General features: G+C 64.2%; 110 protein-coding genes and 2 tRNA genes (2 of these 112 running past the window's edge). 71 read left to right on the plus strand and 41 right to left on the minus strand.

Features of this window, described 5'->3' with window-relative positions; genetic code table 11:
* The 3 genes in view from gpt to fabI are tightly spaced (at most 12 nt apart) and all read right to left on the minus strand, a layout consistent with a single transcriptional unit that may run on beyond the window.
* Positions 1-227 carry the 5' end (the start) of a xanthine phosphoribosyltransferase gene (gene gpt / locus J2X53_RS08235; RefSeq protein WP_349037012.1) on the minus strand. The gene continues 277 nt to the left of window position 1, outside the view, so 227 of the gene's 504 nt are visible here — the first part of the coding sequence; its start codon is at positions 225-227; the stop codon falls past the left edge of the window.
* Positions 228-238: 11 nt separating this feature from the next.
* Positions 239-850 (minus strand): LysE family transporter, encoded by a 612-nt coding sequence (locus J2X53_RS08240; RefSeq protein ID WP_349037013.1) that lies wholly within the window; start codon positions 848-850, stop codon positions 239-241.
* Between the two features lie 12 nt (positions 851-862).
* On the minus strand, positions 863-1,684 hold the full coding sequence (fabI, locus tag J2X53_RS08245) for an enoyl-ACP reductase FabI (RefSeq protein WP_349037014.1): 822 nt from the start codon (positions 1,682-1,684) through the stop codon (positions 863-865).
* Between the two features lie 110 nt (positions 1,685-1,794).
* On the opposite strand from fabI, the gene pdxH reads away from it, so the two are divergent.
* The 6 genes from pdxH to J2X53_RS08275 all read left to right on the plus strand — a co-directional run bounded on the left by pdxH (position 1,795) and on the right by J2X53_RS08275 (position 5,893).
* Positions 1,795-2,397 carry a pyridoxamine 5'-phosphate oxidase gene (gene pdxH, locus J2X53_RS08250; protein WP_349037015.1) on the plus strand — a complete coding sequence of 201 codons (603 nt, stop codon included), beginning with the start codon at positions 1,795-1,797 and terminating at the stop codon, positions 2,395-2,397.
* 112 nt (positions 2,398-2,509) lie between these two features.
* Entirely contained in the window at positions 2,510-3,043 is a 534-nt protein-coding gene (locus J2X53_RS08255; protein WP_349037016.1) for a cold shock domain-containing protein, read from the plus strand.
* Complete coding sequence (locus tag J2X53_RS08260) at positions 3,013-3,495, plus strand: DUF192 domain-containing protein (protein WP_349037017.1); 483 nt, start codon at positions 3,013-3,015, stop codon at positions 3,493-3,495. Before J2X53_RS08255 ends, J2X53_RS08260 begins: the two co-directional genes overlap by 31 nt.
* A gap of 42 nt (positions 3,496-3,537) precedes the next feature.
* Positions 3,538-3,614 (plus strand) — tRNA-Pro (locus J2X53_RS08265).
* 151 nt (positions 3,615-3,765) lie between these two features.
* Positions 3,766-4,302: a molybdopterin-dependent oxidoreductase gene (locus J2X53_RS08270; protein ID WP_349037018.1), complete on the plus strand. Its 537-nt coding sequence runs from the start codon at positions 3,766-3,768 to the stop codon at positions 4,300-4,302.
* Between the two features lie 115 nt (positions 4,303-4,417).
* Positions 4,418-5,893, plus strand: a complete 1,476-nt coding sequence (locus J2X53_RS08275; protein ID WP_349037019.1) for a protein adenylyltransferase SelO — start codon at positions 4,418-4,420, stop codon at positions 5,891-5,893.
* Between the two features lie 4 nt (positions 5,894-5,897).
* Here the strand turns inward: J2X53_RS08275 and J2X53_RS08280 are convergent, their stop codons facing one another.
* From J2X53_RS08280 to J2X53_RS08290, 3 genes are read right to left on the minus strand one after another with little or no spacing between them, the layout of a single operon-like run.
* On the minus strand, positions 5,898-6,314 hold the full coding sequence (locus J2X53_RS08280; protein WP_349037020.1) for a hypothetical protein: 417 nt from the start codon (positions 6,312-6,314) through the stop codon (positions 5,898-5,900).
* A complete protein-coding gene (locus tag J2X53_RS08285) occupies positions 6,314-6,682 on the minus strand; it encodes a bleomycin resistance protein (protein WP_349037021.1) in 369 nt (122 codons plus the stop codon). Before J2X53_RS08285 ends, J2X53_RS08280 begins: the two co-directional genes overlap by 1 nt.
* A gap of 11 nt (positions 6,683-6,693) precedes the next feature.
* Positions 6,694-7,896, minus strand: a complete 1,203-nt coding sequence (locus tag J2X53_RS08290) for a pyridoxal phosphate-dependent aminotransferase (protein WP_349037022.1) — start codon at positions 7,894-7,896, stop codon at positions 6,694-6,696.
* An 89-nt stretch (positions 7,897-7,985) separates the two neighbouring features.
* Between J2X53_RS08290 and J2X53_RS08295 the strand changes: the two genes are divergently transcribed.
* The 3 genes from J2X53_RS08295 (at position 7,986) to J2X53_RS08305 (ending at position 9,252) form a co-directional block, all read left to right on the plus strand.
* Positions 7,986-8,399: a helix-turn-helix domain-containing protein gene (locus tag J2X53_RS08295; protein WP_349037023.1), complete on the plus strand. Its 414-nt coding sequence runs from the start codon at positions 7,986-7,988 to the stop codon at positions 8,397-8,399.
* Between the two features lie 2 nt (positions 8,400-8,401).
* Complete coding sequence (locus J2X53_RS08300) at positions 8,402-8,674, plus strand: succinate dehydrogenase assembly factor 2 (RefSeq protein WP_349037369.1); 273 nt, start codon at positions 8,402-8,404, stop codon at positions 8,672-8,674.
* 80 nt (positions 8,675-8,754) lie between these two features.
* The gene (locus tag J2X53_RS08305) at positions 8,755-9,252 is read left to right on the plus strand and encodes a winged helix DNA-binding protein (protein ID WP_349037024.1); all 498 of its coding nucleotides are present in this window, start codon (positions 8,755-8,757) and stop codon (positions 9,250-9,252) included.
* A gap of 6 nt (positions 9,253-9,258) precedes the next feature.
* On the opposite strand, the gene J2X53_RS08310 is transcribed toward J2X53_RS08305, so the two are convergent.
* The 3 genes from J2X53_RS08310 to J2X53_RS08320 all read right to left on the minus strand — a co-directional run bounded on the left by J2X53_RS08310 (position 9,259) and on the right by J2X53_RS08320 (position 13,869).
* A complete protein-coding gene (locus tag J2X53_RS08310) occupies positions 9,259-11,313 on the minus strand; it encodes a capsular polysaccharide biosynthesis protein (RefSeq protein WP_349037025.1) in 2,055 nt (684 codons plus the stop codon).
* Between the two features lie 7 nt (positions 11,314-11,320).
* On the minus strand, positions 11,321-12,460 hold the full coding sequence (locus J2X53_RS08315; protein WP_349037026.1) for a polysaccharide biosynthesis/export family protein: 1,140 nt from the start codon (positions 12,458-12,460) through the stop codon (positions 11,321-11,323).
* 89 nt (positions 12,461-12,549) lie between these two features.
* A complete protein-coding gene (locus J2X53_RS08320; protein ID WP_349037027.1) occupies positions 12,550-13,869 on the minus strand; it encodes a capsular biosynthesis protein in 1,320 nt (439 codons plus the stop codon).
* 124 nt (positions 13,870-13,993) lie between these two features.
* Here J2X53_RS08320 and J2X53_RS08325 point away from each other — a divergent pair, with 124 nt between their 5' ends.
* From J2X53_RS08325 to J2X53_RS08360, 8 genes are all read left to right on the plus strand, one after another.
* A complete protein-coding gene (locus J2X53_RS08325; protein WP_349037028.1) occupies positions 13,994-14,590 on the plus strand; it encodes a riboflavin synthase in 597 nt (198 codons plus the stop codon).
* Positions 14,587-15,141, plus strand: a complete 555-nt coding sequence (locus J2X53_RS08330) for a hypothetical protein (protein WP_349037029.1) — start codon at positions 14,587-14,589, stop codon at positions 15,139-15,141. Before J2X53_RS08325 ends, J2X53_RS08330 begins: the two co-directional genes overlap by 4 nt.
* A 106-nt stretch (positions 15,142-15,247) precedes the next feature.
* Positions 15,248-16,339 (plus strand): 3,4-dihydroxy-2-butanone-4-phosphate synthase, encoded by a 1,092-nt coding sequence (gene ribB, locus J2X53_RS08335; protein ID WP_349037030.1) that lies wholly within the window; start codon positions 15,248-15,250, stop codon positions 16,337-16,339.
* Positions 16,340-16,342: 3 nt separating this feature from the next.
* A complete protein-coding gene (locus J2X53_RS08340) occupies positions 16,343-16,843 on the plus strand; it encodes a 6,7-dimethyl-8-ribityllumazine synthase (protein ID WP_349037031.1) in 501 nt (166 codons plus the stop codon).
* The gene (gene nusB / locus J2X53_RS08345; RefSeq protein ID WP_349037032.1) at positions 16,840-17,328 is read left to right on the plus strand and encodes a transcription antitermination factor NusB; all 489 of its coding nucleotides are present in this window, start codon (positions 16,840-16,842) and stop codon (positions 17,326-17,328) included. Before J2X53_RS08340 ends, nusB begins: the two co-directional genes overlap by 4 nt.
* 37 nt (positions 17,329-17,365) lie before the next feature.
* On the plus strand, positions 17,366-17,770 hold the full coding sequence (locus J2X53_RS08350) for an META domain-containing protein (protein ID WP_349037033.1): 405 nt from the start codon (positions 17,366-17,368) through the stop codon (positions 17,768-17,770).
* A gap of 118 nt (positions 17,771-17,888) precedes the next feature.
* Positions 17,889-18,203 carry a hypothetical protein gene (locus J2X53_RS08355; protein ID WP_349037034.1) on the plus strand — a complete coding sequence of 105 codons (315 nt, stop codon included), beginning with the start codon at positions 17,889-17,891 and terminating at the stop codon, positions 18,201-18,203.
* A gap of 212 nt (positions 18,204-18,415) precedes the next feature.
* Positions 18,416-19,261, plus strand: coding sequence for a DUF481 domain-containing protein (locus J2X53_RS08360; RefSeq protein ID WP_349037035.1), 846 nt, complete (start codon positions 18,416-18,418; stop codon positions 19,259-19,261).
* A gap of 262 nt (positions 19,262-19,523) precedes the next feature.
* Here the strand turns inward: J2X53_RS08360 and J2X53_RS08365 are convergent, their stop codons facing one another.
* Positions 19,524-19,754: a DUF2798 domain-containing protein gene (locus J2X53_RS08365; RefSeq protein WP_349037036.1), complete on the minus strand. Its 231-nt coding sequence runs from the start codon at positions 19,752-19,754 to the stop codon at positions 19,524-19,526.
* 184 nt (positions 19,755-19,938) lie between these two features.
* Between J2X53_RS08365 and J2X53_RS08370 the strand changes: the two genes are divergently transcribed.
* Positions 19,939-20,403 (plus strand): MmcB family DNA repair protein, encoded by a 465-nt coding sequence (locus J2X53_RS08370; RefSeq protein WP_349037037.1) that lies wholly within the window; start codon positions 19,939-19,941, stop codon positions 20,401-20,403.
* Here the strand turns inward: J2X53_RS08370 and J2X53_RS08375 are convergent.
* Positions 20,384-20,617 carry a DUF6324 family protein gene (locus J2X53_RS08375; RefSeq protein ID WP_349037038.1) on the minus strand — a complete coding sequence of 78 codons (234 nt, stop codon included), beginning with the start codon at positions 20,615-20,617 and terminating at the stop codon, positions 20,384-20,386. The two genes, J2X53_RS08370 and J2X53_RS08375, sit on opposite strands and share 20 nt — an antisense overlap.
* 164 nt (positions 20,618-20,781) lie before the next feature.
* On the opposite strand from J2X53_RS08375, the gene J2X53_RS08380 reads away from it, so the two are divergent.
* Positions 20,782-20,858, plus strand: a tRNA-His gene (locus tag J2X53_RS08380).
* A gap of 159 nt (positions 20,859-21,017) precedes the next feature.
* Positions 21,018-23,351 carry a Tex family protein gene (locus J2X53_RS08385; protein WP_349037039.1) on the plus strand — a complete coding sequence of 778 codons (2,334 nt, stop codon included), beginning with the start codon at positions 21,018-21,020 and terminating at the stop codon, positions 23,349-23,351.
* A gap of 108 nt (positions 23,352-23,459) precedes the next feature.
* Here the strand turns inward: J2X53_RS08385 and J2X53_RS08390 are convergent, their stop codons facing one another.
* Complete coding sequence (locus J2X53_RS08390) at positions 23,460-23,906, minus strand: DUF1178 family protein (protein WP_349037040.1); 447 nt, start codon at positions 23,904-23,906, stop codon at positions 23,460-23,462.
* A gap of 61 nt (positions 23,907-23,967) precedes the next feature.
* Positions 23,968-24,465, minus strand: a complete 498-nt coding sequence (locus J2X53_RS08395) for an NUDIX hydrolase (RefSeq protein ID WP_349037041.1) — start codon at positions 24,463-24,465, stop codon at positions 23,968-23,970.
* 340 nt (positions 24,466-24,805) lie between these two features.
* Here J2X53_RS08395 and J2X53_RS08400 point away from each other — a divergent pair, with 340 nt between their 5' ends.
* The 9 genes from J2X53_RS08400 to J2X53_RS08440 all read left to right on the plus strand — a co-directional run bounded on the left by J2X53_RS08400 (position 24,806) and on the right by J2X53_RS08440 (position 34,394).
* A complete protein-coding gene (locus tag J2X53_RS08400; RefSeq protein ID WP_349037370.1) occupies positions 24,806-25,285 on the plus strand; it encodes a glutathione peroxidase in 480 nt (159 codons plus the stop codon).
* An 8-nt stretch (positions 25,286-25,293) separates the two neighbouring features.
* Positions 25,294-26,412, plus strand: a complete 1,119-nt coding sequence (locus tag J2X53_RS08405; RefSeq protein ID WP_349037371.1) for an acetoin utilization protein AcuC — start codon at positions 25,294-25,296, stop codon at positions 26,410-26,412.
* Between the two features lie 61 nt (positions 26,413-26,473).
* Positions 26,474-27,502, plus strand: a complete 1,029-nt coding sequence (locus tag J2X53_RS08410) for an N-acetylneuraminate synthase family protein (protein ID WP_349037042.1) — start codon at positions 26,474-26,476, stop codon at positions 27,500-27,502.
* 39 nt (positions 27,503-27,541) lie between these two features.
* Positions 27,542-28,669, plus strand: a complete 1,128-nt coding sequence (locus tag J2X53_RS08415) for a hypothetical protein (RefSeq protein WP_349037043.1) — start codon at positions 27,542-27,544, stop codon at positions 28,667-28,669.
* Positions 28,669-29,478 carry a glycosyltransferase family 25 protein gene (locus J2X53_RS08420; RefSeq protein ID WP_349037044.1) on the plus strand — a complete coding sequence of 270 codons (810 nt, stop codon included), beginning with the start codon at positions 28,669-28,671 and terminating at the stop codon, positions 29,476-29,478. The genes J2X53_RS08415 and J2X53_RS08420 overlap by 1 nt, the downstream gene beginning before the upstream one ends.
* Positions 29,479-29,544: 66 nt before the next feature.
* Entirely contained in the window at positions 29,545-30,678 is a 1,134-nt protein-coding gene (locus tag J2X53_RS08425; RefSeq protein ID WP_349037045.1) for a rhamnan synthesis F family protein, read from the plus strand.
* Entirely contained in the window at positions 30,675-31,802 is a 1,128-nt protein-coding gene (neuC, locus tag J2X53_RS08430; RefSeq protein WP_349037046.1) for a UDP-N-acetylglucosamine 2-epimerase, read from the plus strand. The genes J2X53_RS08425 and neuC overlap by 4 nt, the downstream gene beginning before the upstream one ends.
* Positions 31,783-33,063, plus strand: coding sequence for a glycosyltransferase N-terminal domain-containing protein (locus J2X53_RS08435; protein WP_349037047.1), 1,281 nt, complete (start codon positions 31,783-31,785; stop codon positions 33,061-33,063). Before neuC ends, J2X53_RS08435 begins: the two co-directional genes overlap by 20 nt.
* Positions 33,060-34,394, plus strand: coding sequence for a glycosyltransferase N-terminal domain-containing protein (locus J2X53_RS08440; protein ID WP_349037048.1), 1,335 nt, complete (start codon positions 33,060-33,062; stop codon positions 34,392-34,394). The genes J2X53_RS08435 and J2X53_RS08440 overlap by 4 nt, the downstream gene beginning before the upstream one ends.
* Here the strand turns inward: J2X53_RS08440 and J2X53_RS08445 are convergent.
* The 4 genes from J2X53_RS08445 to J2X53_RS08460 all read right to left on the minus strand — a co-directional run bounded on the left by J2X53_RS08445 (position 34,381) and on the right by J2X53_RS08460 (position 39,065).
* Complete coding sequence (locus tag J2X53_RS08445) at positions 34,381-35,106, minus strand: acylneuraminate cytidylyltransferase family protein (RefSeq protein ID WP_349037049.1); 726 nt, start codon at positions 35,104-35,106, stop codon at positions 34,381-34,383. The two genes, J2X53_RS08440 and J2X53_RS08445, sit on opposite strands and share 14 nt — an antisense overlap.
* The gene (locus tag J2X53_RS08450) at positions 35,103-35,999 is read right to left on the minus strand and encodes a hypothetical protein (protein WP_349037050.1); all 897 of its coding nucleotides are present in this window, start codon (positions 35,997-35,999) and stop codon (positions 35,103-35,105) included. The genes J2X53_RS08445 and J2X53_RS08450 overlap by 4 nt, the downstream gene beginning before the upstream one ends.
* Entirely contained in the window at positions 35,996-37,714 is a 1,719-nt protein-coding gene (gene metG, locus J2X53_RS08455) for a methionine--tRNA ligase (RefSeq protein ID WP_349037051.1), read from the minus strand. The genes J2X53_RS08450 and metG overlap by 4 nt, the downstream gene beginning before the upstream one ends.
* A 130-nt stretch (positions 37,715-37,844) precedes the next feature.
* On the minus strand, positions 37,845-39,065 hold the full coding sequence (locus J2X53_RS08460; RefSeq protein WP_349037052.1) for an MFS transporter: 1,221 nt from the start codon (positions 39,063-39,065) through the stop codon (positions 37,845-37,847).
* 176 nt (positions 39,066-39,241) lie between these two features.
* On the opposite strand from J2X53_RS08460, the gene J2X53_RS08465 reads away from it, so the two are divergent.
* The 3 genes from J2X53_RS08465 to J2X53_RS08475 all read left to right on the plus strand — a co-directional run bounded on the left by J2X53_RS08465 (position 39,242) and on the right by J2X53_RS08475 (position 41,390).
* Complete coding sequence (locus J2X53_RS08465; protein WP_349037053.1) at positions 39,242-40,285, plus strand: aldo/keto reductase; 1,044 nt, start codon at positions 39,242-39,244, stop codon at positions 40,283-40,285.
* Positions 40,286-40,362: 77 nt separating this feature from the next.
* Positions 40,363-40,881, plus strand: a complete 519-nt coding sequence (locus J2X53_RS08470; protein WP_349037054.1) for a hypothetical protein — start codon at positions 40,363-40,365, stop codon at positions 40,879-40,881.
* Complete coding sequence (locus J2X53_RS08475; RefSeq protein WP_349037055.1) at positions 40,869-41,390, plus strand: lipocalin family protein; 522 nt, start codon at positions 40,869-40,871, stop codon at positions 41,388-41,390. The genes J2X53_RS08470 and J2X53_RS08475 overlap by 13 nt, the downstream gene beginning before the upstream one ends.
* Before the next feature lie 6 nt (positions 41,391-41,396).
* Here J2X53_RS08475 and J2X53_RS08480 read toward each other — a convergent pair whose 3' ends face one another.
* The gene (locus J2X53_RS08480; RefSeq protein WP_349037372.1) at positions 41,397-42,245 is read right to left on the minus strand and encodes a helix-turn-helix transcriptional regulator; all 849 of its coding nucleotides are present in this window, start codon (positions 42,243-42,245) and stop codon (positions 41,397-41,399) included.
* Between the two features lie 115 nt (positions 42,246-42,360).
* On the opposite strand from J2X53_RS08480, the gene J2X53_RS08485 reads away from it, so the two are divergent.
* A complete protein-coding gene (locus J2X53_RS08485) occupies positions 42,361-43,332 on the plus strand; it encodes a fatty acid desaturase (RefSeq protein ID WP_349037056.1) in 972 nt (323 codons plus the stop codon).
* Here the strand turns inward: J2X53_RS08485 and J2X53_RS08490 are convergent.
* Both J2X53_RS08490 and J2X53_RS08495 read right to left on the minus strand, forming a co-directional pair.
* Positions 43,272-43,907 carry an NUDIX hydrolase gene (locus J2X53_RS08490; RefSeq protein ID WP_349037057.1) on the minus strand — a complete coding sequence of 212 codons (636 nt, stop codon included), beginning with the start codon at positions 43,905-43,907 and terminating at the stop codon, positions 43,272-43,274. The genes J2X53_RS08485 and J2X53_RS08490 overlap by 61 nt on opposite strands.
* Positions 43,900-44,325: a DUF983 domain-containing protein gene (locus J2X53_RS08495; RefSeq protein WP_349037058.1), complete on the minus strand. Its 426-nt coding sequence runs from the start codon at positions 44,323-44,325 to the stop codon at positions 43,900-43,902. The genes J2X53_RS08490 and J2X53_RS08495 overlap by 8 nt, the downstream gene beginning before the upstream one ends.
* 217 nt (positions 44,326-44,542) lie before the next feature.
* Between J2X53_RS08495 and J2X53_RS08500 the strand changes: the two genes are divergently transcribed.
* The 4 genes from J2X53_RS08500 to J2X53_RS08515 all read left to right on the plus strand — a co-directional run bounded on the left by J2X53_RS08500 (position 44,543) and on the right by J2X53_RS08515 (position 46,683).
* Complete coding sequence (locus J2X53_RS08500; RefSeq protein ID WP_349037059.1) at positions 44,543-45,115, plus strand: calcium-binding protein; 573 nt, start codon at positions 44,543-44,545, stop codon at positions 45,113-45,115.
* Positions 45,116-45,192: 77 nt separating this feature from the next.
* Positions 45,193-45,792 (plus strand): RNA polymerase sigma factor, encoded by a 600-nt coding sequence (locus J2X53_RS08505; protein ID WP_349037060.1) that lies wholly within the window; start codon positions 45,193-45,195, stop codon positions 45,790-45,792.
* The gene (locus tag J2X53_RS08510; protein ID WP_349037061.1) at positions 45,776-46,150 is read left to right on the plus strand and encodes a dihydroorotate dehydrogenase; all 375 of its coding nucleotides are present in this window, start codon (positions 45,776-45,778) and stop codon (positions 46,148-46,150) included. The genes J2X53_RS08505 and J2X53_RS08510 overlap by 17 nt, the downstream gene beginning before the upstream one ends.
* Complete coding sequence (locus J2X53_RS08515; RefSeq protein ID WP_349037062.1) at positions 46,147-46,683, plus strand: periplasmic heavy metal sensor; 537 nt, start codon at positions 46,147-46,149, stop codon at positions 46,681-46,683. The genes J2X53_RS08510 and J2X53_RS08515 overlap by 4 nt, the downstream gene beginning before the upstream one ends.
* 87 nt (positions 46,684-46,770) lie before the next feature.
* Here J2X53_RS08515 and J2X53_RS08520 read toward each other — a convergent pair whose 3' ends face one another.
* Positions 46,771-48,183, minus strand: coding sequence for a diguanylate cyclase (locus J2X53_RS08520; RefSeq protein WP_349037063.1), 1,413 nt, complete (start codon positions 48,181-48,183; stop codon positions 46,771-46,773).
* 138 nt (positions 48,184-48,321) lie between these two features.
* Here J2X53_RS08520 and J2X53_RS08525 point away from each other — a divergent pair, with 138 nt between their 5' ends.
* From J2X53_RS08525 to J2X53_RS08535, 3 genes are all read left to right on the plus strand, one after another.
* Positions 48,322-48,603, plus strand: coding sequence for a DUF3572 domain-containing protein (locus tag J2X53_RS08525; protein WP_349037064.1), 282 nt, complete (start codon positions 48,322-48,324; stop codon positions 48,601-48,603).
* 22 nt (positions 48,604-48,625) lie between these two features.
* A complete protein-coding gene (locus J2X53_RS08530; protein ID WP_349037065.1) occupies positions 48,626-49,318 on the plus strand; it encodes an HAD family hydrolase in 693 nt (230 codons plus the stop codon).
* Between the two features lie 97 nt (positions 49,319-49,415).
* Complete coding sequence (locus J2X53_RS08535; protein ID WP_349037066.1) at positions 49,416-50,972, plus strand: trimethylamine methyltransferase family protein; 1,557 nt, start codon at positions 49,416-49,418, stop codon at positions 50,970-50,972.
* Positions 50,973-51,113: 141 nt separating this feature from the next.
* Here the strand turns inward: J2X53_RS08535 and J2X53_RS08540 are convergent, their stop codons facing one another.
* Positions 51,114-52,010 (minus strand): LysR substrate-binding domain-containing protein, encoded by an 897-nt coding sequence (locus J2X53_RS08540; RefSeq protein ID WP_349037067.1) that lies wholly within the window; start codon positions 52,008-52,010, stop codon positions 51,114-51,116.
* 156 nt (positions 52,011-52,166) lie between these two features.
* On the opposite strand from J2X53_RS08540, the gene katG reads away from it, so the two are divergent.
* Positions 52,167-54,338, plus strand: a complete 2,172-nt coding sequence (gene katG, locus J2X53_RS08545) for a catalase/peroxidase HPI (RefSeq protein WP_349037068.1) — start codon at positions 52,167-52,169, stop codon at positions 54,336-54,338.
* 101 nt (positions 54,339-54,439) lie between these two features.
* On the opposite strand, the gene J2X53_RS08550 is transcribed toward katG, so the two are convergent.
* The 3 genes from J2X53_RS08550 to J2X53_RS08560 form a co-directional block, all read right to left on the minus strand.
* Positions 54,440-55,492, minus strand: a complete 1,053-nt coding sequence (locus J2X53_RS08550; protein WP_349037069.1) for an aldose epimerase family protein — start codon at positions 55,490-55,492, stop codon at positions 54,440-54,442.
* 66 nt (positions 55,493-55,558) lie between these two features.
* Positions 55,559-59,503 (minus strand): amino acid adenylation domain-containing protein, encoded by a 3,945-nt coding sequence (locus tag J2X53_RS08555; RefSeq protein WP_349037070.1) that lies wholly within the window; start codon positions 59,501-59,503, stop codon positions 55,559-55,561.
* Positions 59,500-60,876 (minus strand): oligosaccharide flippase family protein, encoded by a 1,377-nt coding sequence (locus J2X53_RS08560; protein ID WP_349037071.1) that lies wholly within the window; start codon positions 60,874-60,876, stop codon positions 59,500-59,502. Before J2X53_RS08560 ends, J2X53_RS08555 begins: the two co-directional genes overlap by 4 nt.
* Before the next feature lie 197 nt (positions 60,877-61,073).
* Between J2X53_RS08560 and J2X53_RS08565 the strand changes: the two genes are divergently transcribed.
* On the plus strand, positions 61,074-62,453 hold the full coding sequence (locus tag J2X53_RS08565; protein ID WP_349037072.1) for an FAD-dependent oxidoreductase: 1,380 nt from the start codon (positions 61,074-61,076) through the stop codon (positions 62,451-62,453).
* A 171-nt stretch (positions 62,454-62,624) separates the two neighbouring features.
* The gene (locus J2X53_RS08570) at positions 62,625-63,380 is read left to right on the plus strand and encodes a hypothetical protein (protein WP_349037073.1); all 756 of its coding nucleotides are present in this window, start codon (positions 62,625-62,627) and stop codon (positions 63,378-63,380) included.
* Positions 63,381-63,560: 180 nt separating this feature from the next.
* On the opposite strand, the gene J2X53_RS08575 is transcribed toward J2X53_RS08570, so the two are convergent.
* The 3 genes from J2X53_RS08575 to J2X53_RS08585 form a co-directional block, all read right to left on the minus strand.
* The gene (locus J2X53_RS08575) at positions 63,561-64,811 is read right to left on the minus strand and encodes an ABC transporter permease subunit (RefSeq protein ID WP_349037074.1); all 1,251 of its coding nucleotides are present in this window, start codon (positions 64,809-64,811) and stop codon (positions 63,561-63,563) included.
* The gene (locus tag J2X53_RS08580) at positions 64,808-65,614 is read right to left on the minus strand and encodes an ABC transporter ATP-binding protein (protein WP_349037075.1); all 807 of its coding nucleotides are present in this window, start codon (positions 65,612-65,614) and stop codon (positions 64,808-64,810) included. The genes J2X53_RS08575 and J2X53_RS08580 overlap by 4 nt, the downstream gene beginning before the upstream one ends.
* A gap of 64 nt (positions 65,615-65,678) precedes the next feature.
* Positions 65,679-66,680 carry an ABC transporter substrate-binding protein gene (locus tag J2X53_RS08585; RefSeq protein WP_349037076.1) on the minus strand — a complete coding sequence of 334 codons (1,002 nt, stop codon included), beginning with the start codon at positions 66,678-66,680 and terminating at the stop codon, positions 65,679-65,681.
* Positions 66,681-66,984: 304 nt separating this feature from the next.
* Between J2X53_RS08585 and tpa the strand changes: the two genes are divergently transcribed.
* The 21 genes from tpa to J2X53_RS08690 all read left to right on the plus strand — a co-directional run bounded on the left by tpa (position 66,985) and on the right by J2X53_RS08690 (position 92,733).
* Positions 66,985-68,361 carry a hypotaurine--pyruvate aminotransferase Tpa gene (tpa, locus tag J2X53_RS08590; RefSeq protein ID WP_349037077.1) on the plus strand — a complete coding sequence of 459 codons (1,377 nt, stop codon included), beginning with the start codon at positions 66,985-66,987 and terminating at the stop codon, positions 68,359-68,361.
* A gap of 193 nt (positions 68,362-68,554) precedes the next feature.
* On the plus strand, positions 68,555-70,018 hold the full coding sequence (locus tag J2X53_RS08595) for a PLP-dependent aminotransferase family protein (protein ID WP_349037078.1): 1,464 nt from the start codon (positions 68,555-68,557) through the stop codon (positions 70,016-70,018).
* 98 nt (positions 70,019-70,116) lie between these two features.
* On the plus strand, positions 70,117-71,889 hold the full coding sequence (xsc, locus tag J2X53_RS08600; protein ID WP_349037079.1) for a sulfoacetaldehyde acetyltransferase: 1,773 nt from the start codon (positions 70,117-70,119) through the stop codon (positions 71,887-71,889).
* On the plus strand, positions 71,886-72,629 hold the full coding sequence (locus J2X53_RS08605) for a sulfite exporter TauE/SafE family protein (RefSeq protein ID WP_349037080.1): 744 nt from the start codon (positions 71,886-71,888) through the stop codon (positions 72,627-72,629). Before xsc ends, J2X53_RS08605 begins: the two co-directional genes overlap by 4 nt.
* The gene (locus J2X53_RS08610) at positions 72,629-73,720 is read left to right on the plus strand and encodes an acetate kinase (protein WP_349037081.1); all 1,092 of its coding nucleotides are present in this window, start codon (positions 72,629-72,631) and stop codon (positions 73,718-73,720) included. The genes J2X53_RS08605 and J2X53_RS08610 overlap by 1 nt, the downstream gene beginning before the upstream one ends.
* Positions 73,717-76,500 carry a molybdopterin oxidoreductase family protein gene (locus tag J2X53_RS08615; RefSeq protein ID WP_349037082.1) on the plus strand — a complete coding sequence of 928 codons (2,784 nt, stop codon included), beginning with the start codon at positions 73,717-73,719 and terminating at the stop codon, positions 76,498-76,500. Before J2X53_RS08610 ends, J2X53_RS08615 begins: the two co-directional genes overlap by 4 nt.
* Positions 76,497-77,234 (plus strand): 4Fe-4S dicluster domain-containing protein, encoded by a 738-nt coding sequence (locus tag J2X53_RS08620; protein WP_349037083.1) that lies wholly within the window; start codon positions 76,497-76,499, stop codon positions 77,232-77,234. The genes J2X53_RS08615 and J2X53_RS08620 overlap by 4 nt, the downstream gene beginning before the upstream one ends.
* Positions 77,235-78,104 carry a DmsC/YnfH family molybdoenzyme membrane anchor subunit gene (locus J2X53_RS08625; protein ID WP_349037084.1) on the plus strand — a complete coding sequence of 290 codons (870 nt, stop codon included), beginning with the start codon at positions 77,235-77,237 and terminating at the stop codon, positions 78,102-78,104. It begins immediately after the preceding gene.
* Positions 78,105-78,181: 77 nt separating this feature from the next.
* Positions 78,182-81,685, plus strand: a complete 3,504-nt coding sequence (locus J2X53_RS08630; RefSeq protein WP_349037085.1) for a PAS domain S-box protein — start codon at positions 78,182-78,184, stop codon at positions 81,683-81,685.
* 151 nt (positions 81,686-81,836) lie between these two features.
* A complete protein-coding gene (locus J2X53_RS08635; RefSeq protein WP_349037373.1) occupies positions 81,837-82,820 on the plus strand; it encodes a BMP family protein in 984 nt (327 codons plus the stop codon).
* Complete coding sequence (locus J2X53_RS08640) at positions 82,817-84,334, plus strand: ABC transporter ATP-binding protein (RefSeq protein ID WP_349037086.1); 1,518 nt, start codon at positions 82,817-82,819, stop codon at positions 84,332-84,334. The genes J2X53_RS08635 and J2X53_RS08640 overlap by 4 nt, the downstream gene beginning before the upstream one ends.
* Positions 84,324-85,367 carry an ABC transporter permease gene (locus tag J2X53_RS08645; protein WP_349037087.1) on the plus strand — a complete coding sequence of 348 codons (1,044 nt, stop codon included), beginning with the start codon at positions 84,324-84,326 and terminating at the stop codon, positions 85,365-85,367. Before J2X53_RS08640 ends, J2X53_RS08645 begins: the two co-directional genes overlap by 11 nt.
* A 75-nt stretch (positions 85,368-85,442) precedes the next feature.
* Positions 85,443-86,393, plus strand: a complete 951-nt coding sequence (locus tag J2X53_RS08650) for an ABC transporter permease (RefSeq protein ID WP_349037088.1) — start codon at positions 85,443-85,445, stop codon at positions 86,391-86,393.
* Positions 86,393-87,661, plus strand: coding sequence for an amidohydrolase family protein (locus J2X53_RS08655; protein WP_349037089.1), 1,269 nt, complete (start codon positions 86,393-86,395; stop codon positions 87,659-87,661). Before J2X53_RS08650 ends, J2X53_RS08655 begins: the two co-directional genes overlap by 1 nt.
* A 154-nt stretch (positions 87,662-87,815) precedes the next feature.
* Positions 87,816-88,100 (plus strand): STAS domain-containing protein, encoded by a 285-nt coding sequence (locus J2X53_RS08660; RefSeq protein WP_349037090.1) that lies wholly within the window; start codon positions 87,816-87,818, stop codon positions 88,098-88,100.
* Positions 88,097-88,465 (plus strand): response regulator, encoded by a 369-nt coding sequence (locus tag J2X53_RS08665; protein WP_349037091.1) that lies wholly within the window; start codon positions 88,097-88,099, stop codon positions 88,463-88,465. The genes J2X53_RS08660 and J2X53_RS08665 overlap by 4 nt, the downstream gene beginning before the upstream one ends.
* Entirely contained in the window at positions 88,419-90,587 is a 2,169-nt protein-coding gene (locus J2X53_RS08670) for a chemotaxis protein CheA (RefSeq protein WP_349037092.1), read from the plus strand. The genes J2X53_RS08665 and J2X53_RS08670 overlap by 47 nt, the downstream gene beginning before the upstream one ends.
* Before the next feature lie 4 nt (positions 90,588-90,591).
* The gene (locus tag J2X53_RS08675; protein WP_349037093.1) at positions 90,592-91,059 is read left to right on the plus strand and encodes a chemotaxis protein CheW; all 468 of its coding nucleotides are present in this window, start codon (positions 90,592-90,594) and stop codon (positions 91,057-91,059) included.
* A 28-nt stretch (positions 91,060-91,087) separates the two neighbouring features.
* Positions 91,088-91,909 (plus strand): protein-glutamate O-methyltransferase, encoded by an 822-nt coding sequence (locus J2X53_RS08680; protein WP_349037094.1) that lies wholly within the window; start codon positions 91,088-91,090, stop codon positions 91,907-91,909.
* A gap of 36 nt (positions 91,910-91,945) precedes the next feature.
* On the plus strand, positions 91,946-92,329 hold the full coding sequence (locus J2X53_RS08685; RefSeq protein WP_233517100.1) for a response regulator: 384 nt from the start codon (positions 91,946-91,948) through the stop codon (positions 92,327-92,329).
* Positions 92,330-92,412: 83 nt separating this feature from the next.
* Positions 92,413-92,733 carry a hypothetical protein gene (locus J2X53_RS08690; protein ID WP_349037095.1) on the plus strand — a complete coding sequence of 107 codons (321 nt, stop codon included), beginning with the start codon at positions 92,413-92,415 and terminating at the stop codon, positions 92,731-92,733.
* A gap of 37 nt (positions 92,734-92,770) precedes the next feature.
* On the opposite strand, the gene J2X53_RS08695 is transcribed toward J2X53_RS08690, so the two are convergent.
* The 4 genes from J2X53_RS08695 to J2X53_RS08710 form a co-directional block, all read right to left on the minus strand.
* Positions 92,771-93,286 carry a chemotaxis protein CheD gene (locus tag J2X53_RS08695; protein WP_349037096.1) on the minus strand — a complete coding sequence of 172 codons (516 nt, stop codon included), beginning with the start codon at positions 93,284-93,286 and terminating at the stop codon, positions 92,771-92,773.
* Complete coding sequence (locus J2X53_RS08700) at positions 93,286-93,939, minus strand: CheB methylesterase domain-containing protein (protein ID WP_349037097.1); 654 nt, start codon at positions 93,937-93,939, stop codon at positions 93,286-93,288. Before J2X53_RS08700 ends, J2X53_RS08695 begins: the two co-directional genes overlap by 1 nt.
* Complete coding sequence (locus J2X53_RS08705) at positions 93,929-96,871, minus strand: methyl-accepting chemotaxis protein (RefSeq protein ID WP_349037098.1); 2,943 nt, start codon at positions 96,869-96,871, stop codon at positions 93,929-93,931. Before J2X53_RS08705 ends, J2X53_RS08700 begins: the two co-directional genes overlap by 11 nt.
* Positions 96,872-97,149: 278 nt before the next feature.
* Positions 97,150-98,373, minus strand: coding sequence for an acyl-CoA dehydrogenase (locus J2X53_RS08710; protein ID WP_349037099.1), 1,224 nt, complete (start codon positions 98,371-98,373; stop codon positions 97,150-97,152).
* A gap of 233 nt (positions 98,374-98,606) precedes the next feature.
* On the opposite strand from J2X53_RS08710, the gene J2X53_RS08715 reads away from it, so the two are divergent.
* The 3 genes from J2X53_RS08715 to J2X53_RS08725 all read left to right on the plus strand — a co-directional run bounded on the left by J2X53_RS08715 (position 98,607) and on the right by J2X53_RS08725 (position 101,139).
* Positions 98,607-99,491, plus strand: coding sequence for a LysR family transcriptional regulator (locus J2X53_RS08715; protein ID WP_349037100.1), 885 nt, complete (start codon positions 98,607-98,609; stop codon positions 99,489-99,491).
* A gap of 107 nt (positions 99,492-99,598) precedes the next feature.
* The gene (locus tag J2X53_RS08720) at positions 99,599-100,510 is read left to right on the plus strand and encodes a ring-cleaving dioxygenase (RefSeq protein WP_349037101.1); all 912 of its coding nucleotides are present in this window, start codon (positions 99,599-99,601) and stop codon (positions 100,508-100,510) included.
* Positions 100,507-101,139 (plus strand): dienelactone hydrolase family protein, encoded by a 633-nt coding sequence (locus J2X53_RS08725; RefSeq protein WP_349037102.1) that lies wholly within the window; start codon positions 100,507-100,509, stop codon positions 101,137-101,139. The genes J2X53_RS08720 and J2X53_RS08725 overlap by 4 nt, the downstream gene beginning before the upstream one ends.
* A 22-nt stretch (positions 101,140-101,161) precedes the next feature.
* Here the strand turns inward: J2X53_RS08725 and J2X53_RS08730 are convergent, their stop codons facing one another.
* Both J2X53_RS08730 and J2X53_RS08735 read right to left on the minus strand, forming a co-directional pair.
* Positions 101,162-101,320 carry a hemin uptake protein HemP gene (locus J2X53_RS08730; protein ID WP_349037103.1) on the minus strand — a complete coding sequence of 53 codons (159 nt, stop codon included), beginning with the start codon at positions 101,318-101,320 and terminating at the stop codon, positions 101,162-101,164.
* A complete protein-coding gene (locus J2X53_RS08735; RefSeq protein ID WP_349037104.1) occupies positions 101,317-101,448 on the minus strand; it encodes a hypothetical protein in 132 nt (43 codons plus the stop codon). The genes J2X53_RS08730 and J2X53_RS08735 overlap by 4 nt, the downstream gene beginning before the upstream one ends.
* A gap of 198 nt (positions 101,449-101,646) precedes the next feature.
* On the opposite strand from J2X53_RS08735, the gene cysE reads away from it, so the two are divergent.
* On the plus strand, positions 101,647-102,450 hold the full coding sequence (cysE, locus tag J2X53_RS08740; RefSeq protein ID WP_349037105.1) for a serine O-acetyltransferase: 804 nt from the start codon (positions 101,647-101,649) through the stop codon (positions 102,448-102,450).
* A gap of 178 nt (positions 102,451-102,628) precedes the next feature.
* On the opposite strand, the gene J2X53_RS08745 is transcribed toward cysE, so the two are convergent.
* The 6 genes from J2X53_RS08745 to J2X53_RS08770 all read right to left on the minus strand — a co-directional run bounded on the left by J2X53_RS08745 (position 102,629) and on the right by J2X53_RS08770 (position 109,254).
* Positions 102,629-103,945 carry a pyruvate dehydrogenase complex dihydrolipoamide acetyltransferase gene (locus J2X53_RS08745; RefSeq protein WP_349037106.1) on the minus strand — a complete coding sequence of 439 codons (1,317 nt, stop codon included), beginning with the start codon at positions 103,943-103,945 and terminating at the stop codon, positions 102,629-102,631.
* Between the two features lie 13 nt (positions 103,946-103,958).
* Positions 103,959-105,338, minus strand: a complete 1,380-nt coding sequence (locus J2X53_RS08750) for a pyruvate dehydrogenase complex E1 component subunit beta (protein ID WP_349037107.1) — start codon at positions 105,336-105,338, stop codon at positions 103,959-103,961.
* Positions 105,339-105,351: 13 nt separating this feature from the next.
* Positions 105,352-106,341 (minus strand): pyruvate dehydrogenase (acetyl-transferring) E1 component subunit alpha, encoded by a 990-nt coding sequence (gene pdhA / locus J2X53_RS08755; RefSeq protein ID WP_349037108.1) that lies wholly within the window; start codon positions 106,339-106,341, stop codon positions 105,352-105,354.
* Between the two features lie 244 nt (positions 106,342-106,585).
* The gene (locus J2X53_RS08760; RefSeq protein ID WP_349037109.1) at positions 106,586-106,888 is read right to left on the minus strand and encodes a septum formation initiator family protein; all 303 of its coding nucleotides are present in this window, start codon (positions 106,886-106,888) and stop codon (positions 106,586-106,588) included.
* Positions 106,889-106,994: 106 nt separating this feature from the next.
* The gene (locus tag J2X53_RS08765; RefSeq protein WP_349037110.1) at positions 106,995-107,888 is read right to left on the minus strand and encodes a fructose bisphosphate aldolase; all 894 of its coding nucleotides are present in this window, start codon (positions 107,886-107,888) and stop codon (positions 106,995-106,997) included.
* A gap of 175 nt (positions 107,889-108,063) precedes the next feature.
* Positions 108,064-109,254, minus strand: a complete 1,191-nt coding sequence (locus tag J2X53_RS08770) for a phosphoglycerate kinase (protein ID WP_349037374.1) — start codon at positions 109,252-109,254, stop codon at positions 108,064-108,066.
* 141 nt (positions 109,255-109,395) lie between these two features.
* Between J2X53_RS08770 and J2X53_RS08775 the strand changes: the two genes are divergently transcribed.
* From J2X53_RS08775 to J2X53_RS08785, 3 genes are all read left to right on the plus strand, one after another.
* Complete coding sequence (locus tag J2X53_RS08775) at positions 109,396-109,905, plus strand: peptidylprolyl isomerase (RefSeq protein ID WP_349037111.1); 510 nt, start codon at positions 109,396-109,398, stop codon at positions 109,903-109,905.
* On the plus strand, positions 109,895-110,506 hold the full coding sequence (locus tag J2X53_RS08780; RefSeq protein WP_349037112.1) for a peptidylprolyl isomerase: 612 nt from the start codon (positions 109,895-109,897) through the stop codon (positions 110,504-110,506). The genes J2X53_RS08775 and J2X53_RS08780 overlap by 11 nt, the downstream gene beginning before the upstream one ends.
* Positions 110,507-110,720: 214 nt before the next feature.
* Positions 110,721-111,824 (plus strand): cystathionine gamma-lyase, encoded by a 1,104-nt coding sequence (locus tag J2X53_RS08785; RefSeq protein WP_349037113.1) that lies wholly within the window; start codon positions 110,721-110,723, stop codon positions 111,822-111,824.
* A gap of 146 nt (positions 111,825-111,970) precedes the next feature.
* On the opposite strand, the gene J2X53_RS08790 is transcribed toward J2X53_RS08785, so the two are convergent.
* A protein-coding gene (locus J2X53_RS08790; protein ID WP_349037114.1) for an SDR family oxidoreductase crosses the window boundary here: on the minus strand, positions 111,971-112,462 show its 3' portion. It continues 165 nt past the right edge of the window; 492 of the gene's 657 nt are visible here — the last part of the coding sequence; the start codon falls outside the window, past its right edge; it ends in the stop codon at positions 111,971-111,973.

Raw genomic sequence — 112,462 nt, forward strand, 5'->3', positions numbered from 1 at the left:
TGATGGCTGTAGGATTTCACGCTGATCGTGTCGACCACGCGGATATCCAGCTCGCGGCTGACGATCATCGCGGGCACAAGGCCGCCCCGGGTGATGCCGACCACGGCCTTCCAAGCGCCGTTGTCCGGGCCCTTGCCATCCAGCCGCCATGCCAGAGCGCGGGCATCGCGGTGGATCTGGTCCCAGCTGACGTGAAAGCCTTTTTCATGCGGCAGGCGGTCGTTCATGGCAGGCTCCTTCAGGTGGCGGCGATCTTGGCGCCGAGCAGGGCGAGAAGACCGCCAAAGCTGCGGTCCATGGCGGATTTCGCGCCGACATAGGCGCGGCGGGTGGCGGGCAGGGAAAAGAGACGGGCGACAATGGTGTTCCACAGCGTTTCCACCGTAAACAGAAAGGCCAGCAGGCAGGCGAGCACCCAGAGCGGGGTTTCCGGCGGCACCGTGCCGATAAAGATGGCCGACAGCACCACGGCGGGTTTGGGGTTCGACAGCTGCGTGACCAGCCCCAGCCGGAAGGCCGAGAGGGCCGAGCGTGGCGGCTGGCCGGTGGTGTCAGGCAAGGGATCAGCGGCGTGGCGCCACATCTGCACCGCCATCCAGATCAGATAGAGCCCGCCGATGATCTTGAACGCCCAGAGCAGTGCCGGGGCGATCTTGAACAGCGCTGCCAGACCCGACAGCGCCAAAGCCGCCCAGACCACCGCGCCAAGGCCGATGCCCATGGCGAGGAAGAACCCGGTGCGCAGCCCTTCGGTCACCCCGGTCCGCGCCGACATCAGCACAGCCGGGCCGGGACTGACCGCGCCCATGGTCAACAGAGCCGCCACCGCAAGAAACGCCGCCAGCGTCATGGTCTGCGCTCCCTAGTCCTTGCGATTTGTAACCACGTCGATATCGGGGGCGTCCACCGCCTTCATGCCGACGACATGATAGCCCGCATCGACATGCAGGTTTTCGCCGGTGGTGCCCGAGCCCAGATCCGAGATCAGGTAAAGCGCGGCCTTGCCGACCTCTTCCTGTGTGACATTGCGGCGCAGCGGGCTGTTGAGCTCGTTCCATTTCATGATGTAGCGGAAGTCGCCGATGCCGGAGGCGGCGAGGGTCTTGATCGGCCCGGCCGAGATTGCGTTGACGCGGATACCGTCCTTGCCCAGGTCTTCGGCGATATATTTCACCGATGCCTCAAGGGCGGCTTTGCACAGGCCCATCACGTTGTAATGCGGCATGACCTTTTCCGCACCGTAATAGGTCAGCGTCAGCAGGCTGCCGCCCTTTGTCATGATCCTTGATGCGCGCTGGCAGACGGCGGTGAAGGAATACACCGAAATATCCATCGACATCAGGAAGTTGGCGCGCGAGGTTTCGACATAGCGGCCGCGCAGCTCGTTCTTGTCGGAAAACCCGATCGCATGGACCACGAAGTCGATCGTGCCCCATTCCGAATCCAGCCAGGCGAAGAGAGCGTCCATGCTGTCTTCGCTGGCGACATCGCATTCATAGAGGCGCGGCTTGCCCAAAGAGGCGGCCAACGGCTCCACCCGCTTTTTCAGCGCTTCACCCTGATAGGAGAATGCCAGCTCGGCCCCATGGTCGGCGAGGGTCTTGGCGATGCCCCATGCAATGGACTTGTCATTGGCAAGCCCCATGATCAGCCCGCGCTTGCCCGCCATAAGTCCTGTTGACATCTCTTGCCCCTCGCACATTTTTCGCATTGAGATTGACGTGTAGGCGAAAGGCAGTTCCCGTTCAAGCCAGAGGCTGCGGGGCGTTTCGCACAGAATGAAGGACGAAGGTCATGGACCGGAGCGGAATTTTCGCGGGCGACGACCCGTTTGCCATCGCAAGGGCCTGGCTGGCCGAGGCTGAGGCCAGCGAGCCGAACGATCCCAATGCCATAGCGCTGGCCACGGTGGACCCGGCAGGCCTGCCCAATGTGCGCATGGTGCTGCTCAAGGAAATCGAGGCGGATGCCTTTGTGTTCTACACCAATTACCAGTCAAAAAAGGCGGTTGAGATCGAGGCTTCGGGCAAGGCCGCTTTTGTCATGCACTGGAAATCGCTGCGCCGTCAGATCCGGGTGCGCGGTGTCACCGAGCGCGAAGAGGGGCCAAAGGCGGATGAGTACTATGCCAGTCGGAGCCTCAAATCCCGGCTGGGGGCCTGGGCGAGTCAGCAGTCGCAACCCCTGTCAAGCCGCGAGCATCTGATGGCCGAGGTTGCAAAGCTGACCGTGACCAAAGGGACACATCCGCCGCGTCCATCCTTTTGGGGAGGTTTCCGTCTGCAGCCGGTTGAGATAGAGTTTTGGGCGGATGGGGCTTTCAGGCTTCATGACCGTTTTCGTTGGACACGTGAGACAACGCTGGACTCGTGGGGAATCCAGCGACTCAACCCCTGATTGTTGCCCTTGGTAACGCCAGGGTGTATTCATCATTTGGAAATGTTCTTGAATCCCATCCTGGAATAGCGTCATTTCGGCGCTTGGGGTCAATCTGGGGAACGGCTCTGCTATGACTGAGGAAGAAAAGGCCATGCGTATTGTGCATGGTCATGTGAAGTGGTTTGATCCTGCCAAAGGGTTCGGTTTCATCGTCTCTGATGAGGCGGAAAGCGATATTCTGTTGCATGCAAACGTGCTGCGGAATTATGGCCAGAACTCTGTGGCTGACGGGGCGACCATCACGGTACGCGTGCAGCAAAGCCCGCGTGGCGTGCAGGCGGTAGAAGTCGTGTCTGTGCAGGCACCGGCGGGGGCGATTGTGACCCTGGCCGATGAAGGCACTCTGATGACAGCCGAAGAGGTTGCGGCTCTGCCGCTGGCACCTGCACGTGTCAAATGGTTCGACAAGGCAAAGGGCTTTGGCTTTGCCAATGTCTTTGGCAGCAATGACGATGTGTTCATTCACGTCGAAGTGTTGCGCGTCTCTGGCTTTGCCGATCTACAAGCGGGCGAAGCGGTTTGCCTGCGGATCATCGACGGCAAGCGCGGGCGCATGGCAGTTCAGGTGGCATCATGGGAAGCGGCAGCACGCGGCGAGCGGTAATCGGGTCTTTTGCGGCTCTGGTCCTGACGGCGGGAGCCGCCTTGGCCGGATGCCGCGACGATCAGGTCGAGCTGCGCTGGCCCGGCGGGCAGGCGCGCTTTGCGGTCGAGGTTGCCGATACCGATGCCACCCGCAGCCGGGGGCTGATGTTCCGCGAAACCCTGCCACGCTCGGCGGGGATGCTGTTTGTCTATGAAAGCCCGCGCCGCGCCAGCTTTTGGATGAAGAACACCCTGATCCCGCTGGACATGATCTTTGCCGACACCACGGGGCGGGTGACAAAGGTGCATGCCAATGCCAAGCCGCAGGACACCACCCCGATTGACGGTGGGGCAGGGGTCAAACTGGTGCTGGAAATCAACGGCGGGTTGGCCGCACGGCTGGGCATTGTACCCGGAGCAGAGATGCGGCACCCGGCAATTGCAAATCCTTCATGGTCTTGTGCTGAATAGCCCTTTTCATCCGCAGCGGCATTCGCTAAGACCCCTTTCAGTCGGGGCGTAGCGCAGCCTGGTAGCGCGACGGTTTTGGGTACCGTAGGTCGAGAGTTCGAATCCCTCCGCCCCGACCACTTTCTCTCAGTCTTGTGATGCTTTTGCAGATCCGTCCTGTCCTATGCGGATGGCCCGGTCCTATGCGGATGGCCCGGTCCTATTCGGATGGATAGAAGATCATCGTGCAGCGATCGGTTATCCTTGGTCCGTGGAAACGGGAGTGTGGGAATGAACTGTCTGAATTGGAAAAGCTGGCGTGGAATGGCCCTTGGCCCCTGCCTGGCATGGGGTTTGGCCACGGCCACGATGGCTGAGACCGGGCCGCTGCCTGCCCCGACCGGCGATGTCATTCTGACGGTACGGGGTGAGATTGCCCACACCAATGGCGATGGTGCTGCGGCACTGGACCGCACGATGATCGAAGAGATCGGCGTCACGACGATGCACACCGGCACGATCTGGACCGAAGGCACCAGCGAATTTCAGGGGGTCGAGCTGTCACGACTCATGCGGCATCTTGGGGCCGAGGGCAGCACCCTGCGTCTGATTGCCCTGAATGAGTATGCCGTTGAAATTCCGATGACCGAAGCGGTGGACGGCGGGCCGCTGCTGGCGTTTCACATGGATGGCACTGATCTGTCTCCGCGCGACAAGGGGCCGCTGTGGATGGTCTATCCCTATGACCTGAAACCCGAGGCATACAAGAACGAGGTCAGCCACTCCCGCTCGATCTGGCAACTGACGGTGATCGAGGTTCTGCCCTGATCGTGCCCGTCGCCGGGTTGCGATGCCCCGCGTGGTTCCCATATGATCAGGGGAACGCCATCGTCAGGCAAAGCCCTGTCAGGCAAACCCGTGTCAGGCAAACCGCCGAGGATAAATGACCCAAGCATCGCAGCCCCCTTCCGCTTTGACCGGCGGGTTCCGGTTCGACAACAGCTGGCATCGTGACCTGCCGGGGACATATGTGGAGCAGGCCCCTGATTCCGCCCCTGCGCCGCAGCTGCTGGTGCTCAATCACCGGCTGGCGGCTGCGTTGGGGCTGGAGTCTGCGGTGCTGGCGCAAAACCCCGGCTGGTTTGCCGGCGGCGCTGTGCCCGAGGGGGCCGCGCCGATGGCGCTGGCCTATGCCGGGCATCAGTTCGGCGGCTTCTCGCCGCAACTGGGTGATGGCCGGGCGCATCTGATCGGCGAGCATTTCGCGCCGGATGGCAAACGCTGGGATATTCAGCTCAAAGGCTCTGGCCGCACGCCGTTTTCACGCGGCGGCGATGGCAAGGCCGCGCTTGGCCCGATGCTGCGCGAATACCTGATTTCCGAGGCGATGGCGGCGCTTGGCGTGCCGACCACCCGCAGCCTTGCCGTGGCCCTGACGGGTGAGGATGTGCGCCGCGAGGCGGGCCGCCTGCCCGGTGCAGTGGTGACCCGCGTGGCGGCCAGCCACCTGCGGGTTGGCAGCCTGCAGTTCTGGGCGGCGCGCGGCGATCATGACACGCTGGCGCGGGTGGTCGATTATGCCATCGCGCGGCACGACCCGGACCTTGTGGGGCAGGACGGGCGGTACTTTGCGTTCTTTGACCGGGTGACCGCGCGGCAGGCGCGGCTGGCGGCGGCGTGGATGGGGCTTGGCTTTGTCCATGGTGTGCTGAACACCGACAATGTGGCGCTGTCGGGTGAAACCATCGACTACGGCCCCTGCGCCTTTATGGAGGCCTATGCGCCAGGCACGGTGTTTTCGTCCATCGACCATCAGGGCCGCTATGCCTATGCCAACCAGCCGCATATTCTGGCGTGGAATCTGGCCAAGCTGGCCGAAAGCCTGCTGCCGCTGCTGGGCGACGCCGATGCGGCGGTTCAGGTGCTTAATGACCGGCTGTCGGGCGTGGCCGATCTCTATCACGACGAATGGCTGGCGGTGATGCGCGACAAGCTGGCGCTGGACGGCGCGCAGGACGGGGACGCCGATCTGGCCAAGGGGTTTCTGGCTGCGATGGAGGGGCAGGGCGCTGACTGGACCCTCGCCTTCCGCCGTCTGGCCGAGGCAGAGGCCGGCGACACCACCCCGCTGCGCGCGCTGTTTGCCGACAGCGCCAGGCTCGATCTGTGGCTGCCGCTGTGGCGCGCCCGGCTGCGCCCTGACGCTGCCAGCCATCTGCGCGCAGTCAACCCGCTGGTGATCCCGCGCAATCATATGGTGGAGGCGGCGCTGCAAGCGGCCGAACAGGGCGATCTGGCCCCGTTTACAGCTCTTCTGGCGCAGGTGACCGACCCCTATACCGACAGACCGGGGCGCGAGGCCTTTGCCCTGCCAGCCCCCAGCGGCTTTGGCGATTACGTCACCTTCTGCGGCACCTGAGCCGCTATTCCGGCTCTGGCTCGGTCTTCATCAGCCGCTCGGCCTTTTTGCGCACCAGAACCGTGCGCAGATCGTGCATCGCGAGCAGCAGCGTATCGGTGACCTCTTCCAGTTGCGGATCGCTCGCCTTGGACTGCGCCCATTGGGTTACCAGATTGAGGTGATCCACCGCCCGGTGAATGTCATCGACATCGCGCTGCGCCAGAATGGCACTGCGCTGCGCGATCCAACCGGTGATGACGGCGGTTTCTTCTGCCGTCAGCTTGCGGTCGCCATGCGGCTTGATGTTGCCATTCCTGACATTGGCGATGGCAATCTCTTCCATCTCGATCCGGCGCTGGCGGTTTTCCGTATCAACCCTGAACACAGCCGCGCCGTTTTCACGGATGCGGAAATAATACTCTGGCAGATCACTCGACATCAGGCATCCTTGTTGTCCAGCACACGTAACAACGACCCGTCCGGGTCTACCAGAGCGAACATACGCGGTGCGTCCGCCAATTTGAACAGGCCGGTCAGCCGGGGGATGGCGCTGCGCTCTGCGGAAATCCCGACCGCTGACCAGTCCCGGTACAAAGTGTCCGGGTCATCGACCCGGACACAGGCCGAAAAGCAGCTCGACAACGGGTCAACATCCGGGTGCGGAAAGAACTCCACCACCAGATCACCGCGGGTCAGGATCATCCATCCCGCATTCCGAAAACCGACCGCAAAGCCAAGCTGCGTGTAAAACGCGGCAGTTGCATCAAAATCTCTGCTGGGCAGATTTGCAGTGATGCGGTCGGCCATCGTCTTGTCCTTCAGGTCAGTGCCGCGCAGAACGTCTGAATCCGGCTGCACGCCTCGCGCAAAGTCTCATCTGCGGTAGCGTAGCTGACGCGGAAGTTCGGCGATAGGCCAAAGGCCGCACCGAACACCACGGCGACCCCGGTTTCCTCCAAGAGCGCGGTGGCAAACACCTCGTCATTGCTGATCAGCGTGCCGCCTGCGGTGACCTTGCCGATGCAGGCCGAGATGTCGGGGTAGACATAAAATGCGCCTTCGGGGTTCGGGCAGGTGACCCCCTTGGCCGCGTTCAGCATCGACACCACCAGATCGCGGCGGCGCTCAAACACCTTGCGGTTTTCGGCCAGAAAGTCCTGCGGCCCGGTCAGCGCCTCCAGGGCTGCGTATTGCGACACCGAACAGGGGTTGGAGGTCGATTGCGACTGGATCGTGCCCATCGCCTTGATCAGCGCCACCGGACCCGCCGCATAGCCGATGCGCCAGCCGGTCATGGCATAGGATTTCGACACCCCGTTGCAGGTCAGCGTGCGGTCATAGAGCGCGGGTTCCACTTCGGCGGGGGTGCAGAATGTGAAGTCACCGAACACCAGATGCTCATACATGTCATCCGACATGATCCAGACATGCGGATGGTGCAGCAGCACATCGCACAGCGCTTTCAGCTCGGCGCGGGTATAGCCTGCGCCGGTCGGGTTCGACGGGCTGTTGAAGATGAACCACTTGGTCTTTGGCGTGATCGCCGCTTCCAGTTGTTCGGGCGTCAGCTTGAAATTGGTCTCAATGCCTGCCACCACCGGCACCGGGGTTCCGCCCGCCAGCAACACCATGTCGGGGTAGCTTACCCAATAGGGCGCGGGAATGATCACCTCATCCCCCGGATTACAGGTCGCCATCAGCGCATTATAAAGCGTCTGCTTGCCACCGGTGCCCACCGTAATCTGCGCCGGCGTATAGGTCAGGCCATTTTCGCGCAGGAACTTGGCGCAGATCGCGGCTTTCAGCTCGGGAATGCCATCAACGGCGGTATATTTCGTCCGTCCCGCATCAATCGCACGCTTGGCAGCGTCCTTGATGTTCTGCGGCGTGTCAAAATCCGGCTCGCCCGCGCCCAGGCCGATCACATCCTTGCCTGTCGCTTTCAGCTGGGCTGCCTTGGTGGTGACAGCGATGGTCGGCGAAGGTTTCACGCGCGCCAGCGTGTCGGACAAGAAGGGCATGATCGGCTCCTGATTTGTCATTTCCGGCTTTTGCTCTTATGGATGGCCCCTGACCCAATCAAGCGATATCGACCGACAGGAGAGGCAAGATGGCGGAAAATGATTCAACAGCCACGTGGTTTTCGGCAGAGGTGGCAACCTTTGGCGACCGGTTGGCCGGCGCGCGTGAAGCGGCAGGGCTCAGCCAGCCCGATCTGGCGAAACGGCTGGGCGTGCGCCTGACCACGGTGCAGGCCTGGGAGGATGATGCGTCAGAGCCGCGCTCCAACCGGTTGCAGATGCTGGCGGGCATGCTGAACGTCTCGATCCGCTGGCTCTTGACCGGCGAGGGCGACGGGCTTGACGCGCCCTCTGCGCCCGGCGTTCATGATGCGGCCACAGTCGAGGCGCTGGCCGATCTGTCGCGCATGCGCGCGCAGATGCTGGCGCTGGCGCAGGATCTGGGGCAGATGGAAACCCGGCTGCATCATCTGATGCGGCGCGAAGAGGTTGATGCAGCATGACGATGACTGAAACGGCTGAAGCGCGGCTCAAACGCATGAAGATGCGGTCCTGGCGGCGCGGGACCAAGGAAATGGATCTGGTGCTTGGCCCCTGGGCCGATGCGCATCTGGATGGTCTGACGGCGGCGCGGCTCGACGCGTATGAGGTTCTGCTCGCCGAAAATGACCAGGATCTGATGGCCTGGATCTTTGGTCAGGCCGAGCCAAAACCCGAGGTGGCGACCCTGCTGGCCGAGATCGCGGGATATGCCCGCGACAGATTGCGTAAGGTTTGAGCAAAAACCGGCGCTAGTTTACGGAATGTTTGTTGTTTGTGCTGATTCTGCCCCTGTTTCTATGAAGGCGGAGATCACGCATGACCCATCAGGCCCCCGTTCTGGACGGCTCGCACAAGCTTCTGACGGCTGGCTATCTTGACAGTCTTGCGCTGGTCGAACGGCTGCACCGCCTTTTGCTCGATGTCATCAAGGATGAGTTTGAGCGGCTGGCGATCCTTGAGATCAATTCGGTGCAGGCGCTTTTGTTGTTCAACATCGGCGAGAATGAGGTGACGGCGGGGGAGCTGAAAAGCCGCGGCTATTATCAGGGCAGCAACGTCAGCTATAACCTGAAAAAGCTGGTGGATCTGGGCTATATGCACCACCAGCGCTCAGAACTTGACCGCCGCTCGGTGCGGGTGCGGCTGACGGAAAAGGGGCGGCGGGTGCGGCTGGTGCTGAACGACCTGTTTGCCCGCCATGCCGACGTGCTGATGAAAAAAGCCGTGATCGACGCCGCCGGGATGGAAGAGGTGAACCATTCCCTCAAACGGCTGGAGCGGTTCTGGACCGATCAGATCCGCTATATCTACTGATGCAGCCTACCGCCGCCATAGCTGCGCATGGGTGGCAAACCGCCCTTGCAGCTTGGCCAGCAGCCGGTTGGCCAGCCCCGGATGCGGCAGATCGCCCGCCGCCAGCCGGTCCAGCGCCACCTCGGGCGGGCAGGGGCGGCGGCTGATGGGATCGTAATAGCGCGGATAGGCGATCAGCGCCGCATGCACCAGCTGATCCAGCGTGGGGCGCGGCAACAGCCCGCCATCCGCCGCGCGCAACCGGCGCGCAGGCACCGGCCCCAGATCGTGCGTCAGCCCCCAGCCCGCATAAAACGGCGCGCCCAGACAGGTCACCGGCTTGCCCCGGAGCAGCGCCTCGAAGCCGAGCAGGCTGGTCATTGTCCAGATCTCATCACAGGCGTCAATCAGCACCACCGGGTCGGCGCGGGTGGCAACGACATCGGCCAAACCGTTCAGATCGCCAGCAGAAATGGCACCGGGCCGCAGCCCCGCCTCGACATCGGGGTGCGGTTTGTAGACCAGCACCGCAGCCGGATGCGCCGCCCGCGCCGCCTGCAACAGCGCAAGGTTGCTGCGCACGGTGCCGCCACCCTTCAGGATGGACGCGTCATCCTCTACCTGTCCCGGCACCAGAACGCGGTGCCCCGGCGGCAGATCGGGCCGCGCGCCGGGCAGATTGTATTTCGTCAGCCCCAGCGCCACCAACCGCGCCCGAAGCCGGGCCGCGCGGTCCAGCCCGCCGGGCGGCGGCGGGGTCAGGATCAGCCGCTCCAACCGGCTTTCGCGGCTGGGGTCGTAGTAGATCCCCAGATCATCGGTCACCAGCGACAACGGTGGCACCAGATCGGCCCCGAGACCGCGCGAGCGTAAAAACCCATCCTCGACCCGGCGCAGCTTTGCACCTTGCTGTGCCAACCCTTCGGTCTCTTTCCCGGCCCAGACCAGAATGCCCCGGCCTTTCACGTCCCCCGGCACATCGCGGAAGATCAAGGGTTTTTCCTGCCCGAACACCGCCTGCAACCGTCCGCGTTTCCACAGCCGCATGCCGACCGCGACATGCCCCGCCCGGTCTCCGCGAAAGGCGCGTACCTCGGCTTCCAGCTGATCCACCGCCTCATCAAAGCTGCACAGCCGGTCGCGGCAGGGGTCGTACCAGACCGGCGCCAGGATCATGGCGGCGGCAAAGAGTTGCACCTTTGTCAGCTTGCGGCCGCGCCGGGGCAGGGGGCCAGCGTCATGGGTCAGGCCCCAGCCGGCGTAAAACGGCTGGCCAAAGACATGCGGGCGATGCCCGGCCAGAATAGCCTCGAACCCCAGTTGCGACGAGACGGTGTAGACGGCAATTGCCCCCTCCAGCAGCGCATGGGGCGAGACCGCGTCGGCCAGCAGCGTCACCCGGTCGGACACATCTGCCACCGAATAGTGGCCGCCCCGCAGGCCAAGTGCCGTTTCGGGATGCACCTTGAGCACAATCCGCGCCTGCGGATGTGCGTCCATCGCCGCACCCAGCATTTGCGCAAAGCTTTGCGCGCTTGCGCCGGAGTGCCGGATCGAGGCATCGCCGCGTGTCTGATCGACCACCAGCACATAGCCCGGTTCCGGCAGCGGCAGCGCAGGGTCGTGCATGTTGTATTTTGACAGATCCAGTGCCCGAAGCCGCGCGATTCCGTCCCGCGCCCGGGTCAGAAGGTTCGAATCGTCCAGATGATCGGTGGCGAGGGTCTGCTCCAGCCGCGACGGACCTGCGCTGTCGAAATGCACGCCCAGCGGGTCAATCATCAGCCCCAGCGTGCCACCGCCCAACCGCCCCGGCCGGACGCCGCGCAAAAACGCATCTTCCAGCCGGATCAGCGGCACCCCGCGCCGGGCCGCGACAGCCTCACCGCGGTGGGCATAGGGGCTGCGGCCCCAGACCACCACGCCATCCTGTGGCCCTGGCAGACCCAGCGCCAGATCGTGGCCGCTCAGGTGCAGAATGCGACGCAGCCGCCGGTCGCGCAGAAAGCCCGCGTTGTAATGATAAAGCCGCCGGGGAACGTCCCCGGCGGCTTTTGGTCTGTCATCGGGTTGCGGTGCCAATCCGGCCTCAGCCGCCTGTGCCCACGTCGGACAGCGAATTGGCCGCACCCGCCGTGCCGGTGATCGCCGACAGCGTTTTCTGCCACTGCACGAACGGCGCTTCGGTGACATAAACCGTATCCTGATCGCGCACCACGAAATCGCGCGCCTCGAACATGCCGGTGGGTTGGGTCAGATCCAGCACGTACACCATCCGCTGATCGCCGCGCAGATCCTTGCGGCCCAGGACCGCATTCGCAATTTCTGCCGGTTCGTTGCGGAACACGAACACCCCGGTCGGATCGGCCAGGTTGGTGTTCAGCCCGCCCACAATCGCAATCGCCTCAATCGCCGACAGGGTCTGCGTGGCGAACGGCACCCGGTTCTGGGCCCCGGTCGCGCCAAGCGCCACAAAGGCGCGGGTGTCGCGTTCGACCACGATCTTGTCGCCCGGGCGCAGGGCAATGTCGAGCGACGGGTTGGAATACAGATCCTGAAGCCAGACTTTTCCGGTGTGATTTCCACGGGTAACGCGGATCACCGCAACCTCGGGTTCAATCGAGACCCCACCGGCGCGGGCAATCATCGCCGACAGATTGCGGGTTGGCCGTTCGATGGTATAGACGCCATTGGCCCCGACCGAGCCTTGTACCGACACGGCAGACCCATCGCCCGCCAGCCGCGACACGGTGACTTGCGGGTCTGGCGTCTGGGTATCCAGCTTGCGGGTGATCGCGCTGCGCAGGCCCTCGGGGGTCTGCCCGGCGGCCTTGATCCGGCCGGCATAGGGCACAAAGATGTAGCCCTGACCATCGACCTGCACCTCTTCGAGGGCAGAAACGCGCTGGCCGGTGTTGCCCAGAAGCGGGTCGTCGCGGACGTTTTCAAAGATGGTCAGGCCCAGCGTGTCGCCGGAATTGATCGTATCTGACCCCACCACACCCGCATTGAGGAAGCCGGACGAAAACCCGAACGCGGGGATGACGGCGGTCGCGCGGGTCACGCGCTGGTTGACGGTGACAATAAAGGCGTCCCCTTCTTTCAGCACCGACCCTTTGAAAATCTCGGCCTTGTTCGGCCCTGATCGCGGCAGGCCGCAGGCCGCCGTGGTTGCCATGAGGGCAACAAGGCAGAGGGCTTTCGCCCCCTTTGATGTAAGCACTTTCACTGCCCGGGCTCCTTTAGCTGGATTTGCCTCAAGTTTTGCCTGCAAGGCTACAGAATGAATTGAGAAAACGCCAGCCTTGGGTTTTGCGCTCAGTTCACCAGCCGCAACTGTTGCCGTGGTGCCGCGCTTCCCGAAACCAGTGCATCATAGGGATCTTCGGCCGAAAGCATCATATCGACCACCTGCCGCAGCACTTCGCGCCGCCCGCGCGCAGAGTAAAAACCGCCGGTGATCTGGCTGGTTTCCAGCAGGTAGTGCCGGTAATCGCGGTAGGCGCGGGCATCGGGGCGGTTGGGGCGGGCGAAAAACCGGGCGATGGGTTGATGCGATACAAATTCGGGCTTGGCATAGACCGCCGCGCCAAAGGTTTTCAGCGGCATGCCACGCCACAGCACCTGTTGCCCTGCGGTGGAATTGACCGTCACCGCCGATCTCGCGTGGTTCAAAAGTTGCGCCAGCTTGCCGCCGCGCACGAAATGCACCCGCCCCGTTACCCCGTGCACCTGCGCCAGCCGGCGGATTTCGGCCTTCAGCGGCGCGCGCCCGTCTTCCAGCGGATGGGCCTTGAACACCAGATGGTGATGCGAGGCAGCCCCTTTGGCAAACCCCTCCATCACCACCGCCAGAAACTCGGACATGGTCTTGAACGGCGAATGCATCTGAAAGCTGGCATCATGTTCCAGCTGCAAAAGCACCAGATGATAGGGAAAGCCGCCATGTTTGATGCGGAATTGCGCGATCATCCGTTCCCAGCGGTGAAACGGCAGCAAGATCAGCCGTTGGCAATACAGCAGAAATTCCTGCCACACCGTTTGCTTGCGATGCGGCCGGAAATTGCGGAAATCCCAGAACCCGGTCAGCACAAACCAGTGATAGAGCGCGCCCCAGAAAATATGCTGGCGCATGTCGCCCCAGCGGGCTGGGGCCTCGGGCTGGTCCATTTCCGCTTTGGCCAGGGCGGCCTGCATGTCGGCCACTGACATCTGCATCAGCTTTGAGTGCCCATTCACACCGCCGCGTTCGTAGGTCACCCAATGCGGGCGCAGATAGCCCTCTTCAAACACATGCACCATGACGCCCGCCGCTTGTGCGGCCAGAACCGCCTGCGCGTGGATCGGGCGGGTGTCGCCATAAAGCACCAGATCGGTGATCGCCAGATCGCGCAGCAGGGTGGCAATCCGCTCTGGCCAATGCTCTACCGGGTCGCGGAACGGGATGAATGTGGCACCCGACGGCCAGAAGGCGCGGTCGCCCCGGTTGAACCCGACCCGCCAGACCTGTGCCCCCGCCGCGCCCAGCATCTTGCCCAGACGCTGGAAAAAGGGCCCGTGTGGCCCTTGCAGAAACAGAAATCGGCGGTCTTGCCCGGTCGTGCGCATCTTGTCCGTCAGTGTTTCCGGCAGCAGCATCGCCCCGGCTGGTTACTCTTTAGCGAGCCCCTAAGGTCAAAGCACGGCGAATTTTAGGCAAAATCTGTCCGGTCTTGCGCAGAGTTTTGTCGCAGGCTAGGCATATTCGCAAAGGAGAACCGCCATGTTCACAGGGATCGTCAGCGATATTGGTGAGGTGCTGGAGACAGAGCAGCAGGGCGACCTGCGCGCCCGGATCGGCACCCGCTATGATGTCAGCGGCATCGACATCGGGGCGTCGATCTCGTCAGACGGGGTCTGCCTGACGGTGATCGCCACCGGCACCAGCCCGCGGAATTGGTACGATGTGCAGATTTCGGCGGAAACCGTCAGCAAGACCAACCTTGCGCGCTGGAAACCCGGCGCGCGGGTCAATCTGGAACGCGCGCTGAAGGTCGGCGACGAGCTGGGCGGCCATATCGTGTCGGGCCATGTCGATGGCGTGGCTGAAGTGGTGGCCGTGACACCGCAAGGCGACAGCCTGCGCGTCACCTTCCGCGCGCCGCGTGACCTTGCGCGCTTCATCGCGCCCAAGGGCTCGGTGGCGCTGAACGGCACCTCGCTGACGGTGAACGAGGTGGATGGCACCGATTTCGGCATCAACTTCATTCCGCATACGCAAAAGGCCACCACCTGGGGCGATGTGGCGGTGGGTGACCGCGTCAATCTGGAGGTGGACACCATGGCGCGCTACGTGGCGCGGCTGCGGGAATGGGAATGACAGCAGGCATCGGCCACAACGGCGGGCCGGAACTGACCGGGCTTTCGTGGCGCACCCATTGCTGGCGCGCGGCGCGCGCCCGGCTGGTGCCGGTCCTGCCGCTGGAGGTGGTGCGCCTGCGGGTGCGCCGCGCTGCCGAATTGGGGCTGGAGTACAAGACTTATGCCGGGATCCGCGCCAGCACCGGCCATGATCTGGTGGCGTTTCTGTTTTCCTCCAACGCCTTGCGCATCCTGCGCACGGGGCAGGCGCTGCCCGCCGACCGCGCGGCAAAACTGGCCGCCATTCAGTCTGCCGGTCTGATCGGCCTTGCCCTGCCGCCCTTGCCAGCCACAGCGCTGGCGCAGGCCGCCCCGATGCTGACCCAAACTCACCGCGCCCCGCACCATCTGGCCACCTTTGCCGAGGCCCGCCACCGCCTGCGCGAGCTGCTGGGCAAGACGCCCTCTGATACCGTGCTGCTGATCGGCGATCACGGGCTGGAGGCAGAGTGGTGCGCGGCGGGTCGTCTGGCCGGATACCTGCCGGCAGAGCGCTATTTCGCCCCCTGATCCCGCGCGTTTTTGCATCGGCTGCACAGGTGTTCTGCACGGGCAGCCTCTGGCTTTTGCGGGCCTGTCGGGGTAAAGCCAGACAAACCGCTCAGGAACCCACCGCATGACCCAGTATTCGGACGCCATCTCTTCTGTCGAAGACATCATCGACGACGCGCGCAACGGTCGCATGTTCATTCTGGTGGATCATGAAGACCGCGAGAATGAGGGTGATCTGGTGATCCCGGCGCAGATGTGCACGCCGCAGGCGGTGAACTTCATGGCCACCTATGGCCGGGGTCTGATCTGCCTTGCGCTGACCGCCGACCGCGTCGATCAGCTGGGTCTGCAACCGATGAGCCCGAAGAACTCATCGCGTCTGGCGTCGGCCTTTACCCTGTCGATCGAGGCGCGCGACGGGATTTCCACCGGCATTTCCGCCGCAGACCGGGCGCGCACCGTGTCAGTCGCCATCGACCAGACCAAGGGCCCGCAGGATATCGCCACCCCGGGCCACGTGTTTCCGCTGCGCGCGCGCGATGGTGGTGTTCTGGTCCGCGCCGGTCATACCGAGGCGGCGGTCGATGTGTCGCGGCTGGCCGGGCTGAACCCGTCAGGCGTGATCTGCGAAGTGATGAACGATGACGGCTCGATGGCGCGTCTGCCAGACCTGATCCTGTTTGCGCAAAAACACGGGCTGAAGATTGGCACGATTTCCGACCTGATCGCCTATCGCCGCCGCAACGACAATCTGGTGAAACTGACCGAAGAGCGCGCCGTTACGTCAGAATATGGCGGCGACTGGACCATGCGGATCTATACCGATGTGACCGAAGGCGCAGAACATGTGGTCCTGATCAAGGGCGACATCACCACGCCCGGCCCGGTGCTGACCCGGATGCACACGCTCGACCCGCTGCTCGACGTGGTGGGCCTTGGCGGGGCAGGGCGCACGGCGGAATTCGCCGATGCGATGAGCCTCATCGCCACTGAGGGGCGCGGTGTGCTGGTCTTGCTGCGCGAGCTCGACCGCAAGCTGATCTCGGATACCGAAGCCTCGCCGCAGACGCTGAAGCAATACGGCATCGGCGCGCAGATTCTGGTGTCGCTGGGGGTTAACGAGCTGACCCTGCTGACCAATTCGCCGCAGCCCAAGATTGTCGGGCTGGATGCTTACGGCTTGTCGATCACCGGCACCCGCCGGATCACGGAGTAAACCATGGCCACGCACGAGTCCCATTACACCCTGCCGCTGCCGGAATTTGACCGGCCGGTAAAGCTGCTGATCGTGGTCGCGCCCTATTACAAGGATATCGCCGACAACATGGTCGCAGGCGCGCGCGCCGTCGCGACCGCCTGTGGGGCCGAGGTTGATCTGGTCGAGGTGCCCGGCGCGCTGGAAGTGCCGACCGCCATTGCCATGGCCGACCGTCAGGCGAATTATGATGGCTATGTCGCCCTTGGCTGCGTGATCCGGGGCGAGACCACGCATTACGACACCGTCTGCAATGACAGCAGCCGCGCCCTCAGCCTGCTGGGTCTGCAAGGGGCCTGCATCGGCAACGGCATCCTGACAGTGGAAAACCGGCCGCAGGCCGAGGTGCGGGCCGATCCGGCGGGGCAGAATAAAGGTGGCGGCGCTGCGGCAGCGGCCTTGCACCTGATCGCGCTTTCGCGCAAATGGGCGGGCCAGACGAAAGGGATCGGGTTCCGCGCATGACAGAGTCAAAATCGGCAGCAAAACCGAGCAACGCCGAGAAAAAGCAGATGCGCTCTGCCGCGCGGCTTTACGCTGTGCAGGCGCTGTTCCAGATGGAAGTCTCGGGCCAGACCATCAAGGCGGTGTGCCGCGAGTTCGAGACGCACCGCTTTGGCGCGACCTATGACGAGGGCGAGTTTGTCGAAGGCGATGTGGATCATTTCCGCGCGCTGGTCGATCACGCGGTAAACTTTCAGGCGCTGGTCGATCAGATGACCGACCGCGCTCTGGTGGCCAAATGGCCGATCGACCGGATCGACCCGGTGCTGCGCGCGCTGTTCCGCGCTGCCGGGGCCGAGATGACGCAGATGGCGACGCCGCCGAAAGTGGTGATCACCGAATTCGTCGATGTGGCCAAAGCCTTCTTTCCCGAAGGAAAAGAATCCAAGTTCGTCAACGCCGTCCTCGATCATATGGCGCATGAGGCCAAGCCCGAAGGGTTCTGATGCGTCATATGTCAGATCTTTTTTCAGGAGCCTGACCATGACCCGTTTTACCCTTGCCCTCGCCGCCAGCCTCGGCCTTGCCGCCTGCCTGCCCGCCGGGGCCGATGCCGTGCCGTCTGAGTACCTTGCCATCGAATGGACGCTGGTGTCGATCAACGGCCAGCCGTTTACGGCGACGGGCAAGATCGACCTCAGCACACCCGGCAGCATCGCCGGGCAGGGGCCGTGCAACCGCTTTTCCGGCAGCTATGACGGCACCTTGCCCGAGTTCCGCCCCGGTGCCATCGCGGCCACCCGAATGGCCTGCCCCGATCTGGCCGCCGAATCGGCGATGCTTGCGGCACTGGCCGAGATGACCCGCGCCGAGGTAACAGGGCCAGTGACCCTGCTGCTGACCGGGGCAAAGGGCGGCAGCATGGAATTTGCCCGGCCGATGAACTGACCCGCCGCCGCTGCCCGCAGCACAATCTTGTGACGGTGGCGTGAAAAGCCTGCGGCGAAATGGCCCTTTCGCTTTGCCGCAGGCGCGCTAAGGTTTTGTTCTGATCAGGAGCACAGACATGCCCAAGCTTATCCGCCTCTACATCGTCAATGTCGCTATCGGCTTTGGCATCGCCGCTGCCTTTGTGGCTGGGCTGGTCTGGCTGGATGTCGCCGGGCTGCAACGTCTGATCCTGAACTCACCGATGGGTTGGGTCGCGGCGCTGATGATGGTGATGTTCAATGGCGTGGTGTTTGCCGGGGTGCAGTTTGCCATCGCTGTCATGCGGATGGCCGGGCCGGAGGATACACCGCCACGCGGCCGCAGACAGCCGCTGGTGCCGGTCCGGGTCGAAGTCCCTGTGTCCCGTCGGCAGCATGCACATCGCCGATAGCTCTGGGTCCGTGGCAGGCCGCATCGGCGGGGCCGAACATGTCACCGGACAACAATAGGCGGTTTTTCGCCTGCCGGATCAAGCCGTTACCTTACGCGGCGTAAGTTCACGACGGATCGCAAATGCGTGAGGCGCGGGAACTTTCCGCGTTTTCATCCGTTTCCTCCGCGACCGGCACGAGAGAGGCCGGTGTGTGAGAAAAGGATATAATGATGACAGTCAAACTCCGCACCCTTGGTGCCGGCGTGCTGGCCATTGCCGCCGCCCAAGTCGCTTTTGCGCCTGCCGCTGTGGCGCAAGTCGCCATCACGGGCGTTGAGGCTCTTGATGACCGCATCGACGACATCAATGATGATGTTGCAGATGATTTGGCGCGCGCCGAAGATGCGGCGCGTTTTGGCAGCCCAGAGTTCCAACCCGGATTCAGCGGCAGCGCTTCGCTGGGCTATTCGGGCAAGACCGGCAACAACGAGTCGCAAGACATCACCGCCGGTGTGCGTCTGCGCTATGCGCAGGGCCAGTTCGTTCAGACGATTGGTGCCGCACTCGATTTCGCCGAGGCGAACAATACTGCGACCAAAGAAGACGTGTTTGTCGTCTATGACGCCAACTACTACTTTGACCAGAACTTCTATGGCTTCGCACTTGCCCGTCTGCAAACCAACGGTCTGGCCGAAACCGTTGACGATAACCGTCGTGATGCGTTCCTTGGCTTCGGTCCGGGCTATCGCATCGTGAACACGCCGGACGTTTCCTGGCGCGTACAGGCTGGTATCGGCGTCAGCTACCTGCAGGACGGTGCCCGCAATTCGACCACGGAAACCGGCTATCTGGCCGCGTCGCGGTTCTTTTACCGGATCAACGACAACTTCTTCGTGACGAATGATACCGATGTGCTGAAGTCGGATTCGGCGCTGCGCGCGAACAACGATCTGGGCCTGAACGTCAAGATGACCGACGCGTTCTCGACCCGGATCAGCTATCTGAGCGAGTACAACGATAGCCGCGCCATCAAGACCGACAACAAGCTGGGCGTTTCGCTGGTGTTCGGCTTCTGAGCCGGAAAACCCCACACAGCAGAAAAGGGGCGGAGAAATCCGCCCCTTTTTCGTGTCTGCCGTGAAGAGTAGGGTGGCGGGCCCGCAGCAGCCGTGGGTGGCATGGTTTCCCGAGAGCCAGAGGTCTCAGGTGGGCACCAGGTAGCAAGACCAGGATCTTGCCAGAGCCAGCATCCATTCGTTTGCTTATCGGCCACTGGAAAAAAGCCCCAGCACGCGAAGAGCAGCACCCGCCACCACAACAGATAGGCGTAGCGCAGGCTCAGGGCAAGAGGCGGTTCACGGCATTTGCCGCCCTGAACGCCAATGGCCCGACTCCCAGCGACAGAATGAACGCGATTGGCCAGGCCAGCACAAAGCCCTGGCCCCATTGCGACAGGAACACCGGGGTGATCCCCAGCTTCAGGGCGCTCATGATGCCGCTCATCAAAGCGGCCATGCTGCCAGAGATAAAAACCTGCGCCAGAATAACGATACGGGTGGAATGGGTCATTTTGATATGTCCTTGGGTGACTGTTTCCCCATGGGTTCGCCGGGTTGCCGACGACAGTCCCGCGCAAACGCGGTGCCGGAATAACCAACCGGCCAGACACTTTCTTGGTAGGCGCGGATTAAGCAGGGCGGGCATAAAGTCAAACCCCCTTGTCAGATGTTCACCTTTTATTCATACTGATGCGATGGATATTGCACCCGAAACCTTGCCTGTGATGCCCGGTCAGCGCCTTGCCCGTGGGGTGGCGCGGGCCTTGCGCGACATGGGGTTTGTGACCGTGGAAGAGCTGGTGCCGACCCCCGGCCTGCGCGTCGATCTGATGGCGCTTGGCCCCAAGGGGCAGGTCTGGGTGATCGAATGCAAATCCTGCCGCGCCGATTATCAGGCCGACCGCAAATGGCAGGGCTATCTGCCGTGGTGCGACAGGTTTTTCTGGGCGGTGGATGCCGATTTTCCGACCGGACTGTTGCCCGAGGAAACCGGCCTGATCCTGGCGGATGCTTATGGCGCTGAAATCATGCGGATGGGGCCGGAAACCCCGCTCGCCCCCGCCCGGCGCAAGGCCGTGCTGCAGGGCTTTGCCCGCCATGCCGCGCTGCGCCTTCAGGCGCTGCGCGACCCTGCCGGGGTTATTTCCGCCTGGGCTTAGCTTTGCCGCCGCCTGCGCCCTTGCTGCCGCCCATGGCGCGCACAGCCTCTGCCGCGGCGCGCAGCTCTTCGGCGATTTCCTCGGCCTCTTCCGGCTCGAAATCCAGCGGCAGCTCGACGCCGCCATCGGCCTCGATATAGATGCGAACCATTCCGGCCGAGGTCGGCCCGATCTGAAGGTTTGCGGCGATTTCGCTTTCCTTGTCGATGCCCATTGCGGCCCCCTTGCTGATGCAGACCTTGCCCTAGCGCCCTTTGCGCTGTTTCGCAAGCCGCACGCCACCGCCGTGCCCGGTTGCGGGAACCGGCCATCGCAGACACATTTTGCGCCAAACCCTGCTTGCAATCCAAAGCAAGGGGCGTTAAATCGCCCCCAAGTGCCGGCTTAGCTCAGTTGGTTAGAGCACTAGATTGTGGATCTAGGGGTCCCCCGTTCGAGCCGGGGAGCTGGTACCATCCTTCCTTGCATAACCCATGCCAAAGCCCCCCTTTTCGGGGGCTTTGGCATGGGTCTGTGCCGCGCGCGGTTTCCCGCGGCTGTCGCGGTCACCACTCTTTCCCTCACCGTAACGCTTGGCTATGGTCGCCCTCCGACCGAGAGGGAACGCCATCACCATGACGCCAGACACCACCCGCCGCATCGCGCAGACCATTGCCACCGAGATCAACGCGCAAACCCCGCAAGTCACCGCCGCCGTGGCGTTGCTGGATGAGGGTGCCACCGTGCCCTTCATCGCGCGCTACCGCAAAGAGGTGACGGGGGGCCTGGACGATTCGCAGTTGCGCCTGCTGGCCGAGCGGCTGGTCTACCTGCGCGAGATGGAACAGCGGCGCACGGCGATCGCGGGCTCGATCACCGAACAGGGCAAGATGACCGATCCGCTGGCGCTGTCGATTGCCAAGGCCACCACCAAGGCCGAGCTGGAAGATATCTACCTCCCCTACAAGCCCAAACGTCGCACCAAGGCGATGATCGCCCGCGAAAACGGGTTGCAGCCGCTGGTCGATGCGATTCTGGCCGACCGCAGCGCCGACCCTGCCATGCTGGCGGCGGGCTATGTGACCGAAGCCGTCGCCGATGTGAAAGCCGCGCTGGAAGGCGCGCGCGACATCATCGCCGAAGGCCTGTCCGAAAACGCCTCCCTGCTGGGCCGCTTGCGCGAGCATATGAAAAAGGTCGCCCGGCTGTCGGCCAAGGGGATCGCCGGCAAAGAGACCGAGGGCGCGAAGTTCTCGGATTACTTCGCCCATAACGAGGCCTGGGCCACCGCCCCCAGCCACCGCGTTCTGGCCATGCTGCGCGGCCGGAACGAGGGCTTTCTGACCATCGACCTCGACATCGACCCCGATGCCCCGCGCGGCCAGAGCCCGGCCGAACAGGCTTGCGGTGCTGCGCTGTCGGCAAGCACGAAAGGCGCTGCCGATGCCTGGCTGCGCGAAGCGGCCAGCTGGGCTTGGCGGATCAAGCTGAAAACCTCGCTCACCCTCGATCTGATGGGCGAGATGCGCGACCGGGCCGAGGCCGAGGCGATCAACGTCTTTGCCCGCAACCTGAAAGACCTGCTGCTGGCAGCCCCTGCGGGCGGCAAGGCCACCATGGGCCTTGATCCGGGCATCCGCACCGGGGTCAAGGTGGCGGTGGTGGATGGCACCGGCAAGGTGGTGGCGACCGATACCGTTTATCCGTTCCAGCCCAAGAACGACCTGCGCGGCGCGCAGGTGGGAATCGCCCAACTGATCGGCAAGCACAAGGTGCAGCTGATCGCCATCGGCAACGGCACCGCCAGCCGCGAAACGGAAAAGATGGTGGCCGATCTGCTGGCCGTGCTGCCCGGGGCCGAAAAGCCGGTCAAGGTCATCGTGTCCGAGGCCGGGGCTTCGGTCTATTCCGCCTCGGAACTGGCGGCGAAGGAATTCCCCGATTTGGACGTCAGCTTGCGCGGCGCGGTCAGCATCGCCCGCCGGTTGCAAGACCCGCTCGCCGAGCTGGTCAAGATCGAGCCCAAATCCATCGGCGTCGGCCAGTATCAGCATGATGTCGACCAGCACCGTCTGGGCCGCTCGCTGGAAGCGGTGGTCGAAGACGCGGTGAACGCCGTCGGCGTCGACCTCAACACCGCCTCCGCGCCCTTGCTGGCCCGGGTCTCTGGCGTGGGGGCAGGTCTGGCCGAGGCGATTGTGGCCCACCGTGACGCCAATGGCCCGTTCAACACCCGGCGCGAACTGTTGAAGGTCGCCCGCCTCGGGCCAAAGGCGTTCGAGCAGGCCGCAGGCTTTTTGCGCATTGCGGGCGGCAAGGAGCCGCTGGACGCGTCATCCGTCCATCCCGAAGCCTATGAGGTGGCCCGCCGCATCACCGCCGCCTGCGGCCGCGACATCCGCAGCCTGATGGGAGATGCCGCCGCGCTGCAAAAGCTCGACCCGCGTCAGTTCATCGACGACCGCTTTGGCCTGCCCACAGTCAAGGACATCCTGTCCGAGCTGGAAAAGCCGGGCCGCGACCCGCGCCCCAGCTTCCGCACCGCGACCTTTACCGAAGGCGTGAACGAGATCCGCGATCTGAAACCGGGCATGATGCTGGAAGGCACCGTCACCAACGTCGCGGCCTTTGGCGCCTTTGTCGATGTCGGTGTGCATCAGGATGGTCTGGTCCATGTCAGCCAGCTTGCAGACCGCTTCGTCAAAGACCCGCATGAGGTGGTGAAAGCCGGCGATGTGGTGCAGGTCCGCGTGGTTGAGGTTGATGCGGCCCGCAAGCGCATCGCGCTGACCATGCGCAAAGACAGCGCCGACGCGCGGGAAAACGCCCGCGAGCGCGCGGCGGACCGCGCCGACAAACCCGCCCCTCGCGGCAAACCGCTGCCGATGCAGGCGGCACCGCAAGGGGCGGCTCAGGGCACCAGCGCCAATCCCTTTGCCGATGCGCTGCGGGGCAAGTTCGGGAAATAAGATGAGTATTTGGACCAAGATGAAATCCGGAGGCTGGTCTTCGGGTTTCATCTTGGAAAAAATACTCCCGCCGGAGGCATCTGACGGCCGGGCAGGGCGGCCCGGCTGTCAGTTCGCCTTGCGCTTGGGCAGGAACGGCAGGGGGGCGACCGGCACGCCGTCTTCGATCAGCTTTTTCGCCTCTTCCGGCCGGGCCTCGCCATAGATGGCGCGTTCGGGGGCGGTGCCGTCATGCATCGCCCGCGCCTCGGTCACGAAGTTCATGCCGACATATTCCGAATTGGCCTCGACCTGCGCGCGCAGCGCGGCGAGGGCCTGTTCCCGGTCATTTTGCGGCTGCGAGAGGGTGCGGGGGGCAGGGGGCTGGGTGGGTGGCAGGGCGGCCGATCGGGCAGGGCGCACGGAAGGGGCCATCAGCAGCTTTTCCACCTGTTCCGAGCCGCAGACCGGGCAGGTGACATGGCCCGCGGCGTGCAAAGTCTCATAGGCCCCGGCAGACTGAAACCAGCTGTCGAATTCATGGGCTTGCGCACATTTCAGGTTGTAGCGGATCATCTGGGCACCAATGCAACGCGGCGGCTTGCCTCTGTCACAGCTAACAATCCCCGGCCCGAATTCAAGCGGGCTTTTCGCTGACAGGAAGGCGCACCAGCCTTTGCCCCTTGAACGACAGCTGCGACAGCAGGCTGCGCAGGTCCGGTTCTGCCACTTTGCGCGCCGCTTTCCTGGCATCAAACCATTTGCGTTGCCGCTGCTTGCGCTCGGGGAACTTGTCGGCAAGCCCGGTCACGCGCAGCGCAAAAACGCTGACAACGCAGGCGATCGGGTCTTTTTGCCCGCGCAACTTGTCATAACTGTAAAATCCGAGCGGGTCCGTGGCATCAGGGCTGCCCTGAACCCCCGCCTCTTCCCAGGCTTCGGTCATCGCAGTCTCGGCGGGTGTCTTGCCAGCCATCGGCCAGCCCTTTGGCACAATCCAGCGTCCGGTGTCGCGGCTGGTGATCAGCAGCACCTGCACCCGGCCACGATGCATCCGCCAGCACAGGGCGGCGTGCTGGCTGGCCCCCCCTTCCGTCGGGGTCAGGGTGAACTGGTCTGCTGCTGCTGGTTTCATGCCGTCGGTATCGTTTCTGCGTCGTGCCTGTAAAAGGGCGGAAAAATCAAAGGGCGGGAAAAGCCGCGCCTGGTTGGTCCGGGTCGGAGTTTGATTTTTCAATATGGGTGACTTTTCCAAAAGATAACACCCCCCCGAGAGACAAAACCGCTGTCCAGACTGACATATACGTGGTTGCGGTTTGATCTTTCCCCGGTCAGCCCTATCTGCGCAAGATACAAGATATGGATCAGCAGGAAGCGGTGTGGGCATGCGTCGTCGGACATTTCTGCGGAAAACTGCGCTGAACGGTATGGCCGTCTGTCTGGCTGCAACCGGGCTGCTGGCGGCGTCGGGGGATATGGTGGCGAAAGCTGCGGCGGGCGGGTTTTCCTTTGCCTCGATCGACGGTGGCCGCATTGAGCTGGACGACTGGCGCGGCCATCCGGTGCTGGTGGTGAACACCGCGTCGCTGTGCGGGTTTGCGGGCCAGTTCGATGATCTGCAAGCGCTGCACGATCGCTATGGCGCGCGCGGGCTGCTGGTGCTGGCGGTGCCGTCAGATGACTTCAGTCAGGAACTGGCCGATGCGCAGGCGGTCAAGGAATACTGCGCGATCCGCTTTGATCTGACCCTCGCCATGACCGACATCACCCATGTCCGGGGGCCGCAGGCGCATCCGTTCTATCAATGGCTGGCGGTCGCGCATGGCTTTGCCCCGGGCTGGAATTTCAACAAAGTGCTGCTCGGCGCGGAGGGTGAGGTGCTGGGCACCTGGGGCGCGTCGGTCAATCCGACCGCCGCTGCCATCACCGGGCAGATCGAGCCGTTGCTGCGCTGACCGGGGACCTGAAATCTGTGCCGCTGTTCATCGGGTCCGAGGTCTATCGCGGTTCGTCCTATGGTCCGGCGCATCCGTTGCGGGTGCCGCGGGTATCGACCGTGATGGATCTGGGCCGCGCCCTTGGCTGGCTGCCCGCCGTGCAATACCGCACCAGTCCGCGGGCCAAGCCTGCCGCGCTGGAACGGTGGCACACGCCGGAGTATGTGGCCGCCTTGCAGCAGGCCGAGGCGGAGGGCACGGTCACCGACGCCATCCGCGCGCGGCATCATCTGGGTACGCTGTCGAATCCGGTGTTTGCGCAGGTGTTTTCGCGCCCCGCCACCGGGGCCGGGGGCGTGATGCTGGCGGCAGAACTGCTGGCCAATGGCACCAGCGCCGTGCATGTGCCGGGCGGCGGCACCCATCACGGGCTGCCCGACCGCGCCAATGGCTTTTGCTACCTCAACGATCCGGTGCTGGCTGTGCTGGCGCTGCGCCGGGCGGGCATGGCCCGTGTGGCCTATATCGACATTGACGCGCATCATTGCGACGGGGTGCAGCATGGGTTTGCCGGTGATCCGCAGACCCTGCTGATCTCGACGCATGAAGAGGGGCGCTGGCCGTTCAGCGGCGCGCTCGACGATGACGGCGGCGGCAATTGCGTCAACCTGCCGCTGCCGCGCGGTTTTAACGATACGGAAATGCGGGCGGTGCTGGACGCGGTGATCCTGCCGCAGGTGCAGGCGCATCGCCCGGATGTGATCGTGCTGCAGGCCGGAGCGGATTCGCTGGACGAAGACCCGCTGTCACGGCTGTCGCTGTCGAACCGCGCCTATATCGGGGTGCTGCAAGCGCTGCTGCCGCTGGCCCCGCGCCTGTTGTTGCTGGGCGGTGGCGGCTACAATCCGTGGAGCGTGGGGCGCTGCTGGACAGCCCTCTGGGCCACGTTGGCGGGCTATGACATCCCTGACGAGCTGCCGGGCGAGGCGCAGGCGATCCTGCGCGCGCTCAGCTGGGGGGGTGGCGGGCGGCCGCCGCCGGCGCCGCATCTGCTGAACACGCTCATCGACCCCGCGCGCGAGGGGCCGCTCAGCCCCGACCTGCGGGCAAGGATCGCCCACCTGACACAGCGGTTGCGGGCATAGGGCTTTCCTTGCGGGCGCGCGGGCGGTAGATCAGGGCAAACAGCTTGCAAGGATCCCGCCCATGAAAATCGGCACCCGTGAGATCGGCCCCACCCATCCGCCTTTGGTGATCGCCGAAATCGGCATCAACCATGGCGGCAGTCTGGAGGTGGCCAAAGAGATGGTCCGTCTGGCCGCCGGTGCGGGCTGCGAGATGATCAAGCATCAGACCCATATCCTTGAAGACGAGATGACGGATGAGGCCAAGTCGATCTTTCCGCCCAACGCCGATGTGTCGATCTGGCATGTGATGGAACGCTGCGCCCTGTCGCTGGCGGATGAGGCCGAGCTGAAGCGCTATACCGAAGAGCTGGGGATGATCTGGATCTCGACCCCGTTCTCGCGCGCGGCGGCCGATTTTCTGGAAACCCTCGACGTGCCCGCCTACAAGATCGGCAGCGGCGAGGCCGACAACCTGCCGCTGATCCGCCACATCGCGCGCAAGGGCAAGCCGGTGATTATGTCCACCGGCATGCAGACGATTGAAACCCTGCGCGCCAGCGTCGCCATACTGGATGCGGCGGGGGTGGACTATGCGCTGCTGGAATGCACCAACCTGTATCCGTCGCCGGCTGAAATCGTCAGCCTGCGCGGCGTGACAGATTTGAAGAATGCGTTTCCCAACGCGGTGGTGGGCTTTTCCGACCATTCCATCGGGCCGGAAATGGCGCTTGCATCGGTGGCGCTGGGGGCGTGCATTCTGGAACGGCACTACACCGATACCCGCTACCGCAAGGGCCCCGACATCATCAACTCGATGGACCCGGCGGAACTGCGGCTGCTGGTCGACCGCTCACGCGAGATCTGGATCGCCGCCAACAACCCCAAACAACGCTCCGCCCCGGAAGAAGATGTCTACCGCTTTGCCCGCGCCAGCGTGGTGGCCGACCGTGACTTGGCCGAGGGGCATGTGATCGAAGAATCCGACATCTGGGCCCGCCGCCCGGGCTCGGGCGAGATTGCTGGCTATGACTTCGACAAGGTGGTGGGCAAAACCCTGACCCGCGCGGTGACACGCAATACGCAGTTGAAATGGGGTGATCTGGCGTGACGGCTGGCGCAGGCCCGTTTGACCTCAACAGGACTTGGCATGATTGACACCGTGATCACCCACGTTCCGGGTATGGTGATCCCCGAAAGCCTTGGGCTTCGCAGGGAGGCGCCGCCGCGTGTCGAGGCCCCGACCGATGCCTTTTGGGAGCGCTACGATTCCACCACCCTGTTTTACATTGCCATGCACGACGCTGCGACATACCGGCTGCAGGTGTTTGCGCCGCCTTTGCTGAACTTCACGCCTGTTGTCCGTCGCGCACAGTTTTTTCTTGAGGATCAAAAGCTTGCGCCACCCCGCATCATTCACGGCGATAAGTTTGACCGTCTTGTCTTTGACAAAGCGCCGATGGGCGCGACGCTGAGAATGGCCATGACTGGCGTCGAAGGCGTGATGCCGGTTCTTGCCTGCGAACCGGCCCGTTTCGCAGGTCGCCGCGTGATTTATACCATGTCAAAGAACAATGATCTGGCCTGGATCAGGGACTGGATGGTCTGGTATCAGCGTAAGCACAAGGCGGACGCGGTTTTTTTCGTGGATAATGACAGCACCATCTACAGCGCAGACGCGCTTGCCGAAACGCTTGGCGCGGTGGAGGGTTACACGTCAGTCGCGTTGGCGCAGATCCCGTTTCGCTATGGGCCTGACTTTGCAACTGCCAGACGGGCAAGCTATGCCCAGTTCCTGCAAACAGCGTTCATGAACGCTTTCTGGATGCTGTCGATGCGCTATGCCCGGGCCATGCTGAATGTGGATGTTGATGAGTTGATTGTTTCTGCCAAAGATGAGGCGATCTTTGACGCGGTTGAGACCGCCCGACATGGCATTGTCATGGCCACAGGACACTGGCGCTATCCACCGCCCGCAAAATCCCCCGTGCGCCACCGTGATCATACGCTGGCTTTGCCGGATGATCCCCCATGCTCTCCCAAATACTGCCTGCGGGCAAATAGCCTTGCCGCGCGGCAACAGCTCAAGGTGCATGGTGTCAAAAACTTCAAACGCATGCCATTCGTCAGCCGCAAGGACTTTACCTTCCTGCACTGCCGGAATGTTTCAAGTTCGAGAAGAGATGAGCGCCCGCAGGCTGAATATGCAGCCATGATCGAGGATTCAGCGGCAAAGACGATGTTGGCTCAGGTATTTTCTGAAACGGATACCCAATGATGCAGCCGCCGCTTTCTCTCAACCTGACCCGCGCCGATCTTGGCATCTGGCTGATCAACCTGCCGCGCTCGACCGAGCGTCGCGCGCGGATGCAGGCGCAGTTGCAGGCGTTGGGGCTGGACTACACGCTCTATGAGGCGGTGGACGGCCGGGCAGGGTGGGATCGGCTGGCCCCGACCGTCGATCTGCCCGCGTTTCGCCGCAATGTCGGGCGCGAGGTGCTGCCGGGGGAAATCGGCTGTTATCATTCGCATCTCGCGGTCTGGCAGGCGCTGATCTCGTCGCCGCACAAGGTCGCGCTGGTGCTGGAAGATGACGTGGTGTTTCACGATGATTTCCTGCCGGCGCTCGATGTGGCACTCGCCCATGCTGACCGCTGGGATATGCTCAAGCTCAACAAGATCCGGGCGAAATTTCCGGTCGGGCAGGGGCAGGCGGGCGGCTACCAGCTGAACGCCTTTGTCGGCAGCTTTACCGGCATGGGGGCCTATCTGGTCACCTGCGACTGTGCCGGACGGCTCTTGCCCGACATGCTGCCGGTCCGCCGCCCGATTGATCACGCGCTCGACCGGATCGACCTGACCGGCTTTCGCCACTTCGCGCTGCAGCCGTTTCCCAGCCATGTCGATGACGGCAACGCCAGCACCATCACCGGCCACGGCTTTGCCGAGGTCAGCAAGTTCCCCTGGTATCGCAGGCTCGGGGTCTACCGGAACCGCCTTGGCGCGCTGATCGGCAAAGGCAGCCATCTGCTGCTGGGCCGCATGACAAAACGTCTGCCATCCGTCGGCAGGCAATCGGACAGGTAACGACGTGCACAGCTTTCAATTTGTTCAGAGGGCCGCATGATACCGGCATGGAAAATCCGCCGCGAGATGCTGCGGTTCTGGCGTCAGATCACCGGCTTGCCCGGCCAGATCGCCGCTGTCCCCTCAAAGCTGATCCAGCGGCGACAGCGGGCGACCTATGACCGTGACTTTGACCAGCTGGTGCAGATCACCACGGGTGATCTGGCCATGGGCAGCAAAGTTGCCATCTTTCTGCTGTATCAGCCAAAATCCGTGCCCGGATCGGTGTTCCTCACCCTCGATTACCTGATCAGCCACGGATACGCCCCGGTGATCGTGCTGAATGGCGGTGTTCCGGCGCAGGATGTCCCAGCACTGCGCCAGCACGCCTCGCTGCTCGTGCAACGCCCCAACTTCGGCTACGACTTTGGCGGCTATCGCGACGGGCTAAAGGTTCTGCGCGCGCGTGGCGGCGATCCCGAGCGTCTGATCGTCATGAATGACAGCGTGTGGCTGCCCATCAACGGCGATCCCATCCGCCAGCTGGAACAGCATCTGGACAGCAACGATCTGGATGCCGCCGGGCTCAATCAGGATGAAAAGGTCCGGTATCAACCTGACGGGAGCGTCCGGTTTGAACTGCGCCAGATTGAATCCTATTTCTACCTGTTTTCTGCCGGGTTCTGGAATTCAGAGATTTTCAAAACCTTCTGGGACCAGTACCGCATGTCCAGCGACAAGAAATACACCATCAAACATGGGGAAATCGGCTTTTCGAAATACATGATGGACCGGGGCCGCCGCTTTTCCGGCCTCCTGCGCCGTTCGGTCTTTCTCGACCGGATCGCAAGCTGCGCGCCTGATTTTCTGCACAAGACCCTGACCTACGCCGCCTATGCCGATGCCAAGTATGCACGCGAACGCGACGACCTGCTTGCCAGCTACGACGGCAGCGAGGCCTGGCGTGACATGGCCCTGAGCCACATTCGTGCCAATGCCCTCCGCCGCCCGTTCAACACCAGTTTTTGTTTTGCCGCCGATCAGTTGTTCGGCACAACCTATCTGAAAAAGAACTCGCAGACCTATTTTCACGACATGCGGGCGCAATACCTGCGCGCGGTCGAAGATGGCGGCGTTCCACCGCCAGCCCCGGAAATTCTTCTGGAAATCAAGGCGCTGGTGGCCAATCATGACCCCAAAACGGCAGAGCGCACCCTATGACCCGCCACATCCTCTTCCTCACCGGCACCCGCGCCGATTTCGGCAAGCTGGAACCGCTCGCCGCCGCTGCGCGTGATGCCGGGCACCGGGTCACGTTTTTCGTCACCGGCATGCATATGATGGAACGCTATGGCCTGACCAAGCTCGAGGTGCAGCGCATGCCCGGCGTGCGGGTGCATGAATTTCTCAACCAGCGCCCCGGCGACGGGCAGGATATCGTGCTTGCCAAGACCGTCATCGGCTTTTCCGACTATATCACCGAGCATCAGCCCGATCTGATCGTCATCCACGGCGACCGGATCGAGGCGCTGGCGGGCGCTCTGGTCGCCGCCACCAATTACATCGCCTCTGCCCATATCGAGGGCGGCGAGGTTTCGGGCACGATTGACGAGGTGTTCCGCCACTGCAACACCAAGCTGGCCACGCATCACTTTGTCTCCTCCGACACCGCCAAGCGCCGGGTGATGGCGCTGGGCGAGCCGGAAGAGGCGATCCATGTCATCGGCTCGCCCGAGCTGGACTTTCACGCCGCGCCGTCAGGGGTCACGCTAGATGAGGTGCGGGCGCGCTATGACATCCCGTTTGACGACTATGGCATCGCGGTGTTCCACCCGGTCACCAGCGAGCAGGCGACCATGGCCGCGCAGGCACAGGCGCTGTTCGGCGCGCTGGAGGCGTCGGGGCGCAACTTCGTGGTGATCGCGCCGAACAATGATCCGGGGTCGGACCAGATCTTTGCCGTGCTGCATGGCCTGCCAAAAGACCGCTTCCGCCTGATCCCCTCGATGCGCTTTGCGCATTTTTCGGAACTGATGAAACACGCGGCCTGCATGGTCGGCAATTCCAGCGCCGGGGTGCGCGAAGCGCCGTTCCTTGGCATCCCGTCGCTCGATGTCGGCACCCGCCAGACCAACCGCGCCATGGCGGCCTCGGTCGCCTTTGCCGCGGCGGGCGACAGTTCTGCAGTGGCGCAGTTCCTGACCGACCGTTGGGGCCAGCGCCACGCCCCTGACACCGGCTTTGGAACGGGCAGGGCAGCCGACCGCTTTGCCCAGACCCTTGCCCGCCCTGAATTCTGGGCGCAAGGGCTGCAAAAAGCCTTTCGTGATCAAGACAATGGCTGATCCCGCGCCAAAGGGCCTTGCCCTGCGCGCCTATCTGGCCGCCAGCCCGCTGATCGCGGCGCTCGGCCCGCTGATCCTGCGCCGCCGCCTCGCGCGCGGCAAGGAAGATCCCGCGCGGGTGGCGGAAAAGCGTGGCTTTGCCTCGGCCCCAAGGCCCGAGGGGCGGCTGATCTGGCTGCATGCCGTGGGGCTGGGCGAGGTGCTGGCGCTGCGCGGGCTGATCGCCGCCCTGTCGCGGCTTGACCCGGCGCTGAGCTTCCTCATCACCTCCTCCGCCCGGTCTTCGGCGCAGGTGATCGGGGCCAATCTGCCGCAACGCACCCAGCACCAGTATCTGCCGCTTGATGCGCCCGCCTACCTGAGCCGCTTTCTCGACCACTGGCGCCCCGACCTCTCGGTCTGGGCCGAGCAAGAGCTGTGGCCCGGCGCAGTCGTCGCCGCTCATGCGCGCGGCATTCCGCTGGCGCTGGTCAACGCCCGGATGACCGATGCTGGCTTTGCCCGCCGCGCAAAGGCGCGGGGGCTTTATGGCGATCTCTTGGCCCGCTTTACCCTGATCGCGGCGCAGGACAACCGCAGCGCCGATCACCTGCGCGCGCTTGGCGCGCCGCAGGTGCGCGTTACCGGCTCACTGAAATCCGCAGCGCCGCCGCTGGCCGCTGACCCCGCCGCACTTGCGCAGGCACAGGCGGCGTTGCAGGGCCGTCGCGTCTGGGTCGCGGGCTCCACCCATCCCGGCGACGAGGCGCAGGCGATGGCGGCGCAGACCGCGCTGTGGCAGGCCGATCCGCGCTGGCTCCTGATCCTTGCGCCCCGCGATGCGGGCCGGGCGGGGACCCTGGCCGCTCAACTGACCGATGCTTCCCTGCCCTTCGCCCGACGCAGCCTTGGCCGGGTGCCCTCGACCGGCGATGCGGTCTGGCTCGCGGATACCTATGGCGAGATGGGGCTGTGGTATCGTCTGGCCGAAGCCGCGCTGATCGGTGGCGGCTTTGATGCGACGGGCGGCCATAACCCGTGGGAGGCAGCGCATTTCAGCGCCGCCATCCTGCATGGCCCTGACATTTCCAATTTCGTGAATGACTACAAGGCGCTGCACGACGAAGCTGCAGCGGTTTCCGTGCCTTTCGGCAAGCTGGCCGAGGTGTTGCAAGACCCCGATCTGCCCGACATCGCCCTGCGCGCGAGCCAAATCGTGCAGCGCGCCGCCAACGGGCTTGACCCGCTGGCCGCCGATCTTGCGGCCCTGGTGCGGCGATGATCCGGGCCTTTCTGCTGCTGTGGTCGGCGGTCTGGACCTTTGGTCTGCCGCTGATCCTGTTCTACCTGTGGCGCCGTGGCCGCAAGGATCCCGCCTATACTGCGCATCTGGCCGAGCGCTTTGGTCGCCACGCGCCGCAGAATTTTCGCAGAAAATTCGGGCCCGGTCCGGTCTGGGTGCATGCGGTCTCGCTGGGCGAGCTCCGCTCTGCCGTGCCGCTGATCCGCGCGCTGCTCGACCGGGGCGACACGGTGGTCACCACCCATTTCACGCCCGCAGGGCGGGCCGAGGCGGAGCGGGTATTTGCCGCCGACATCGCCGCCGACCGCCTGCGCGCCGTCTGGGTGCCGCTGGAAACCGCATGGGCTTACCGCGGCTTTTTCCGTGCGTTCCGGCCCGCTTACGGGCTGGTGATGGAGATCGAGATCTGGCCGCGCATGGTCGCGGCCGCGCGCGCCGCACGCGTGCCGCTCTTCATGTGCAACGCGCAATACCCCAGCCGGGCGATCACCCGCGACAGCAAGGGCCTGCGCCTGCGGCAAGCGGTGATGCGGGGCTTTGCCGGGGCCTTGGTCAAATCCGACCTGCAACGCCAGCGGTTTGCGGTCGTTGGCGTGCAGAACATCGCCGTGACCGGCGAGTTGCGCTTTGACCAGCCGGTGCCGCCCGCGCTGGTCGCCGCAGGGCAGGCGGCGCGGGTCTGGATCGGGGCACAGGACCGGCGTGTGATCACAATCGCAAGTGCGATCGAGGGTGAGGATGCGACCTATATCCACGCGATCCATGCTTTGCGCGCTGACCATGCCGCAAAAGCCATTCCGATGCCGCTGATCGTCTATGTTCCACGCCGTCCGGAGCGCTTTAAAGAGGTAGCGCAAACGCTTGCAGACCAAGGATTTTCCCTCCTGCGCCGCTCAAGCCTGCCTGCCACTTTTGACCCCGACACCTGGGGCGCGTCGCCTGACATCCCCGACATCTTTTTCGGTGACACTCTGGGCGAGATGTACGGCTATCTGGCCATGGCCGATCAGGTCATCGTCGGCGGTGGCTTCAACCCCAAAGGCGCGCATAACATTTCCGAGGCACTGGTGCTGGGCAAGCCTGTGATCACAGGCCCGCACACCCATACCATCGAATACCCCTTTGCCGAGGCCGAGGCCGCAGGCGTGGCGCGCTCGGTTCCCGATGCCGCCGCCCTTGCCGCCGATCTGCTGGCCAACCGCCAGCCCGACCCGGCCCATATTGCCGCCTTTGTCGCCGCCCATTCCGACGCCACGCGCAAGACCCTTGCTGCGATCCCGCAGCTTCTGGCCGCTGTCAGACTTTCCTGACGCCCGCGGTCAGCTGCTCGGTCAACAGGAACTCCACCAGCCGGAAATCGTAAGGCGTATCAATGTCATGGCAGCGCTCTGACGGCAGCACGAACGGCACCACGCGCCCCTCATAGATGGTCTTTGCCTGCCGCAGATAGGCCGGGGCCACCACATAGACCACGCCGACATGCTCATAAACCACCGGCGCATCCTGCCGCGCCCAGACCCCGCCGGGCAGCGGTTTGGAGACATGCAAAGCCCCGGTGGCATCGGGTTCGACCAGATTGAAATAGGGATTCTTGCGCGCCTCACAGACGCTCATCACCATATCGGGCATCACCATATCCGGGGCCTCTGCCTCGAACCTGTCCAACGCGCCGTCAATGTCTTCTGGAATGCGCAGGGGCGAGGTGCAGTCCAGATCCAGAAACGCCGAGACCGGTCCGCACAGCGGCTCGGAGGCGGCCAGCGCATACTGCCACACCCCCCATTTCGGCGCGGTATCGGTGGCCAGTTCGGCCGGGCGCAGCCCGATGTCCAGCGCGCCGCGTGCCACGGCATGGGCATGGATCGCCGGATCATCGGTCGACACCACCACCGCGCCAACGCGAGCGTTGGCGAACAGCTGGTCCAGTGACCAGTCGATCAGCGGCTTGCCGCAGAGTGTGCGAAAGTTCTTGCCGGGCACGCCCTTTGAGCCTTTGCGCGCGCCAATATGACCTAAAATCAAGGTGTTCTCCCGCTTTGCTGAAGTGCCGTGTAATAGGCGGTCAACCGCGCCTTGACCGGCCCCAATGCTGCCTCTGACCAGATCAGCCGCCGCCCCTTACGGTCCACGATCTCGGCCCCGTCGGGCAGCGCCAGCAGCGCCTCGCCCTTGACCTCCACCCCCGGCAGGGTCAGCGCGATCAGCCCGGCCCAACGCCTGCGCACCCATGGCATGCGCGCGCGCAGGTGGATCAGCCAGCGGTACGGCAGCATGAATTCGGCGGGCAGTTTCACCGCCATATCGTGCGGTATGGAACGGAGCGCGTGCTGATGCGACCAGCTGATGAATTTGTCATCTGCCACCATCGCGGGCGTTCCGTTTGCGCCCACTTTTGCGAACATCTCCCGGAAATGCGACGCAATATCTGTGCATTCGCCCGGGTGATAAATCACAATGGAAGAGTTGCCGCGCAGGTATTTTTTCCCGCGTGAAACCTTATGGATCAGGCGCGGCACTGCTCCAAAAGGAAGGAGTGTATTGTGGAACATGACGACCGATTTCCGACGGGTCTGCAGCGCCAGAAACCGGGTCATGTCGCCGAACACCACGGTATCAATGTCGATGTAAACCGCAGGCAGATCGTCCGGCACCACGCCCGCCTCGAACATGCACAGTTTGGCCTGACAGCCGGGACCGCGCATGTCGGCGGCCATGAAGAAATCAGGGATCAGCCGCTGCACCACGCCACTCCGCAAGCCCTCGCGCAGGTGATCGGTGATCAGCACCACGCGCGGGGCATGGCTGGCCTGACGGCAGACAGTGTCAATCAGGTGATTGACCTCTGCCACCGGGTATTTCGTGCCCCAGAGCACCAGCACAAGCTGCCAGACAGGGCTGTCTGGCGCTTGTGTCACGTGCGGACCCCGGCAAAGCGCGCCTGCCAGTCGGTGCGTTCTTCATCGGTGATCTTGCGGAACAGGTTTTCCGGCACGGTGAACGGCTGCCCCGGTTCGAGGCTTCGCATCGCGGCGGGCAGGTCATCGGGCCATGTCCAGTCGTCCGAGCCCATGGCGGCCATCATGGTGGCGCTCGCATCGGGGATGAACGGCTGCGACAGGATCGCATAGACCCGGATCAGGTTCAGCGAAAGCCGGATCATCGCCTGCGCCTGCTCCGGGTCGGTCTTCACCACGGTCCACGGCGCTGCGGCTTGCAGGTATTCATTGCCGATCACCCAGATCGCCCGCAGCTCGGCGGCGGCCTTTCGCACCTCCATCGCCTGCATCAGCGACTCGTACTCGCGGATCCGCGTGCCCAGATCGGCGATCAGCGCGGTTTCCATCGGGCCAAACTGGCCGCCCGCCGGAACCGTGGTGCCGAATTTTGCGGTGGCAAATTTCGTCACCCGGCTGACCAGATTGCCCAGAACATCGGCCAGATCCTTGTTCACCGAGCCTTGGAAATTCTCCCACGTGAACTCGGCATCCGACGATTCCGGCGCGTGGGACAGAAGCCACCAGCGCCAGTAGTCGGCGGGCAGGATCGACAGCGCCTGATCCATGAACACCCCGCGCCCGCGCGAGGTGCTGAACTGGCCGCCATCGTAATTCAGGTAGTTGAACGATTTCAGATAATCGACCAGCTTCCACGGCTCGCCCGAGCCCAGAATGGTGGCGGGGAAGCTAAGGGTATGGAACGGCACGTTATCCTTGCCCATGAACTGGTAATAGGTCACGTCATCAGCGCCCATATCGGTGCGCCACCAGCGCTGCCAGGCGGCATCATCAAGGCCTTGCGCATCGGCCCATTCGGCAGTCGCCGCGATGTATTCGATGGGGGCGTCGAACCAGACGTAGAACACCTTGCCTTCCATCCCCGGCCAGGGCTGATCGCCGCGCTTGACCGGAATGCCCCAGTGCAGATCGCGGGTGATGCCCCGGTCCTGCAAACCATCCCCATCGTTGAGCCATTTCTTGGCAATCGAGGTGGTCAGCAATGGCCAGTCGGTCTTTGACCCGATCCACGCCTCCAGCTTGTCGCGCAAAGAGCGTTGCATCAGATACAGATGCTTGGTCTCGCGCAGCTCCAGATTGGTAGAGCCGGAGATGGTGGAGCGCGGGTTGATCAGGTCGGTCGGGTCCAGCTGCTTGGTGCAGTTGTCGCACTGATCGCCGCGCGCGGATTCGTAGCCGCAGTTCGGGCAGGTGCCCTCGACATAGCGGTCGGGCAGAAAGCGGCCGTCATCGACCGAATAGATCATCTTTTCCGTGACTTCGCGGATCAGCCCGTTATCAGCCAGCTGGCCCGCGAAATGCTGGGTCAGCACATGGTTGCGCGGGCTGGACGAGCGGCCAAAGTGGTCAAACGACAGCCGGAAACCGCGCGCGATGTCGGCCTGCACCTGATGCATCTCGGCGCAATACTCGGCCACCGGCTGCCCGGCCTTGGCCGCCGCCAGCTCGGCGGGGGTGCCGTGTTCATCGGTGGCGCAGATGAACATCACCTCATGACCGCGGGCGCGCATGTAGCGGGCAAACAGATCGGCGGGCAGCTGGCTGCCCACAAGATTGCCCAGATGCTTGATCCCGTTGATATAGGGAATGGCCGAGGTGATGAGAATCCGTGCCATGATGCGCCTTTGTCTGATGGTGCCGACCGTTTAGCGCAAGCAGGAGCGCCTTGCCAGAGGATGCACGGGGGGCTGCGGTCGCAAATTGAGTATTTGGAAAGCAGCAATCCCTGCAAGGGCCGCGCCCCTGTCAGCGGTCGCGGCGGCCGCGCAGCAGTTTGCCGATCAGGAACGAGGTGCGCGGCTCGTAGGTATAGGGGGTGCGGCTGTCGGGGGCAGGGCGGGTGCGCATCCGGGCGAGGCCGAACAGGATCAGCCCGATGTGGGACAGAGCAATCATCACGAACATCGCCGAGGGGCCATAGCCGTCGATCAGCAGCGCCGCGATCAGCGGGCTGGCGATGGCGCCGACGGCGTAGAGGAACATCAGCGCGGCAGACAGCTCCACCCGCTCCATCTGGGTGGCATAGTCATGGGCATGGGCGGTCGAGACCGAATAGACCGGCAGGGTGACAAAGCCGAAGAACCCGGCGGCGAGGAAAACCCCCAGCGTGCCGCTGCCCGCCGCCAGCACGGTGGCCGCACAGGCGGCGGCTCCGGCGACCGACAGGCCGATCAGCACCGCGCGGCGGTCATAGCGGTCGGCCAGCCAGCCGACGGGGTATTGCGCAAAGGCCCCGCCCAGCACATACGCCGCCAGAAACAGCGCGATCTGATCGGCGCGCAAGCCCACTTCGGTGCCGTAAAGCGGCCCCACCATGCGGAACGCGGCCCCGGTGATGCCCGACACCACCACGCCCATAGAGGCCAAGGGTGACAGCCGCCACGCCAGACCGGGCCGCAGGCGCGGTGCATCGGGCATCTCGGGCGCTTCGGCCCGGCTGAGGGTCAGCGGAAAGATCGCCACGCAGCACAGCAGGGCGAGGATGTTGTAGGACAGATAGCTCGCCGGCTCCAGCACGCCGATCATCAGCTGCGCGCCCAGAGAGCCCGCGATGTCGACGATCCGGTACAGGCCCATGGCGCGCCCCCGCGTCTGATTGGTGACCTTGGCTTGCAACCACGCCTCGATGATCGTGTAGCAGCCCGCCACCGCCAGCCCCGAGGTCAGCCGCATCAGCGCCCAGGCATAGGGATCGACCACCATCATATGGCCCAGAATCCCCAGCGTGCCCGCTGCCGTAAAGGCGGCAAAGGCGCGCGAATGCCCGACCTCGCCCATCAGGCGCGGCGCCCACCAGCAGCCGATGAAAAAGCCGAAGAAATGCGCCGAGCCCAGAAACCCGATCTGCGCGGTGCTGAACCCCAGCACCACACCGGAAATGGCATCCAATGGGGCCACACCGCCAAGGCCCAGCTGCAACAGCACGACCGACAGGAACAGGGCAGCAAAGGAAATCATCAGGCGCATCGCTGCACAGAAGACGCTTTGCGCGAGGCTGTAAAGGGGCTATCTCAGGCGGTTTTTCCGCCTTGCCTGCGCGGCGTGCGGCGCAAATCCCCGTGCGCGGCGACGCTTGGCCTTGCCATGCCCGGCGAGGCGGTTAGGGTGCGGGCAAAGACACGACGTATCGAAAAGGGCAGCTGATGGAACGGGTTCAACTGGGGCGCAGCGGAATAGAAGTGTCGAAACTGTGTCTGGGCACGATGACCTGGGGCAGCCAGAACACTGAAGGCGAAGGCCATGCCCAGGCCGATCTGGCGCTCGACCATGGCGTGACTTTCTGGGACACCGCCGAGATGTATCCGACCAATCCGGTGCGGGCCGAAACCGTGGGCGGCACCGAGACCATCATCGGCAGCTGGCTGGCGCAGCGCGGCGGGCGCTCGCGGTTGCAGATTGCGACCAAGATCTCGGGCGCGGGGCAGGCGATGGTGCGGGGCGGCGCGCCGATCACCGGAGCCTCGCTGCGCGTGGCGGTCGAAGACTCCTTGCGCCGGTTGCAGACCGATTACATCGACCTCTATCAGCTGCACTGGCCGAACCGGGGCAGCTATCATTTCCGTCAGGCCTGGCGCTATGCGCCGCGCGTCACCGACCGGGCCGAGGTCGAGGCGGATATGCTCGACGTGCTGCGTGCCGCCGCCGAGCTGATGGCCGAGGGCAAGATCCGCGCCATCGGCCTGTCGAATGAAAGCACCTGGGGCGCGGCGCTGTGGCTGCATCTGGCGCAGATCCATGACCTGCCGCGCATGGTCTCGGTGCAGAACGAGTACTCGCTTTTGTGCCGCCAGTTTGACACCGACTGGTGCGAGCTGAGCATGGTCGAGGATATGCCGCTTCTGGCGTTTTCGCCGCTGGCGGCGGGCCTTTTGAGCGGCAAATACGCGGGCGATGTGGTGCCGGTGGGCTCGCGGCGCAGTGCGACCCCCGATCTGGGCGGGCGGATCACGCCGCAGGTGTTTCCCGCCGTTGCGGCTTATCTGGGCATCGCCGCGACCCATGGCCTTGACCCGTGCCAGATGGCCATCGCCTTTTGTCTGTCGCGCCCGTTCCCTTGCATCCCGATTATCGGGGCCACCTCGGTCGAGCAGCTGACCACCAACATCGGCGCGGCGGAGGTCACTTTATCCGAGGCGGTGCTGGCCGATATCGCCATCGCGCACCGCCTGCACCCGATGCCCTATTGAGCCTGCGCGCGAAGGGCTTGCGCGTATGCGGCGAATGGGGCCATCTGTGCGCCTGACCTTGAGCCGATAGGGACCCTATGCGCCTGCGACTGATCCTGCCGCTTGTCCTGCTCCCGCTGCTGGCGGGCTGTCAGGTCTTGCCGGGGGCAAAGCCGGCCCCGCCTGCCGCACAGGACAGCCCGATCACGGGGGGCGAGATTGCGGTGACCTCGCTGGATGGCGCGGCAGCGCCTGCGCCAGTCGCTGCGGCCCCCGCCGATGACATGGCGCTTGTGCCGCTGTTGCCGGTGCCCGACACCATGCCGCAGTCTGACGCGCCCCCGGCAGAGGCGGAGCCTGTCGCCCCGGCCGTGTTCAAGACGGCGGCCCATCTGGCCTGCGAAAAGCGGGGCGGGCGGTGGAGTGTGGCGGGCGGCGGCACAGCGGCGTTTTGCCAGACCCCGACCAAGGACGCGGGCAAATCTTGCCGCAGATCCACCGATTGCACCGGCTATTGCCTGAACACATCAAACACCTGCGCGCCGGTGACGCCGATGCTGGGCTGTCATGACATCCTGAATGAACAAGGAAGGATGCTGACCCAATGCATCAACTGACCCGCGTGCGCCGTCTGGCCGCTTTCGCCCTGATCCTGACGCTGACCGCCTGCGCGCCGCCAAAAGCGCCGCCCGCTGCGGTGCCCTACCGGGCATCAAGCGCGCCGATCTGGTCGAATGCGCAGCTGGATCAGGCCCGGCTGGTGGGCAGCTGGCAACAGACCGCCAGTTTTGCTCCGCCCGGTGCGGCTTGCGCCCCCGGCGGGGCCGAGATTGGCGGGCGGGCGGGCGCGCTGACCCTGACCGCGCGGCTGTGCCTGTCGGGGCAAGAGGTGCGGCTCTCGGGGCCGATGCCATCGACCGGGCCGGGGCGGTTCCGGGTGGGGGATCAGGACTGGTGGGTGATCTGGGTCGATACCGATTACCGCACGCTCGCCATCGGCACCCCCTCGGGCGATTTCGGGTTCATCCTGAACCGGGGCGGCAGCCTGCCGCCCGACCGGCTGACCGCCGCGCGCGAGATTTTCGACTTCAACGGCTATGATACCAGCTTCCTGCGCCCGTTTTAAAGTGGACTAAACCACCCGCGCCCGCAGGTCGCGCAGATGCGCCGGAAATTCGCGGGCGGTCACGGCGGCCTCGCGCACCAGCCAGTCGAAATGCCGGGTAAAGCTTTCGACCCGCGCGGTATCGCGGAACGCCAGATAATGCCGCCCCAGATACAGCACCGCCAGCAGCGGCCCGAACACGGTGATCGGCGCGGAAAACACCCGGCGCGCGTCAAACAGATAGACCCGCAGCGCCGGATACAGCGCCTCGGTCAGCTCTATCATGCGGTCGATCTGCTCCAGCCTGAGCGCGACCGGCAGGCCCGTATAATAGCCGCTGCCTTGCGCAAAGGCCAAAAGCTCATGCCGGGGCAAGGCGATTTCATAATCCGACCGCGCGCCGCGCATCCAGGCCAGCCGGTCCTCGAACGCGCCGATCGCCTGCGCCGAGCTGCGCCCCAGTTGCGGCGCATATTCCCAATCCACCATCGCACGGGTCTTGAGCATGTCGGGCAGGGTCGCGGGCACATGGCGGATCTTGTAGCCCGCCGCCTCCTGGTGCCAGCCAAAGATCGCCTCGTCGATCAGCGCGCGCGGGGCCTGGGTTTCGGTCAGTTGCATCGCCAGCAGATCCGCCACCGGCTCGGGCCGCCCCGACAGGCCCAGAAGCCAGTCGGCTGAAACCCCCAGCGCCTGCGCGCAATCGGCGGCCAGCTGCGCATTGGGCAGCCGCTTGTCCGACACCAGGAGCTGGCTGATGGTCGAGCGGTCCACCCCGGTCGCCCGCGCCAGTGCCGCCTGCGAGGTGCCACGCTCCGCCATCGCCTCGGCCAGACGGGTGCGGAACAGGGCGGCACGGATGCGTTTGTCGATCATATCCAGCTTTTGGTAATTAAACACAACAAAGGTGACATTCTGTTGCGCATCCTTGGCGTTCTCGGCTGCAAAGGCAAGTGCTACCCACAAAGAAGGTACAAAAACAGGTTTCATCTTGCCGCTCATCCAGTCCGACCGCAGCGCACCGGCTATCGAATGGCCCACCCTGATCCTGCTGGCCGCGACTTATGTGCTCTGGGCCCTTGGCACCACCAGCCTGACCACGCTGTCGCCGGCCCTTGGCATCCTCGTCACCGCCATCGCCATCACCCAGTTCTGCTCGCTCCAGCACGAGGCGCTGCATGGCCACCCGTTCTGCACGGCGTGGCTGAATGAGGCGCTGGTGTTTCCCGCGCTGTATCCCACCGTGCCCTATGGCCGGTTCCGCGCCACCCATCTGGCGCATCACCACGACCCCAGCCTGACCGATCCCTATGACGACCCGGAGTCGAACTACCTCGATCCGCAGGTCTGGGTCACGCTGCCGGGCTGGGTGCGGTGGCTTCTGACCGCCAACAACACCCTTCTGGGCCGTATGGTGATCGGCCCCATTCTGGGCACTCTGCTCTGGCTGCGTGGCGAATGCCATCTGCTGCGCCATGACCGTGCGGTGCAGCGCGACTGGCTGTTGCATCTGGGCGGGCTGGGGCTGCTGGCGCTGTGGTTGAGTTTTGCACCGATGGGCTGGGCGGGCTATCTGGCCGCTGTCTATCTTGCGACGGCACTCCTGAAAATCCGCACCTTTCTGGAGCACCGCGCGCATGAGGCCGCCCGCGCCCGCACCGTGATTGTCGAAGATCGCGGCCCGCTGGCGCTCTTGTTTCTCAACAACAACCTGCATGTGGTGCATCACATGCACCCGCAGGTGCCGTGGTATCGCCTGCCGGCACTCTATGCCGCCAACCGCGACCATTACCTGCGCCGCAATGACGGCTACGCCTACCGCTCTTATGCCCAGATCTTTGCCCGCCATTTCCTGCGTACCAAAGACCCGGTGCCGCATCCGCTGATGGAGCCAGCGACCGCCTATGCGATCCGCCGGAACGCGGGTGTGGTGCCGGAATTGTCGAAAAACGGCACGCCCTGATCCGGCGCGCCGCGCAAGGTTGCGGTGATCTCGGCCAGCACCACCTCGGTGATGAACGGCAGATCCAGCGCCCGCGCCTCGCGCAACCCGATCCAGTGCAGATGCGACAGCTCCTGATCGGCCTTGCTGAAATCATCGGATGATCCGGTCAGATGCGCCGCATCGGCCAGAAAGAACCGCGCGTCAAACCGCCGGGGCCGCCCCGGCGGCGTGATCGCGCGAAACACAAAGCGCAGGGCAGGGGCGGGCGTCGCGCCGATCACCAGCCCGGTTTCCTCACGCAGCTCGCGCAGCGCAGCCCCGGCCAGGGCACCGGGCACCGGTGCCCCCGGCCCGCAGAACGCGCGCAGCCGATGGGCGCAGAGCCCGGTCATCGGCATGGGCGATGCCGCATCCCCCGGATCAACCGCCCCGCCCGGAAACACATATTTCGACGGCATGAACACCGCCGCCGCCCCGCGCATCCCCATCAGGATCTGCGGCCCCGTGGCCGTATCGCGCCACAGGATCACCGTCGCCGCTGCGCGCACGGGAACGTCAGGCACGGGAACGTCAGGCACGGGCACGTCAGCCATCATTGCGCGCCCTGCCAAAGCCATGCATCCGCTTGGCCCATTGGATGGCCACAATCACCCCCTTCAGCCGGGGCAGCAGATACAGCGACAGCGCCACCGTCCCGACCGAAAACACCGACGCCAGCACCAGAGGGTCAGGGCGATACCGGACAAAGATATACAGGATCAGCGGTGCCACCACATGCCCGACGATCAGAATGGTCAGATAGGCCGGGCCGTCATCGGCGCGGTGGTGGTGCAACGCCTCACCACAAACCGGGCAGGTGTCGCGCACCTTGAGATAGCTGCGCAGCAGCTGCCCCGCGCCGCAATGGGGGCAGCGCATCCGCCAGCCGCGCAGCATGGCCGGGCGCAAGGGCCGGTCATCTGCCACATCCGTCACAGGGTCTGAGGCTACGGAAATCAATCTGTCCGACATGGAGGCGCAACTTTTCGCTGGGGTCAGGGCGACCCGAACAGGCGTCCTGCGCTATTGATATGCCGGATATCCAGGTTTTTGAAAGGCCGCATCCTGTCGTTGTGCGCCTATGTCGCAAGCGCGCAACAATCTGCGACGGAACCGCTGTGCTGCGGCGTTTCACATTCACAAGGCCCCGAAACAGAGCAGTGGGCCGGTCTGAAAAAGGAAGCGACCAATGATCGACACCAACAAAATCGTGGGCACCTCGCTGGTGGTTCTGGCCTTTGCCCTGACCGCAGGGGCCGCACTGGCCGACCGGGGCGACCGCATGGGCGGCCCGATGGGTGGAATGGGTGGCCCGATGGGCGGCATGGCGGGCATGGATTTTGCCGCGATGGACGCCGACGGCGATGGCAAAGTGACCCAGGCCGAAATCGACGCCTTCCGCACCGCCCAGACCGCCGCGATTGACACCGATGGCGATGGCCTGTTGTCCGCTGAGGAGCTGGCCGCGATGCACATCCGCGCCGCCACCGAGCGCGCCAATGCCCATGCCGCCCGGATGGTCGAACAGCTCGACACCGATGGCGACGGCAAGTTGTCGGCGGCAGAAATGGTCATGCGCCCGATGCAGGCCGGCATGTCGGCCCGCATGTTCGAGCGTCTGGACACCGACAAGGACGGCGCGATTTCCGAAGCCGAGCTGACCGCCGCCAAAGAGCGGATGGCCGAGCGCCGGGGCGGCAAACATGGCGAAGGCCACGGCAGAATGCACGGGGGGCCGCATGGCCCGCGCGGCAACAACTGATCCTGACCAGCCCAAAAGGGCCGCGCTTTGGCGCGGCCCTTCCGGCGGGGGGCGAAAGCCGATAAGCCAGCGACAGGATGGACATGCCACGCGACGACACCGCTGCCCCGCTTTCGGACGAGGCGCTTCTGGTCCTCTATGCGAACGGGGACCCCGAGGCCGCACGCCTGCTGACCCGGCGTCTGGCCCCGCGCGCCTTTGCCCATGCGCTGCGGATGCTGGCCGACCGGGCCGAGGCCGAGGATGTGGCGCAAGAGGCGCTGTTGCGGCTGTGGCGCATCGCCCCCGACTGGCGGCAGGGCGAGGCGCAGGTCACGACCTGGCTGTACCGGGTGGTGGGCAATCTGGCGACCGACCGGTTGCGCGCCATCAGGCGCCGCCGGGCCGAGCCGCTGGACGATGCGGCCGAACCGGCCAGCGATCAGCCGGCGGTGGTGCAGGTGATGATCGAGGTCGACCGAATGGCGGCGTTGCAGGCGGCTCTTGCGGAATTGCCCGACCGTCAGCGGCAGGCGGTGGTGCTGCGCCATATCGAAGGCCTTGCCAACCCCGAGATTGCCACGATCATGGCGATCGGGGTCGAGGCGGTGGAAAGCCTGACCGCGCGGGGCAAACGCGCATTGGCCGCCCTGTTGGCGGGGCGGCGAAAGGATCTGGGATATGAAGACGCAGAGTGACATGACACCCGAGGCCGAGCTGGACGCCCTGCTGACTCAGGCGCGGGCCGATCCGCCGCTGCCCGACGATGCCTTCATGGCGCGGGTGCTGGCCGATGCCCAGGCGCTTCAGCCGCGACCGCAGCTGCGCCCGGCGCGTCCCGCCCGGCGCGGGTTTTGGGCCAGACTGGCCGCCACGCTTGGCGGGGCCATCGCGGTGGCGGGTCTGGGCACAGCTGCCATGGCCGGGCTGGTGATCGGCTATGTCCAGCCCGAACCGATGGTCAGTTTTGCCGGCAGCATCGGGTTCGGGGTGAGCGAAAGCCTTGATCTGCTGCCCGGCTTTGATGCGCTTTTGTCCGAGGATATCCTGCAATGACCGACCTGCCGCCGCCATCCTCCGCGAATATGCCACCTGCCAAATCCCCGGGCCGCGGGTTGAAGATCCTGCTGGCGGTGTCGCTGGCGCTTAATCTTGCCGTTGTCGGCACGGTGGCGGGCATGGCGCTGCGCTTTCACGACACCGACCGGCCCCGCCCGCCCGCCGTCAGCGACCTGAGCTTTGGCCCCTTTACCGAAGCGCTGACCCGCGACCAGCGCCGCACCATGCTGCGCGGCTTTGCCGAAAAAGGTCCGGGCCTGCGCGAGATGCGGGCCCAGATGCGTGGCGACTTCGATGCCGTCCTGACCGCCCTGCGCGCCACCCCGTTTGAGCCGCAGGCGTTTCGTGCCGCGATCAGCACCCAGAGCAGCCGGATCGCCGCGCGGGCCGAGGCCGGGCGCGATGCGCTGGTGACGCTGGTGTTGCAGATGTCAGACGCCGACCGCGCCGCCTTTGTCGGGCGATTGGAAAAACTGCTGGACCGCCATGGCGAAAAGGGCCCGCGCAACGCGCGCAATACCGACGATTGACCGCGCCTGACCGGATCACGCGCCCCCGCCGCTCAGGCGGCCACCCACCGCTCAGGTGCCCACCCACATTCAGGCGCCCACCCACATTCAGGCGGCAGTGCGCGCCAATGTCACCTGATTGCGCCCCGAGCGTTTTGACGCCAGCAACGCCTGATCCGCCCGCCCGATCAGCACATCGACCAGATCCGGGTCACAGCACCGCGTGCCCACCGGAACCACATCCGACAGCGCCAGCCCGATCGACACGGTGACCGTCAACGCTTCGCCCCCGGACAGCTGCACGGGGCGCTGTTCCACCTGGTGACACAACCGCCGCGCCACCGCCTGCGCCTCCTCCTGCGAGCTGTAGGGCAGGGCGATCAGAAATTCTTCGCCGCCGATGCGCGCCAGCAGATCTTCGGTCCGCAGGTTTGCCCCCAGACGGCGGCTCACCTCTACCAGCACATCATCGCCGACCGCATGGCCATAGCGGTCATTCACCGATTTGAACCGGTCGATATCGGCCAGCATCACCGCCAGCGACCGCCCCTCTTTGGCCACGCGCTGCGCCATCACCGACAGGCGCGCGGCGGCATAGCGGCGGTTGAACAACCCGGTCAGCGGATCAATCATCGCCAGCCGCAGCCCGTCCTGCACCTGTTCGCGCCGCAGATCGGCCCGACGTTTGGCCCGCAGCACCGCCCGCAGCCGCAGCACGATTTCGGCGACCGGCATGTCAGCGGACAAAATCGCATTCGCCCCCAGATCAAAGCCCATCATCACCTCGGCGCGCAGGCTGCCCCCTGTCAGCAGACAGATCCCGGCATGGCGGGTGGTGGTCCGGCTGCGCAGGTCCGACACCAGCCGCAGCGCCCTGTCCCGGGCGGGACCGCCCGCTTTGGGATCTTCGGCATCAATCACATAAATATCTGCCCCACCACCGGCCGCATCAGACTCGGCCAGCGCATTGCCGTGGCTGAGCACCGAAATCGTATCGCGCATCAGCGGCGACAGGTCGCGCCGCAGCTTCAGCGCCATCTCTGGCCGGTCGGTGACCAGAACCAGATGACCGGGCTGGCGGAACTCTGCCCCGGCTTCGGCAAGGCCGAACATCGCCGCATCCTGCCCTTCGGTCAGATCGGTCAGATCCTGACGGCTGCGCAGCAGATTGCGCATCCGCGCCATCAGCAGATCATCGTCATAGGGTTTGACAAACACATCATCTGCCCCCGCCTCCAGCGCCAGCAGCCGGTCATCCAGCGCGGTCGAGGAGGACACCACGATCACCGGAATATCCCGGGTCAGCGGGTCTTCGCGCAGGTGGCGCAGCACGTCGATGCCAGACAGATCGGGCAGCATCAGATCCAGCAGGATCAGATCGGGGCGCTCTTTGCGGGCCATGCGCAACCCTTCGGCCCCGCCCGCGGCCACCAACGGGTGATACCGCGCCGCGCCAAGCTTTACCTTGAACACGATGCGGTTGGTCGCGACGTCATCTATGATCAGAATTCTGCCGTCCATACCCGTTTATCCCGAAGGCGTTTTACTTTGTTAACGATCCTACCATTTGGTTAAGGAATCCTTGCGGAAACAATAACGCTTTTCATTCCTTTCGGGATAGATTGTCGCTAATGTGCCTGCAGGACTAAGGATGGTGCGATGTCTCGGCAAGAATCCGCTGAAACCATGGCCTTGCAGGCCCTGACCTGGCTTGCCGGTCACGAAGAGTTGTTGCCGGTCTTCATGGGCTCGTCCGGGCTTTCGCCCGAAGATCTGGCAGCCCGCGCGGCAGAGCCAGAGTTTCTGGGCTCCGTTCTCGACTTTCTGTTGATGGATGATGCCTGGATCATCGCCTTTTGCGATGCCAACAGCCTGCGCTATGACGCGCCGATGCTGGCCCGCGCCGCCCTGCCGGGGGGCGAGTCGCTGCATTGGACATGACAGTTTGCCACAAGGGGCCCCGATGATTGACGGCGTGATCTTTGACAAGGACGGCACATTGTTCGACTTCCGCCGCAGCTGGGGCGGCTGGGCGGAAACGCTGGTCCGCCGCATCGCCCGCGACGCGGGCCATGCGCATGATCTGGCCACCGCCATCGGCTATGATCTGGACACCGGCCTGTTCCACCCCGACAGCCCGGTGATCGCCGCCACCGCGCAGGACATTGCCGCCGCACTGGTGACGCATCTGCCGGGGCAGACCGTGGCGCAGGTCGAGGCCGAGATCAACGCCGCTGCCGCACAGGCCGTCATGGTGCCCGCCGTGCCGCTGCGTCCCTTGCTGCAGGCGCTGCGCGACCGTGGCTTGCGGATCGGCCTTGCCACCAATGACACCGAGGCTCCGGCCCGCGCCCATCTGGCGGCGCATGATCTGACCGAATTGTTCGACTTCATCGCCGGCTACGATTCCGGCCATGGCGCCAAACCCGGCCCCGGCATGTGCCTGGCCTTTGCCCGCCAGACCGGGCTGGACCCGGCCCGCATCGCCATGGTCGGCGACAGCCTGCACGACCTGCACGCCGGGCGCGCGGCGGGGATGCTGTGCATCGCGGTGCTGACCGGCATCGCCACCCGCGCCGATCTTGCCCCCCATGCCGATGTGGTTTTGCCCGACATCGGCGCGCTGACCGGCTGGCTTGCCGAACGCGCCGCCTGAAAACGACACAATCACGTCGCCGGTGAAGAGCGCACCGGCTGCCGCTTTCGTCCATCCTGCCCCGACAGCCCCATGCAAGGGGCAGGGGGACTCTGTTATGGCTGATGTTCAGGACCGCAAGCGTCGCGCCGGGGGCAGGGCGGGCAACAAGGCGCGCGCCGGGTCTGCCGTGATCGACCAGATGCCCTGGCGCATCCCGGTCAACCCCGACCGCCCCACCGAACCGCTGGACGGCGACGGTGTGCAGCGCATTCACCGCGCCGCCATGACCATCCTCTCCGACATCGGCATCGAATTCCTGAACCCCGAGGCGGTGGAGATTCTGCGCCACGCGGGCTGCATCGTCAGCGGCACCAACATCCGCATGGACGAAGCCTTTGTGATGGAGATGCTGTCACATGCGCCCGAAAGCTTCACCATCACCCCGCGCAACCCGGCGCGTCAGGTGATCCTGGGCGGTCCGCACATGCTGTTCGGCAATGTCTCCTCGCCGCCCAACGCCTGGGATCTGGAGCGCGGCAAGCGGTCGGGCGATATGGCGACCTTCCGCGAATTCACCAAGCTGACCCAGTATTTCAACTGCATCCACCTGAACGGCGGCTATCCGGTCGAACCGGTCGATGTGCATGCAAGCGTGCGGCATCTCGATTGTCTGCACGATCAGCTGACCCTGACCGACAAAGTGGTCCACGCCTATTCGCTGGGGGCGGAGCGGGTCGAGGATGTGATGGAAATGGTCCGCATCGCCGCGGGCCTGACCCCGTCCGAGTTTGACGCGACCCCGCGCATGTTCACCAATATCAACTCGGTCTCGCCACTCAAGCATGACTACCCGATGCTGGACGGCGCGATGCGCATGGCCCGGCGCGGCCAGCCGGTTATCGTGACCCCTTTCACGCTGGCGGGGGCGATGGCCCCGGTCACCATGGCAGGCGCGGTGGCGCTCTCACTGGCCGAGGCGCTCGCCGCCATTGCGCTGTTGCAATACATCAACCCCGGCTGCCCGGTGGCAATCGGCACCTTCACCTCGAACGTCGACATGAAATCCGGCGCGCCCGCCTTTGGCACCCCCGAATACATGCGCGCCACGCAGATGACCGGCCAGCTGGTGCGGTATTACAAACTGCCGCTGCGCTCGTCGGGGGTCTGCGCCGCCAATGTGCCCGACGGCCAGTCGATGTGGGAAACCTCCAACAGCCTCTGGGCCGCCGTGCAGTCGCGCACCAACCTTGTCTATCACGCCGCCGGCTGGCTGGAGGGCGGGCTGATCGCATCCCCCGAAAAATTCGTGATGGACTGCGAAGTGCTGCAGATGATCCAGCGCTATTTCGAGCAGGCGACCTTTGCCACCGGCGCCGAAGACCTCGCCCTCGACGCGATCCGCGAGGTGGGCGCGGGTGGCCACTACTTCGGCTGCCAGCACACGCAGGACCGCTATCAGACCGCGTTCTACGCCCCCATCGCCAGCGACTGGCGCAATTATGAGGCCTGGGTCGCCGATGGCGCGGTCTGGACCCCGGAACGCGCCCACCGGATCTACAAACAGATCCTGGCCGAATTCGAGCCGCCCGCGATGGACGACACCGCCCGCGAAGAGCTCGCCCGCTTTGTCGCGCGGCGCAAGCAAGAGGGCGGCGCACCGACCGATTTCTGAGCGGTTGTGCTGGCGGAAACGGTGACAAGATGAGTATTTTTGCCAAGATGAACGGGCAAGCGCCGCGCCTGATTTCATCTTGGTCCAAATACTCAAGTCCCACCGCACCGCTGCGCGCGGCATCAGACTGGGGCAGAGCCGTTAAGTAGCCGTGGTGCCGCTGATGCGGATCAGATCGGCCATCTGCGCCAGCTGGCTGGCCAGCGGGTTGGTCTTGCGCCAGACCAGACCGATGGTGCGGATCGGGCGCGGCGCGGGCAGCCGCGCGACCGAGACGGCGGCCGAGCGGGTCTCGACCGTGACGGCCATCTGCGGGATCAGGGTCACGCCAATGCCTGCGCCGACCATCTGCACCAGCGTGGTGAGCGAGCTGCCCTCCATCAGATCGCGGGGCAGGGCGGAGCCGAGTTTGCAGAACGAGATCGCCTGTTCGCGAAAGCAATGCCCCTCTTCCAGCAGCAAAAGCCGCATCTCGCGCAGGGTTTCGGGGTTGGGCACCGGTTTGTCGGCATCGCTTTGCGGGCGGACCAGAATGAACTCCTCGTCAAACAGCGGGTATTCTGTCAGCCCCGGTTCTGACACTGGCAGCGCGACCAGCGCCGTATCCAGCCGCCCCTCGGTCAGATCCTCGACCAGCCGCTGGGTGATCGCCTCACGCGGGCGCAGGTCCAGATCGGGATAGCGCGCGGTCAGATCGCGCATGATGCGCGGCAAAAGGTAGGGGGCCACGGTGGGGATCACCCCCAGCCGCAGCCGCCCGGTCAGCGGCCCGAACGAGGCCCGCACCAGATCGCCCAGCTCTTCCACCGCCTGCAAGATGCCCTGCACCCGCAGCGCAAAGTCCGCGCCCAGGGGTGTCAGGCTGATCTGCCGCGCGCCGCGTTCGATCAGCGGTGCGCCCAGAATTTCCTCCAGCTCTTTCATCTGGATCGACAGCGCCGGCTGCGAGATCGCACAGGCCTCGGCGGCCCGGCCGAAATGGGCGTGCTGTGCCAGAGCATCGAAATAGCGCAGGTGTTTCATCGACAATGCTTTCATAAGTAAAACATATGAGGATGATTAGAAAATGCAAATTCTAATTATGAACCCGTCATGTTAGAGAGATTCTAAGCAGCGATGGTTCTGCGGGCCGACGATTCGTCTGGCCCGAGGCGTGGACCGGCTGCGACAGAGATATAAAAGCGGAGAAGCGACATGGATGGAAACGATATCAAATCGGGCGGCAAATGCCCGGTGATGCACGGGTCTTTGACCACCACGGCGGCCACGGTGATGGATTGGTGGCCAAAGTCGCTGAACCTCGACATCCTGCACCAGCACGACACCAAGTCGAACCCGCTCAAGGGTTTTGACTACCGCGAAGAGGTCAAAAACCTCGATGTGGCCGCGCTGAAAGCCGATCTGCACGCGCTGATGACCGACTCGCAGGACTGGTGGCCGGCGGATTGGGGCCATTATGGCGGGTTGATGATCCGATTGGCGTGGCACTCTGCCGGCACCTACCGTCTGGCCGATGGCCGGGGCGGCGGCGGCACCGGCACCATCCGCTTTGCGCCGCTGAACTCCTGGCCCGACAACGCCAACCTCGACAAGGCGCGCCGCCTGCTGTGGCCGCTGAAAAAGAAATACGGCAACCGCATTTCGTGGGCCGATCTGATCATTCTGGCGGGTACCGTGGCTTACGAGTCGATGGGTCTGAAAACCTATGGCTTCAGCTTTGGCCGCGAAGACGTCTGGCATCCGGAAAAAGACATCTACTGGGGCGCGGAAAAGGAATGGCTGGCGCCGTCCGACACCCGCTACGGTGATGTGACCAACCCCGCCACCATGGAAAACCCGCTCGCCGCCGTGCAGATGGGCCTGATCTATGTGAACCCCGAAGGCGTCAACGGCCAGCCTGACCCGGCCCGCACCGCCCTGCACGTGCGCGAAACCTTTGCCCGCATGGCGATGGATGACGAGGAAACCGCAGCACTCACCGCAGGCGGCCACACCGTCGGCAAGACCCATGGCAACGGCGATGCCGGGGCGCTGCAAGCCGCCCCCGAAGGTGCTGACATCACCGAAGGCGGCCTTGGCTGGATGAACAACACCAGCCGTGGGGTGGGGCGCAATACCGTCACCAGCGGAATCGAGGGCGCGTGGACCACGCACCCAACCAAATGGGACAACGGCTATTTCGACCTGCTGTTCGGCTATGAGTGGGAGCTGAAGAAGTCTCCCGCCGGGGCCAACCAGTGGATGCCCATCAACATCCGCGAAGAAGACATGCCGGTGGATGTCGAAGACCCAAGCATCCGCGTGATGCCGATCATGACCGATGCCGATATGGCGATGAAGGTCGATTCGACCTACCGCGCAATCTGCGAACGCTTTGCCGCGGATCACGCCTATTTCTCGGAAACCTTTGCGCGGGCATGGTTCAAGCTGACCCACCGCGACCTTGGCCCGCGCACGCGCTACATCGGGCCGGACGCCCCGCAGGAAGACCTGATCTGGCAAGATCCGGTCCCGGCAGGCTCCACCGGCTATGATGTGGCTGCGGTCAAGGCCGCCATCGCCGCGTCCGGCCTGTCGGTGTCTGACATGGTGACCACCGCCTGGGATTCCGCCCGCACCTATCGCGGCTCGGACATGCGCGGCGGGGCCAATGGCGCCCGCATCCGCCTTGCACCGCAAAAGGACTGGGAAGGCAACGAGCCCGCCCGTCTGGCGCACGTGCTGTCAGTGCTGGAGCCGATTGCCGCCACCCATGGCGCAAGCCTGGCCGATGTGATCGTTCTGGCAGGCTCCGACGGCGTCGAGCAGGCCGCCAAAGCCGCAGGCTTTGAGGTGGCCGTGCCCTTTGCCCCCGGTCGTGGCGATGCGACGGCAGAACAGACCGATGCCGCGTCCTTTGACGTGCTGGAGCCGGTGGCCGATGGCTTCCGCAACTGGCAGAAAAAGGACTATGTGGTCAGCCCCGAAGAGCTGCTGCTCGACCGTGCCCAGCTGATGGGCGTGACGGCGGCGGAAATGACCTGCCTTGTCGGTGGCATGCGGGTGATCGGCACCAATCACGGCGGCACCGCCCATGGCGTGTTTACCGACCGGGTGGGTGCCCTGACCCCCGATTTCTTTGTCCACCTCACCGATATGGCGTGGAAATGGATCCCGGCGGGCAGCAACCTCTATCACATCACCGACCGGGCCACCGGCGCGGTGAGGTTCACCGCCACCCGCGCGGACCTTGTGTTCGGCTCGAACTCGATCCTGCGCGCCTATGCCGAGGTCTATGCGCAGGACGACAACGCGGAAAAATTCGTGCGCGATTTCGTCGCCGCATGGGTCAAGGTCATGAACGCAGACCGTTTCGATCTGGCGTAAGCCCTGTTCCCCCGCAGGCCATCACCTGCGGGGGAAACCACATGCCATGGTCAGGGGTAGGGCGGGGTTCACCCCGCCGCTGCCGTTGCCCTAGCCCTGAGTTACCCCGCCGCAGGCTTAAACTCGAACGCCATCAGATGCCGGTAGCGCTGTCCCGGCTCCAGCCGGGCCGGGGGGAATTGCGGCTGGTTCGGGCTGTCGGGAAAGCGCTGGGTCTCCAGCGTAAAGCCGGTAAAGGCGGCAATCGGCGCGCCATCCTTGCCCGGCAGGCCGCCGGCAAGATGCGCCCCGGTGTAGAACTGCACCCCCGGCTCGGTGGTCCACAGCTCCATCCGCCGCCCCGATGCGGCATCCACCGCTTCGGCACAAAACCGCAGTGCCTCGCCCCATTTCGCCTCGAGCGGCCCGCTCAGGCACAGGTTGTGGTCAAAGCCATCATCGGCGGGCAGATCGGCCCCGATCTCGCGCAAGATGTTGAAATCAAACGCCGTCCCGGTCACCGCCCGCACCTCGCCGGTGGGGATCAGATCGGCGTCCACCGGCGTGTAATGCCCGGCGCCGGTTCGCAGCTGCTGGCCCATCACAGAACCGGACCCTGCCATGTTGAAATAGCTGTGGTTCACCATGTTCACCACGGTCGGCGCATTGGTTTCCGCCTCCATCGCGATCCACAGCCGGTCCGCCTCATCCAGCCAGTAGCGCACCTGCAGCGCCAGCCGCCCCGGATAGCCCATCTCGCCATCGTTCGACACCGCCGTCAGCGTGACCGAGCGCGCCGACACCTCTGAAATATCCCAGATCTTGCGGTCAAACCCGGCCCGCCCGCCGTGCAGCGATTTTGCGCCCTCATTGCGGTCCACCTGCACCACCTGCCCGTCGAGCACAAAGCGCCCGCCCGCGATCCGGTTGGAAAACCGCCCGCAGGTCGCGCCCAGATAGGCTTTGGTCGCTGCATAGCCCGCCGCATCCGTATGCCCCAGCACGATATCGGCCAGCACACCCGCGCGGTCCGGCACCCACAGCTCTGTCAGCCGCGCGCCATAGGTGGTGATCCGCGCCCGCGGGCCCGCGCCACCACCCAGCGTCACCGCCAGAACCTCTGTCCCGTCAACCTGCCCGAATACATCTGCCGCCATCGCAACCTCCGCCGTCATCCGGCCCGCACCATGCGGCGCGGCCCGTCAAAGCGCAATCCTGTGCGGCTTGCCCGTCACGGGCGATCACCCCTCGGGCAGATCCGCCATCAGCCGTGACAGGTGATGCGCCAGCATCGCCACATTCGGCGGTTGCAGGATCGACAGGTGATCGCCCGGCACGTCGATCACCTCAAACCCCGAGGCGGCAACAGCGGCCCAGCCCAGCCCGTCCTGCGCGCTTTCGGGGCTGTCGAACACATTCTCTTCGGCGCGAAAGATCGTCAGTGGCCGGTGAATAGGGCGCACCTCATAGGCCTGCACCGCCAGCTCTGCTGCGACCATGAAACTGTCAACTGTCATCGGGGCCACGTCGCCGCGCCGCTTTTGCAACCGCAGGCGCAGCTTTTTGCTGCGGTACAGCACATCTGCCCAGCGGTTTGTCACGATCCCCGCCAGATGCGACGGTCCGCGCCGGGCCAGCTGCCGCAGATGCACCCCGATCCGCGCCCGCCCCGACAGACGCGACCGCCCACCGGGGCCGGCACTGTCGAACATCGCGATGACCCGCACCTCGCGCCCGGCGCGGAGCAGCTGCTGCGCCAGCTCATAGGCGACATAGCTGGCCAGTGACACCGCCGCCAGACTGACCGGTCCTTGCGGAAAATGTCGCTGGATTTCAGCCGCATAGGCACGGGCAGTGTCCTGCACGCCAATCGGCGTATCCTGCGCCAGCAAGCCCACGGTCAGGCCAAACACCGGCTGATCCGGCCCCAAAGCCTCGGCCAGCGGGCGAAAGTGTTCCTCATTGCGGCCCAGCACATGCACGCCGAACAGCGGCGGGCGGCTGCCCTTGGGCTGGATCGGGATGATATAGCGCGGCCCCGATTGCGCCGCCGACAGCGCCCGCGCCAGAGCGCGCGCCGTCGGGCGACGGTGCAGGTCGGCCACGCCCAGCCGATGGCCCAGCTCGGCCTCGATCCGCCCGATCAGCTGCACCGCCAGCAGCGAATGGCCGCCAAGGTCGTGAAAATCATCCTCTGGCCCCACCTCATCCAGCCCCAGCGTCTGCGCCATCAGGGCCGCGATCTTTTGCGTGACCGGATCATCGGTGGTGGCCACATCGGCAGAGGGGGCCACGTCCGGCACCGGCAGGGCGGTGATGTCGATCTTGCCGCCCGGCGTGCGCGGAAAACTGGCAACCGGCAGAATGGCAGGCAGCATATGCGCCGGCAGATGATCCGCCACCGCCGCGCGCAAGGATTGCGCCTCGGGCAGGGGCTGGCCATCTGCCGCCGCCACCCAGACCACCAGACGCGCGCCCGGCGTGCCTGCGCCCAGCACATGCGCCAGCGCCCGGCCCACGCTCTGCTCACGCTCCAGCACCCGCTCGACATGGCGCAGGTCGATGCGAAAGCCGCGCAGCTTTACCTGCCGGTCGCGCCGCCCCAGAAAGGCCAGCGCCCCATCGGGCCGCCAGCGCGCCATGTCGCCGGTGCGGTAGATCCGGCCCTCGCCATGAAAGCGGTCGGGGCGGAACGCTGCGGCGGTCTGCTCGGCATGGCCGATATAGCCGTCGCTCACCGCAGGCCCGCCGATCCACAGCTCGCCCACTGCGCCAGTCGGCGCGAGCGAGCCGTCGGGGGCCAGCACATAGGCGCGCGCATGCGCGGTCGGGCGGCCAATCGGAATATCTTCGCCCGCCGTCACCGGCCCCGGTTCGTGCAGGGTGCAGGTGATCGTGGTTTCGGTCGGGCCATAGCCGTTCAGCCAGCGCGGGCGCGGCGCAACCCGTTGCCAGGTCGCCAGCGCCCGTGGGCTGATCTGCTCGCCCCCCACCACCACCAGCCGCACCGCTTGCGGCAGGTGCAGCCCGTCGCGGGCCATCTCGTCGACCAGCACATGCCAGAACGCGGTTGGCAGGTTCAGCACCGTGATGCCCTGCCGCGCCACCTCTTCCAGAAACAGCCCGATGGATCCGGCCATCGCCGCGTCGCGCAAGATGACCTTGGCCCCGGCCAGCAGGGTGGGGATGATCTCCTCGATCGACACATCAAACGACAGGCTGGCAAATTGCAGCACCCGGTCGTCGGCGGTCAGCCCGAACGCGGCGATGATCGCACTGGCATGGGCCGACAGCGCCCGCATCGGGACCCGGACCCCCTTTGGCACCCCGGTCGAGCCCGAGGTGTAGATCACATAGGCCAGCCGGTCCGGATCAGGCGGCAGCAGATCGGGATAGGGTGCCGCTGCTGTCCCCAGCTCCGGTTCCGGCGTCATCAGCCGCACGTCCGGCGGTACATCCTGACCGCATTGGGCCAGCATCAGCCCGGCCCCGCTGTCGCTGAGCATGTGGCGCAGCACCGGATCGGGATAGCCGGGGTCCAGCGGCAGAAACGCCGCCCCCACCCGCAACACCGCCAGTATGGCCACCACAAACTCCGGCCCGCGCGGCAGGCAGATCGCCACGATCTGCCCCGGTCCGGCCCCCGCCTGCACCAGCCGCCCGGCCAGACTGCCGATCCGCGCCTCCAGCATCGAGTAATTCATCCGCTCGGGCTGGCCCACCATCTTCAGCGCGTCAGCCTCGGGCTGTTCGAACACCCGCTCGGAAAACCGCAGGCTTACACACGGGTCGACCTGGGGCAGCCGCCGCTCTGGCCGGGCCAGCGCCAGCAGCGCCGCCTCTTCCGGGCGGGGCAGCATGGTCAGCTGGGTCAGCGGCGTGGTGGTGCCCGCCTTGGCCAGCGACGCCAGCACTTCGGCCAGATGGCCCAGCATTGCCCGCGCCTTGGCCTCACTTACCGCCGCCGGATCATGTTCCAGCATCAGCAGCAGTTCCGCATCGCCATAAGCCGCCAGTGTCAGCGGCAGCGCGCCCTCTTCGTGCAGTTCTACCCGCCGTGTCGCCCAGTCGGGCCCCAGCGCCCGCATGGTTTCATTCAGCGAGGCGCGCTCGAACATCACCATCGAATCGAACAGCGACTCGGTGCCGGGCAACCCGCACCAGCGCCGGATATCGGTCAGCGCCGCATGTTCATGCGCCCGCAGCGCCAGCGAGTCCCGGCGCAACCCGCTCAGAAACTCATCCGCCCCGCGTGGCGGGCTGATCTGCACCTTCATCGGCAGCGTGTTGATCAGACAGCCCACCGTGCGCTGGGTGCCCGGCACAATATGCCGCCCGGCACGGGTGGTGCCAAACACCGCCGTTGCCCGCCCGGTCCAGCGCGCCACAACCATGCCCCAGCCCGCCTGAACCACGGTGGCCAGCGTCGTGCCCGCCGCCTCGGCCCGCAGGCCCAGCGCCGCCGTCAGCCGCGCATCCAGCCGCCGCTCCATCTGGCGCTTGCGCGCTGTCCCACTGTCACCGGCATCATCGGCCAGCGGGTTGGGCTGGTCAAACCCGTTCAGATAGTCGCGGAAAAACCCCTGCGCCGCTGCGCTGTCCTGCGCGGCCAGACCGCGCGCATAGTCCAGGAATCCGGCCTCGGGGGCAGGGGGCAGCGCTCCCCCCTTTAACGCCGCAAACACCTCTTCCAGCACAATCGCCATGCTGCGGCCATCGACCATGGCGTGATGCACGGTCCAGACCATGACCGATCGCTGCGGCCCCAGATGCGCCAGCATCACCCGCCAGGCCGGAGCCGCCTCCAGATCGACGCCCTGTTCGCGGTCGGCCTCCAGAAATTGTGCCAGCATCCCCTCACGCCGGCGCGGGGTCAGGGTTGACCAGTCCTCGACCGTCAGCGCCACCTCGATCCGGTCGCGCAGCACCTGCACCGGCGTCAGCCGCTTGCGCCACAGGATCGACAGCCGCAATGCCGCATGCCGCGCCGCCACCAGCGCCCAGGCGGCCCGCAGACCTTCGGCATCGACACGTTCCGCATCCAGATGCACCACGATCTGTTCCAGATTGACCCAAGGCCGCCCGGCAAGCGCGCTTTCATAAACCATCCCCAGCTGCAGCGGGGTCAGCGCGTGCCCGGCCAGGGCGGTGTCCTGTTGGGGGGCTGTCTGGTTGTGCAGGGTCATGGCGCGGGTGCCCCGAACAAGGTCAGCAACTCGACAATTGCGCTGCGGTCCAGCCCGACGGCAAGGATCGCAATCCCCAGCCCGAGGACGGCAAAGGTCAGATCGTGCAGCCCGTCCCACGCCTTGTGCCGCCGCGCCAGCCAGATCAGGAACGGATAGACCGCAACCGCCGCCAGTGCCTGCCCGACCAATGCGCCCACCAGCCCCAGCCATTCCGCCCCAAGGATCAGCCCCACCACCAGAAACAGCGCCCGCATCGCGGTCAGCAGAAAGTAATTCCGGCTGTCCCCTGCCGCCAGCGCCGACTGGTCATAGGTCATCCCGATCACCGACGGGATCTGGATCACCGCAATCAGCACCAGAATGGCCCCCGCAGCCGAATAGCGCGGATCATACAGCAGATCGACGATCCACTCGCCGCCAAAGGCCATCACCGCCAGCAGCGTGAAAATCGCGCCCGACAGCGCAAAGCGCATCTGCCGCAGCTTGGCAAAGTTCTCGACCGATTCCCCCGGTGGCCGTTCACGGTACAGCGGAATCAGGATCCGCCCGCCGATGGTCTGGCCCAGCAGCATCGGAAACGACGCCAGGAAAAACCCGATGTTATACAGCCCCAGCTGCTCCAGCGTCAGGTACTTGCCCAAAATCGCCTTGTCGCCCTGCGCCACCAGAAAACCGCAGGCGGTGGACAAGAACAGCCAGAAGCCGAAATGCATCAGATCGCGCGCCGCCGCAGGCTCCCACCCCAGCCGGCTTTTCGGGCCGGGCAGGGTCCAGGTCACCAGTGCCAGCCGCGTGCCCGATGACACGATCCACCCCGCCACCAGCGCCCAGACCGATTGCGTTGCCCACGCCAGCCCGACCATCGAGACAATGCCGACCACCTGCGACGCCAGATCCAGCGCCGTCAGCCGCCCCAGCCGCAGATGCCGCGCCGCGGTATCCACCCGCGTCGGCTCCAGCCCGTGCAGCAGCAGCGAAAACCCCGCCACCGGCAACAGCCAGGCCAGCTCCGGCTGGCCATAAAACAGCGCTGCCGGATAGGCGATCGCCGCCGAGGCCAGCCACAGCACCACGCCGCGCGTCACCTGAATGCTGAAGGCGGTATTCAGGAACGCGACGTCATCGCCGCGCTTGTGCTGCAGAATCGCCGGATGCGTGCCCATGTCGGAAAACATCGTCAGCCCGACGATGAACACCGACACCAGCGCCATCAGACCAAACGCCTCGGGGAACAGCAGCCGCGTCAAAATCAGGTTCGACGCCAGCCGCAACGCCTGACTGGCCGCGTAGCCCAGCGCGGTCCAGGCCGAACTGCGCATCACGCGGGCCACAAGCCCGTCGCCGCGCAACCGTGTGATGACCGGGCTCATCCAGTGGCAAACCTTGAAAATGTCCGGTGGTGGCCCGCCCCCTGGCACCCACGCTCAATCCCGACACCCTGCCTCAATGCCCCCCTCCGGTTCAAGCCCCTGATTTGGCAACGGTCTGGTTCGCCCCAGGCGATTCCATCGCATGGCGCAGCTTTGCCTCTCTTGCGCTGTGTTGCGGGGCAGGGCAGGCTGCCGCCATGACCCAGACCCCAACCACAGGCGGCCCCTCGTTCTGGTGGCAGCAGACCGGCCTGCCGCCCCGGCGCGCAGCCCTGTCCGGCGACACCACGGCACAGGTCTGCATCATCGGCGCGGGCTATACCGGGCTGTGGACCGCCCTCTCGCTCATAGCCGCCAGACCCGATCTCGACATCCTGATCGTCGAGGCCGAATTTGCCGGGTTCGGCGCCTCGGGCCGCAACGGCGGCTGGCTCACCGGCGGGTTTGCCTGGTCGCACGCCCGCTATGCCGCCACCAGCAGCGAAGGCGCGGTGCGCGCCATGGTGGCCGCGATGAACGGCACCGTGGCCGAGATCATCCGCCACTGCGCGGCCCTTGGCATCGACGCCGAGATCACCCCGACCGACGAGCTGCTGGTCGCCACCAACCTCGCGCAATGGCAGCGCCTGCAAGCCGAACACCGCCACCGCAGCGCCTGGGGCGAAGCCGACCGCCTGCGCCTCCTGAGCGCCGAAGACACCGCCACCCGCATCACGATGCCCGGCACCATGGGTGCGCTGGAAATCAGCGGCGTGGCCCGCATCCAGCCCGCCAAACTCGCCGCCGGCCTCGCCCGCGCCGCCGAGCGCCTGGGCATCCGCATGGCCGAGGGCACCCGCGTCACCGCCATCGCCCCCGGTCTGGTCACCACCGAAAGGGGCCGCGTTGCGGCGGAAACCATCCTGCGCTGTACCGAAGGCTTCACCGCCACGCTGCCCGGCCACCGCCGCGACCTGTTGCCGCTCAACTCCGCCCAGATCATCACCGAACCTTTGCCAGCGGAAACATGGGCACAGATCGGCTGGCACGGCCATGAAATCATAGGCGATTTCGCCCACAGCTATTGCTACTGCCAACGCACCCCCGATGGCCGCATCGCCTTTGGCGGGCGCGGCACGCCCTACCGCTATGGCTCCGGCCTCGACACCAACGGCCACCCCGACGCCGCCACGTTTGCCCAACTCACCACCCGCCTGCACCGCCTGTTCCCAGCCACAAGCACCGCCCGGATCGAGCACGCGTGGTGCGGCACCCTTGGCGTGCCGCGCGACTGGTGCGCCGGGGTCGCCTTCGACCCCGCCACCCGCATCGGCCACGCGGGCGGCTATGTCGGCGTCGGCGTCGCCACCGCCAACCTCGCCGGCCGCACCCTCGCCGCCCTGACCTTGGGCACCGACGACCCGCTCACCCGCCTGCCATGGGTCAACCGCACCCCGCGCACATGGGAACCCGAACCCCTCCGCTGGCTCGGCCTGCACGGCACCTATGCGGCCTATGCGCTGGCCGACCGCGCCGAGGCACGGGGAGGGCCACCGTCCCGGTTGGCGGAGTGGGTGAACTGGGCGGTGGGGCGGTGAGGGGGGATTGACGCTAAGATTTCTTTGCCGATACTTTGCCCCGACTTGAAGGCTGCGGGCCTCAGCGAGCACATAACCAGCATTCATAGCTGTGTTTCTATAGCGTTCGCAAGTATTGAAGGTTCTTATGTTAGTTTAGTAGCCATTTTGTTTCAATAGTGAGGTCATCAGGTGTTAGGCAGTTTTACGCTTGCAAGAGTTCAATCCCATTTTTCTTGGGAAATTGTTGCGCCTCTTTTACAAACCGAAATTGCCAGGCTAAGCATTTTTATGTCCCTTGCAGGCTACGTTGTGTTATTTTCCGATCTCTTGTTCACTCAGGGATACCCTACCTTTTCAAATCTGTTCCAAGGCGAAAGAGACCCAGTTAGTGCCGGTGTTTTTTTGCTTTCGCCGATAGTAAAATGGAGGATGGTATATATTGGCTTGATTTTTTTGATGTTTGGTCGTCTTTTGTTCAGCTTTGGCTGCCCAGCCCGACTAAAGACGCACGGATTTTCGAAGGTTGATTATGTTCAGTCAGCGCAAAAAAGCGTAATTAGAAGTGAATATGACGCCATGTTTGCAAGAGTTGGTTCAAGCCCTACCGTAGCGGCACCAGGCACGTTTGGAATGCAGAAGAACGAACTTTACGGACTTCTTTTTCCAGATTTCGATGTATGGGGTAAGGCAATATACGAAGTGAATCGAGGGATACGCGGTCAAGACCATAACATGTCTGCAGATGATGCGAAGCCCAATCAGGAAGCAGCTTTAGGAAATTTCCTGAGGGACGCGTGGGCTAGCGACTATGAACTAGCCCTTCTAGAAAGCCCTACTCCTCGATTATTGTCGATATTCGCAGGTGGTATGGGTTATCTCCTCCTTGCAATTCCGTCCTTGGATTTGATGCAAGCTGTGCTGCGCGCGATAGCTTTTGGCTCGTGACTGGAAAGTGTGGTTCGCAATGTATGTTAGCGTTTGATATGCGCCATTGGCGCTGTCCTCGTCGAACCATGCTCAAATACCTAGGGGCGGAGCCCCCACTTCTTAAAAATCCGTTAATTCCACAGGGTCAACCCTTTGAAATAAAACAACTCCCCCTGTTGTAACACAGGGGGAAGCCGTCTACCCGCGGCCCTTCCACGGCACCAGCCGCTTCTCGGCCATCCGCATCAGAATGTCGATCCCATAGCCGATGATCCCGATCAGGATGATCCCCATCACCACAATATCGGTCAGCTGGAATTTCGAGGCCGCGATGATCATCATCCCCGCGCCTTTCTGCGCCGCCACCAGCTCGGCCGCGACCACCGTGCCCCAGCACACCCCCATCGCCACGCGAGCACCCGTAAAGATATCGGGCAGCGAGTTGGGGATGATCACATGCCGCAGGATCTGCGCCTTGCTGGCCCCCAGCGAATAGGCCGCGTGGATCTTTGACAGCTTCACGCCAGAAACCCCCGACCGCGCCGCGATGGTCATGATCCAGAGCGCGGCGAGGAACAAGAGCACCACCTTGCCGGTCTCCCAGATCCCGAACCAGATGATCACCAGCGGGATCAGCGCCAGCGGCGGGACGGGCCGCATGAATTCCACAATCGGATCGAACCAGCCACGGAACCAGCCCGACAGCCCCATCGCATAGCCCAGCGGGATGCCGACAATGGACCCCAGCACAAACCCCGCCATCACCCGCGCCAGCGACGCGCCCAGATGGCCCCAGAGCGAGGTGTTCTGATAGCCGTTGGTCGCGATTTCCATAAAGCGCGCCACCACCGCCTCGGGCGCGGGCAGCCAGATCGGCTCCATCTGCCAGCCTTTTGCGGCCTGAAAATTCAGCGCGCCGCGCGGGGTCAGCGTGACGGTGCCGCCGGTCACCTCGACGCGGTCATCGACCGCAATCGGCTTGCCGTTGATCGCGATCACCACCACGCCCTCACCGTCATTCTCGACCGGGCGCAGCAGCACCGAGCGCCAGGCTTGCACCACCGCCGTGTCACCTTGGGCAAATCCACTGGCCTCGGGCACCTCCGGCGCAACAGGGGTCACCCCCGCCTCATGCACCATGACCCGCACCTCGGCCTCGGCCTCGGCCCCCTCGGGTGCGCGGGCGGTGTAGGTGAAACCGGCCTCGCCCACGAACGGTCCCGGCACGTGCAGCGGCACGATGCTGGATCCGGTGAAGGCCCCCCAGATCAGGAACACCGACAGGATCGAGATCACGCTGGCCACCCGGTCGGGCTGGATCGCCGACTCGTCGCCAAAGGTCACGGTTTTCAGCGAGGTGAAGTCATGCCGGCCGCGATGCGCCTTGATCCGGCCCCAGACCAGCATCGAGACCACAAAGATCGCGACGTAGAACACCAGAACCATCATGTGGCACCGTCTTTCTTGCCCATGATTTCCTCTTCCATGCCCCAGATCATCGACAGGATTTCCTCCCGCGTTTCCGCAAAGCCGCTCGATTTCTTGACTTCGCGCAGGTCCATGTTCACCCCGCGCTCGGCAAACGGCAGGTTGTATTCGCGGAATATCCGGCCCGGTCGCGGGGCCATCACCAGCAGGCGTTCGCCCAACAGCAGCGCCTCTTCGACCGAATGGGTGATCAGGACCACGGTTTTCCCGGTCTCCTTCCACAGCTTCAGCACCAGACCTTGCATCTTTTCGCGGGTCAGCGCGTCCAGCGCGCCCAAGGGTTCATCCATCAGGATCACATCAGGGTCATTCGCCAGACAGCGGGCAAGTGCCACGCGCTGCTGCATGCCGCCCGACAGCTCGTAAACCGCCTTTTCGCCAAAATCATGCAGGCCCACGGTTTCGAGCAGATGGTCGGTGATGCGGTCGCGCTCTGCCTTGGCCATGCCCTTCATCCTTGGGCCGAAGCCGATGTTGTGGCGCACGTTCATCCATTCGAACAGCGCGCCTTGCTGGAACACCATGCCGCGTTCGGGGCTGGGGCCCACGACCCGTTTGCCCCCCAGCACGATCTGGCCTTCGGTCGGGGCCAGAAATCCGGCGAGGATGTTCAGAAGCGTGGTCTTGCCGCAGCCCGAAGGCCCCAGCACCGAGAGAAGCTCGCCCTGTTTCAGCTCCAGTGAGACGTTTTGCAAAGCCTGCACCGCCGCGCCGTTCGGCAGGTCAAAGCGCATCGAGATGTTGTCGATGATCAGTCCGGACATAGCCCCTCCGGTAATGTGACGGGCGGCCCGTTCGGGGCCGCCCCTAAGCGTTTCATCGGCGCGCTTACATGCCGCTTGCGGCAGTCAGCGGCGCGGTGTTGACCGTGGTTTCATAGCTGGGCAGGGCTGCGGGGATCGAGCCTGCGGTGACAAACACCTCGGCCACGCCCTGCATGAACTCCTGCGCGCCGCCGCCCAGCCATTTGGCCGAAAGCTGGTCTTCGACAGAAGGGAAGACAAAGGTGCTCATGTCCTTTTCAGCCGTGGCCACATCAATGCCTGCGTCCTGTGCGATGACCGGCAGCATTTCTGCCTTTTTCGAGCCTTCGTTCCACATGGCGTTGCTGTCCGCCACCACTTTCAGGAACTTGGCAACCACATCCGGGTTTTCGGCCACAAAGGACGCGGGGGAGGAGGTCACATCGAACACCAGAATGCCAAGCGCCTCTTTTTCGGCGCCGGTCAGCAGGACGTTGCCATGTTCCTTCATGCGGTTCAGACCGCCACCATAGCCACAGGCCATGTCGATGGAGCCTTGGGCAATCGCCGCAGCCCCTTCGGGCGGGGCCATGTCGATGATCTCAAGGCTGGCCAGATCGACGCCGAAATGGTCCATCTGCTTGAGAAAGCCATAATGCGCCGCAGTGCCGAGCGGAACGGCGACCTTTTTGCCGGCCAGATCGGCGGCGTTGTCCTTGGTGATGTCAAGATCACTGCGCACCACGCAGTTGTCATTGTCGGAATAGCTGACGGCGACATCAATGATCTGCAGATCCTGCCCGGCGCTTGTGGCCACCACAAACGGCGGCAGGCCCTGCGACACGGCAAAATTCACATCGCCCGCAGCCATCGCCGCAGACATCGCGGTGCCGGTGTCAAACGCGACCCAGTTCACCTTCATGCCCATGGCTTCGTCAAAGGTGCCATTGGCCTTGGCGTATTGGAACGGCATCGGCCATTCCATGAAATAGGCGACCGTCACCTCGTCCAGCGCCATGGCGCTGGTGGTGCCTGCCAACAGGGCCACTGTGGCGGCAGCGCTTGTGAGTGTCTTGCGGAATATCATCCTTGGGGTTCTCCATGTTGGTTTTGTCTTTTGGTTTTGTCTTGCCCTCATTGGTCGGGGCGGGTTTGGCTCTGTCCAGCGGCTTGCCCGGGTTTCAGGAAATCGGAAGGACCGCTTCCACGCAAGGCAAGCCGTTGCCTTGTGATCTTTGCCGCGCTTTGCCGCATCGCAAAACGATTCTGTAACTGGCGCTATCGGGGCAGGGCGTCTGGCCCTACGAATGCCTGCGGCAAAGGCGGATGCTGGCGCAAAGGCCGGTCAGGTTCCGACGCGGCCCGGCACTGATCACAGAAAGGCACGGTCCATGGACGGCTATAGCAGCAATGACATCTCAGCGGTGGTCGAGGCTGACCGCGCCCACGTCTGGCATCACCTGAGCCAGCACAAACCCTATGAACAGGTTGATCCGCGCGTGATCATCGAGGGCAAGGGGATGCGGGTCTGGGATGCGCGCGGCAAGGAGCATCTGGATGCGGTTTCGGGCGGGGTCTGGACCGTGAACGTCGGCTACGGCCGCGAGAGCATTGCCAATGCGGTGCGCGATCAGCTGATCAAGATGAACTATTTCGCAGGCGCGGCCGGGTCGGTGCCGGGTGCGCGCTTTGCCCAACGGCTGATCGAAAAGATGCCGGGGCTGAGCCGGGTCTATTATTCGAACTCCGGCTCCGAGGCGAATGAAAAGGTCTACAAGATGGTGCGCCAGATCGCGCACAAGCATCATGGCGGGAAGAAGTGGAAGATCCTTTACCGTGAGCGGGACTATCACGGCACCACCATCGGCACGCTGGCGACCAGCGGGCAGGCGCAGCGGGCGGCGCAATACGGGCCGTATCCCGATGGCTTTGTGATGGTTCCGCATTGTCTGGAATACCGCAAGCAATGGGAAGTGGAAAACTACGGGCTGCGCGCCGCCGAGGCGATCGAAGAGGTGATCCTGCGCGAAGGCCCCGACACGGTGGGCTGCCTCGTGCTGGAGCCGGTGACGGCGGGCGGCGGGGTGATCGTGCCGCCAACCGGCTATTGGGAGAAGGTGCAGGAGATCTGTGCGAAGTACGACATCCTGCTGCACATCGACGAGGTGGTGTGTGGCGTCGGCCGGACGGGCACATGGTTCGGCTATCAGCATTACGGCATTAAGCCCGATTTCGTGACCATGGCCAAAGGGGTTGCCTCGGGCTACGCGGCGATTTCCTGCACGGTGACCACCGAGGCGGTGTTCGCGCTGTTCAAGGATGATCCGACCGATCCGATGAGCTATTTCCGCGACATCTCGACCTTTGGCGGCTGCACCGCCGGGCCGGCGGCGGCGCTGGAAAACATGCGCATCATCGAGGATGAGGGTCTGCTCGACAACACCACCGCGATGGGCGCGCGGCTGATGGCCAACCTGCACGCGCTGATGGACAAGCATGCGGTGATCGGCGACGTGCGCGGCAAGGGGTTGTTCTGCGGCGCTGAACTGGTGGCGGACCGGGGCAGCAAAGAGGCGCTGGATGAGAAACGCGTGCAGGCGGTGGTTGCCGATTGCATGGCGCAAGGCGTGATCATCGGCGCCACCAACCGCTCGGTGCCGGGGCTGAACAACACGCTGTGCCTGTCGCCCGCGCTGATCGCCACGCCGGATGATATTGACCAGATCACGGATGCCATTGATCAGGCCCTGACGCGGGTGTGCGGCTGACGCGGTTTCAAGGACATTGAATCCTCTGCCCCGAAGAGGGGCAGAGGATATTGTTTTTGTGTCGTCGTCGCGTGCCGCTCCTCCTCCGTTTTGCCTCCGGCGGGAGTATTTGGGAAAGCTGCAATCGCAGGGGCGGGCTTGACCTTTGGGCGGGGGCGGCGTTGTCTGGTCTTATTGATGATAAGGCCAGATCATGCCCATTCCCGCCGAAGCCTTTTTCCTGCCGCCCGGAACCGCCGGGACGCTGCAAAGCCGGATCCGGTCGATGGTGGTGCAAGGCGTGCTGGCGGGGCGGTTGCGGCCCGGTGACAAGATGCCGTCGTCACGCGGGCTGGCGGTGCATCTGGGAGTCAGCCGGATCACGGTGACGCTTGCCTATGCCGATCTGGTGTCTTCGGATTACCTGTCGGCGCGCGGGCGGTCGGGCTATTTCGTGTCGGACACCGCCCCACGCGCGCCGGAGTTTCCCTCGGCCCCCGTACGGGATGAGGGCGTGGATTTTGCGGCGCTGACCGGGGCGCGGTTCTCGAAACAGGCGCGGCTGGCCAAACCCGAGGATTGGGAGCGCTATCCGTTCCCGTTCATCTACGGACAGGCCGACCCGGCGTTGTTTGACCACCAGAACTGGCGCGCCTGCGCGTTGCGCGCCTTGGGGCGGCGGGATTTTGCCGCGCTGACCTCAGATTATTACGAGCGTGATGATCCGATGCTGATCGAGCAGGTGCTCCGCAGCATCCTGCCACGGCGGGGGATTGCCGCGCGCGCCGACGAGGTGTTGCTGACCATGGGCGCGCAGAACGCGCTGTGGATCGCAGCACAGGTGCTCTTGGGCCCGGGTAAGCGGGCGGTGATGGAAAACCCCGGCTATCCGGGCCTGCGTGCCATTCTGGAGCCCTCGGGGACGGAAGTTCTGGCGGTGGATGTCGATGAGAACGGCTTGCCGCCGGAGCGGGTGCCTGCGGGCGTGGATGTGGTGTTCACCACCGCCTCGCATCAATGCCCGACCAATGCGACCATGCCGGTGGCGCGGCGGGTGGCATTGCTGGAGGCGGCGTCAAGGCAGGGGTTTATCATTGTCGAGGACGATTACGAATTCGAGATGTCCTATCTGAAACCCGTCGCCCCGGCGTTGAAGTCCTTGGACCGCGAGGGCCGGGTTGTGTACGCCGGGTCGTTTTCCAAATCGGTGTTTCCGGGGCTGCGGCTGGGCTATCTGGTGGCCTCGCCCAGTTTCATCGCCGAGGCGCGGGCGCTGCGGGCGATGGTGCTGCGCCATCCGCCGGGGCATATCCAGCGCACGGTGGCGTATTTTCTGGCCGATGGGCATTACGACGCGCTGATCAACCGCATGCGCGTGGCGTTCCGGCGCAGGCGGCAGGTGATGGAGGAGGCTCTGGCCGAACAGGGGCTGAGCGTGGCGGGGCAGGGCGGCTTTGGCGGGTCGAGCATCTGGATGCGGGCCGCCGACGGGGTCGATACCGAAGTGCTGGCTGCGCACCTGCGGGCCGAGGGCGTGCTGATCGAGCCGGGGCGCGCGTTTTTCCACCCGGGCGGTGCCAGCCGCCAGCATTACCGGCTGGCCTATTCTTCGATTGCGGCGTCGCGCATCCCCGAGGGTATTGCACGGATTGCACTTGCGTTGGGGGCGATGCGATAGTCACACTCTGGACTTAAAGGCGCGAGGCCTCTGGCCCTAAGGCCGGTCTGGCGGCCCCGGTAGAGTGGCGCAAAGATGCCCTTGCAGGAGCCGGACCGATGCGTATGACCACCGAAGAAGCCTTTGTGAAAACCCTGCAACGGCATGGCATCGAACATGCTTTTGGCATCATCGGATCGGCCTTCATGCCGATCTCTGACCTGTTTCCGCGCGCCGGGATCACGTTCTGGGATTGCGCGCATGAAGGCAGCGGCGGGATGATGGCCGATGGCTATACCCGTGCCTCGGGCAAGATGAGCATGATGATCGCGCAGAACGGGCCGGGGATCACCAATTTCGTGACGGCGGTCAAGACCGCTTACTGGAACCACACGCCCTTGCTGCTGGTCACGCCGCAGGCCGCGAACAAGACCATCGGCATGGGCGGCTTTCAGGAAGTCGAACAGATGGCGCTGTTCAAGGATATGGTCTGCTATCAGGAAGAGGTGCGCGACCCCAGCCGCGTGGCCGAGGTGCTGAACCGTTGCATCCTGCAGGCCAAACGCCGGTCGGCGCCGGCGCAGATCAACATGCCGCGCGATTTCTGGACCCAAGTGATTGATATCGACCTGCCCGAAGTGGTGGAGTTTGAGCGCCCCGCAGGTGGCGAGACGGCGATTGCCGAAGCCGCAGCGCTGCTGTCGGAGGCAAGGTTTCCGGTGATCCTCAATGGCGCAGGCGTGGTGCTGGGCGGGGCCATTCCGGCCAGCATGGCACTGGCCGAACGGCTGGATGCGCCGGTCTGTGTGGGCTACCAGCACAATGATGCGTTTCCGGGCAGCCATCCGCTGTTTGCCGGTCCTTTGGGCTATAACGGGTCGAAAGCGGCAATGGAGTTGATTTCCGAGGCAGATGTGGTATTCTGTCTGGGTACCCGGCTAAACCCGTTTTCAACGCTTCCGGGATACGCGCTGGACTATTGGCCAAAAGCGGCCAGGATCATCCAAGTCGACATCAACCCCGATCGGATCGGGTTGACGAAACAGGTAACGGTGGGAATTGTCGGCGACTCGAAAAAGGTCGCCGAAGCGGTTTTGGCGCAGTTGGCCATCACCGCCGGTGACCATGCGCGCACAGAACGCAAAGCAAAAATCGCACAGGTGAAATCGGCATGGGCGCAGGCGCTGTCGTCGATGGATCACGAAGACGACGATCCGGGCACGTCGTGGAATCAGCGCGCGCGGGAGGCCAAGCCGGAGTGGATGAGCCCGCGCATGGCTTGGCGCGCGATTCAGTCCGCACTGCCGCGTGACGCGATCATCTCCAGTGACATCGGTAACAATTGCGCGATCGGCAATGCCTATCCCACCTTTGAGGCCGGGCGGAAGTACCTGGCACCGGGGCTGTTCGGCCCTTGTGGCTACGGCTTGCCTGCAATCGTCGGGGCCAAGATTGCCTGCCCCGAGGTGCCGGTGGTGGGCTTTGCTGGCGACGGGGCTTTTGGCATCGCTGTGACGGAGCTGACCGCGATTGGCCGCCCGGAGTGGCCGGCAATTACCATGGTCGTGTTCCGCAATTACCAATGGGGCGCGGAAAAGCGCAATTCTACCCTGTGGTATGACGACAACTTTGTCGGCACCGAGCTGGACGAGGGGGTATCCTATGCCGGGATCGCGCGGGCCTGCGGCTTGCAGGGCGTGCAGGCGGGCACGATGGACGCGTTGCGCGCGGCGCTGACACAGGCGCTGGCCGATCAGAAGGCGGGCAAGACCACGCTGATCGAGGCGCTGATCAACCAGGAGCTGGGCGAGCCGTTCCGCCGCGACGCGATGAAAAAGCCGGTGGAGGTGGCGGGGATTTCAAAGGCTGACATGCGGCCGCAGGTCGTATGATCCCCTTTGAGCTGGGGCTTGGTGGTACGGGCTGGCTGGCGGCGGTGATCTTTGCCGCCGCCTTCATCCGGGGCTATTCCGGCTTTGGCTATTCGGCGATCGTCGTTGCAGGCTCCGCTCTGGTGACCAATCCGCTCAACCTTGTCGCCGTAGTGGTGCTGATGGAATGCGCCATGTCGCTGCAATCGGCGCGCGCGGCGGGTCCGCATGTTGACTGGCGGCGGGTTCGGTTCTTGTTGGCGGGCGCTGCTGTCGGGCTGCCGCTGGGGCTGTGGGTGCTGACCGGGATCAGTGACGACGCGGCAAAGGCGGCAATTTCCGGCTATGTCCTGCTGATGTGCGGCGTGCTGCTGCTGGGGTGGCGCTTCCGGGCCGAGATCCGGGGGCGCGGCAATCTGGCGGTCGGCGTGGCCTCGGGGCTTGCCAATGCACCGGGCATGGGCGGGCTGCCGGTGGCGGCGTTCTTTGCGGCGCAACCGATGCCCCCGGCGGTGTTCCGGGCGACATTGATTGCGTATTTCCCGCTGCTGGATCTTTATTCCGCGCCGCTTTACTGGTTTGCAGGACTGGTCACCATGGATACGCTTTGGGCCGGGCTGATTGCGCTGCCGTTGACAGTCGCCGGCAACTGGCTGGGTGGGCGGCATTTCTTTGGCACCGACCCGCAGGACTTCCGGCGCTTTGCGATTCTGCTGTTGGCGGGGCTGGCGGTGCTGGGTTTGGGGAAAGCGATCTTGTAATGCTTCTTGTTGTCAATTCTGGTTCGTCTTCGGTCAAGCTGGCGGTGTTTGACGGGGCAGAACTGCGTGCGCAGGCGCAGGTCGAAGCGATCGGCAGCGGCGGGCCGGTGGATCATGCGGCGGCGCTGACGCTGGGGCTGGAGCGGCTGGCGGTGCCTGCGGCGCAGTTGCGGGCGGCGGCGCACCGGGTGGTGCATGGCGGGGCAGGGCTGACCCAGACCTGCCGGATCACGGCGAAGGTGGAGGCGGGGATTGAGGCTTGCGCCGGACTTGCGCCGTTGCACAATCCGCCCGCTTTGGCCGGGATACGCGCGGTGGCGCAGCTCTGGCCAGATTTGCCGCAATATGCGGCGTTTGACACCGCTTATCATGCGACCAATCCGGAGGTCGCAACGGCCTATGCTCTGCCGCTGGCAGAGCGTCAGCGGGGGCTGCGGCGCTATGGGTTTCACGGATTGTCCTATGCTGCCATCGTCCGCAACATGCGCGAGGCGGGGGCCCTGCCAAAGCGGATGCTGTCCTTTCATCTGGGCAATGGGGCCTCGGCCTGCGCGATTCTTGACGGGCGGTCGGTGGCATCAAGCATGGGGTTTTCGCCGCTGGATGGGTTGACCATGGGCACGCGGCCGGGAAATCTTGATCCGGCGGTGGTGCTGGATCTGGTGGCACGGCATGGCGCGGATGCTGCGGCGCAGATGCTGAACCGCGCCTCGGGGCTGAGAGCGTTGGGGGGCAGCAATGACATGCGCGCGCTGCACAGCGCGGGCACGCCCGCGGCGGCGTTTGCCATTGACCATTTCTGCTATTGGGCGGCGCGCCACGGCGCCTCGCTCTGTGCCGCTTTGGGGGGGCTGGATGCCATCACCTTTACCGGCGGGATCGGTGAGAATGACGCACTCATCCGTTCCAAAATCGTGAACCAGCTTGCCTTTCTGGGGGCGGTCCTTGACGGTGAGGTCAATGCGCGGGGTGATCGGGCCCTGCACGCGGCGACATCCTCCGTCGCGATCTGGACAGTTCCTGCGGATGAAGAACGCCAGATTGCGATAGAGGCAGAGGCCGTCATGCGGCAAGAGGAGGGGCTGCAATGAACCAACCGCGTCTGAACACATCGCCGCATGTCTCTGATGAGGTTCGCAAAACCACCTGCTACATGTGCGCCTGCCGCTGCGGCATCAATGTGCATCTGACCAGCGGAAAGGTCAGCTATATCGAGGGCAACCGCGATCATCCGATCAACAAGGGCGTGCTCTGTGCCAAGGGCGCAAGCGGGATCATGCAGGTCACCGCCCCCAGCCGGCTGACCTGCCCCTTGCGGCGGGTCGGGCCGCGCGGCTCTGGCGCGTTTGAGCCGATCAGCTGGGAAGAAGCACTGCAAACCGCGGTGGACTGGATGCGGCCGCTGCGGGAAACCGCGCCGGAAAAGCTCGCGTTTTTCACCGGGCGCGATCAGTCGCAATCGTTCACCGGCTGGTGGGCGCAGGCTTTTGGCACGCCGAATTATGCGGCGCATGGCGGGTTTTGTTCGGTCAACATGGCGGCGGCGGGGATCTACACCCTTGGCGGCGCGTTCTGGGAATTTGGTGCCCCCGATTGGGAGCGCAGCAAGCTGTTCGTGCTGTTTGGCGTCGCCGAAGACCATGACAGCAACCCGATCAAGATCGGCATCGGCAAGATGAAGGATCGCGGTGCGCGGGTGATCGGGGTCAACCCGATCCGCACCGGCTATAATGCGGTGGCCGATGACTGGATCGGGATCACGCCAGGCACCGACGGGCTGCTGATCCTGTCGCTGATCCATTGCCTGCTGGAGGCGGGCAAGGTCGATCTGGAGTATCTGGCGCGGTTTACCAATGCGGCCTACCTGATCAACGACACGCAAGGCCCGGAAAAGGGCCTGTTCGTGCGAAACGCCGAGGCGCAACCCTTTGTGATCGACCGCCGCACCGGCATGCCTGCGCCCTGGGAGGCCAAGGGCGTGCAGCCCGATCTGGGCGCAAGCTGGCAGGGGTATCGCACGGTGTTTCAGCACATGGCTGAACGCTATCTGTCGCCCGACTATGCACCGGAGGCGGTGGCAGGGCGCTGTGGAGTCACGGCGCTGCGGATCCGGCAGCTGGCGGCAGAGCTAGCGAGCGTGGCCTTTGATCAGGCGATTGAAATCGCGCAGCCTTGGGTGGATTTCCGGGGCGACGAACATGCCACCATGATCGGCCGCCCCGTCAGTTTCCACGCCATGCGTGGGATTTCGGCGCATTCCAACGGCTTTCAGACCGGCCGCGCGCTGCATCTGCTGCAGATCCTGCTGGGCGCGGTGGAAACCCCCGGCAGCTGGCGGATGAAACCGCCGTACCCGAAACCGATGGAGGCGCATCCGACGCCGCATTTCGTCACCGTGCCCGGCAAGCCGCTGTCCGGCCCACATCTGGGCTATGTGCGCGGGCCGGAGCAACTGGCGCTGCTGCCCGATGGCTCTCCGGCACGGATCGACAAGGCCTTCAGCTGGGAAAACCCGTTTTCGGCGCATGGCATGATGCATATGGTCATCCCCAATGCGCATGCAGGCGACCCGTACCGCATTGATACGCTGTTTCTCTATATGGCCAATATGGCGTGGAATTCGTCGATGAACACCGCGCAGGTCATGGGCATGCTGACCGCGCAAGAGGCGGATGGCAGCTACACCATTCCGCGCATCATCTATTCCGATGCCTATGCGTCGGAGATGGTGGCCTATGCCGATCTGATCCTGCCCGACACCACCTATCTGGAGCGGCATGACTGTATCAGCATGCTCGACCGCCCCGTCAGCGAGCCGGACGCGGCGGGCGATGCGATCCGCTGGCCGGTGGTAGAGCCTGACCGCGATGTGCGCGGGTTCCAGTCGGTGCTGCTGGATCTGGGGGCAAGGCTGGGCCTGCCGGGTATGGTGAACGAGGATGGCTCGGCAAAGTTCAGCGATTACGCCGATTACATCGTCAACCATCAGCGCCGCCCCGGTGTGGGGCCGTTGATGGGCTTTCGGGGTAACGGCGATGGCGAGGGGCGGGGCGCGCCCAACCCCGACCAGATGGCGCGCTACATCGAGAACGGCGGGTTTTATCAGGCGCATGTGCCGGAGGAGGCTGCGTTTTTCAAGCCTTGGAATATGGCCTATCAGGATTGGGCGGTGGAGGTCGGGCTGTTTGACACGCCGCAGCCCTATCTGTTCAACATCTGGTCCGAACCGATGCGCCGGTTTCAGCTGGCGGCAGAGGGGCACGGCGCGGTGCAGCCGCCTGACCATCTGCGCGCAAGGTTGAAACTGGCGATGGACCCGCTGCCGGTCTGGTATGAGCCGTTTGGCGATGCGGCGGAGCCGTTTGGCTTCACCGTCCATGCCCTGACCCAGCGGCCGATGGACATGTATCACTCCTGGGGCAGCCAGAACGCCTGGCTGCGGCAGATCCGAGGGCATAACCCGTTGTTCGTGCCGACGAAAATCTGGCTGGAGCATGGATTCTCGGAGGGCGATTGGGCGCGCGTGACTTCACCCACCGGGCAGATCACGGTGCCGGTCGCGCATATGGCGGCGCTGAATGAAAACACGGTCTGGACCTGGAATGCGATCGGCAAACGCAAGGGAGCCTGGGCGTTGAACGAGGCGGCACCGGAGGCAAAGCAGGGGTTTCTGCTCAACCATCTGATTTCGGAACTGCTGCCAGCAAAGGGCGACGGGATGCGCTATTCCAATTCTGACCCGGTGACCGGGCAGGCGGCGTGGTTCGATTTGCGGGTGCGGATCGAGCGGGCAGAGCCGCCGCCCGAGGGCGAAAGCCTGCCTGCCTTTGGCGCAATCCCGCGTGTGGTGCCGGAAGGGGGCAAGCGATGACCTGTCTGCCGGGAAAAACCGACAAGGCCTTGGGGCTGGTGATTGATCTGGACACTTGCGTCGGCTGTCAGGCCTGTGTGACCGCCTGCAAGGGCTGGAACGATCAGGGCTATGGTGCGCCGCTGTCGGATCAGAACCCTTATGGATCAAACCCTTCGGGCACGTTCCTCAACCGGGTTCACAGCTATCAGGTGCAACCCGTTGAGGCGGCGCCGATGATCGTGAACTTCCCGCGATCCTGCCTGCATTGTGCGGATGCGCCTTGCGTCACCGTCTGTCCGACCGGGGCCAGCTACAAGCGGGTCGAGGACGGGATCGTGCTGGTGAACGAAGATGCCTGCATCGGCTGCGGGTTGTGTGCCTGGGCTTGTCCGTATGGTGCGCGCGAGATGGATGCCGATGCGGGGGTGATGAAGAAATGCACGCTCTGCGTTGACCGGATCTACAACGAAAACCTGCCCGAAGAAGACCGCGAACCGGCTTGCGTGCGCACCTGCCCGACCGGGGCGCGGCATTTCGGCGATCTGGGCGATCCGGAGAGTGCCGTGAGCCAGCTGGTCGCGGCGCGGGGGGGCTATGATCTGATGCCGGAGCAGGGCACAAAGCCGGTCAACAAATACTTGGCCCCGCGCAAAAAGGACCGGCCCGATCAGGCCAGCCTGCTGGCGCCCTTGCTGGACATACAGGCAACGGGCTTTGCCGGTTGGCTGGACCGGGTTTTGAGGAAGATCTGAATGAATCCGGCACCTTCTGTCATCATCTTCACCGTGTTTTCAGGCATGGGCTTTGGCTATCTGGCGCTGCTGGCCACGGTGCATGACTACAGTGGCATCGCGGCGTTCTGGCATTGGTTTGTCGGCTATGCGCTGGCCACGATCGGGCTTGCGGCCTCGGCATTTCACCTTGGCAATCCGGCCCGCGCGTGGCGGGCGTTCACGCAGTGGCGGTCAAGCTGGCTGAGCCGCGAGGCCTGGGGTGCGGTGCTGGCGCTCTTGGCGCTGGCCCCGGTGGCGCTGTCGGACTGGCTGGATCTTGGCCTGCCGCGCGGCTTTGGCTGGCCGGGGGCGGTGCTGGCGGTGGCGACGGTTGCCGCCAGTGGCATGATCTATGCCAGTATCCGCGCCGTGCCGCGCTGGCATCACTGGACCGTGCCGGTGCTGTTCGTGGCCTTTGCCTGTGCCGGGGGCAGTCTGCTGGCGGGGCTGCGTGATCTGTCGCTGCTGGCCCTGCTGGTGCTTGGCGCGCTGATGGTTCTGTACTGGCGGGTGGGCGACGGGGCCTTTGCCCGCGCGGGCAGCACGATGGGCACGGCGACGGGTCTTGGCACTCTGGGCGGCGTCTCTGTGTTTGAACCGGCCCATACGGCGGACAATTACCTGCTGCGCGAGATGATTTACGTGGTGGGGAGGCGTCATGCCGCAAAGCTGCGCGTGCTGGCGCTGCTGCTGGCGGTGGTCCTGCCGCTGCTGGCCATGCTGCTGTTGCCCGGCCGCTATGGCCCCTATGTCGCGGTGCCGCTGCATCTGCTGGGCGCCTTGGCGCACCGCTGGCTGTTCTTTGCCGAGGCCGAGCATGTGGTGGGTCTGTATTACGGCAAGCGCTAAAGCCTTGCGCGAAACGAGCCGCTGGATCATGCTGCAATCTTAAGGCGAAGCCGGGCGGAGGATGCGCACTGAACGCGATGGACGGGAACAGCCTGTCGGTGACCGACGCCGGGGCATTGCTCCTGGTGATCCCCGAGGTTTTGGCCGGGCTGGCAGAGGCCGGGCTGTCGGATTACCGGCCCGCCGCCATTGAAGAGGCGGTGCAAAACGCGCTGAACCAGCTGTCGGGTGCGCTGTCCGTGCCGCTGCGCCTGCAGATCGGAGAGCGGGTCTGGCAGACCGGGCAGCCGGGGCCGGGGCAGATCATCCATAGCGGGGGGTGTCTGGAAGGGGTGCCACAGACGCTGTCGGCCCCTGTACACAAAGCGTTGGAGTCAGGCCTGCGGGCGGTCATCGCGCTGTATCATACAGCGGCAAAAGCCTCTGTGCGGCAGGCGCAGGCGGCGTGGGTGGCATCAAGGATTACCCGGCGCGACCAGTTGCTGCGCCGGTTGTTTGATCTGTCGCCGGTTGGTGTTGTGCTGATTGATTTTGAAAGCGGCACCATCCTTGAAGCCAACACCGCCTTTATGGATTTTGGCGACTGGTCGCGCGAGTCGCTGGTCGGGGTCAACATCCGCTCGATCCTGCATCCTGATCATGCGCTTGCGATCAGTCAGGCGGTGGCAGAACTGGATGAGGGCGGCAGGTTTGGTCCGTTTGACCAGCGGTTCATCTGCCCCGACGGCTCTGGGTTTCCTGCGATTTTGCGGGGGTTGCTGCTGACCGGTGGGGAAGGACAGAAGATCGTCTGGCTGATGGTCGAGGATGTGAGCGAATTGCGCGCGCATCTGGCCGAGGTGCAGGCTGTGCGCGACGAGGCGGTGCGCGCCCGGGCCGAACTGCATACGGCGGTTCAGGCCTTGCCGCACGGGTTCATGCTGTGCGATGCCGAAGGCCGTATTGTCATGGTCAATACCCAGATGGTGAACATGTACCCCGAGCTTGCGCCGCTGATGGTGCCGGGCAGCCGCTACGAAGACCTGCTGCGCGCGGGTCTGAAAATCGGGCTTTGGCCCGCCACGCCCGGACAGGAAGAAGACCTGATAAAGGAGGTGATGGCCCGCCGCCGCGAACCGTTCATCGAGAAATTGTCCGAGTTGCAGGACGGCCGGGTGATACGGATCCTCGACCGCCTGACGCCGACGGGCGGACGTGTCGGTCTGCGCATTGATGTCACTGCCGAACGCGACAATGAACGCCGGCTGTCGCAGGTGATCGACGGGTCGCAGGCCGGGACGTGGGAGTGTGATTTCCTGACCTGGGAAAACCGGGTCAATGCGCGTTGGGCCGAAATGCTGGGCTGGACCTGTGAAGAGCTGGCGCCGATCAATCTGGGCACCTGGCAGGCCCTGCTGCACCCCGATGACCTGGAGCCGACGATGGCCTGTGTGGCGCGTGTGGCACAGGGGGAAACAGACCGCTTTGATGTGGTTTTTCGGCTGCGGCACCGGGCGGGGCACTGGGTCTGGGTGCAGTCGCGTGGGCAGGTGTCGTTGCGCAATGCCGATGGCCTGCCGGTTCGCATGTCGGGGGTGCATGTCGATGTCTCGGCGCTCAAGGCGGCCGAGCAGCGGCTGGAACAGATCATCGAGGGCGCCGAGGCGGGGATCTGGCACCATGACATGCTGGCGGGCATCTGCCATGTGAACGAGCTGTGGGTCCGGATGCTGGGCTATACGCTGGAAGAGCTGGGGCCGGTGACCGATGAGGTCTGGCAGGGCCTGCTGCATCCCGATGACTGGCGGATGCTGAACTGCAATATGCAGGCCCGCATGGCGAGCGGCAGCAACCAGTTTCAGGATGAATTGCGGTTGCGCCACAAGGATGGCCACTGGGTCTGGGTCGCGTCACGCGGGCATATCACCGCATGGGACGCTCAGGGCAATGTGACGGCAACTTCGGGCGTTCATCTTGATATCAGCGCGCGCAAGAAGCTGGAGGGCGATCTGGAGGCCGAGCGCGACTTTCTGGCGACGCTGACCGAAACCTCGGGCTCGGGCATTCTGGCGGTGGATGAGGATGCGCGGATCGTGTTCTTCAACCGCGAGGTGCAGCGTATTTTCGAACTGCCCGGCGAGGCGCTCTTGAATCAGGTCTGCGATTCAGAGTTGTTGCGTCTGACCGATTGTGATGGCCAACCGTTGCCGTTTTCCGGCTTGCCCTGTCGTGTGGCACTGTCCGAAGGGCAGGCTGTCCGCGATCTGCGGCTGTGTATCGCGATGGCTGACGGGCGGGAGAAGGTGCTGTCGGTCAATGCGGCGGAACTGCCTGATCCGGGCATGACGGCGCGGGTGGTCTGCACCATCACCGACATCACAGCAGCCGCGCAGGCCGAGAATGATCTGCGCGCGGCGATTGACCGGGCCGAGGCGGCCAACCGGGCCAAATCCCAGTTTCTGGCCAATATGAGCCACGAGCTGCGCACACCGCTGAACGGCGTGCTGGGGATGGCTGAATTGCTGGCGGGCGGCACGCTTGATCCCGGGCAACGCACCATGCTGAACGCGATCCGCGAATCCGGGGTGCATCTGTTGTCGGTGGTCAATGACCTGCTGGATCTGGCCAAGATCGAAAGCGGCAAGCTGGTGCTGGATCCGGCCCCGGTGAATGTGCGGGAACTGGCGGAGCGGATTGATGCCATGCACGGTCTTGCTGCGCGGCGCAAAGAGGTTGACCTGCGCGTGACCCTTGGTCCCGGTGCCGACAGGCTGCGGATGGGGGATGCAAAGCGGCTGTTGCAGGTGCTGCACAACCTTGTCGGCAATGCGGTAAAATTCACCGAGGCTGGGTCGGTGGAGGTGACGATCTGCGAACATGCCACGTCAGACGGTCAGCTGGTCATTGTGGTGTCAGACACCGGCATCGGGATGAGCGGTGATCAGACGGCGCGGGTGTTTGAGGAGTTTACCCAAGGCGACGATTCCATCACCCGGCGCTTTGGCGGCACCGGACTGGGCCTGCCGATCGTGCGGCGGCTGGTGGCGCTGATGGAGGGTGAGATTGCGCTGGTCAGCGCCTTTGGTCAGGGGACCACAGTGACCGTGACGCTTCCGATGCCGCTGGTCGCGGTGCAGGACGCGGTGGCAGACAGGTCTGATGAACCGCAGACAGACGGTCAGCTTGCCGGGCTGAATGCCCTGCTGGCCGAGGATAACCCGACCAACCGGTTGATCATGCGCGCCATGCTGATGCGGCTGGGAATATCGGTCATGCTGGTCTGCGACGGCGATGAGGCGGTAGAGATGTGGGCCCCCGGCCGGTTTGATCTGGTGCTGCTGGACATTTCGATGCCGCGCAAGGACGGACTTTCCGCGCTGGCCGAGCTGCGGGAAAAGGCGGGTCGTGACGGTCTGCCGCCGGTGCTGGCGGTCACCGCCAATGCCATGGCGCAGCACTTGCAGGAATACCACGAGGCCGGCTTTGCCGAAGTGATCACCAAGCCGGTCACGCTGGAGGCTTTGACGCAGGCCATCCACCGCGCGCGGCGCGCTGTTTCCCCGCTGCCCGCACTTTCATCACATCAACCCTTACGCCTGTGATGATTGCGCGTTTGCTATGCGCGGGCCCCCTGAGGAACGATTGCTTGTGGCGAATCGGAAATGGGTTTTACCGTATGGTCAAACAAACAAGAACGACAACAGGGGGATGACAAGGATGATCGGGATGAAACGGGGTGTGTCGCGGCGGGGAATGATTTTGGGCGGCGGGGTTCTGGGCCTTGGGGCCGCATTCCTGCCCCGCGCGGTGCTGGCGCAGGAGCCGCTGAAGGTGGCGGGGATCTACACCGTGCCGGTGGAGCAGCAATGGGCGGGGCGCATCCATCAGGCCGCCGAGGCCGCCAAGGCGGCGGGCGTGGTCGATTACAGCTATACCGAAAACGTGGCCAACACCGATTATCCGCGCGTGATGCGCGAATATGCCGAAAGCGGCGTCAAACTGATCGTGGGCGAGATTTTCGGGGTCGAGGCCGAGGCCCGCGAAGTGGCGGCGGAATATCCCGAGGTGGCGTTCCTGATGGGGTCGTCTTTCATGCCGGATGCGGCGGCCAACCCCAATCTGGCGGTGTTCGACAACTACATTCAGGATGCCAGCTATCTGTCGGGCATCATCGCGGGTGCGATGACGACATCGGGCAATATCGGGCTGGTCGGCGGCTTTCCGATCCCCGAGGTGAACCGCCTGATGCATGCCTTCATGGCCGGTGTGCGCGAGACGCGGCCCGATGCGACGTTCCAGGTCACCTTCATCGGATCCTGGTTCGACCCGCCGAAAGCCAAGGAAACGGCGTTCGCGATGATCGAGGCCGGGGCGGATATGCTGTATGCCGAACGCTTCGGCGTGGCCGATGCGGCGGCGGAAAAGGGTGTGCTGGCGATCGGCAACGTGATCGACACCCAAGCGGATTACCCCGAAACCGTGGTCGCCTCGGCGCTGTGGCATTTCGAGCCGACGTTCGAGGCGGCGGTGGCTGCGGTGACGGCGGGCAGCTTTGCGGCGGAAAACTATGGCGTTTACAGCTATATGCAGGCGGGCGGCTGTTCGCTGGCCCCGCTGGGAACCTTCGAGGGCAAGGTGCCAGCGGCGGCGATGGAGCTGGTGGCGGCACGGCAGGCGGCGATCATGGATGGCAGCTTTACCGTGACCATTGACGACAGCGAGCCGAAATCGTCGTGAGCTTTGCGCAAAGCGGGGCGGAGGTCGTCCTCCGCCTTGACCAGATCACCAAGCGGTTTGGCAGGCTGGTGGCGAATGACGCCATCAGCCTGACGCTGCACAAGGGTGAGGTGCTGGCGCTGCTTGGTGAAAACGGCGCGGGCAAGACCACGCTGATGAACATTCTGTTCGGGCATTATCTGGCCGATGAAGGGTCAGTGACCGTCTTTGGCCAGCCCTTGCCTGCGGGCCAGCCGAAAGCCGCGCTGGCGGCGGGCATCGGCATGGTGCACCAGCATTTCACGCTGGCCGATCAGCTGACGGTGCTGGAAAACATCACGCTGGGCACCAAAAGTCTGTGGAGCCTTGGCCGGGGGCGGGCGGCGGCGCTGGCCAAGGTGCAGGCGCTGAGCCGCGATTTCGGGCTGGCGGTAGCGCCGATGGCCCGCATCGCCGATTTGTCAGTGGGCGAGCGGCAGCGGGTGGAGATCCTCAAGGCGCTGTACCGCGACGCGCGCATCCTGATCCTCGATGAGCCGACGGCGGTGCTGACCCCGCAAGAGGCCGAGGCGTTGTTCCAGACCCTGCGGCTGGCAACGGCGCGCGGGCTGTCGGTGATCTTCATCAGTCACAAGCTGCACGAGGTGATGGGGCACTCTGATACCTGCGTGGTGCTGCGCCATGGCCGGGTGGTGGGGCAGGTGGCAACCCGCGACACCGACCGCCGCGCGCTGGCCGCGCTGATGGTGGGGGCCGAGATGACCGAGGCCACCGTCGCGCCGGGCGTGCCGGGGCCGGTCCGGCTGTCGCTGACGGGCGTGCGGGCGGGCGCGTTGCGCGACCTGACACTGGAGCTGCGGGCGGGCACCATCACCGGGCTGGCGGGCGTGTCGGGCAACGGGCAGGCGGCCTTGGCCGATCTGATCGGCGGCGCGCTGGGGCCAGAGGCGGGCGAGATGCGGGTGGACGGCGCGCCCGTGGCGCAGTGGACCCCGCGCGCAGCGATTGCGGCAGGCGTCGGGCGCATTCCCGAAGACCGCCACAAGACCGGAACGGTGGCCGATTTCACGCTGGCGGAAAATGCAGTGCTGGAGACCTATGCGCAGCGCTTTGCACGGCTGGGGTTCATCGACTGGGCAGCGGTGCGGGCGCACACGGTGGCCCTGATTGCGGGCTATGACGTGCGCTGCCCGGGGCCGGAGGCCCGCATAAGGCTGCTGTCGGGCGGCAACATGCAAAAGCTGATCCTGGGCCGGGTGATGGAAGAGACCCCCGGCATATTGATCGCCAATCAGCCGGTGCGGGGGCTTGACGTGGGGGCGATTGCCTATGTGCATTCCCGGCTGGTGGCGGCACGTGATGCAGGTGCGGCGGTGCTGCTGATCTCGGAGGATCTGGACGAGGTGATGGGATTGGCGGATGTGATCCATGTGATCAGTGAGGGGCGGTTGTCGCCTGCATTTCCGCGCGGGGCGCTGAGCCAGGCGGAGCTGGGGTTGTGGATGGCCGGGCAGGGGTTCGCACATGCGGCTTGAACCCGTCGCCAACCCGACGCTGCTGCGCCAGCTGGGCCTGCCCGCGCTGGCGCTGGGGGCCACTGTGCTGGTCGCCATGGCGCTGGCGCTGCTGGCCGGGGCCAATCCGCTGGCGGTGCTGGGGCAGATCGTGACCGGGGCGGTGGGGTCGCGTTTTGCGGTGCTGGAGACGCTGAACCGCGCGACGCCGCTGATCTTTACCGGGCTGGCGGTGGCGGTGGCGTTCCGGGCAAAGCTGTGGAACATCGGGGCCGAGGCCCAGCTTTATGCGGGCGCGATCATTGCGGTGCTGTTGGGCACCGGGGCGCTGGGCGCGCCCTTTGTGCTGCCCGTCAGCGCCGTGGTGGCGCTGCTGGCCGGGGCGATGCTGCTGCTGGTGCCGGTGCTGTTGAAGGTGCGGCTGGGGGTGGATGAGGTGGTGACCACGCTGCTTTTGAACTTCATCATGGCGCTGTTTGTCAGCTATCTGCTGGAAGGTCCGCTGAAAGACCCGATGGGCATGGGCTGGCCGAAATCCGCCGCGCTGATCCCGGAGGCGCGGCTGCCGCGCATGGTTGAGGGTCTGCGGCTGCATTGGGGCTTTGGGCTGGCACTGATAGCGGCGGGGATCGTCTGGGTGATCCATACCCGCACCACGCTGGGATTCGAGATGCGGGCGGTGGGGGCCAACATCCGCGCCGCGCGTTTTGCCGGCATGCCGGTGACCGCGGTGCTGGTCAAGACCGCGCTGCTGTCGGGCGGGCTGGCGGCTTTGGCGGGCTGGTCCGAGGTGGCAGGGGCAAAGGGCCACCTGTCTTTGGATCTGTCGCCGGGGTTCGGCTACACCGGCATCATCGTCGCCATGCTGGCGCTGCTGCATCCCTTGGGCGTGGTGGTGACGGCGCTGTTCGTGGCGGGTGTGTTTGTCGGGGCCGACGCGATGAGCCGCGCCGCCGGGGTGCCGACCTATATCGCCGACATGCTGCTGGCGGTGGCGCTGCTGTTCATGGTGCTGGCGATTGCCTTGACAAAGGTGCGGGTGGTGCGGGGATGACTGATGTCGTGACTTGGGCCAGCCGCCGGGGGCTTCGCGCCCCCGGACCCCCGCGGAGTATTTTTGCCAAGATGAATGGGGCAACAGGTGATTGAGATCCTGATCTCGGCCAGTTTCTGGGCGGCGGTGCTGCGCATCGCCTCGCCGCTGATCTTTGCCACCATGGGTGAGCTGATCTGCGAGCGGGCCGGGGTTCTAAACCTTGGGATCGAGGGGATCATGGTGATCGGAGCCTTTGCCGGGTGGATGGCGGTTTATCTGGGCCTGCCGCTTTGGGGCGGGGTGGCGGTGGCCTTTGGCGCCGGGGCGTTGTTCGGGCTGCTGCATGGGGTGCTGGTGGTGCCGTTTGGCCTCAGCCAGCATGTGGTCGGGCTGGGGGTGACGCTGCTGGCGACCGCGACCGCCTACTTTGCCTATCGGCTGGCCTTGCCGCAGGTGACGAGCCCGCCAAAGATCGTGCCATTTCAGGTCTGGGAGGTGCCGGTTCTGTCGGATATTCCGCTGCTCGGCCCCGCGCTGTTTGCGCAGACGCCGCTGACCTATGCCGCCTTTGCCTGCGCCGGGCTGGTGGCGTATGTGCTCTATCGCACGCCACTGGGGCTGGCGCTTCGGGCGGCGGGCGAGAATCCGGCGGCGCTGGAGGCGCAGGGCGTGTCGGTGACCGGGGTGCGGATCGGCGCGGTGATGGTGGGGTCGGGGCTGATGGCGGTGGGGGGCAGTTTTCTGACGCTGTCGGCGTTTTCGTCGTTTTTCTTCGAGATGGTCAACGGGCGCGGCTGGATCTGTATTGCGCTGGTGGTGTTCGGGGCCTGGCGGCCGGGCAAGGCGGTGCTGGGCGCGCTGTTGTTTGCCGGGTTCGATGCGTTGCAGATCCGCTTGCAGCAGACGCCGATGGGCGCGGTGGTGCCGTATCAGCTGTTCCTGATGCTGCCTTATGTGTTTTCCATTCTGGCGCTGGTGGTGATGTCACGCCGCGCGCAGGTGCCAGCCGCGTTGATGGTGCCTTATACCAAGGGGGAGCGGTGATGTTTGATCTGATCGTCAGGGGCGGCACCTTGCCGGATGGCCGGGTGGCCGACATCGGCATCCAAGGCGACCGGATTGTCGAGGTGGGGCAGATCGCGGCCGAGGCAGGCCGGGTGATCGAGGCCAGCGGTGATCTGGTCAGCCCGCCTTTTGTCGACCCGCATTTTCATATGGACGCGGTCTTGTCCTATGGCCTGCCCCGGGTGAATGCCTCGGGCACGCTGCTGGAGGGTATCGCGCTGTGGGGCGAGTTGCGCGCGGTTGCCACGGTGGAGGAAATGGCGGCCCGTGCCCTGCGCTATTGCGACTGGGCGGTCAGCATGGGGCTGCTGGCGATCCGCACCCATGTTGACACCACGCCCGACCATCTGCGCGGGGTGGAGGCGATGCTGGAGGTCAAGCGCCGGGTGGCGCCCTACCTCGATCTGCAGCTGGTGGCCTTCCCGCAGGATGGCCTGTATCGCAGCGCGACGGGCCGGCAGAACGTGCTGCGCGCGCTGGATATGGGCGTGGAGGTGGTGGGCGGCATCCCGCATTTCGAGCGCACCATGGAGGAGGGGGCCGAGTCCTTGCGCGATCTGGCCCGCATCGCGGCCGAGCGTGGTCTGATGTGGGATGTGCATTGCGACGAGACCGATGACCCGATGAGCCGCCATGTCGAGACGATGGCGCGCGAGGTGACGCGGCATGGTCTGGGGTCGCGGGCAGCAGGGTCGCATCTGACCTCGATGCATTCGATGGACAATTATTACGTGTCCAAGTTGATTCCGCTGATTGCGGAGTCGGGGATGTGTGCGATCCCCAACCCGTTGATCAATATTACCCTTCAGGGACGGCATGACAGCTATCCCAAGCGGCGCGGGCTGACCCGGGTGCGTGAATTGCAGGCGGCGGGGGTGACGGTGGGCTGGGGGCAGGATTGCGTGCTGGACCCGTGGTACAGCCTTGGTACGGCGGATATGCTGGATGTGGCCTTCATGGGCCTGCATGTCGCGCAGATGACCCACCCGGACGAGATGGCGCGCTGTTTCCGGATGGTGACGCAGGACAATGCTGCAGTCATGGGGTTGCAGGAGTATGGGCTGACCCCCGGATGCATCGCGTCTTTGGTGGTGCTGGATGCCGGGTCGCCGGTTGAGGCGTTGCGCCTGCGGCCGGACCGTCTGGCGGTGGTGTCCAAGGGGCGGGTCGTAGCGGAAAAGCGGCGCAATGACACGCGGCTGGTATTGCCGGGGCGGTCGGATACGGTGCGGCGTCGGCATCCGTGAGTGGCCCGACATGCAGAGGAACCGGCGCAAGCAGTTAAAATACCCTGCAATATGTGGCGCAGTTAAACGGTTCCTTCAGGCTTTCAGCGCTACCCCTTGATCCCACGGAGGGTCGCAACAGCCCCTCTGAGGCGGATCAGAGGGTCATGAAACGATGCGCAGAATTGAACTTGCAGCGAAGGTCACACCGGATTCGGCGCAGGCCTTGTGGTATGAACTGGAAAGCCGGTTTGATGCGGCCGGGGCGAAGCCCGACATCACCATTGAGGCCGCTGCCGTCCGGCACCTGAGCGCTGCTGCGGTTCAGGTGCTGCTGATGGCGCGCAAACGTGCGGTGCGGGATGGCGGCGCATTGGTGCTCGCCTCTCCTTCGCCTGAATGTATCGACTGTTTGCGGATCATGGGTGCATCGTCCCTGATCGGGGAGGATGCGGCATGAGCCTGCGGATCCTTGCAGTAGACGATTCCCTTACCATGCGCGAAATGCTGCGGCAGACACTGACCGAAGCGGGGTTTCAGGTGGTTCTGGCCGAAGATGGTCTTGACGCGCTCGAGCGTCTGCCGGGCGCGGAGCCTGACCTGATCCTGACCGATCTGAATATGCCGAAAATGGATGGCTTTGGTCTGATTGACGCCGTGCGCAATGGCGATCTGTATGCCCGGGTGCCGATTCTGGTGCTGACAACCGAAAGTGCCGCCACGCTCAAGGACCGTGCCCGCACGGCTGGTGCGACCGGCTGGATCACCAAACCGTTTGATGAACAATCGCTCGTCTCCACCATTCGTCGCGTTGCAGCTGTGTGAGGGTGGGATGGCAGGCCCGGTTGATCTGAAGGATATTTTCTTTGTCGAAGCGGACGAATTGCTTTCGGCACTCGAAGAAGGGTTGCGCGCGATTCAGACCGGCGCGCAGGAAGCGGATACTGTCAACGCCGTGTTCCGCGCCGTTCACTCGATCAAGGGCGGTGCCGGGGCATTTGACCTGAAGGCGCTGGTCGGATTTGCCCACAGGTTTGAAACCGTGCTGGACGCGCTGCGGGCCGGTCAGTTGCAACCGGAACCGGCGCTGCTTGGGGCGTTGCTGCATGCCAGCGATCATCTGGCTGACATGATTTCCGCGTCGCGTCAGGGCACAAACACCGATCCAGAGCTGGATGAACGGGTGATCATGGCCCTTGAGGCGCAGGCGGGCGGCGGCGGCCACAAAGAGGAGGAGGCGTTTGTCTTTGAGCCGCTGGCACTTGATGGCCCCTTTGGCATGGAATTCTCGCCCATGCCGTTGGTCACCGGGCGGCGTCGCGTGACGCTGACATTCAGGCCGCATGCGGGCTCATTTGCGTCGGGCCATGATCCCGCGCTGCTCATGCGCGACCTTTGCGCCGAGGATGAGGTTGAGGTTGATCTTGATCTGAGTACCTTGCCAGAGGCGGGAAATTTTGATCCCGGTCAATCCTATCTGGGCTGGACGGTCACGCTGCAAACGGAGCGTTCCGACAAGGATCTGCTTGCGATTTTCGAGTTTATTGAGGGCAGTTGCGACCTGACGCTTGCCTCGGACACCTCCACAGAACCAAGGAATAACCCGCCTCTGCCTGCCCCCCGCATTGCTTCTCCGGCTCTTGCGCCTGTATCCGCCACGCCGGTGCCTGCCGCGACCAAGTCACCGCCGCCCCCTGCCGCCACTGCGCCGCCCCCATCCGCAGGACCCGCCTCCGGTGCCGGGCCGCGGCCGACAATACGCGTGGATATCGACCGTGTGGACCGGCTGGTCGATATTCTGGGCGAGCTGGTGATACATCAGGCAATGCTGACCGAGGCTATTGAACAATCGCCGGGCTTTGGCTCGGTTGAGGTGGATCGCAGTCTGGACCAATTGCGCCAGCTGTCGCGGCAAATTCAGGAATCGGTCATGGCGATCCGCGCCCAGCCGGTGAAACCGCTGTTCGACCGGATGCACCGGATTGTGCGTGAAGCGTCGATGGCAGCAGGAAAATCCGCCCGTCTGGTCACCGAAGGTGAGGGAACGGAGGTGGACAAGACCATCATCGAGCGTCTGGCTGATCCGCTGACCCATATGATTCGCAATTCGGTGGATCACGGGCTGGAAAAACCCATGCGCCGCGATGAGATCGGCAAGCCGAATGAAGGCGTGATCAAGCTTTCGGCCGCGCATCGCTCTGGCCGGATTGTCATTACTGTTCAGGATGATGGTGCAGGGATTGACCGCGACAAGGTCCGGATGATCGCAATCGAAAAAGGGCTGGTTTCCGCGACGGCCGAGCTTTCTCCGCAAGAGATTGACGCGCTGCTGTTCCTGCCGGGATTTTCCACCGCCACTGAGGTTTCGGCGCTGTCAGGCCGTGGCGTGGGAATGGATGTGGTCCGCTCCGAAATCGCGGGACTGGGCGGCCGGGTCGGCATCGCTTCGGTCCGTGGCCAGGGAACCACGCTGACCATCAGCCTGCCGCTGACGCTTGCCGTGCTGGATGGCATGGTGTTCGAAGCGGCGGGGCAAACCCTAGTATTGCCGGTTTCGACCATCATTGAAACCCTGCGCCCCGAAGCGTCGATGCGACACAATCTGGGCCAGACCGACTCCGTCCTCGACGTGCGGGGGCGCTGTCTGCCGCTGATTGATGTCGGTATGGCCCTCGGCTTCCGGCGCAGCCTGAAACCGGGTGAAGGTGAAATCGTGGTTGTGGTCGAACGGGGTGATGAGGGCGCAATCGCCCTGATGGTCGACGGAATCCGCGATCAGCGGCAAGTGGTGATCAAGGGGCTGGAGGCCAATTATGGCCAGATCCCTGGCATCGCTGCGGCCACGGTTCTGGGTGATGGCTCGGTTGCGCTGATTCTTGACCCTACCGATCTTGCTGCCACCGGCCCGATACAGGCCCGTCCCGTCGTTTCCCTCGCTGCGGAGTAATGTCATGCGCGCCTCTGGTTTTGCCACCGATCCTGATATCCGCGAACTGGTTGCCTTCCGGACCGCAGGTCAGGATTTTTGCATCGACATCCTGTCGGTGCGCGAGATCCGGGGCTGGAGCCGTCCGGCCCTGTTGCCGCATGCCCCGACCTATGTGCAGGGGGTGATCAATCTGCGTGGTGCCGTGGTGCCGATCCTTGATCTGGCCCGGCGGCTGGGACTGGAACCGATCGAAGAAACGGATCGCAACGTCATCATTGTCGCCGCGATCCAGAACCGGATCGTGGGCTTGCTGGTGGAAGCCGTTACCGACATTCTGACTGTCCCGGCCTCTGGCGTACAGCCAACGCCCGATCTTGCGTCCGAAACCACCCGCAACATGTTGCGTGGCGTTGTCGTTCAGGACAGCCGCCTGATCCGGTTGCTGGATGTTGCGCAGCTGTTGCCGCAAGCTGACGATGCGGCCGCCTGACATGGCGGTCAGGGCAACGGGGTCAGAGATGGATGTTCCGCTGAGTGACCGGGACTTTTTGCGCATTGCTGAGCTTGTTCACACCCTTGCCGGCATTGTACTTGCCGAAGCCAAGCGTCCATTGGTGCAATCGCGGCTGATAAAGCGGCTTCGGGTCTTGCATTTGCCGAATTTTGCAGCCTATGCCGATTTCATTTCTGATCCTGGAAACAATTCGGAACGGTTGGAACTGATTTCTGCGGTCACAACCAATGTGACCTCATTTTTTCGGGAGCAGCATCACTTTGAGACTTTGACCAGGATTGCCTTGCCGCCTTTGATGACCAAAGCACAAGCAGGAGCACGGGTGCGGATCTGGTCAGCCGGATGCTCCAGCGGCGAAGAGCCTTATAGCATTGCTGCAGCGCTGCTGTCTGTCAGCCCGGACGTACAGCGCTATGATGTGCGCATTCTGGCAACCGACATTGACCGGACGATGATTGAGAAAACCCGGCTCGGGGCTTATCCGCCCGATGCGGCCCTGGGAATGGCACCGGATCTGGCTCGCCGGTTGTTTGCTGAGTCAAAGTCCGGGGAACCTTTGCACGTCAGCGAAAAGGTCAAGCGGCTGGTGACATGCAACGCACTGAATTTGCAAGACCCCTGGCCGATGAAGGGCCCGTTTGACGTGATCTTCTGCCGGAATGTGGTGATTTATTTTGACAAACCGACACAAGAGCGGCTGTGGCAGCGGTTCTCTGATCTGCTGGCCCCGGAGGGGTTCCTGATGATCGGCCATTCGGAACGGATCACTGGCGCCGCGTTGTCGGAGTTTCGCACCGAGGGCATGACAACCTATAGACGCCGCTGAACAGCGGCGGGGACAAGACAGCACAAGGGGGCTGAAATGAAGCGGGAAGACCTTAAAATCATGGTGGTGGATGACACGGCGGTCAGTCGCGGGCTTATCACCCAAGCGCTCGACTGGATGCAGATCGAAGGCTATCGCACCTGCGCTGACGGGGATGAGGCTTTGCGGTCTTTGGTACAAAAGCCGGTGCATCTGGTGATTTCTGATTACCACATGCCTGGTCTGGATGGTCTGGGTCTCCTGGAGGCGATACGCCGCACACGCGGGATCGAGCGGATGGGGTTTGTTCTGGTGACCGGCAGGGCCGATGCAACCGTTGTTGCAAAGGGACGTGCGCTGGGGATGAACAACATGATTACCAAACCTTTTACCCGTGAGGGTATGCGCGACTGTATCGAGCGGGTGGTGGGGCCGATCTGATGGGCAGTCCTTCCGGCTCCCCTGCCGGTCCCGGGCCGGCTGTGTCAGATGAAACTCCGGTTCTGAGTGGGCGACTCGCAGTGTTGCGCAGTGGCCTGCATCTGGCGCAGATCGCCCAAGGTTTGCGCGATCTTGAGGCTGACATGATCGCTGTGGACCTGTCCGGGTCGGCAACAACCAGGCAGAAGCGTTGGGAACGGCGATCGCGTCTCCAGGCGCTTGATCTGATGATCCAGGAACTGACCGGATTGTCCGATATCCTGGTCGGCGTGGCATCGCATTTGTCTGAGTCTCCCGACCAGACAATAGATGCTTTGGTCGATATGCCACGGCTGCAAAGCCTGTCGCGTGCTCTGCGTGACCATGATTGCACGGCTCCGAGCTCCGAAGTCGTGATTTTCTGACCGTCAGAAGCAAGGCGCAGAGCAATGCGATCGCACATCAGAACAACACGATCTCGCTACGCGGGGGTGGCTTGACACACACCTCTCTGACCGCCGCCGCGGGCAGTTTCATTTGCTGGACTTGGCCGGATACCGGCCAAACCCGGATTTTCCGACCATGATCCCCACCGAGACTGCCACCCAGATTGCGGATACCCTCGCGTTGCAAAAACTCTTCGGCAAAGCGACCGTTTGCGGCTCCAATGTCGGTCAGGCCCGGCACCATCCGGCCCCCTCCGAACAGTTTACCTTCCAGCCGGTCACGCCGCGCCCCGGCTTGGATCAGGCTGTTGATCAAAAGCTCCATGGCGTTAAGACCGTACTTCATCGCGTTGCGGTCACTTGGGTCATTGCCGGGTAACAGAAAATGATTCAACCCGCCGACGCCTGCCACCGGGTCGCGCAGAAATGCGGCCACGCAGGAGCCCAGGATGGTGGACAAAACATCCTGCGGGTCTGAGGAAATAAGGTATTCGCCCTGAATGACAATCTTCAGTCGCTCGCCACTTTGCATCAGTCAATCCGCCTGCGATCGTAATTTGGGGACATTGGGTCAGCTGCCCTTAACAAGGCAGCAGCGATCAATCTGAGAGGCAGGATCTGCGCTGCCGCACCCAGGTCGCGCGCGGCGCGTGGCATGCCATAGACAACGGAACTTGCCTCATCCTGGGCGATGGTATGTCCACCCGCGCGGCGGATTTGCAGCAGGCCATGGGCTCCGTCGCGCCCCATGCCGGTCAGCAAGGCAGCGACCGGGGCAGGGCGCAGCAGGGCTGCGGACAGGAACAATTGATCAACGGCGGGCCGATGACCCTGAACGAGCGGCGCGTCGATCAGCCGGAGTATCAGACCTGTCTGCGCAGACAGGGCAAGATGAAGGTCGCCTGCCGGGGCCACATGGATCCGGCCCGGTCGTGCAATCTGTCGGTCCTCGGCCAGCACCACTTCAGCGGCGCAGGCGCGGTTCAGGCCGGTGACAAAACTATCGACAAACCCGGGGCGCATGTGCTGAACCACAAATGTGGGGGGGCAGTCGCAGGGAAATTCGGAGAGCAGGGTGTGCAGTGCCTCTACGCCACCGGTGGATGCCCCAATTACAATGACCCGGCCGGTGCCGTTGCGGGCGTCTTCGCCGATCACATGCGTTCTGGTCTGATCAGGCGGCACGGGTTGTGCGCCCCCGTGCATCCTTCAGGTTGAAACCGGCCAGAAGGGCTGAGAGTTCGTCCGCTTCTTGCTTGAGCAGGGCGCTTGCGGCGGTCGATTCCTCGACCATGACGGCGTTTTGCTGAGTCACCTTGTCGAGAACGGCAACGCCGGCGTTGATTTCGGCCAGGCTGTTGGACTGGTCCTGAGCGGCCTGCGAGATATCCTGCACGATGCTGCTGATCTCGGCAACGTCGGAGACGATGGCTTCTACCGCGCGTCCACTTTGGCTGACCAGATCCGCGCCGGTTCCGACCTGGGTTTCCGAGGTGGAAATCAGTGTCTTGATCTCTTTTGCAGCCTCTGACGAGCGCTGCGCCAAGGCCCGGACTTCGGCTGCGACCACCGCAAAGCCCCGTCCGGCCTCACCCGCCCGCGCTGCCTCGACCCCGGCATTGAGGGCAAGAAGATTGGTCTGAAAGGCGATATCGTCGATAACCGAAATGATCTTCGAGATCTGATGGGACGATTGTTCGATCGCGGCCATTGCCTCGATTGCTTTTCGCACGACGCCACCGTTGTTGCGGGCCTCGTCATGGGCCGATCTGACCTTGCTGCCGGCTTTGAGCGTACCATCGGTGGCAGAGCGCACATTCGCGGTAAGGGTGTCGAGCGCAGCAGCGGTTTGCTCAAGGGTTGCTGCCTGGCTTTCGGTGCGACGTGACAGGTCGGCTGCGGCACCGGCAATGTTGCTCGCCCCATCCAGAATGGCGGCGGTTACAGCCGCCACGTGTGCCAGCGTGTCTGACAGGCTTTGGGCGGCCTGATTGCAGTTCAGGCGCAAGCTTTCGTAATCGGCAGGAAATGGCGTCGCAATCTGCGCCGACAGATCACCGTCGGCGAGCGCCCCCAGAGCATCGCGCAGCGCTTCGACAACTTTTTGCTGTTCGGCGGAACGAATTTGCATAGACCGTTCGGTGGCGGTGCGGAACTGTGTTTCTGCGGTCTGATCGGTACAGATTGCGACAATCCGTTGTGCCTCACCCCGGCGGTTTGTGATGATGTTCAGATTGCTGATCACAAAGCGATCGCTGCCATCGCGGGCGACGCGATGCTGGAGTTCACAGACATGGCCTTGGGCGATCACGCGGGCCAGAACCTCTTCGGCATGGGGTTTGCCGGCTTTGAACAGAGCTCCGACGTGCTGACCGATAATAGCTGCGCTGTCATAGCCATAATCTGTCAGGGCCACGTCATTCATCGTGAGGATGCGCCCATCCAACCCGAATTCCAGCACCGCCTGAGCCGTGTTGACGGCGGCAATGATGGCATTGATCCGGCGCTGTTCGCGCACATTTTCCCAGACCACCACAAAGCCCGCGCGCGTACCATCGTCATCCTCAACGGCGCTGATCGACAAGGCAAACACTTGCTCTCCGATCTCGATGTCAGACTCCATCTTGCCGTTCGTCAGGTTTGCCAGCATGGTCATGTTGTTCTGGTGATTGCCGTGAAAGACCGAGATGTTGCGGCCTATCAGCCGATCCGGGTCAAGGCCGGCAAAGCGTTTCTGAAGATCAGTGATATGTTCGCGAAACATTGAGATCAGGGCATCATTGACATAAAGCAGATTTCCTTGGGCATCCGAGATCATCATGGCTGTGCTGGTGGTGGCAAATGCCTTTCCCTTGAACAGCATTTCCATGCGGTTTGCATCGGCGGCCGACTGGTCCTGACGAAACCGCTCCAGCCCGCGTGCCAGTTCGCCAACCTCGTCCTTGCGGCCAAGAAAGCCGATCTCAACAGGCTGGCGCGCCAGCATTGACAGGGTAGCCTGTGTCAGATGCGACAGGGGGCGCGCGATCCAGTGGCTGATTGCGAGCCCTACAGTCAGTGACGCAAGACCCAGCAGCCCCAGTGCATAAAGGGTGTGTCGCATCTCCTCCCTGACAGGGGCTGAGACTTGCGCCTCATCCAGTTCAGTCACGATGGACCAACCCGCATCAAAGACCTCCAGGGGCCGGTACGCGGCAAGAACGGTCGTACCGACGTTGTTTGTGGTGCTTTGCATCACGCCGGTTTCGCCCCGCTGTGCCGCCATCACCTGTGGTGTCTGCACGGGTTGACGGCTTTGAACCATCGCATCTCCCTGGTTGGTCCAATAGTCACCATTGGCACCCAGCAAGGTAAACGTGTAGGTCTCGGCGTCGTACCCCACATCACTGACCAGCCGCGCCAGTTGACCGGACGGAAACTGGATCGCCACGACACCAATCCTGAGCCCGGCGCTGTCAACCACGGCATGAGCCAGAAACGCGGCCGGATCGCCGTTCGAATAGATGTAGGAAGCGAAATCTTCGAACACGGCCTTGGGCGGCGCAGCCTCCAGAGCGCGGCGGAAGGCGGCGCCAAGCGGGGTCTTTGACAGATCGCCGCTGACGGCATTCTGCCCGAGATCACCCTCTTTGGCGACAGTGTAGACCAGATTGCCCTCGGCATCGAACAGGAACACGTCGTAAAATCCATGTTCGCGCCGCAGACTGCGATAGATGTCATGCACCTTGGCATGAACCTGACCATAGGCGCTGCGGTCCGACGAATAGTCGAATTCATCGCGCGCGGTTCCTGTCGCCGGGTTCGGGTCAACATATGTGCGTTTCAGAAAACCCGCCGCATCGTTGCCCTGGGCGCGCAGGATGACCGACAATTTCTGGATACTGTCTTGGGTCTGTTTGGAGCGGGCAAGAGAGGTGACAGTCCGCTCTGTCGCTTCAAACCAGCGGTCGACCCGTTGCGCTGCCCGTGCCGTAGCCCCCTCCGTTCCGGTGATGGCTTGCGCGGTCAGGGCATTGCGCATGTCGGTCAAGACAAAGGCGGCGTAGCCAGCCAACAGTGTCAGCATCGACACGACAAAAACGGCGGGGAGAAGGATCGTCAGACGTGTTCGTTTCATGCTGCACTCCAACCTGATTGGCCCCACACCCAGTCGATGCAGGAACCGCTTGTGAGCAGAGTGGCGTATGGGCTCCTAAGCTTCCCCTAACGTAAAAACTTCTAACCATTTTCAGCGCAGCAAGGTGCGTCCCCGTTCCGGCAATCCACCGGACGCGGGAGGGACTGTGCCACGTGCAGATGTCGGCCCCGTCCGTGCAAGCCATTTTTGTGTGGCGCCTTTCGCCCCCTTCGGGCGCTGTGCGCGCACAGACGCCGTCCGGAAGCGCAAAGGGGGGCTTAGAAAAACGCCTGCAATCCGGTAATTGCGCGGCCCAGGATCAGGGCGTGCACGTCATGCGTGCCCTCATAGGTGTTGACCGTCTCCAGGTTCACCATGTGGCGCATGATCTGGTAATCTTCCTGAATGCCGTTGCCGCCGTGCATGTCGCGCGCCATCCGGGCGGCATCGAGCGCCTTGCCGCAATTGTTGCGCTTGATGATCGAAATCATCTCGGGCGCTGCATTGGCCTGATCCATGAGCCGCCCGACCTGCAGGCAGCCTTGCAGCCCCAGACTGATCTCGGTCATCATGTTGGCCAGCTTCAGCTGAAACAGCTGGGTCTGCGCCAGGGGCTTGCCGAACTGCTTGCGGTCCAGCCCATACTGACGGGCGGCATGCAGACAGAATTCGGCCGAGCCCATCACCCCCCAGGCAATGCCATAGCGCGCCCGGTTGAGGCAGCCGAACGGGCCCTTGAGCCCCTCAACATGCGGCAGCAGGGCGTCTTCGCCGACTTCGACATCTTTCAGCACAATCTCGCCAGTGATCGAGGCGCGCAAGCTGAGCTTGCCGCCGATCTTGGGGGCCGACAGGCCCTTGGTGCCCTTATCCAGCACAAAGCCCTTGATCTTGCCGCCATGCGCCTCGGATTTGGCCCAGACCACAAAGACATCGGCGATCGGCGCGTTCGAGATCCACATCTTGGCGCCGTTGAGCACGTAGCCATTGGCGGTTTTCTTTGCCACGGTTTTCATGCCTGACGGGTCAGACCCGGCATCGGGTTCGGTCAGGCCAAAACAGCCGATCCATTCCCCGGAGGCGAGTTTGGGCAGATATTTCTGCCGCTGCGCTTCGGTGCCGTAAGCGTAGATCGGAAACATCACCAGCGACGACTGCACGCTCATCATGCTGCGATAACCGGAATCCACCCGCTCGACCTCACGCGCGACCAGACCGTAGGCGACGTAAGACGCGCCCAGACCGCCGTATTCCTCGGGGACGGTGACGCCCAGCAGGCCCATTTCCCCCATCTCGCGGAAAATCTCCGGATCGGTGGATTCGTCGCGATAGGCGGCAATGACGCGCGGCTGCAGCTTTTCCTGCGCATATGCACGGGCGGCATCGCGCAGCATGCGTTCCTCTTCGGTCAGCTGATCGTTGAGGCGGAACGGGTCTTCCCAATCGAAACGGCCCAGATCGGGGGCGTCTTTGGCTTTCAGCTTCGGGGCGTCTTGGGGCATGGTATCCTCCGGTTCAGGTCAGTGTGCCACGGGTTGCAAAGGCGCGAAAGGTATCGCTTTGGTGCATGAAGCCGTGGCCTGCGTGACGTCTCCCGGGGGCGCTGCCCCCGGACCCCCGGAGTATTTGAGAAAGCTGCAATTGCAAGAGATCTTGCCGGGAGGTTGCTCCCCTTATTGCGCAGAGCGGGGGCGAATGCTATCGACGTCTTCTCACCAGTTCATGAGGAAAACGCATGATCGGATCACGCCGTCTGTTGCCCTCGATGCCCGCGCTGCTGGCGCTGGAGGCGGTGGACCGGCTGGGTACCGTATCGGCCTCGGCGGCAGAGCTGTCGCTGACCCAAGGGGCGGTGAGCCGGGCATTGCAAGGGTTGGAGGGGCAGTTGGGAGTGGTGCTGTTCATCCGCGAGCGCCAGCGGCTGCGGCTGAGCCCGGCGGCACAGGATTATGTGCGGCAGGTGCGGGTGCATCTGACCGGGCTGTCGCAGGCCTCGCTGCGGTTGCGGGTCAATCCGGGGGGTGGCAGCTTGTCGCTGGCGATCCTGCCGGCGTTCGGGGTGCATTGGCTGGCCCCGCGTCTGCCGGGGTTTGCACGGCAGCATCCGGGGGTGACGGTCAATCTGTCGACCCGGCTGCGCCCGTTCGACTTTGCCACCGAGGGCTTTGATGCTGCCATCCATTTTGGCCGCGCCGACTGGCCGGGGGCGGAGCATCTGTTGCTGATGGAAGAAGAGGTGCTACCAGTTTGTGCGCCTGCGCTGCTGCCGGAGGCGGTTGCGGGGGCCGAGGCACTGCTGACGCTGCCACTGTTGCAGCTGGAAAGTCGCCCCGGGGCCTGGGGGCGCTATCTGGCGCAGCAAGGGGTGCCGGGGCAGCGCCCGGCGGGGATGCTGTTTGATCAGTTCGCCACCATGACGCAGGCCGCGATCCATGGTCTGGGCGTGGCGCTGTTGCCGCTGTTCCTGATCGAGGATGCGCTGCGCGACGGCAGTCTGATTGCCGCCTGGCCGAACCGGGGGCGGGGCTTGGGCAATTACTATCTGGTCTGGCCGCGGGATGTGCCGCCGCGTGCGCCCCTGATCGCCTTTCGGGAGTGGACCGCGGCTCAGGTGATGTAAGGTCGGTGCGAATCTGCACAGCAGCCGTGTCCGGATCGGTCTTATCTGCAAATGGCTTTGCGTTATCTTTGCCTCAACGCCCTGCTTCGGGGCGACAGGAGGGCAAAATGACCAGTATTCCCGGCATCCACCACGTCACCGCCATTTCTGGCGCACCGCAACCCAATGTCGATTTCATCACCGGAGCCCTTGGCCAGAAGCTGGTCAAGAAAACCGTCAACTTTGATGATCCCGGCACCTATCATCTGTATTACGGCGATGCGGCGGGCAGCCCCGGCACGATCCTGACCTTCTTTCCCTTTGCCGATGCCGGCCCCGGCCGGGCCGGTCCGGGCATGGCCTCGGCCTATGCCTATGCGATCCCGACCGCCGATTTCGACCGGATCAGCGATGATCTGGCCGTGCGCGGGCTGACCACGGCGGGTGCCGGGCAGCGCTTTGGCGAGCGGATCGTCACGCTGCGCGACCCCGATGGTGCGCCGGTGGAGCTGATCGAGAGCGCTGACGCCCAGGACGCGCACGGCTTTCATTCGGTGACGCTCTGGGAGCGGGATCCGGAGCGGACCATCCGGCTGTTGACCGATGTGTTCGGCTATCAGCACGCGGGGACCGAGCAGGAGGGTGCTGTCGAGCGTCAGCGCCTGATCGCACCGGGCGCGGAGCGTGGGCGGATCCTTGATGTGATCCGTGTCGCGGGGGCGCAGCCGGGGCGGCAGGGGGCGGGCACCATTCACCATGTCGCCTTCCGCACCAAGGATGATGCGGAGCAGGTGGAGTGGATGGACCGGCTGGCGCGGGCCGGCCACCGGACCACACCTGTCACCGACCGGCAGTATTTCAACGCGATCTACTTCCGCGAGCCGGGCGGCGTGTTGTTTGAAATTGCCACCGATCCGCCGGGATTCTCGGTCGACGAATCCGCCGAGACCCTGGGTCAGGCGCTGAAACTGCCGCCACGCTACGAGGCGATGCGCGACCGGATCGAGCGGGTTCTGCCGCCGCTGCGGGTGCGGTCGTGATCGCGCGTCTGCCACAGGGGGCAAGGCAGGGGCTGGTGATGCTGCACGGGCGCGGCGGGTCGGCGGCTGACATTCTGTCGCTGCTGGACCATGCCGCCTTGCCCGATGTGGCGGCGGTGGCCCCGGAAGCGCCGGGAAACAGCTGGTGGCCCAGCAGCTTTCTGGCGCCTGCCGCGCAGATGGAGCCGTTTGTTCAGCGTGGTCTTGCCAGCGTTGCCAATGCGGTGGCAACGCTGGAGCAGGCCGGGCTTGCCCGGTCGTCGATCTGGTTTTGTGGCTTCAGCCAAGGGGCCTGTCTGGCGCTGGAGGCGTTTGCCCGGCAGGGGATCGGTCTGGCCGGGGTGCTCGCGCTCTCGGGCGGGCTGGTCGGCACCGGAGATCAGGGCAGCGCCAGCCCGGCACGTTATGGTCATGCCGACAAGAGCCTGACCTATCCGGGCCGCAGGCAGGGGCAGGTCTGGCTGTCGGTCCACGCGCGCGACCCGCATATCCCGCTGAAACGGGTGCAGGACAGCGCCGACGCCTTGCGCGATCTTGGGGCGACGGTTGAGGTGCAGGTCTATCCGGGGGCGGGCCATGCGGTGATGCGCGACGATATTGCGGCGTTGCGTCGGCATCTGAACGGGTAAAAGGGGGCCGTGTGGCCCCCTTTTACTTTGTCAGGATCAGCTTGCCCTGCCGGGTGATGCGCAGGGAATAGACCATACCGTTCAACAGGATCCGCGCCTCGCGCCCGCCTTCGGTCAGAGCAACGGCGTCATGCAGGGGGATCGCCTCGGCAAGGCGGGTGATCTCGGTGATCGCGTTCATGAGCGCCCCTCCAGCCGGTCGAGGATCGTGGCGAGCAGATCATTGGGCGTCAGACCGGCCAGCGACTGGCGCAGAAGTTCGGAGAAATCCGGCGCAACCGGAGCCGTTCGGGCAAGGTGAGGTGTCATGGAACTTCCTTCGGACTGGGGTCATGGACTTGGCTGGCCCGTCCGGACTGGCTGTGTGAATACCTTACAAAAATACTTTGTAATGTAAAGCCCTCTGTCGGCCGATGACTCCGGTTCGGCAAGTTTTTCCAAACGGACTGTTGAACCGTCTGTCAAACTGCTACAGTTCCGGACAACATCTTCCGAAAGGGTCGTACCATGGCCGAGCGCAAACTGAAACTGTCGCCCCTTGATCCGGTCTGGAGCCGGGTCTGTGATGAGGCCGAGACCGCGATCAAGGATGATCCGCTGCTTGGGGGGCTGATCCATTCGTCGCTGCTGCACCATGCCACGATGGAGCAGGCGCTGGCCTACCGCTTTTCGTTCAAGCTGGCCTCGCCCGAGATGGGGGAACAGATCCTGCGCGAGATTGCGGATCAGGCTTATCACGATGACCCCGATCTGGGGGCCGCGGCGCGCGCCGATCTGATGGCGGTGTTTGACCGCGATCCGGCCTGCCACCGCTATCTGCAGCCGATCCTGTTCTTCAAGGGCTATCAGGCGGTGCAGGCCTACCGCATCGGCCATTGGCTCTGGACCCATGGCCGCCGCGATCTGGCGTATTTCGTGCAGATGCGGGTGAGTGAGGCCTTTGGCGTCGACATTCACCCGGCGGCAAAGGTCGGGCGCGGCATCATGATCGACCACGCCCATTCCATCGTGATTGGTGAGACGGCGGTGGTGGGCGACAATGTCTCGATGCTGCATTCGGTCACGCTGGGCGGCACCGGCAAGGAAGACGGCGACCGCCACCCCAAGATCGGCGATGGCGTGCTGATCGGGGCAGGGGCCAAGGTGCTGGGCAATATCAGCATCGGTCATTGCTCGCGCATCGCCGCCGGATCGGTGGTGCTGCAGGATGTGCCGGCGTGCAAGACCGTCGCCGGTGTGCCCGCCCGTGTGGTGGGCGAAGCCGGGTGCTCGAACCCGTCGCTGACGATGGATCAGGTGATCGGCGGATAGAGCAGGGACCGCAGACAGGCGTATGTCCTGCAAGCGGCGCGCCTTTGGTTTCGGTCAGAATTGAGTATTTGGACCAAGATGAAATCCGGGGCGCGCAGGGCCCTGCATTCATCTTGGCTTAAATACTCAAGATCCCGACCTCCCCTGCCCGGCGCATCGCCGGGCAGGGGAGGGTGGATCAGGCCAGCATCGTCATCGGGTTTTCCAGCGCGTCAATCACCGCTTTCAGGAAAGTGGCGCCGAGTGCGCCGTCGATCACCCGGTGATCAACCGACAGGGTCATCGACATCACGGTGGCCACGCCGATGGTGCCGTCGGCCTTGACCACCGGCTTTTTCACCCCGGCGCCGACGGCCAGGATCGAGCCATGCGGCGGGTTGATCACCGCGTCAAAGTTGTCGATCCCCATCATCCCAAGGTTCGAGATCGCAAAGCTGCCGCCCTGATATTCATGCGGGGCCAGCTTTTTGGTCTTGGCGCGTCCGGCCAGATCTTTCATCTCGGCTGACAGGGCAGAGAGCGACTTCTTGTCCGCGTCGCGCAGAACCGGCGTGAACAAGCCGCCTTCAATCGCGACGGCAACCGCCACATCCGATGGCTTCAGCTTCAGGATCCGGTCGCCGGCCCAGACCGCGTTGCAATCGGGCACGGCTTGCAGCGCCTGCGCGCAGGCCTTGATGATGAAGTCATTGACCGAAAGCTTCACGCCACGCGATTCAAGCGATTTGTTCAGGGTCGCGCGGAAGTCCATCAGCGCATCCAGCTGCACGTCGCGGCGCAGATAGAAATGCGGGATGGTCTGCTTGGCTTCGGTCAGGCGGGCCGCGATGGTGCGGCGCATGCCGTCGAGAGCGACTTCGGTGAACTCGCGGTCGGCGTACATCTTCAGCACGGTTTCGGTCGACGGGCCGGTGGGCATCGCGGCTTTGGTCGGGGTCGCTGCAGGGGCTGCCGCAGCAGCAGGGGCAGGGGCCGCAGCCTTTGGCGCGGCCTGCGCGCCTTCGACATCAGCGCGCACGATACGGCCATGCGGGCCGGAGCCTTGAACCGCGCTCAGATCGAGGCCCTTTTCCTTGGCGATCCGCCGCGCGAGCGGCGAGGCAAAGACCCGTGCGCCAGACGCCGCCGGAGCGGCAGCAGGTGCAGCGGCGGCCGGAGCCGCAGCAGGAGCCGCTGCGGCAGGTGCCGCAGCCGCAGCCTCGGCCGGTTTTGCGGCTGGGGCAGGCGCGGCTGCGACGGCAGAGGCGTCTTCGCCCTCTTCCAGCAGCACCGCGATGGCGGCGTTGACCTTCACCCCCGCCGTGCCTTCGGCCACCAAGAGCTTGCCGATGGTGCCCTCATCCGTCGCTTCAAACTCCATCGTGGCCTTGTCGGTTTCGATCTCGGCCAGGATCTGGCCGGATTTCACCACATCGCCCTCTTTCACCAGCCATTTGGCGAGGGTGCCCTCTTCCATCGTCGGCGACAGCGCGGGCATCAGAATTTCGGTTGCCATTGATGCGCCCTCCTCACCGGTAGCAGACAGATTTCACCGCGGCAGCGATTTCCGCCGGGGTGATCAGCGCGAACTTTTCCAGGTTCGCGGCATAGGGCATCGGCACGTCCTTGCCGGTGCAGGTGATGACCGGCGCATCCAGATAGTCGAACGCGCGCTGCATGATCGTGCTGGCCATGTGGTCGCCGATCGAACCGACGGGGAAGCCTTCCTCCACCGTGATGCAGCGGTTGGTCTTTTGCACGCTCGCCAGGACCGTGTCGTAATCAATCGGGCGCAGCGTGCGCAGGTTGATCACCTCGGCCTCGATCCCGTCTTTCGCCAGAGCCTCGGCGGCAAGCAGAGAATGTGCCACACCGATGCCGAAGCTGACGATGGTAACGTCTTTGCCTTCACGGATGATGGATGCCTTGCCGAAGGGAATGGTGAAATCCGGGTCTGTCGGCACGTCGAACGAGCGGCCATACAGGATTTCATTCTCAAGGAAAATCACCGGGTTCGGGTCGCGGATCGCCGATTTCAGCAGGCCTTTGGCATCGGCTGCGGAATAGGGGATGCAGACGCGCAATCCCGGAATCGCCGCATACCAGGCCGAGTAATCCTGGCTGTGCTGCGCGCCGACGCGGGCGGCAGCGCCGTTCGGGCCACGGAACACCATCGGGCTGCCCATCTGGCCGCCTGACATATACAGCGTCTTGGCCGCCGAGTTGATGATATGGTCAATCGCCTGCATGGCGAAGTTGAAGGTCATGAACTCGACAATGGGCTTGAGGCCGCCCCAGCTGGCGCCGACCGCGATTCCGGCAAAGCCGTGTTCGGTGATCGGGGTGTCCACGACGCGCTTGGCCCCGAACTCGTCGAGCAGGCCTTGGGAAATCTTGTAGGCGCCCTGGTATTCGCCAACCTCTTCGCCCATCAGGAAGACATTGGGATCACGCCGCATTTCTTCGGCCATCGCTTCGCGCAGGGCTTCGCGGACGGTCATGGTCTTGGTCGGGCCTTCGGGCAGGTCGCTGTGCGGCCAGCCTTTGGCGGCCTGGACCGGGGCAGGGGCCGGATCTGCCGCTTTTGCGGGTACCGATGCCGGGGCCTCTGCGGCGGGGGCGACGGCTTCGGCCACCTTTGGCGCGGGCGTGTCGCTGACGCTTTCGCCCTCTTCGACCATGATCGCGATCGGGGTGTTCACTTTCACCCCGGCGGTGCCCTCAGTCACCAGCAGCTTGCCGATGATCCCCTCATCGGTCGCTTCAAATTCCATCGTGGCCTTGTCGGTCTCAATTTCGGCCAGAATCTGGCCAGATTTCACCGCGTCGCCTTCTTTCACCAGCCATTTGGCCAGCGTGCCCTCTTCCATCGTCGGGGAAAGCGCGGGCATCAGTACTTCGGTTGCCATGTCGTGTTCCCCCTCAGGCGTAGATGTCGGTCCAGAGTTCCTCGACCGGAGGCTCTGGGCTGTCTTTGGCGAATTCGGCGGACTCGTTGACCTGCGCCTTGATCTCTTTGTCGATGGCTTTCAGGTCGTCGTCGCTGGCAAGACCGCCTTGCAGCAGCAGGTCGCGCACATGTTCGATGGCGTCTTTTTCCGAGCGCATCTTCTCCACCTCTTCGCGGGTGCGATACTTGGCCGGGTCCGACATCGAGTGGCCGCGATAGCGATAGGTCATCATTTCAAGGATATAGGGGCCCTGACCCGCACGGCAGGCGGCAACCGCCTTTTCGCCGGCGGCTTTCACGGCCAGAACGTCCATACCATCCACCGCTTCGCCCTTGATGCCATAGGCGGCACCGCGTTCCCACAGGGAGGGTGATTTGGTGGAGCGTTTCACGCTCGTCCCCATCGCATAGCCGTTGTTTTCGATCACGAAAATCACCGGCAGGTTCCACAACTCTGCCATGTTATAGGCCTCATAGACCTGGCCCTGATTGGCCGCGCCATCGCCGAAATAGGTGAAGGTCACGTTGTCATTGCCCAGATACTTGTCGGCGAAGGCCAGACCCGCCCCCAGCGGCACCTGCGCGCCCACAATGCCGTGGCCGCCGTAGAAATGCTTCTCTTTCGAGAACATGTGCATCGAGCCGCCCTTGCCCTTGGAATAGCCGCCGATGCGCCCGGTCAGTTCCGCCATCACGCCCTTTGGGTCCATCCCGCAGGCCAGCATATGGCCGTGGTCGCGGTAGCTGGTGACCCGCTTGTCACCCTCTTTCGCCGCAGCCTCCAGCCCGACGACGACCGCTTCCTGTCCGATATACAGGTGGCAGAAGCCGCCGATCAGGCCCATGCCGTACAACTGACCGGCCTTTTCCTCGAACCGGCGGATCAGCAGCATCTCGCGGTAATATTTCAGTAACTCTTCCTTCGAGGCATTCGGCCTCTCGGCTGGTTTCTTGGCGGCCATATGCGGCATCCTCCCGTCAGTGGCTTGGATCGTGGGGCTTGGATCGTGGGACTTGAATAGTTTAGTATTAAACCATTCATAGCCTATCGGGTTTTGTGGGGCAAAACAAAAAAAATCATGCCCGGATGATACAGAAATATCATCCCTGGATGCTACAATATCATCCCCGGATGCGACAGAAGATGGCACCCAAATGCAAAAAGCCCGCCAGATCGGCGGGCCTTGGCGCAACTGAACAGGGGGATCAGCGGATCACAATCTCATCGGCGCGGACATAACCCAGCACATCGCGCACCTGTTCGTCCAGCAGATCCACATCCAGATAACGGTCAGACAGGCGCGCGGTCAGATTGCTGATCTTGGCCAGATCTTCGTACAGGCGGTCCCGCTCGATGCGCAGCGTCTCGGCCTCGGCCCGGATCTGCACCTGACGGAACACCCCGTAATCGCCCTGAACGGCGGCAAAGGTGAAATAGGCCCCCAGCAGGAACGCCAAAATCAGATAAAGAATGCCGCCAATCGGAAAGCGGCTGCCCTGTGCCGTCATTGTCTGCCCCTTATGGCCGTGTTTTCCGGCCTTTGGCGAATCATGACACATCTGATTCGGTAAAGGAATCCCCCTTGCGGGGAATTCCGATCACGTTTGCCTGTGATCAGCCTGCGACCGATGCGGCGTGGATGCTGTCAATCGCGGCCCCCAGAGCCGCATCGAACTCCGCGTCCGATTGCTGCGCCGACAGACCTTCGGTCAGCGCGCGGCTGAAGCTGGCGATGATGCCCCGGTTGCGGGCCAGAATGGCGTTTGCCGCCTCGCGGCTGTGGCCGCCCGACAGGGCCACCACTTTCAGCACGCGCGGATGATCGACCAGCGGCGCGTAAAAGTTGTCGACCGTCGGCAGCGACAGTTTCAGCATCACCTTGCGATCTGCGGGCAGGGCGTCGAGGTGCTTCAGGATTTCCTGCTGCAGAATCGCCTCTGCCTCGGCCTTGTCGGTGATCGAGATTGTCACTTCCGGCTCCAGGATCGGCATCAGACCCGCCGCCGCGACCTGATCGCCGACCGCAAACTGCTGGGCCACAATCGCGGCAATCCCCTTGGCGTTGGCCGCATTCACCACCGAGCGTTCCTTGGTGCCAAACACCCCCAGCGCCTTGGCGCGGGCCAGCAGCGCATCCAGATCCGGCATCGGCTTCATCAGCTGCACGCCATCAGCCTCGGCCTCCAACCCCTTGTCGATCTTCAGGAACGGCACCACGCCGCGCTGCTCCCACAGGAATTGCGCGGTCGGAATGCCGTCGATGTCGCGGTCCATCGTCTGCTCAAACAGGATCGCGCCGACCACCTTGTCGCCGGTAAACGCCGGCGATTTGATGATGCGCGACCGCATGGCGTGGATCATGTCATACATCGCCGCCTCGCCCGAATAGGCATCTTCGGTCACGCCATACAGACGCAGCGCCTTTGGCGTCGACCCGCCCGACTGGTCCAGCGCTGCGATAAAGCCATTTCCCGTGCCGATCTGGTCAGCTGCTTGCGGAGAGGTCATGTCGGTGATCCTTTGAAAACGTCGGAGGTTGCCCTTGGATAGCCATATGCGACCGGCCCTGCAATCATGGTGACGCTAACAGCGCGCCGGAAAAGCCGGTCCTTGCCGGAGCATGTCCCGTTCATCGGGCGGGCCGGTTTATGCCGATGGGTGGCTGCAAGCGGCGCGCGGTCGCCTATGCGGTCAGGGCGGCCACCCCCGGCAACTCTTTGCCTTCCATCCACTCCAGGAACGCGCCGCCAGCGGTCGAGATAAAGGTGAAATCCTCTGCCGCGCCCGCCTGATTGAGCGCCGAGACCGTGTCGCCGCCGCCCGCGACCGAGATCAGCTTGCCCTCGCGCGTCAATGCCGCCGCCGACTTCGCCGCCGCATTGGTCGCCGCATCAAACGGGGTCAGCTCGAACGCGCCAAGGGGGCCGTTCCAGATCAGGGTTGCCGAGGACTCAAACACCTTGACGATGGCCGCCACACTCATCGGTCCGGCATCCAGGATCATCGCATCGGCGGGGCAGGCATCGGCGGCCACCACGTCATGATCGGCATTGGCCTTGAATTCGCGCGCCACCACCACATCGACCGGCAGGTGAATGGTGCAGCCCGCCGTCTTGGCCTTGGCCAGAATCTCGCGGGCGGTGTCGGCCATGTCACGCTCGGCCAGCGATTTGCCAACCTCGATGCCTTGCGCCACCAGAAAGGTATTGGCCATGCCGCCGCCGATCACCAGATGATCCACCTTGGTCACCAGATTGCCCAGCAAATCCAGCTTGGTCGAGACCTTGGCCCCACCGACCACCGCCACCACCGGGCGCTTGGGCGTGCCGAGTGCTGCTTCCAGCGCCTGCAATTCCGCCTCCATCAACCTGCCCGCTGCGCTTGGCAGCAGATGCGCCAGACCGGCGGTTGAGGCATGGGCCCGGTGCGCGGCCGAGAACGCATCGTTGACAAAGACATCGCCCAGCTTGGCCATTTCGGCCGCAAGGGCGGGGTCGTTCTTTTCTTCGCCGGGGTGAAAGCGGGTGTTTTCCAGCAGCACCACATCGCCCGGTCCGGCACTGGCGATGGCTTCTGTCGCGACCGTACCAATGCTTTCCGGGCTGAACACAACCTTGCGGCCAAGGCTGGCCTCCAGCGCGCCCGCAATGTGCGACAGGCTCAACTCTGGCACGACCTTGCCCTTGGGGCGGTCGAAATGCGCCAGCAGCACCACGCGCCCGCCGCGCACGATGATATCCTCCACCGTGGGTCTGATCTTGTCGATCCGGGTGGTGTCGGTCACGCGACCGCCCTCCATCGGCACGTTGATGTCAACGCGGACCAGCACAGTTTTGCCAGCCAGACCGATGTCGTCGAGTGTTTTCCAGCCCATATCGGACTCCCCTGTCGAAATGTCGCCCCCTGTTTCCGCCGGAATGCCGCGCAGGTCAACCGATCTGCGCAAGGCCCCCCTTTCCTTGTGGGCCGCCGATGTTTAGGTTCCGGGCCAGACAACAGTAAGGAGCCAAACCCGATGGCCGAGATCAAAGACCCGGAAAACACCATCATCCTGACGCTGAAAGACGGCGAAGTGGTGATCGAACTGCTGGCCGATGTGGCCCCGAAACATACCGAGCGGATGAAGGAACTCGCCCGCGCGAAAGCCTATGACAACGTGGCCTTCCACCGCGTGATCAAGGGCTTCATGGCGCAAACCGGCGACGTGGAAAACGGCAATATGGAGAACAACTTCAACCTGCGCCGGGCTGGCACGGGCGGGTCGGACAAGCCGGATCTGCCGGCTGAATTCTCCAAACTGCCGCATGACCGGGGCACGCTGGGGGCTGCGCGCAGCCAGAACCCGAACTCGGCCAACAGCCAGTTCTTCATCAACTTCGCCGACAACCACTTTCTGAACGGGCAATACACCGTTTATGGCCGGGTGATTTCCGGCATGGAACATGTCGACAAAATCGCTCTGGGCGAGCCCCCGGCAAGTCCGGACCGGATGATCACCGTGCGGGTGGCTGCCGATGTTGCGTGACCGGTTCATCGCGGGCGGGATCTTCGCCCTGGGCCTCGCCGTTGTCGGTGGCTATGGCATCAGCCAGATGGCAACCCCGGTGATGGCGCAGGCCGAAGACGGCCCCGGCCCCAATCTGGTGATCGAGGTTGCGGGCTCCACCACGGGTCAGATCGTGATCGACATGCTGCCGGACGTGGCGCCGAAGCACGTCGAGCAGATCACCGCGCTGGCGAAAGAGGGCGCTTATGATGGCGTCGTGTTTCACCGGGTGATTGATGGCTTCATGGCCCAGACCGGCGACGTGGCCAATGGCAAGGTTGGCGGTGATCTGTCGATGGCGGGGATGGGCGGATCGTCGCGCCCCGACCTGCCGGCAGAGTTTTCGGACCTGAGCTTTGAGCGCGGCGTGGTCGGCATGGCCCGCAGCCAAAGCCCGGACTCGGCCAACAGCCAGTTCTTCATCATGTTTGCCCCCGGCGACTTTCTGAACGGGCAGTACACGGTCGTTGGCCGGGTGGTGTCGGGGATGGAGGTGGTCGATGCGATCAAGAAGGGCGACGGCGGCAACGGCGAGGTGTCCGACCCCGATCGCATGGAGCGCGTGACGGTCGCGGAGTGAGGTATGAAGCGGCCTTTCCGGCGGGATTTCCCGCCGGGAAGGCCAGTCGTGCGGGGAGGTTTCCCCCTGTGTGACACGGGGCCATCCTGTTTAGTCTCAATGGCTTGACTGTATTGATTTAACTGATTTTTAACATTTCCTGCTGTCCGGCGGCTCTTGTCATTGCGCAGGGGCTGACCGATGATCGCCCCTGACTCATCAGGGGATAGAGCGGATGAATACCGACATGCAGCGCCGGGTGGCGGATCTGTTGCATCACCGCAGCGCGGGGCTGGAAAAGGGCGATCCGGTGGCGCTGCCGCTGACCACCTCGACCAGCTATCATCTGCCCGAGGTGCAGGGCGCGCCCTATATCTATGCCCGCAACGGCACGCCCACCTGGGCGGCGGTGGAAGCGCAGCTGTCGCTGCTGGAGGATGCCGAGGTCGTCACCTTTCCCTCTGGCATGGGCGCGATTTCGGCGGCGCTGTTTGCCACGCTGCGCGCCGGGGAGCGGGTGATTCTGCCGTCGGACGGCTATTATGTGACGCGGGTGCTGTCAGAGGGGTTTCTGGCCCCTTTGGGCGTCGAGGTCGTGCAGATCAGGACGATGGACTATGCCACGGCGGATTTCACTGGTGCGGCGGTGGTCTATCTGGAGACCCCGTCGAACCCCGGTCTGGATGTGGTGGACATTGTTGATGTCTGCGCCCGCGCCCATGCGGCGGGGGCGATTGTGATTGTCGACAACACCACGATGACGCCGCTTATGCAGCGCCCGCTGGATCTGGGGGCCGATCTGGTGGTGGCCGCCGATACCAAGGCCCCGGCGGGGCATTCGGATGCGCTGTTCGGCCATGTGGCGGGGCGCGATGCCACCCGCATGGCGCGGGTGCGCGACTGGCGGCGGCTGTCGGGATCGGTGCCGGGGTCGATGGAGGCCTGGCTGGTGCATCGCGGGCTGGAGACGCTGGAGCTGCGGCTGGAGCGGATGTGCGCTTCGGCGGGGGTGATCGCCGCGCGGCTGGCGGAGCATGAGGCGGTGCTGGGCCTGCGCTATCCGGGGCTGCCGGAGGATCCGTCTTACGCGCTGTCCCGGCAGCAGATGCAGGGCTTTGGCTTTCTGATCGGGATGACCCTGAAAGATGCGACCGTGGCAGAGCGGTTTCTGGAACGCTGCCCCTACATCGTGCGGTCGACCAGCTTTGGCGGCACCCATTCAGCGGGCGAACGCCGGGCACGCTGGGGCGACGCGGTGCCGGAAGGGTTCATCCGGCTGTCGGTCGGGGTGGAGCCGGTGGAGGCGCTGTGGGCAGGGATGGCGGCGGCGCTCGATTGAACGCCTGTCGCAGTGGCGGGGTGAACCCCGCCCTACCGAGGGTGGCTGCCGTTGCGCCCTCCCTTTGGGTGTTGGGCCGAAGGCAGGGTCTGGCGGGGTGAACCCCGCCCTACATCAGAGCGTCGGCCGCTCCTCTTTCGGGGGAGTCAGATCAGGGCGATCAGGCGGGCGGCCTCGTCGCGCGCGGGGAACAGGGCGTCGCGGTCTTCGCCGGGGTAGAAGCGGGCGCGCACCGCTGTCGGCATCGGGCGCGGGGTTTCCACCAGCACGCGCGGGCCGATGCGCGCGGATTCCGCCTGCCAGTTGCGGGCGAGGGCGATCTGCCCGGCCTTGCTGGCCCCATAAGCTGCGCCGAACTTCTGTCCGGCAACCGGATCGTCAAAGAACATCGCGGTGCCGGTTTTCGCGCGCAACAAAGGCTCGACCATGGTGATCAGAAACGCGGTGGCGCGCAGATTGGCGGCGAGGGATTTATCCAGTTCCTTCATGTCGATCGACGGCGCGGGGGCAAGTGCGGTCGCATGCACCGCCGTATGCGCCCAGAATTGCAAGCCGCCCCAGCGGTCGTGAATGGAACGGCAGAGGTGGCGCATCGCATCCTCATTCGTCACATCCATCGGGGCGAGGGTCAGGCCGCC

Origin of the sequence: Pseudotabrizicola sp. 4114, assembly GCF_031457365.1 — a bacterium.
Classification (GTDB): Bacteria; Pseudomonadota; Alphaproteobacteria; order Rhodobacterales; family Rhodobacteraceae; genus Pseudotabrizicola.

Coding starts and splice junctions, on each gene's coding strand:
- J2X53_RS08290 (WP_349037022.1), bottom strand. CDS start 7,896: ATGCCCTTCTTGTCCGACACGCTGGCGCGCGTGAAACCTTCGCCGACC.
- J2X53_RS08630 (WP_349037085.1), top strand. CDS start 78,182: ATGGACGGGAACAGCCTGTCGGTGACCGACGCCGGGGCATTGCTCCTG.
- J2X53_RS08585 (WP_349037076.1), bottom strand. CDS start 66,680: ATGATATTCCGCAAGACACTCACAAGCGCTGCCGCCACAGTGGCCCTG.
- J2X53_RS08555 (WP_349037070.1), bottom strand. CDS start 59,503: ATGACCCTGCACAACCAGACAGCCCCCCAACAGGACACCGCCCTGGCC.
- J2X53_RS08565 (WP_349037072.1), top strand. CDS start 61,074: ATGACCCAGACCCCAACCACAGGCGGCCCCTCGTTCTGGTGGCAGCAG.
- J2X53_RS08260 (WP_349037017.1), top strand. CDS start 3,013: ATGGGAAGCGGCAGCACGCGGCGAGCGGTAATCGGGTCTTTTGCGGCT.
- J2X53_RS08410 (WP_349037042.1), top strand. CDS start 26,474: ATGAAAATCGGCACCCGTGAGATCGGCCCCACCCATCCGCCTTTGGTG.
- J2X53_RS08540 (WP_349037067.1), bottom strand. CDS start 52,010: ATGAAAGCATTGTCGATGAAACACCTGCGCTATTTCGATGCTCTGGCA.
- xsc (WP_349037079.1), top strand. CDS start 70,117: ATGCGTATGACCACCGAAGAAGCCTTTGTGAAAACCCTGCAACGGCAT.
- J2X53_RS08375 (WP_349037038.1), bottom strand. CDS start 20,617: ATGGGCATCGACAAGGAAAGCGAAATCGCCGCAAACCTTCAGATCGGG.
- J2X53_RS08665 (WP_349037091.1), top strand. CDS start 88,097: ATGAGCCTGCGGATCCTTGCAGTAGACGATTCCCTTACCATGCGCGAA.
- J2X53_RS08785 (WP_349037113.1), top strand. CDS start 110,721: ATGAATACCGACATGCAGCGCCGGGTGGCGGATCTGTTGCATCACCGC.
- J2X53_RS08745 (WP_349037106.1), bottom strand. CDS start 103,945: ATGGCAACCGAAATTCTGATGCCCGCGCTGTCGCCGACGATGGAAGAG.
- J2X53_RS08645 (WP_349037087.1), top strand. CDS start 84,324: ATGCGGCTTGAACCCGTCGCCAACCCGACGCTGCTGCGCCAGCTGGGC.
- J2X53_RS08615 (WP_349037082.1), top strand. CDS start 73,717: ATGAACCAACCGCGTCTGAACACATCGCCGCATGTCTCTGATGAGGTT.
- J2X53_RS08490 (WP_349037057.1), bottom strand. CDS start 43,907: ATGGCTGACGTGCCCGTGCCTGACGTTCCCGTGCCTGACGTTCCCGTG.
- J2X53_RS08705 (WP_349037098.1), bottom strand. CDS start 96,871: ATGAAACGAACACGTCTGACGATCCTTCTCCCCGCCGTTTTTGTCGTG.
- J2X53_RS08460 (WP_349037052.1), bottom strand. CDS start 39,065: ATGCGCCTGATGATTTCCTTTGCTGCCCTGTTCCTGTCGGTCGTGCTG.
- J2X53_RS08535 (WP_349037066.1), top strand. CDS start 49,416: ATGGCTGATGTTCAGGACCGCAAGCGTCGCGCCGGGGGCAGGGCGGGC.
- J2X53_RS08470 (WP_349037054.1), top strand. CDS start 40,363: ATGCGCCTGCGACTGATCCTGCCGCTTGTCCTGCTCCCGCTGCTGGCG.
- katG (WP_349037068.1), top strand. CDS start 52,167: ATGGATGGAAACGATATCAAATCGGGCGGCAAATGCCCGGTGATGCAC.
- J2X53_RS08330 (WP_349037029.1), top strand. CDS start 14,587: ATGACAGCAGGCATCGGCCACAACGGCGGGCCGGAACTGACCGGGCTT.
- J2X53_RS08625 (WP_349037084.1), top strand. CDS start 77,235: ATGAATCCGGCACCTTCTGTCATCATCTTCACCGTGTTTTCAGGCATG.
- J2X53_RS08750 (WP_349037107.1), bottom strand. CDS start 105,338: ATGGCAACCGAAGTACTGATGCCCGCGCTTTCCCCGACGATGGAAGAG.
- J2X53_RS08255 (WP_349037016.1), top strand. CDS start 2,510: ATGACTGAGGAAGAAAAGGCCATGCGTATTGTGCATGGTCATGTGAAG.
- J2X53_RS08515 (WP_349037062.1), top strand. CDS start 46,147: ATGACCGACCTGCCGCCGCCATCCTCCGCGAATATGCCACCTGCCAAA.
- J2X53_RS08305 (WP_349037024.1), top strand. CDS start 8,755: ATGACCCATCAGGCCCCCGTTCTGGACGGCTCGCACAAGCTTCTGACG.
- J2X53_RS08780 (WP_349037112.1), top strand. CDS start 109,895: ATGTTGCGTGACCGGTTCATCGCGGGCGGGATCTTCGCCCTGGGCCTC.
- J2X53_RS08635 (WP_349037373.1), top strand. CDS start 81,837: ATGATTTTGGGCGGCGGGGTTCTGGGCCTTGGGGCCGCATTCCTGCCC.
- J2X53_RS08560 (WP_349037071.1), bottom strand. CDS start 60,876: ATGAGCCCGGTCATCACACGGTTGCGCGGCGACGGGCTTGTGGCCCGC.
- J2X53_RS08650 (WP_349037088.1), top strand. CDS start 85,443: ATGGGGCAACAGGTGATTGAGATCCTGATCTCGGCCAGTTTCTGGGCG.
- J2X53_RS08415 (WP_349037043.1), top strand. CDS start 27,542: ATGATTGACACCGTGATCACCCACGTTCCGGGTATGGTGATCCCCGAA.
- J2X53_RS08340 (WP_349037031.1), top strand. CDS start 16,343: ATGGCCACGCACGAGTCCCATTACACCCTGCCGCTGCCGGAATTTGAC.
- J2X53_RS08270 (WP_349037018.1), top strand. CDS start 3,766: ATGAACTGTCTGAATTGGAAAAGCTGGCGTGGAATGGCCCTTGGCCCC.
- J2X53_RS08770 (WP_349037374.1), bottom strand. CDS start 109,254: ATGGGCTGGAAAACACTCGACGACATCGGTCTGGCTGGCAAAACTGTG.
- neuC (WP_349037046.1), top strand. CDS start 30,675: ATGACCCGCCACATCCTCTTCCTCACCGGCACCCGCGCCGATTTCGGC.
- J2X53_RS08760 (WP_349037109.1), bottom strand. CDS start 106,888: ATGACGGCACAGGGCAGCCGCTTTCCGATTGGCGGCATTCTTTATCTG.
- J2X53_RS08715 (WP_349037100.1), top strand. CDS start 98,607: ATGATCGGATCACGCCGTCTGTTGCCCTCGATGCCCGCGCTGCTGGCG.
- J2X53_RS08660 (WP_349037090.1), top strand. CDS start 87,816: ATGCGCAGAATTGAACTTGCAGCGAAGGTCACACCGGATTCGGCGCAG.
- J2X53_RS08685 (WP_233517100.1), top strand. CDS start 91,946: ATGAAGCGGGAAGACCTTAAAATCATGGTGGTGGATGACACGGCGGTC.
- J2X53_RS08365 (WP_349037036.1), bottom strand. CDS start 19,754: ATGACCCATTCCACCCGTATCGTTATTCTGGCGCAGGTTTTTATCTCT.
- J2X53_RS08370 (WP_349037037.1), top strand. CDS start 19,939: ATGGATATTGCACCCGAAACCTTGCCTGTGATGCCCGGTCAGCGCCTT.
- J2X53_RS08595 (WP_349037078.1), top strand. CDS start 68,555: ATGCCCATTCCCGCCGAAGCCTTTTTCCTGCCGCCCGGAACCGCCGGG.
- J2X53_RS08495 (WP_349037058.1), bottom strand. CDS start 44,325: ATGTCGGACAGATTGATTTCCGTAGCCTCAGACCCTGTGACGGATGTG.
- J2X53_RS08550 (WP_349037069.1), bottom strand. CDS start 55,492: ATGACGGCGGAGGTTGCGATGGCGGCAGATGTATTCGGGCAGGTTGAC.
- J2X53_RS08285 (WP_349037021.1), bottom strand. CDS start 6,682: ATGGCCGACCGCATCACTGCAAATCTGCCCAGCAGAGATTTTGATGCA.
- J2X53_RS08610 (WP_349037081.1), top strand. CDS start 72,629: ATGCTTCTTGTTGTCAATTCTGGTTCGTCTTCGGTCAAGCTGGCGGTG.
- J2X53_RS08520 (WP_349037063.1), bottom strand. CDS start 48,183: ATGGACGGCAGAATTCTGATCATAGATGACGTCGCGACCAACCGCATC.
- J2X53_RS08710 (WP_349037099.1), bottom strand. CDS start 98,373: ATGCCCCAAGACGCCCCGAAGCTGAAAGCCAAAGACGCCCCCGATCTG.
- J2X53_RS08480 (WP_349037372.1), bottom strand. CDS start 42,245: ATGATCGACAAACGCATCCGTGCCGCCCTGTTCCGCACCCGTCTGGCC.
- J2X53_RS08525 (WP_349037064.1), top strand. CDS start 48,322: ATGTCTCGGCAAGAATCCGCTGAAACCATGGCCTTGCAGGCCCTGACC.
- J2X53_RS08390 (WP_349037040.1), bottom strand. CDS start 23,906: ATGATCCGCTACAACCTGAAATGTGCGCAAGCCCATGAATTCGACAGC.
- J2X53_RS08400 (WP_349037370.1), top strand. CDS start 24,806: ATGGTGGCGAAAGCTGCGGCGGGCGGGTTTTCCTTTGCCTCGATCGAC.
- J2X53_RS08475 (WP_349037055.1), top strand. CDS start 40,869: ATGCATCAACTGACCCGCGTGCGCCGTCTGGCCGCTTTCGCCCTGATC.
- J2X53_RS08240 (WP_349037013.1), bottom strand. CDS start 850: ATGACGCTGGCGGCGTTTCTTGCGGTGGCGGCTCTGTTGACCATGGGC.
- J2X53_RS08680 (WP_349037094.1), top strand. CDS start 91,088: ATGGATGTTCCGCTGAGTGACCGGGACTTTTTGCGCATTGCTGAGCTT.
- J2X53_RS08500 (WP_349037059.1), top strand. CDS start 44,543: ATGATCGACACCAACAAAATCGTGGGCACCTCGCTGGTGGTTCTGGCC.
- J2X53_RS08360 (WP_349037035.1), top strand. CDS start 18,416: ATGACAGTCAAACTCCGCACCCTTGGTGCCGGCGTGCTGGCCATTGCC.
- J2X53_RS08295 (WP_349037023.1), top strand. CDS start 7,986: ATGGCGGAAAATGATTCAACAGCCACGTGGTTTTCGGCAGAGGTGGCA.
- metG (WP_349037051.1), bottom strand. CDS start 37,714: ATGGCACGGATTCTCATCACCTCGGCCATTCCCTATATCAACGGGATC.
- J2X53_RS08440 (WP_349037048.1), top strand. CDS start 33,060: ATGATCCGGGCCTTTCTGCTGCTGTGGTCGGCGGTCTGGACCTTTGGT.
- J2X53_RS08675 (WP_349037093.1), top strand. CDS start 90,592: ATGCGCGCCTCTGGTTTTGCCACCGATCCTGATATCCGCGAACTGGTT.
- fabI (WP_349037014.1), bottom strand. CDS start 1,684: ATGTCAACAGGACTTATGGCGGGCAAGCGCGGGCTGATCATGGGGCTT.
- cysE (WP_349037105.1), top strand. CDS start 101,647: ATGGCCGAGCGCAAACTGAAACTGTCGCCCCTTGATCCGGTCTGGAGC.
- J2X53_RS08280 (WP_349037020.1), bottom strand. CDS start 6,314: ATGTCGAGTGATCTGCCAGAGTATTATTTCCGCATCCGTGAAAACGGC.
- J2X53_RS08720 (WP_349037101.1), top strand. CDS start 99,599: ATGACCAGTATTCCCGGCATCCACCACGTCACCGCCATTTCTGGCGCA.
- J2X53_RS08505 (WP_349037060.1), top strand. CDS start 45,193: ATGGACATGCCACGCGACGACACCGCTGCCCCGCTTTCGGACGAGGCG.
- tpa (WP_349037077.1), top strand. CDS start 66,985: ATGGACGGCTATAGCAGCAATGACATCTCAGCGGTGGTCGAGGCTGAC.
- J2X53_RS08530 (WP_349037065.1), top strand. CDS start 48,626: ATGATTGACGGCGTGATCTTTGACAAGGACGGCACATTGTTCGACTTC.
- J2X53_RS08580 (WP_349037075.1), bottom strand. CDS start 65,614: ATGTCCGGACTGATCATCGACAACATCTCGATGCGCTTTGACCTGCCG.
- J2X53_RS08325 (WP_349037028.1), top strand. CDS start 13,994: ATGTTCACAGGGATCGTCAGCGATATTGGTGAGGTGCTGGAGACAGAG.
- J2X53_RS08395 (WP_349037041.1), bottom strand. CDS start 24,465: ATGAAACCAGCAGCAGCAGACCAGTTCACCCTGACCCCGACGGAAGGG.
- ribB (WP_349037030.1), top strand. CDS start 15,248: ATGACCCAGTATTCGGACGCCATCTCTTCTGTCGAAGACATCATCGAC.
- J2X53_RS08620 (WP_349037083.1), top strand. CDS start 76,497: ATGACCTGTCTGCCGGGAAAAACCGACAAGGCCTTGGGGCTGGTGATT.
- J2X53_RS08695 (WP_349037096.1), bottom strand. CDS start 93,286: ATGCAAAGTGGCGAGCGACTGAAGATTGTCATTCAGGGCGAATACCTT.
- J2X53_RS08765 (WP_349037110.1), bottom strand. CDS start 107,888: ATGACCTCTCCGCAAGCAGCTGACCAGATCGGCACGGGAAATGGCTTT.
- pdhA (WP_349037108.1), bottom strand. CDS start 106,341: ATGGCCGCCAAGAAACCAGCCGAGAGGCCGAATGCCTCGAAGGAAGAG.
- J2X53_RS08300 (WP_349037369.1), top strand. CDS start 8,402: ATGACTGAAACGGCTGAAGCGCGGCTCAAACGCATGAAGATGCGGTCC.
- J2X53_RS08655 (WP_349037089.1), top strand. CDS start 86,393: ATGTTTGATCTGATCGTCAGGGGCGGCACCTTGCCGGATGGCCGGGTG.
- J2X53_RS08510 (WP_349037061.1), top strand. CDS start 45,776: ATGAAGACGCAGAGTGACATGACACCCGAGGCCGAGCTGGACGCCCTG.
- J2X53_RS08670 (WP_349037092.1), top strand. CDS start 88,419: ATGAACAATCGCTCGTCTCCACCATTCGTCGCGTTGCAGCTGTGTGAG.
- J2X53_RS08575 (WP_349037074.1), bottom strand. CDS start 64,811: ATGATGGTTCTGGTGTTCTACGTCGCGATCTTTGTGGTCTCGATGCTG.
- J2X53_RS08355 (WP_349037034.1), top strand. CDS start 17,889: ATGCCCAAGCTTATCCGCCTCTACATCGTCAATGTCGCTATCGGCTTT.
- J2X53_RS08350 (WP_349037033.1), top strand. CDS start 17,366: ATGACCCGTTTTACCCTTGCCCTCGCCGCCAGCCTCGGCCTTGCCGCC.
- J2X53_RS08465 (WP_349037053.1), top strand. CDS start 39,242: ATGGAACGGGTTCAACTGGGGCGCAGCGGAATAGAAGTGTCGAAACTG.
- J2X53_RS08730 (WP_349037103.1), bottom strand. CDS start 101,320: ATGAACGCGATCACCGAGATCACCCGCCTTGCCGAGGCGATCCCCCTG.
- J2X53_RS08420 (WP_349037044.1), top strand. CDS start 28,669: ATGCAGCCGCCGCTTTCTCTCAACCTGACCCGCGCCGATCTTGGCATC.
- J2X53_RS08605 (WP_349037080.1), top strand. CDS start 71,886: ATGATCCCCTTTGAGCTGGGGCTTGGTGGTACGGGCTGGCTGGCGGCG.
- J2X53_RS08425 (WP_349037045.1), top strand. CDS start 29,545: ATGCTGCGGTTCTGGCGTCAGATCACCGGCTTGCCCGGCCAGATCGCC.
- J2X53_RS08275 (WP_349037019.1), top strand. CDS start 4,418: ATGACCCAAGCATCGCAGCCCCCTTCCGCTTTGACCGGCGGGTTCCGG.
- J2X53_RS08735 (WP_349037104.1), bottom strand. CDS start 101,448: ATGACACCTCACCTTGCCCGAACGGCTCCGGTTGCGCCGGATTTCTCC.
- pdxH (WP_349037015.1), top strand. CDS start 1,795: ATGGACCGGAGCGGAATTTTCGCGGGCGACGACCCGTTTGCCATCGCA.
- J2X53_RS08320 (WP_349037027.1), bottom strand. CDS start 13,869: ATGCTGCTGCCGGAAACACTGACGGACAAGATGCGCACGACCGGGCAA.
- J2X53_RS08775 (WP_349037111.1), top strand. CDS start 109,396: ATGGCCGAGATCAAAGACCCGGAAAACACCATCATCCTGACGCTGAAA.
- J2X53_RS08385 (WP_349037039.1), top strand. CDS start 21,018: ATGACGCCAGACACCACCCGCCGCATCGCGCAGACCATTGCCACCGAG.
- nusB (WP_349037032.1), top strand. CDS start 16,840: ATGACAGAGTCAAAATCGGCAGCAAAACCGAGCAACGCCGAGAAAAAG.